93 protein-coding genes, 2 tRNA genes and 1 pseudogene (1 of these 96 cut by a window edge) are annotated in these 113,544 nt (G+C 41.3%); 64 read left to right on the top strand and 32 right to left on the bottom strand.

The features are described from left to right. Both GYY70_RS10455 and GYY70_RS10450 read right to left on the bottom strand, forming a co-directional pair. Positions 1 to 1,138, bottom strand: a 1,138-nt coding sequence (locus GYY70_RS10455; RefSeq protein ID WP_202984469.1) for a DUF6531 domain-containing protein, incomplete at its 3' end; no start/stop codon positions are given. A 235-nt stretch (positions 1,139 to 1,373) separates the two neighbouring features. Next, positions 1,374 to 1,449 (bottom strand) — tRNA-Phe (locus GYY70_RS10450). A gap of 285 nt (positions 1,450 to 1,734) precedes the next feature. Here GYY70_RS10450 and ampD point away from each other — a divergent pair. From ampD to galU, 4 genes are all read left to right on the top strand, one after another. Further along, positions 1,735 to 2,319 carry a 1,6-anhydro-N-acetylmuramyl-L-alanine amidase AmpD gene (gene ampD, locus GYY70_RS10445; RefSeq protein WP_174832318.1) on the top strand — a complete coding sequence of 195 codons (585 nt, stop codon included), beginning with the start codon at positions 1,735 to 1,737 and terminating at the stop codon, positions 2,317 to 2,319. Positions 2,320 to 2,425: 106 nt separating this feature from the next. Continuing rightward, positions 2,426 to 3,676 carry a cell division protein ZipA C-terminal FtsZ-binding domain-containing protein gene (locus GYY70_RS10440; protein ID WP_174832326.1) on the top strand — a complete coding sequence of 417 codons (1,251 nt, stop codon included), beginning with the start codon at positions 2,426 to 2,428 and terminating at the stop codon, positions 3,674 to 3,676. 91 nt (positions 3,677 to 3,767) lie between these two features. Further along, the gene (gene ligA / locus GYY70_RS10435; protein WP_174832317.1) at positions 3,768 to 6,194 is read left to right on the top strand and encodes an NAD-dependent DNA ligase LigA; all 2,427 of its coding nucleotides are present in this window, start codon (positions 3,768 to 3,770) and stop codon (positions 6,192 to 6,194) included. Positions 6,195 to 6,200: 6 nt separating this feature from the next. After that, entirely contained in the window at positions 6,201 to 7,073 is an 873-nt protein-coding gene (gene galU, locus GYY70_RS10430; RefSeq protein WP_100115475.1) for a UTP--glucose-1-phosphate uridylyltransferase GalU, read from the top strand. A gap of 95 nt (positions 7,074 to 7,168) precedes the next feature. On the opposite strand, the gene GYY70_RS10425 is transcribed toward galU, so the two are convergent. Then, positions 7,169 to 7,573 carry an EthD domain-containing protein gene (locus GYY70_RS10425; protein ID WP_174832316.1) on the bottom strand — a complete coding sequence of 135 codons (405 nt, stop codon included), beginning with the start codon at positions 7,571 to 7,573 and terminating at the stop codon, positions 7,169 to 7,171. A 75-nt stretch (positions 7,574 to 7,648) separates the two neighbouring features. Here GYY70_RS10425 and GYY70_RS10420 point away from each other — a divergent pair, with 75 nt between their 5' ends. Next, on the top strand, positions 7,649 to 7,990 hold the full coding sequence (locus GYY70_RS10420) for a MerR family transcriptional regulator (protein WP_025331549.1): 342 nt from the start codon (positions 7,649 to 7,651) through the stop codon (positions 7,988 to 7,990). Between the two features lie 79 nt (positions 7,991 to 8,069). On the opposite strand, the gene rtcR is transcribed toward GYY70_RS10420, so the two are convergent. Next, positions 8,070 to 9,701, bottom strand: a complete 1,632-nt coding sequence (rtcR, locus tag GYY70_RS10415) for an RNA repair transcriptional activator RtcR (RefSeq protein ID WP_174832315.1) — start codon at positions 9,699 to 9,701, stop codon at positions 8,070 to 8,072. Between the two features lie 319 nt (positions 9,702 to 10,020). Between rtcR and GYY70_RS10410 the strand changes: the two genes are divergently transcribed. From GYY70_RS10410 to GYY70_RS10400, 3 genes are all read left to right on the top strand, one after another. Continuing rightward, positions 10,021 to 10,095: transfer RNA gene (locus tag GYY70_RS10410), tRNA-Trp, on the top strand. Positions 10,096 to 10,369: 274 nt separating this feature from the next. Next, positions 10,370 to 11,944: a slipin family protein gene (locus GYY70_RS12165; RefSeq protein ID WP_238791936.1), complete on the top strand. Its 1,575-nt coding sequence runs from the start codon at positions 10,370 to 10,372 to the stop codon at positions 11,942 to 11,944. A 45-nt stretch (positions 11,945 to 11,989) separates the two neighbouring features. Continuing rightward, on the top strand, positions 11,990 to 13,222 hold the full coding sequence (locus GYY70_RS10400) for an RtcB family protein (RefSeq protein ID WP_174832314.1): 1,233 nt from the start codon (positions 11,990 to 11,992) through the stop codon (positions 13,220 to 13,222). An 87-nt stretch (positions 13,223 to 13,309) separates the two neighbouring features. Here the strand turns inward: GYY70_RS10400 and gyrB are convergent, their stop codons facing one another. The 3 genes from gyrB to dnaA form a co-directional block, all read right to left on the bottom strand. Further along, entirely contained in the window at positions 13,310 to 15,700 is a 2,391-nt protein-coding gene (gyrB, locus tag GYY70_RS10395; RefSeq protein WP_100124993.1) for a DNA topoisomerase (ATP-hydrolyzing) subunit B, read from the bottom strand. 309 nt (positions 15,701 to 16,009) lie between these two features. Then, complete coding sequence (gene dnaN / locus GYY70_RS10390; protein WP_025331544.1) at positions 16,010 to 17,113, bottom strand: DNA polymerase III subunit beta; 1,104 nt, start codon at positions 17,111 to 17,113, stop codon at positions 16,010 to 16,012. A gap of 15 nt (positions 17,114 to 17,128) precedes the next feature. Beyond that, positions 17,129 to 18,757 (bottom strand): chromosomal replication initiator protein DnaA, encoded by a 1,629-nt coding sequence (gene dnaA, locus GYY70_RS10385; protein ID WP_174832313.1) that lies wholly within the window; start codon positions 18,755 to 18,757, stop codon positions 17,129 to 17,131. Between the two features lie 222 nt (positions 18,758 to 18,979). Between dnaA and rpmH the strand changes: the two genes are divergently transcribed. Genes rpmH through yidC form a run of 4 tightly spaced genes read left to right on the top strand, consistent with a single transcriptional unit; the run spans position 18,980 to position 21,363 of the window. Continuing rightward, positions 18,980 to 19,114, top strand: coding sequence for a 50S ribosomal protein L34 (rpmH, locus tag GYY70_RS10380; RefSeq protein ID WP_004283944.1), 135 nt, complete (start codon positions 18,980 to 18,982; stop codon positions 19,112 to 19,114). 8 nt (positions 19,115 to 19,122) lie between these two features. Then, positions 19,123 to 19,482 (top strand): ribonuclease P protein component, encoded by a 360-nt coding sequence (gene rnpA / locus GYY70_RS10375; RefSeq protein ID WP_025331542.1) that lies wholly within the window; start codon positions 19,123 to 19,125, stop codon positions 19,480 to 19,482. After that, positions 19,479 to 19,688, top strand: a complete 210-nt coding sequence (yidD, locus tag GYY70_RS10370) for a membrane protein insertion efficiency factor YidD (RefSeq protein ID WP_174832312.1) — start codon at positions 19,479 to 19,481, stop codon at positions 19,686 to 19,688. Before rnpA ends, yidD begins: the two co-directional genes overlap by 4 nt. Before the next feature lie 19 nt (positions 19,689 to 19,707). Next, the gene (gene yidC / locus GYY70_RS10365) at positions 19,708 to 21,363 is read left to right on the top strand and encodes a membrane protein insertase YidC (RefSeq protein ID WP_174832311.1); all 1,656 of its coding nucleotides are present in this window, start codon (positions 19,708 to 19,710) and stop codon (positions 21,361 to 21,363) included. A gap of 418 nt (positions 21,364 to 21,781) precedes the next feature. On the opposite strand, the gene GYY70_RS10360 is transcribed toward yidC, so the two are convergent. Both GYY70_RS10360 and GYY70_RS10355 read right to left on the bottom strand, forming a co-directional pair. Continuing rightward, positions 21,782 to 22,060, bottom strand: coding sequence for a hypothetical protein (locus GYY70_RS10360; RefSeq protein WP_174832310.1), 279 nt, complete (start codon positions 22,058 to 22,060; stop codon positions 21,782 to 21,784). 156 nt (positions 22,061 to 22,216) lie between these two features. Continuing rightward, on the bottom strand, positions 22,217 to 22,912 hold the full coding sequence (locus tag GYY70_RS10355; RefSeq protein WP_174832309.1) for an OmpA family protein: 696 nt from the start codon (positions 22,910 to 22,912) through the stop codon (positions 22,217 to 22,219). 317 nt (positions 22,913 to 23,229) lie between these two features. Here GYY70_RS10355 and cysS point away from each other — a divergent pair, with 317 nt between their 5' ends. After that, positions 23,230 to 24,639 (top strand): cysteine--tRNA ligase, encoded by a 1,410-nt coding sequence (gene cysS / locus GYY70_RS10350; RefSeq protein ID WP_174832308.1) that lies wholly within the window; start codon positions 23,230 to 23,232, stop codon positions 24,637 to 24,639. A 259-nt stretch (positions 24,640 to 24,898) separates the two neighbouring features. Continuing rightward, entirely contained in the window at positions 24,899 to 25,114 is a 216-nt protein-coding gene (gene rpmE, locus GYY70_RS10345) for a 50S ribosomal protein L31 (RefSeq protein ID WP_037394224.1), read from the top strand. A gap of 349 nt (positions 25,115 to 25,463) precedes the next feature. Here rpmE and GYY70_RS10340 read toward each other — a convergent pair whose 3' ends face one another. Beyond that, positions 25,464 to 26,426 (bottom strand): urea transporter, encoded by a 963-nt coding sequence (locus tag GYY70_RS10340; RefSeq protein ID WP_174832307.1) that lies wholly within the window; start codon positions 26,424 to 26,426, stop codon positions 25,464 to 25,466. A gap of 452 nt (positions 26,427 to 26,878) precedes the next feature. Between GYY70_RS10340 and GYY70_RS10335 the strand changes: the two genes are divergently transcribed. Then, positions 26,879 to 27,370 (top strand): hypothetical protein, encoded by a 492-nt coding sequence (locus GYY70_RS10335; RefSeq protein WP_174832306.1) that lies wholly within the window; start codon positions 26,879 to 26,881, stop codon positions 27,368 to 27,370. 496 nt (positions 27,371 to 27,866) lie between these two features. Continuing rightward, entirely contained in the window at positions 27,867 to 28,844 is a 978-nt protein-coding gene (locus GYY70_RS10330; RefSeq protein ID WP_304944919.1) for a TerC family protein, read from the top strand. A gap of 103 nt (positions 28,845 to 28,947) precedes the next feature. Here the strand turns inward: GYY70_RS10330 and GYY70_RS10325 are convergent, their stop codons facing one another. Continuing rightward, positions 28,948 to 29,499 carry a flavodoxin family protein gene (locus tag GYY70_RS10325; protein WP_174832305.1) on the bottom strand — a complete coding sequence of 184 codons (552 nt, stop codon included), beginning with the start codon at positions 29,497 to 29,499 and terminating at the stop codon, positions 28,948 to 28,950. A gap of 478 nt (positions 29,500 to 29,977) precedes the next feature. On the opposite strand from GYY70_RS10325, the gene GYY70_RS10320 reads away from it, so the two are divergent. From GYY70_RS10320 to GYY70_RS10310, 3 genes are all read left to right on the top strand, one after another. Next, positions 29,978 to 31,369, top strand: a complete 1,392-nt coding sequence (locus GYY70_RS10320) for an NAD-dependent succinate-semialdehyde dehydrogenase (RefSeq protein ID WP_025331533.1) — start codon at positions 29,978 to 29,980, stop codon at positions 31,367 to 31,369. A 330-nt stretch (positions 31,370 to 31,699) separates the two neighbouring features. Further along, the gene (gene yaaA / locus GYY70_RS10315) at positions 31,700 to 32,482 is read left to right on the top strand and encodes a peroxide stress protein YaaA (RefSeq protein ID WP_174832304.1); all 783 of its coding nucleotides are present in this window, start codon (positions 31,700 to 31,702) and stop codon (positions 32,480 to 32,482) included. Between the two features lie 120 nt (positions 32,483 to 32,602). Then, positions 32,603 to 32,941 carry a zinc ribbon domain-containing protein YjdM gene (locus GYY70_RS10310; RefSeq protein ID WP_174832303.1) on the top strand — a complete coding sequence of 113 codons (339 nt, stop codon included), beginning with the start codon at positions 32,603 to 32,605 and terminating at the stop codon, positions 32,939 to 32,941. 118 nt (positions 32,942 to 33,059) lie between these two features. Here the strand turns inward: GYY70_RS10310 and GYY70_RS10305 are convergent, their stop codons facing one another. Genes GYY70_RS10305 through hutW form a run of 3 tightly spaced genes read right to left on the bottom strand, consistent with a single transcriptional unit; the run spans position 33,060 to position 35,641 of the window. Next, positions 33,060 to 33,704: an NAD(P)H-binding protein gene (locus GYY70_RS10305; RefSeq protein ID WP_174832302.1), complete on the bottom strand. Its 645-nt coding sequence runs from the start codon at positions 33,702 to 33,704 to the stop codon at positions 33,060 to 33,062. 10 nt (positions 33,705 to 33,714) lie between these two features. Continuing rightward, positions 33,715 to 34,218 carry a heme utilization cystosolic carrier protein HutX gene (gene hutX / locus GYY70_RS10300; protein ID WP_025331529.1) on the bottom strand — a complete coding sequence of 168 codons (504 nt, stop codon included), beginning with the start codon at positions 34,216 to 34,218 and terminating at the stop codon, positions 33,715 to 33,717. Between the two features lie 40 nt (positions 34,219 to 34,258). After that, positions 34,259 to 35,641 carry a heme anaerobic degradation radical SAM methyltransferase ChuW/HutW gene (hutW, locus tag GYY70_RS10295; RefSeq protein WP_174832301.1) on the bottom strand — a complete coding sequence of 461 codons (1,383 nt, stop codon included), beginning with the start codon at positions 35,639 to 35,641 and terminating at the stop codon, positions 34,259 to 34,261. 697 nt (positions 35,642 to 36,338) lie between these two features. Between hutW and GYY70_RS10290 the strand changes: the two genes are divergently transcribed. Next, on the top strand, positions 36,339 to 37,421 hold the full coding sequence (locus tag GYY70_RS10290; RefSeq protein WP_174832300.1) for an ADP-ribosylglycohydrolase family protein: 1,083 nt from the start codon (positions 36,339 to 36,341) through the stop codon (positions 37,419 to 37,421). 54 nt (positions 37,422 to 37,475) lie between these two features. Here GYY70_RS10290 and GYY70_RS10285 read toward each other — a convergent pair whose 3' ends face one another. Then, a complete protein-coding gene (locus tag GYY70_RS10285; protein WP_174832299.1) occupies positions 37,476 to 38,981 on the bottom strand; it encodes a glucosyltransferase domain-containing protein in 1,506 nt (501 codons plus the stop codon). A gap of 424 nt (positions 38,982 to 39,405) precedes the next feature. Continuing rightward, complete coding sequence (gene glmS / locus GYY70_RS10280; RefSeq protein ID WP_174832298.1) at positions 39,406 to 41,247, bottom strand: glutamine--fructose-6-phosphate transaminase (isomerizing); 1,842 nt, start codon at positions 41,245 to 41,247, stop codon at positions 39,406 to 39,408. 32 nt (positions 41,248 to 41,279) lie between these two features. Between glmS and GYY70_RS10275 the strand changes: the two genes are divergently transcribed. Then, positions 41,280 to 41,510, top strand: a complete 231-nt coding sequence (locus tag GYY70_RS10275) for a hypothetical protein (protein ID WP_084550104.1) — start codon at positions 41,280 to 41,282, stop codon at positions 41,508 to 41,510. A 173-nt stretch (positions 41,511 to 41,683) separates the two neighbouring features. Here the strand turns inward: GYY70_RS10275 and GYY70_RS10270 are convergent, their stop codons facing one another. The 6 genes from GYY70_RS10270 to GYY70_RS10245 form a co-directional block, all read right to left on the bottom strand. Further along, positions 41,684 to 42,043: a FeoC-like transcriptional regulator gene (locus tag GYY70_RS10270; RefSeq protein WP_174832297.1), complete on the bottom strand. Its 360-nt coding sequence runs from the start codon at positions 42,041 to 42,043 to the stop codon at positions 41,684 to 41,686. Positions 42,044 to 42,100: 57 nt separating this feature from the next. Then, positions 42,101 to 44,425 (bottom strand): Fe(2+) transporter permease subunit FeoB, encoded by a 2,325-nt coding sequence (gene feoB, locus GYY70_RS10265; protein ID WP_174832296.1) that lies wholly within the window; start codon positions 44,423 to 44,425, stop codon positions 42,101 to 42,103. After that, positions 44,422 to 44,664 (bottom strand): FeoA family protein, encoded by a 243-nt coding sequence (locus GYY70_RS10260; protein WP_051506485.1) that lies wholly within the window; start codon positions 44,662 to 44,664, stop codon positions 44,422 to 44,424. The genes feoB and GYY70_RS10260 overlap by 4 nt, the downstream gene beginning before the upstream one ends. Positions 44,665 to 44,990: 326 nt before the next feature. Continuing rightward, positions 44,991 to 46,361 carry a bifunctional UDP-N-acetylglucosamine diphosphorylase/glucosamine-1-phosphate N-acetyltransferase GlmU gene (gene glmU, locus GYY70_RS10255; RefSeq protein ID WP_174832295.1) on the bottom strand — a complete coding sequence of 457 codons (1,371 nt, stop codon included), beginning with the start codon at positions 46,359 to 46,361 and terminating at the stop codon, positions 44,991 to 44,993. An 81-nt stretch (positions 46,362 to 46,442) separates the two neighbouring features. Further along, positions 46,443 to 46,712 (bottom strand): hypothetical protein, encoded by a 270-nt coding sequence (locus tag GYY70_RS10250; RefSeq protein WP_025331518.1) that lies wholly within the window; start codon positions 46,710 to 46,712, stop codon positions 46,443 to 46,445. 72 nt (positions 46,713 to 46,784) lie between these two features. Further along, complete coding sequence (locus tag GYY70_RS10245; protein ID WP_174832294.1) at positions 46,785 to 47,429, bottom strand: pyrimidine 5'-nucleotidase; 645 nt, start codon at positions 47,427 to 47,429, stop codon at positions 46,785 to 46,787. A gap of 97 nt (positions 47,430 to 47,526) precedes the next feature. Here GYY70_RS10245 and GYY70_RS10240 point away from each other — a divergent pair, with 97 nt between their 5' ends. The 4 genes from GYY70_RS10240 (at position 47,527) to fba (ending at position 52,352) form a co-directional block, all read left to right on the top strand. Continuing rightward, positions 47,527 to 48,534 (top strand): thiamine ABC transporter substrate binding subunit, encoded by a 1,008-nt coding sequence (locus GYY70_RS10240; protein ID WP_174832293.1) that lies wholly within the window; start codon positions 47,527 to 47,529, stop codon positions 48,532 to 48,534. Between the two features lie 145 nt (positions 48,535 to 48,679). Next, positions 48,680 to 50,230, top strand: a complete 1,551-nt coding sequence (locus GYY70_RS10235; RefSeq protein ID WP_174832292.1) for an iron ABC transporter permease — start codon at positions 48,680 to 48,682, stop codon at positions 50,228 to 50,230. Beyond that, positions 50,224 to 51,159, top strand: a complete 936-nt coding sequence (locus GYY70_RS10230) for an ABC transporter ATP-binding protein (RefSeq protein ID WP_174832291.1) — start codon at positions 50,224 to 50,226, stop codon at positions 51,157 to 51,159. The genes GYY70_RS10235 and GYY70_RS10230 overlap by 7 nt, the downstream gene beginning before the upstream one ends. A gap of 128 nt (positions 51,160 to 51,287) precedes the next feature. Next, a complete protein-coding gene (gene fba / locus GYY70_RS10225) occupies positions 51,288 to 52,352 on the top strand; it encodes a class II fructose-bisphosphate aldolase (RefSeq protein WP_084562501.1) in 1,065 nt (354 codons plus the stop codon). 100 nt (positions 52,353 to 52,452) lie between these two features. Here fba and hpaC read toward each other — a convergent pair whose 3' ends face one another. The 5 genes from hpaC to ffh form a co-directional block, all read right to left on the bottom strand. Continuing rightward, the gene (gene hpaC / locus GYY70_RS10220; protein WP_025331512.1) at positions 52,453 to 52,983 is read right to left on the bottom strand and encodes a 4-hydroxyphenylacetate 3-monooxygenase, reductase component; all 531 of its coding nucleotides are present in this window, start codon (positions 52,981 to 52,983) and stop codon (positions 52,453 to 52,455) included. Positions 52,984 to 52,987: 4 nt separating this feature from the next. After that, positions 52,988 to 53,437, bottom strand: coding sequence for a homoprotocatechuate degradation operon regulator HpaR (gene hpaR / locus GYY70_RS10215; protein ID WP_025331511.1), 450 nt, complete (start codon positions 53,435 to 53,437; stop codon positions 52,988 to 52,990). Between the two features lie 315 nt (positions 53,438 to 53,752). Next, the gene (locus GYY70_RS10210) at positions 53,753 to 56,599 is read right to left on the bottom strand and encodes a valine--tRNA ligase (RefSeq protein ID WP_174832290.1); all 2,847 of its coding nucleotides are present in this window, start codon (positions 56,597 to 56,599) and stop codon (positions 53,753 to 53,755) included. A gap of 422 nt (positions 56,600 to 57,021) precedes the next feature. Next, positions 57,022 to 57,186 (bottom strand): SEC-C metal-binding domain-containing protein, encoded by a 165-nt coding sequence (locus GYY70_RS10205; protein ID WP_078475000.1) that lies wholly within the window; start codon positions 57,184 to 57,186, stop codon positions 57,022 to 57,024. A gap of 191 nt (positions 57,187 to 57,377) precedes the next feature. Continuing rightward, a complete protein-coding gene (gene ffh / locus GYY70_RS10200; RefSeq protein ID WP_174832289.1) occupies positions 57,378 to 58,736 on the bottom strand; it encodes a signal recognition particle protein in 1,359 nt (452 codons plus the stop codon). A gap of 214 nt (positions 58,737 to 58,950) precedes the next feature. Here ffh and GYY70_RS10195 point away from each other — a divergent pair, with 214 nt between their 5' ends. The 12 genes from GYY70_RS10195 (at position 58,951) to GYY70_RS10140 (ending at position 78,201) form a co-directional block, all read left to right on the top strand. Beyond that, a complete protein-coding gene (locus GYY70_RS10195; protein ID WP_037394291.1) occupies positions 58,951 to 59,751 on the top strand; it encodes an inner membrane protein YpjD in 801 nt (266 codons plus the stop codon). A 49-nt stretch (positions 59,752 to 59,800) separates the two neighbouring features. Next, entirely contained in the window at positions 59,801 to 61,219 is a 1,419-nt protein-coding gene (locus GYY70_RS10190) for an MFS transporter (protein ID WP_174832288.1), read from the top strand. A gap of 80 nt (positions 61,220 to 61,299) precedes the next feature. Beyond that, positions 61,300 to 62,292 carry a nucleoside hydrolase gene (locus GYY70_RS10185; protein ID WP_174832287.1) on the top strand — a complete coding sequence of 331 codons (993 nt, stop codon included), beginning with the start codon at positions 61,300 to 61,302 and terminating at the stop codon, positions 62,290 to 62,292. Positions 62,293 to 62,529: 237 nt separating this feature from the next. Next, entirely contained in the window at positions 62,530 to 63,369 is an 840-nt protein-coding gene (locus GYY70_RS10180; RefSeq protein WP_084547476.1) for a MurR/RpiR family transcriptional regulator, read from the top strand. A gap of 144 nt (positions 63,370 to 63,513) precedes the next feature. Then, on the top strand, positions 63,514 to 63,972 hold the full coding sequence (locus GYY70_RS10175; protein WP_174832286.1) for a hypothetical protein: 459 nt from the start codon (positions 63,514 to 63,516) through the stop codon (positions 63,970 to 63,972). A gap of 103 nt (positions 63,973 to 64,075) precedes the next feature. Next, on the top strand, positions 64,076 to 64,729 hold the full coding sequence (locus tag GYY70_RS10170) for a YiiX/YebB-like N1pC/P60 family cysteine hydrolase (RefSeq protein WP_180214752.1): 654 nt from the start codon (positions 64,076 to 64,078) through the stop codon (positions 64,727 to 64,729). A gap of 485 nt (positions 64,730 to 65,214) precedes the next feature. Then, a complete protein-coding gene (locus GYY70_RS10165; RefSeq protein ID WP_370521204.1) occupies positions 65,215 to 65,922 on the top strand; it encodes an AzlC family ABC transporter permease in 708 nt (235 codons plus the stop codon). After that, positions 65,915 to 66,217 (top strand): AzlD family protein, encoded by a 303-nt coding sequence (locus tag GYY70_RS10160; RefSeq protein ID WP_174832284.1) that lies wholly within the window; start codon positions 65,915 to 65,917, stop codon positions 66,215 to 66,217. Before GYY70_RS10165 ends, GYY70_RS10160 begins: the two co-directional genes overlap by 8 nt. A 343-nt stretch (positions 66,218 to 66,560) precedes the next feature. Further along, the gene (locus GYY70_RS10155) at positions 66,561 to 67,160 is read left to right on the top strand and encodes a nitroreductase family protein (protein WP_174832283.1); all 600 of its coding nucleotides are present in this window, start codon (positions 66,561 to 66,563) and stop codon (positions 67,158 to 67,160) included. A gap of 563 nt (positions 67,161 to 67,723) precedes the next feature. Then, complete coding sequence (locus tag GYY70_RS10150) at positions 67,724 to 69,424, top strand: ShlB/FhaC/HecB family hemolysin secretion/activation protein (protein WP_238791933.1); 1,701 nt, start codon at positions 67,724 to 67,726, stop codon at positions 69,422 to 69,424. 65 nt (positions 69,425 to 69,489) lie between these two features. After that, positions 69,490 to 77,577 carry a hemagglutinin repeat-containing protein gene (locus GYY70_RS10145; RefSeq protein ID WP_174832281.1) on the top strand — a complete coding sequence of 2,696 codons (8,088 nt, stop codon included), beginning with the start codon at positions 69,490 to 69,492 and terminating at the stop codon, positions 77,575 to 77,577. A 12-nt stretch (positions 77,578 to 77,589) separates the two neighbouring features. Then, entirely contained in the window at positions 77,590 to 78,201 is a 612-nt protein-coding gene (locus GYY70_RS10140; RefSeq protein WP_174832280.1) for a hypothetical protein, read from the top strand. A 989-nt stretch (positions 78,202 to 79,190) separates the two neighbouring features. On the opposite strand, the gene GYY70_RS12245 is transcribed toward GYY70_RS10140, so the two are convergent. After that, entirely contained in the window at positions 79,191 to 79,319 is a 129-nt protein-coding gene (locus GYY70_RS12245) for a hypothetical protein (RefSeq protein ID WP_255454300.1), read from the bottom strand. A gap of 4 nt (positions 79,320 to 79,323) precedes the next feature. On the opposite strand from GYY70_RS12245, the gene GYY70_RS10135 reads away from it, so the two are divergent. Further along, positions 79,324 to 80,565, top strand: coding sequence for a VENN motif pre-toxin domain-containing protein (locus GYY70_RS10135; protein WP_238791931.1), 1,242 nt, complete (start codon positions 79,324 to 79,326; stop codon positions 80,563 to 80,565). Further along, on the top strand, positions 80,565 to 81,017 hold the full coding sequence (locus GYY70_RS10130; RefSeq protein ID WP_078474266.1) for a hypothetical protein: 453 nt from the start codon (positions 80,565 to 80,567) through the stop codon (positions 81,015 to 81,017). Before GYY70_RS10135 ends, GYY70_RS10130 begins: the two co-directional genes overlap by 1 nt. A gap of 41 nt (positions 81,018 to 81,058) precedes the next feature. Here GYY70_RS10130 and GYY70_RS10125 read toward each other — a convergent pair whose 3' ends face one another. Continuing rightward, the gene (locus GYY70_RS10125) at positions 81,059 to 81,286 is read right to left on the bottom strand and encodes a SymE family type I addiction module toxin (protein ID WP_180214751.1); all 228 of its coding nucleotides are present in this window, start codon (positions 81,284 to 81,286) and stop codon (positions 81,059 to 81,061) included. A gap of 15 nt (positions 81,287 to 81,301) precedes the next feature. Here GYY70_RS10125 and GYY70_RS10120 point away from each other — a divergent pair, with 15 nt between their 5' ends. The 13 genes from GYY70_RS10120 to GYY70_RS10060 all read left to right on the top strand — a co-directional run bounded on the left by GYY70_RS10120 (position 81,302) and on the right by GYY70_RS10060 (position 89,922). After that, the gene (locus tag GYY70_RS10120) at positions 81,302 to 81,643 is read left to right on the top strand and encodes a hypothetical protein (protein WP_174832278.1); all 342 of its coding nucleotides are present in this window, start codon (positions 81,302 to 81,304) and stop codon (positions 81,641 to 81,643) included. Next, entirely contained in the window at positions 81,644 to 81,934 is a 291-nt protein-coding gene (locus GYY70_RS10115) for a hypothetical protein (protein WP_025331481.1), read from the top strand. A gap of 501 nt (positions 81,935 to 82,435) precedes the next feature. Beyond that, entirely contained in the window at positions 82,436 to 82,762 is a 327-nt protein-coding gene (locus GYY70_RS10110; protein WP_174832277.1) for a hypothetical protein, read from the top strand. Between the two features lie 412 nt (positions 82,763 to 83,174). Then, complete coding sequence (locus GYY70_RS10105) at positions 83,175 to 83,375, top strand: hypothetical protein (RefSeq protein ID WP_174832276.1); 201 nt, start codon at positions 83,175 to 83,177, stop codon at positions 83,373 to 83,375. 233 nt (positions 83,376 to 83,608) lie between these two features. Then, complete coding sequence (locus tag GYY70_RS10100; RefSeq protein WP_144353295.1) at positions 83,609 to 83,887, top strand: hypothetical protein; 279 nt, start codon at positions 83,609 to 83,611, stop codon at positions 83,885 to 83,887. Positions 83,888 to 84,114: 227 nt separating this feature from the next. Beyond that, entirely contained in the window at positions 84,115 to 84,513 is a 399-nt protein-coding gene (locus GYY70_RS10095; protein ID WP_174832275.1) for a hypothetical protein, read from the top strand. 205 nt (positions 84,514 to 84,718) lie between these two features. Continuing rightward, complete coding sequence (locus GYY70_RS10090) at positions 84,719 to 85,147, top strand: hypothetical protein (protein ID WP_174832274.1); 429 nt, start codon at positions 84,719 to 84,721, stop codon at positions 85,145 to 85,147. A 258-nt stretch (positions 85,148 to 85,405) separates the two neighbouring features. Then, positions 85,406 to 85,768 carry a hypothetical protein gene (locus tag GYY70_RS10085; RefSeq protein WP_174832273.1) on the top strand — a complete coding sequence of 121 codons (363 nt, stop codon included), beginning with the start codon at positions 85,406 to 85,408 and terminating at the stop codon, positions 85,766 to 85,768. Between the two features lie 232 nt (positions 85,769 to 86,000). Beyond that, the gene (locus tag GYY70_RS10080) at positions 86,001 to 86,375 is read left to right on the top strand and encodes a hypothetical protein (protein WP_174832272.1); all 375 of its coding nucleotides are present in this window, start codon (positions 86,001 to 86,003) and stop codon (positions 86,373 to 86,375) included. Positions 86,376 to 86,743: 368 nt separating this feature from the next. Further along, positions 86,744 to 87,058, top strand: coding sequence for a hypothetical protein (locus tag GYY70_RS10075; RefSeq protein ID WP_084561913.1), 315 nt, complete (start codon positions 86,744 to 86,746; stop codon positions 87,056 to 87,058). A gap of 1,078 nt (positions 87,059 to 88,136) precedes the next feature. Further along, positions 88,137 to 88,451, top strand: coding sequence for a hypothetical protein (locus GYY70_RS10070; protein WP_084547121.1), 315 nt, complete (start codon positions 88,137 to 88,139; stop codon positions 88,449 to 88,451). A 236-nt stretch (positions 88,452 to 88,687) separates the two neighbouring features. Beyond that, entirely contained in the window at positions 88,688 to 88,999 is a 312-nt protein-coding gene (locus GYY70_RS10065) for a hypothetical protein (protein ID WP_174832271.1), read from the top strand. A gap of 554 nt (positions 89,000 to 89,553) precedes the next feature. Then, positions 89,554 to 89,922, top strand: a complete 369-nt coding sequence (locus GYY70_RS10060) for a hypothetical protein (protein ID WP_174832270.1) — start codon at positions 89,554 to 89,556, stop codon at positions 89,920 to 89,922. A gap of 65 nt (positions 89,923 to 89,987) precedes the next feature. On the opposite strand, the gene GYY70_RS12375 is transcribed toward GYY70_RS10060, so the two are convergent. Then, the gene (locus tag GYY70_RS12375) at positions 89,988 to 90,122 is read right to left on the bottom strand and encodes a SymE family type I addiction module toxin (protein WP_370521215.1); all 135 of its coding nucleotides are present in this window, start codon (positions 90,120 to 90,122) and stop codon (positions 89,988 to 89,990) included. A 160-nt stretch (positions 90,123 to 90,282) separates the two neighbouring features. Between GYY70_RS12375 and GYY70_RS12370 the strand changes: the two are divergent. After that, positions 90,283 to 90,698, top strand: a pseudogene (locus tag GYY70_RS12370) (SMI1/KNR4 family protein). 114 nt (positions 90,699 to 90,812) lie between these two features. On the opposite strand, the gene GYY70_RS12365 reads toward GYY70_RS12370, so the two are convergent. After that, a complete protein-coding gene (locus tag GYY70_RS12365; protein ID WP_370521213.1) occupies positions 90,813 to 90,947 on the bottom strand; it encodes a SymE family type I addiction module toxin in 135 nt (44 codons plus the stop codon). A gap of 675 nt (positions 90,948 to 91,622) precedes the next feature. On the opposite strand from GYY70_RS12365, the gene GYY70_RS10040 reads away from it, so the two are divergent. The 9 genes from GYY70_RS10040 to GYY70_RS10000 all read left to right on the top strand — a co-directional run bounded on the left by GYY70_RS10040 (position 91,623) and on the right by GYY70_RS10000 (position 111,530). Beyond that, a complete protein-coding gene (locus tag GYY70_RS10040; RefSeq protein WP_174832269.1) occupies positions 91,623 to 91,973 on the top strand; it encodes a hypothetical protein in 351 nt (116 codons plus the stop codon). A 155-nt stretch (positions 91,974 to 92,128) separates the two neighbouring features. Further along, the gene (locus tag GYY70_RS10035) at positions 92,129 to 92,449 is read left to right on the top strand and encodes a hypothetical protein (protein WP_174832268.1); all 321 of its coding nucleotides are present in this window, start codon (positions 92,129 to 92,131) and stop codon (positions 92,447 to 92,449) included. After that, positions 92,449 to 92,712: a hypothetical protein gene (locus tag GYY70_RS10030; protein ID WP_174832267.1), complete on the top strand. Its 264-nt coding sequence runs from the start codon at positions 92,449 to 92,451 to the stop codon at positions 92,710 to 92,712. The genes GYY70_RS10035 and GYY70_RS10030 overlap by 1 nt, the downstream gene beginning before the upstream one ends. A 302-nt stretch (positions 92,713 to 93,014) precedes the next feature. Beyond that, complete coding sequence (locus GYY70_RS10025; protein ID WP_174832266.1) at positions 93,015 to 93,398, top strand: hypothetical protein; 384 nt, start codon at positions 93,015 to 93,017, stop codon at positions 93,396 to 93,398. Positions 93,399 to 93,419: 21 nt separating this feature from the next. Beyond that, positions 93,420 to 93,638 carry a hypothetical protein gene (locus GYY70_RS10020; protein ID WP_174832265.1) on the top strand — a complete coding sequence of 73 codons (219 nt, stop codon included), beginning with the start codon at positions 93,420 to 93,422 and terminating at the stop codon, positions 93,636 to 93,638. A gap of 291 nt (positions 93,639 to 93,929) precedes the next feature. Then, positions 93,930 to 94,382, top strand: a complete 453-nt coding sequence (locus GYY70_RS10015; protein ID WP_174832264.1) for a hypothetical protein — start codon at positions 93,930 to 93,932, stop codon at positions 94,380 to 94,382. Between the two features lie 1,069 nt (positions 94,383 to 95,451). After that, positions 95,452 to 97,218 carry a ShlB/FhaC/HecB family hemolysin secretion/activation protein gene (locus GYY70_RS10010; protein WP_174832263.1) on the top strand — a complete coding sequence of 589 codons (1,767 nt, stop codon included), beginning with the start codon at positions 95,452 to 95,454 and terminating at the stop codon, positions 97,216 to 97,218. Between the two features lie 202 nt (positions 97,219 to 97,420). After that, a complete protein-coding gene (locus tag GYY70_RS10005; protein ID WP_174832262.1) occupies positions 97,421 to 106,003 on the top strand; it encodes a hemagglutinin repeat-containing protein in 8,583 nt (2,860 codons plus the stop codon). Positions 106,004 to 106,952: 949 nt separating this feature from the next. After that, a complete protein-coding gene (locus tag GYY70_RS10000; RefSeq protein ID WP_174832261.1) occupies positions 106,953 to 111,530 on the top strand; it encodes a hypothetical protein in 4,578 nt (1,525 codons plus the stop codon). A 126-nt stretch (positions 111,531 to 111,656) separates the two neighbouring features. Here GYY70_RS10000 and GYY70_RS09995 read toward each other — a convergent pair whose 3' ends face one another. Next, on the bottom strand, positions 111,657 to 112,169 hold the full coding sequence (locus GYY70_RS09995) for a ClbS/DfsB family four-helix bundle protein (protein WP_174832260.1): 513 nt from the start codon (positions 112,167 to 112,169) through the stop codon (positions 111,657 to 111,659). Between the two features lie 339 nt (positions 112,170 to 112,508). Between GYY70_RS09995 and GYY70_RS09990 the strand changes: the two genes are divergently transcribed. Both GYY70_RS09990 and GYY70_RS09985 read left to right on the top strand, forming a co-directional pair. Beyond that, positions 112,509 to 113,519, top strand: a complete 1,011-nt coding sequence (locus GYY70_RS09990) for a peptidase U32 family protein (RefSeq protein WP_078475417.1) — start codon at positions 112,509 to 112,511, stop codon at positions 113,517 to 113,519. 16 nt (positions 113,520 to 113,535) lie between these two features. Then, on the top strand, positions 113,536 to 113,544 hold the beginning of the coding sequence (locus GYY70_RS09985; protein ID WP_174832321.1) for a U32 family peptidase. The gene runs 915 nt beyond the window's last position; the window shows 9 of its 924 coding nt (coding positions 1–9); the start codon lies at positions 113,536 to 113,538; its stop codon lies beyond the right edge, outside the window.

Below are 113,544 nucleotides of genomic sequence, written 5' to 3'. Positions count from 1 at the left end.
TGTTGTGGGTGCGGGTGTCGGTGCTGCTGTAGAAACGCTGCCATTCGAAGGGCAGGTGAGCCGGCAGGGAGAAGTCGAGATCTTCGGGGCCGAACAGGAGTTTGGCACCGGTTGGCAGATGAACCGGATTACCTCTGAAGGGTTCTATAGCTTTTGAAACGCCAAGGCTAATAGCTGCTGCTTTAACAGCACACTCTGCAAAACGACCTAGTTTTGTGAAAAATTTTCCAGGGGATAACACTAATGTCGCAATAGTGGCTACCAGGGCAATGGGGTGTTTGCCGCTTTTAATTTCACGGACAACAACAGATTCACCGCCGATGCGCACGTTGTTGGAAACTTTGATACCACCTTTGTAGTCATCAGTTACTTTGGCTTCGCAGGTACTGCGGTCATTGCTGCGTACTGCCGGCTGGCCGTTGATGTAGACTTTTTTGGAGCCTTCAGCCATATATTCGGCCGCGCCGGTGATGGTTCCTATTGCGGCACTGACAACGCTGAATCCAAGCTCCAGAACACCCAGTGCCGGCGAACCTGGCATGCCGATATCGGAGAAAGAAGACGGGTGTTTTTTACAGGTGATTTTATCGTAATCTCTGGGTTCAGTTGTACTCGGATCCGGAGAAGCAACGGTAGGTCTGATAAATTGACTGGCCGCCTGTCCTGCGCCCTGCAGTATGTTGCCGGCTATATTGATAAAACCTTCAGGCTGTTGCGGTGCCTGTGTGGTTTCTGCTTTTTTTACTATGCCTGCTGCACGGGCGGAAGGTAAGCTATTGGTACGAGTATTGTGAGAACCGGTTTTAATCCTGCCATCTTCGGACGGGGGAAATAAGCTGCTGACCCAGTCTGCGGCCTGTGAAATATACTTTTCTAATGCTATTGAAACACCAACGGATACAATGGTTCCTACAACACAGGCTGATGTACTGGCAGTTCCTAGTACTGCACCTAATGCCAATGCTGCTGCGCCACCGGTTGCGGTAAACATGCCTATTGCTACTGCTGCAGCGGCAACGCATGCAGTTGCTATAGCTGCATAACAGGCTATTTCAACAGCAGCGCCTGCAATATCAGCCAGCAATGAAGTATGTAAAAGCACGTCTCCCTCACGGGCTGCCCAGTATGCCTGTCCCATAGTTGTTTTCTCTGTTGATGTTTGTTTTATTTGTTATTTTTTAATTAATAATTAACAAATATTTAATAATTTTTAATTATTATATCACAAATTTATTAATAAAATTGGTTCGGATAGTGTTGCGTAATTAGAAAATCAATACCGGAATTGAATATTTATAAGATTTATTTAAGGTGAAATAAATTGAATTTTATTTTATGCAGGCAAAAAAATAACCGCATTCAGCGGTTATTAATGGTGGCCAGAGGCAGGATCGAACTGCCGACACACGGATTTTCAGTCCGTTGCTCTACCGACTGAGCTATCTGGCCATCGGGGAAGAGTGCGAATTAAACCAGATATATGCCGGCTTGGCAAGTGTTTTCTGTGTTCTCTTATCTATGTAGCTGTTTATTTGTTGGAAAAATTAGTTATTTTCTGGTTGCACAAGTATGGTTTTGAAATTCTGTGTGTTTAATCAGGTCGTTTTTTTCTTTTTTCAGAATACAGACAGGAAACGATTGCTTATCTTGGATTTCTGTCTGATTCTTCACAAAAAGTAGACGCCGGATAAGAGCTGTATTAAGGTAAACACTTTTATTACAAGGGCGAAGAGGATGCAGGGCGAACAAAAGCCGGTATGGAAAGATGGCTGGTTACAGCAATGTACTCATGTACCGTCACCGAATTTCAGCCGGCGTCCGGCACAGACTGAGGTATCGCTGGTGGTATTGCATAATATTTCTTTACCGCCGTTTGAATACGGGCAGCAGGCAGTACAGCGTTTGTTCACTAATCAGATTGATGCTGCTGAACCTGATGATTTTATGCGTTCATTAACCGGATTGCGGGTATCCAGCCATTTTCTGCTGGAACGGGACGGAACGATAATTCAGTTTGTTTCCTGTGATGACGCAGCTTTTCATGCCGGAATATCACGTTTTAACAGCAGGGATGGCTGTAATGCGTTTTCGGTCGGAATTGAGCTTGAAGGCTGTGATTTCGAACCATTTACGCCATCTCAGTATACGCAGTTGTATGCGTTATTGCAGATGCTGTGTGCGCATTATCCGATTCAGGCGATTACCGGCCATCAGCATGTGGCACCGGGGCGAAAGTCGGATCCGGGGCATTTTTTTGAATGGGATATGCTGTACAGTAATGGTTTACCGATTATGACAGAATATCAGTGGCTTTTGTAGTTTATGGCTGCCGGCAGGGGTATTTTTAGTTATAATTCCATTCAACTGTTAATTAAGTTGCGGTTTTCGCAAATTGTCTGGTAGGAATGTAATGAGTGATTCTGTAATGATTGTGCTGGTGATAGGTGCTGCGATTATTCTGTTGGTACTGGCCTATAATATTTATCAGGAAAGCCAATACCGCAAACAATTGCGCGAACAGTTCGGGCATGCCAATAAAGATGCTTTACTGGACAGTCAGGTAAATTCAGTACGGGATGGTGCGGAGGCACAGTCTGTAATGAATACTAAAACTGTGCCGCCGGCTGAGGAAGTAAATAAAACTGATGATTCATCCGCCGAACAATCTGAGACATCGGCCACTGATGAAAAAGTTATTGATGACACAGTTTCTGAAGAAGAGAATGTGTCTGCTGCGCAAGCGGCATCTTCTGCTCCCGATAACGCTGCAGCACCGGAAAATTCAGCAGCACATATTGATATGGTGCCATTATCACGCACGGTTCCGGTAAAGGGGCGTAAAGCTTTGCTGGATGTGCGGGATATGTCTAAACAACCGCTACCGTGGTTTGATGTACGTTTTGATTATCTGGCCTATATTGCGTTGTATCAGCCGAAAGAATTACATGCAATGCCGCGATTGAGCAGCCGTTCCCGTTTCCGGCTGGTGGGCTGTACGATGGATGACCGTTACCAGATAGCTGAACCGATTCCCAGTGTTTATTATCAGGGTTTTGTGGTTGGTCTGCAGGCAATCAGCCGCAGTGGTCTGCTTACTCATGAAGAGCTGGCGCATTTTGGCGAACAGGCCAATCGTTTCGCCGAGCAGATGGATGGTCAGCTGCTGTTAACGGATATTAATACTTTTCTGGATGTGGCGCGTCCACTGGATGATTTGTGCGCAAGGGTTGACCAGACAATTGCGATTCATCTGGTATCACGTACGAATGTCAGCGGAACGGAGCTGCGTTCTGCGGTTGAGAAACAGGGCTTTGAGCTGGGGCATGATGGTGCATTTTTTTATGCTGATACTGATGGCGAGCCTTTGTTTAATATTGTTACGCTGGATAACACACCTTTTACCTCTACTTTGTTAGCAAATCAAAATTATCGCGGATTCAGTATGTTGTTTGATATAGTACATATACCAAACGGCGAGAAATGTTTTGATCAGTTTATGGATATGGCTGTGAAATTATCCAGTCAGCTGGGTCTGGATCTGGTTAATGATAAAGTGGAAGAGTTATCCACAGAGTGGTTGCGTGAGGTGCGCCGCTATGTAGTTGACCGGCAAAAGGAAATGAAGCAGGTTGATCTGGAGCCCGGAAGTGAACTGGCCAAAAGACTGTTTTCCTGATATTGCCTGAATATTTTAATTTTATAAAGAGATGGCAAGCCGCAGAACGGGGTTTGCCATTTCTTTTTCCTTTTCCTGAAGGATAGCTGTAATGGATTCAGTAAGCGAACAGCAAATTATTGATTTAACCGCTCTGCTCAATCGTTATGCGCATGAGTATTATGATCTGGATGCACCTACTGTGCCGGATGCGGAATATGACCGGTTATTCCGCCAGTTGCAGGCTCTGGAAGAGCAATATCCGCAATGGCGGCAGCCGGACAGCCCGAGTATCCGAGTAGGCGGGCAGGCACAGCAAAAATTTGCTGCTGTGGTGCACCAGATTCCGATGCTGTCGCTGAACAATGCATTTTCACCACTGAATGATAATAATCAGTTCGACCATAGTGAGATGTACGCTTTTGATAAACGGGTACGTGATGGTCTTGGTGCTGAGCCTGAATATATTGTTGAACCAAAGTTTGACGGTCTGGCAATCAGTTTGTTATATCGTGACGGTTTGCTGGTACAGGCATCTACGCGCGGTGACGGATATACCGGCGAGGATGTTACTCAGAATGCGCGCACTATTGTTAATATTCCATTGCGTTTGCTGGGTGATCAGGTACCGGATGTGCTGGAGGTACGCGGTGAAGTGCTGATGCTTAAAGCCGATTTTGACCGGCTTAATGCACATCAGCAGGCAGAAAATCAGAAAACTTTTGCCAATCCGCGTAATGCAGCGGCTGGCAGTTTACGCCAGCTGGATCCGAAAATAACGGCACGCCGGCGCTTGCATTTCTATGCCTACGGAATTGCCAGACTGGATGAGCGTTTTGCGGTAAACAGCCACAGCGAAGAACTGGCATTGCTGGCTCGTTTGGGGCTGACTGTACCGCCACAGGATAATTTGTGCTATCAGGCTGATATCGGGAAGGTGCTGGCTTTTTATGAGCATATTTTTCAGATACGTGCGGATTTGCCGTTTGGCATCGATGGTGTAGTCATTAAGGTGGATAATCTGGCTCAGCAGGAGCAGCTTGGCTATGTAGCCCGTGCTCCGCGTTTTGCTATTGCCCAAAAATTTCCGGCAGAGGAAATGCTGACTACGGTAGAGGCTATTGATGTACAGGTAGGACGTACCGGTGCAGTAACACCAGTAGCACGGCTGACGCCGGTATTTGTAGGTGGTGTTACAGTTACCAATGCAACTTTGCATAATGAAGGTGAAGCACAGCGCAAGGATGTACGTGAGGGTGACACGGTTATTGTGCGCCGTGCCGGAGATGTTATTCCTGAAATTGTATCTGTGGTGCTGGCACAGCGTCCGATGGTGGAAAAACCGACGGCAGATTTGCTTACTCCGCCTGAAGCAGTACCGAAATATCCGCCGTTCCGTATGCCAGAAAATTGTCCGGTTTGCGGTCATGAAATTGTCCGTGAAGAGGGCGAAGCAGTGGCACGTTGCAGTGGCGGAATGCTGTGTCATGCTCAGCGGGTGCAGTCGCTAATTCACTTTGCTTCACGTCGCGCCATGGATATTGAAAATCTCGGTGACCGGCAGATTGAACAGTTAGTAACACAGGGCAGAGTCCGTCATTTTGCTGATGTTTATCATTTGCAATTGGCCGATTTGCTGGCAATGAAACAGCAGGCTAAACAGGAAGCAGGGGAAAGCTCAGCAGAGTCGGTGACAAATGAACTGGAATTATCTGCAACTGATAAAGCAGGCAAACAGCAGCCATCCAGATGGGCTGAAAATATTCTGGCCGGTATTCAGGCCAGCCGGCAGCGTCCTCTGGCTAATTTAATTTATGCTTTGGGTATTTTTCATGTTGGTGAGCGTACAGCAAAACAGCTGGCACAGGCTTTCGGTGATTTGGCTACGCTTACTCAGGCTACTGAGCCGTTACTGGCCTGTTTGCCGGATATCGGTAAGGTGGTAGCACATTCGGTAGCCTATTTTTTCAGTCAGGAAGATCAGACCAGTCAATTGCAGGAATTACTTGATGCCGGTGTGCAACCGCAGACAGAAACACGTCGCACACAACTGGGTAAATACTTTACTCCTGAGCGGATACTGGCTCGTTTACCCGGTGCCGGTTTAACGGAAGCGCGGGCACAGAAGCTGTGGCAACTGGCGGGTAAGGACTGGTCACAACTGTTAACTGATAAAGCCTTGCCGGAAAGCTGGCAGCAATGGTGCAGCCAGCCTGAAAATCATGAATTACTGCAAAAGACGATTGAGTTACGTGAGCAGCTGCTTAGCGGAGAGACGGAGGAAAAGACGTCATCGGTTAATGAAGCTGTAGCCGGTAAAACTTTTGTGTTAACCGGTACTTTACCAGACTGGTCACGTGATGTGGCACAGCAGCATATTGAAGAAGCCGGTGGTAAAGTGAGCGGCAGTGTATCGAAAAAAACTGATTTTGTGGTGGCTGGGTCAGAAGCAGGCAGTAAACTGTCCAAAGCTGAAGCACTTGGTGTTACTATACTGGATCAGGCTGCATTGATGATTATGCTGGGAATTAAAGAGTAAACTCAGATGAAAGCAGAACCAATCCGTAAGTGTGTTTTTCCGGTGGCCGGTATGGGGACACGGTTTTTACCGGCTACTAAAGCCAGCCCGAAAGAAATGTTGCCGATAGTGGATAAACCACTGATTCAGTATGCGGTAGAAGAGGCTGTTGCAGCCGGCTGTACTGAACTGGTATTTATTACCGGCAGGAATAAGCGCTGTATTGAAGATCATTTTGATAAGGCTTATGAACTGGAAACAGAGCTGGCTTACCGCAATCAGAATAAATTGCTTGATTTTGTGCAGGATATTCTGCCGCCCAATGTGACTTGTCTGTATATTCGCCAGCCGGCCGCACTGGGGTTGGGGCATGCGGTTTTATGCAGCCGGGCAGCAGTGGGTAAAGAAGCCTTTGCTGTGGTGCTGGCAGATGACTTGATTGATGCACAACCAGGTGCGTTGAGCCAGATGATGAATGCGTATTACCATACGGGTTGTAATGTCATTGGTGTAGAAAATGTTGATCCGCTGCAGACGGGTGCTTACGGTATTGTCGAGATTAATCATCAGAATGATTTTGATTTTGTAAAGAGTATTGTCGAAAAACCCCATCCGGATGAAGCACCCTCACATCTGGGTGTGGTTGGGCGCTATATTTTGTCTGCACGAATTTTTGATTTTCTGACTAATTTACCGTTGGGTGCTGGTGGAGAAATTCAGCTGACTGATGCTATTGCACGGTTGCTGACTGAACAGAAAATGATTGCGTATGCTTTTGCCGGCAGACGTTATGATTGCGGTGATAAGCTTGGTTATCTGGAAGCAACAGTGGCCTATGGTATGAAACATCCTCTGGTAGGAGAAGATTTTAAAAAATTATTGCAGCGCATGGTGTGTTAACGCAATACCGGAATTCATACGTAAATGCATCTAGTTTTGTTATTTGCCTGCCTGCTGTTTCGCCGGCAGGCAAGTTTTTTGCCTGGCGTTCTGCTTCAGCGCAATGGCATTGTCTGATAATTAGTGTTGCTAATAATCAGGCGTTCTGTTGCATACCAGACAACTGATTGTGTGTGATTAACAAAGCGCTTTTCATCTTCCATTAATGCGTTTAATGCCTTTACAGCTTCTGGTGAAGACCGGTTTTTCTGCATGCTTTCCAGATTCTGCCACCATATTTCAGCCATACCGTCAAAAACAAAATTCTGAGACTGACGCCCGTTTTGTATTATTTTATCCAGCCCGGGATAACGGTGCGGAATGGTTTGTACATAGCGGGTAATATTTAAAACATTTTGCACAGAAGCCACTAGCGGAGCATGATGCTCAATCCAGTATTGGTCAAATTCTTCATAAGTAATATCGGGCAGGCGTTTTACTAACATGGTTAACTTAATCATTTTCTTTCTTTCAGTTTGTGGGTTGTGCGAATAATGATAAAGTTTCACAGTAGTGTTAAAGTCAACAGAGTAAAAATGAAAATCAGTGAATTAGCCAGAAAAAGTGCAATCAGTCCCAGAATGCTGCGCTATTATGAACAGGAAAAATTGCTGACACCTGCCCGTACACAATCCGGATACCGTGAATACCAGCAGGCAGATGTAGAAAGAGTAAAATTGATTCAGCAGCTCAATAATGCCGGTTTTTCGTTAAAAATTATCCGGCAAATACTGCCTTGCTGGCATGAGCAAAACAGTAAATTTGAGCCTTGTGAAATTTACCTGAAAAATATTAATCTGACGTTAGAAAAGATTGAACAGCAAATAGATATATTAATACAAACACGAACCCGTCTGCTTAATATGATAAATAAATAATGTATTTTTGTGTATTTTATTTCGTATAATAGCCGCTGAAACTTAAATAAGAAATAATGACCACAGGCAGGAGATAGCGTTAATTGCCTTTACTGGTGCTGTCTTTTATCTGCTCCCAGCTTAAATCAAATTTGGCCAGATATTTTTTCAGTCTGTCTGCATCATTGGCGCGCTGTTTTTGTGCTCTGGACACAGCAAACAAATACCGGCCAGCTTCGGATAAAGTTCGGCTTTTCCGGCATACTTCAATGACTTTTTCCAGCTGATACCGGTCAAATTCATCAATTTCAGCCGGTATCAGCGCATCAGAAAGAGTTACCTGCTGCCAGTGTATCTGTAAACGCCGGATTTCATTTTCAACTTGTTCCAGAGTGATGTTTCCTTGTGTAGATAAAGTAGCCATACGGGTAATGGAAGCAGTGAGCTCACGGAAATTACCCGGCCATGTTGCCATAGCCGATGTGGCAAACTGAATATAACGGTCTCTGGATTGCTGATTAAAACGCGGCATGGTACCGTACTCCTGCGCAAATCGTGCCAGCTCAAAATCAATATTCGGTTCGATATCTTCTTTACGTTCGGCAAGTCCCGGTAGCTGGTAACTCCATAAATTGATACGTGCGTATAAATCCTCTCTAAAAGTACCGCGGATAATTGCCTGTTTTAAATCTTTGTTGGTTCCGGCAATTAGTTGAAAGTTACTGGATACCAGTTTGTCTGCACCTAGCGGATAAAATTGTTTTTCCTCAATCGCCTTTAAGAGAATAGCCTGTTCATCCAGCCCCAGTTCTCCGATTTCATCCAGAAACAAAACACCGTTATCCGCCTGTCTGAGTAAGCCGTTTCTGCTTAGACTGGCACTGGTATATGCACCTTTGATGTGCCCGAACAGTGTAGACATGGCATTATCGCTACTCAGGGTAGCGCAGTTAATTTCTACGAATTGTCCGGTAATCTGATGCTGGTTCAGTTTAAGCCGGTAAATTTGCCGGGCAAGAAAAGATTTACCGGCACCAGTGGGGCCGCATAGCAAAATAGGCGCATGAGAGCGGCTGGCAACCTGTTCTATTTCGTTGATTAGTTGATTGTAATGCCGGTTTTTTGTCGCTATACCTGATTTGAGCAGTTCTGTTGCCTGATTAGCATATTGCTGGAAGCGAGTCAGAATCTGATCGTAACGGTTCAGATTCAGGTCAATGATGTTTATTTGTCCGCTGGGGCACAGTGGCTGATTTGCTATAGGTTCTGCGGCAAGGTTTTCCGGCGATGCTGACGGTCTGGCCGGCGGCGAGGGTTGTAACAGTTTAGCAGGATAAAAGCGTGATTCTGCCAGTAAGAACCAGCAGATCTGCATTACATGGGTGCCAGTGGTAATATTCAGATAATAATTTTCTTGTTCATTATTAAAAGTATAGTTTTTGGCGATATCCAGTAAACAGGTATACACCTCTTCAAAATCCCATGGATCCTGTATCTGAACCGGAATCGGATTCACCTGTGTATCCGGGGCAATGGTTTTAATATCCTGAATAATGTCTTCGAGTAGTTTGCTGTCCTGAGTGTGATAAATCAGTTCCAGACGATAGATCGGCCATTCCGGATGATTACAGATATCAATAGTAGGACGCCAGCGTGTCCAGCGTTTTTTTCCTTTGCCCCGCTGGTCAAGTACATTGCCTAAAAAACTGAATACGATATTTTTCTTGTCCATTATTTATTATTAGTTATATAAAATTAAATAAAATTATATAATATTTTATAAAAAATTACGAAAATAAAACTAAAAGTAATTTATTGAAAATAAAATTATCTATTTATTTTTATAATAAAAACAATATTTTAATAATTTTATTTTAGAAATTTACGGACTTGGTACGGTAATTGCAATAAGGATATTGTCTGAAATACATACTGTTTTTTACGGCAGCAGGGTACATAGCGAATGGAATTAAATTAATCGAAAGACTGATTTATTCGCATTATCAACATGTATTCCTCGGTATGAAAGACATTTCCTTCCCCCGGAAAATTTTTGAATAGCTCAGAGGTAGAGCAATTGGTACCAAACCAATCTGTCACGGGTTCGACTCCTGTTTCAAAAACCATATTGTAATTATTTGTTGTTTGAGCAATACCAGCCAGTAAAGGGAAATAAGCAAAGCAGTAAAGCTAAGGCACGAAAAAAACCGGTTAACCGCACAGAATAAATGGATTAATGATTCTGTCCGGGTAAAAAAACCGGATAGCAGGCAAAAAATTGATGAGCCATAAGCAGTTAGTTGAATGTTTAAAGATATCAGTTTTTCCCCTGTTATTTCGTTACTTAATCCGTTTGATTGTGTCTCTTCTCTTTGCTGGCTGCCAAAAAGGAGATTTAATATGTTGAATATAATTAATGTGAAAAAAGGTGAGCTGGCCGTTGTCACCAAACGCGGTGAAATTAATACTATTGTTACCGCAGGCCGGCATATTTTCTGGAATCCTTTTGTCAACATTACTCATTATCTGGTGGATTTAGCTGATACTAAGATTGAACCGGCTATCGCGGAAAAACTGCTCAATTTTTATCCGCAGCTGGTAGAAAAATATTGTCATTATGTCAATGTGGCTGATGATGAGATTGTGCTGCGTTATGAAGAACAAATGCTGGTAGAGATTATTCAACCCTCTACTAAAGCATTGTACTGGAAGAGTTATAAAGAACAGGCAATTAAAAAAGTAACTTTGGAGCAAGGGTACCGGTTGTCTGATGAAGTTGCTATGGAAATTATTCAGGCAAAAAATACCGGCAGATTAATTGAAGGTATCGATCACATCAAACTGCATTATTTTACCGATGAGCAAATTGGTACGCTGTTTGTTGATAATCAGTTTGTACAGATTATTCCGCCTAAATCCGTAATTGGTTTATGTGAATTCAAACATAAGCTAGTTCTGGGTAAATTCAAACTACAGGATAATCATATTGATGATTTGCTGGCGGCAACAATTGAACAAAATGCCCCGCAGCAGATGGCAAAATTCTGTATTCAGATGCAGGTAGGTGCTAATCAGGCCGGTTTACGCTTTGAAGATGATTTACTAGTGGAAATTCTGCCACCGGGAACCAAACGATTGTACTGGCAGAATAACTGCAAGCAGCATATGCAGCTTATTGAGCTGACTGACGATTTTCAGCTTTCTGAGCAAATGGTACAGCAGCTGTTACAGCCAAAATTACGTAAAAAAGAAGTAACTGGCGATAGTAGTGTATTGATTGCACAGGTACCGGCATATCATGTTGGCGTATTAAAAGTTAATGGTAAAGTAGAACAGCTGCTTAATGCAGGTATTACTGCTTACTGGCGTTTTAATCGTGAAATCAGTGTTGAAATTGTCGATACACGTTTGCAGACAGTGGAAATATCCGGTCAGGAAATTTTAACCCGGGATAAAGTCAATCTGCGTATTAATCTGGTAGCCAGCTGGTGTTACACCGATGTGTTAAAGGCGTTTGCCAGAATTGCGCAGCCAATGGAGTTATTGTACCGGCAATTACAGTTTGCATTACGGGAAGCAATTGGTACTCGCAGTCTGGATGAATTGCTGGAAAACAAAAATTTAATCGACGAAGTGGTGAACGCTCATATGCAGATGCATATGACGGGCTATGGAATCGAAACGGTCAGTGTTGGCGTAAAAGATATTATTTTACCGGGAGACATGAAAACCATTCTGGCACAAGTAGTAGAAGCAGAAAAATCTGCACAGGCGAATGTTATCCGCCGGCGGGAAGAAACTTCTGCTACCCGTTCCTTACTGAATACAGCCCGGGTAATGGAAAATAATCCGGTTGCTTTACGCTTAAAAGAAATGGAAACACTGGAAAGAATTGCTGAACGAATCGATAAGATTTCGGTTGTAGGCGGTTTGGATCAGTTATTGCATGGTTTGATTAATATTCAGGCGCAATAGCGTACATCCGCTAATTAATTGGTTAAAAAATAATGGAAGTTAAAAATGCAAAAGCAAGAATTTGAAGTATTAAAAGAAAATAAAACACGTCCGGTAAAAATGTGGACAAAAGGTGTGCCGGTAGAAGATGTGGCTAAAAAACAATTGCTCGAAACTGCACAATTACCTTTTATTTTTAAGCATATTGCGGTTATGCCAGATGTGCATCTGGGAAAAGGCTCTACTATCGGGAGTGTGATTCCGACTGCTGGTGCGATTATTCCGGCTGCTGTCGGCGTGGATATTGGTTGTGGAATGATGGCTGTACAGTTGTCACTTACCGCTCAGGATCTGCCGGAAGATTTAATGCCATTACGTCTGGCTATAGAAAAGGCGGTACCGCATGGTTCCACACTCAATAAAGAAAAGTACGATAAAGGAAGCTGGCAAAATCCGCCACCGATTGTACAGGAGTACTGGCAGCAGCTTTTGCCCGGATTTGAAAAACTGACCAGTAAATATCCGTGTTTTTTAAAAGCGAATAGTTATAGTCATTTGGGAACCTTGGGCGGCGGTAATCATTTTATTGAAGTTTGTCTGGATGAGTGTGATCGCGTATGGATAATGCTGCATAGTGGTTCACGCGGTATTGGTCGTGCAATAGGTAAATATTTCAGTGAGCTGGCTAAAAAGGAAATGAAAAAATATTTCATTGATACCTATTTGCCTAATAATGATCTGGCGTTTTTAGTAGAAGGAACCGAATACTGTAATGATTATCTGAAAGCGGTGCACTGGGCACAGGAATTTGCCCGTTTAAATCGTGAAGTGATGATGCACAATACTATCTCTGCTATACGCAAAGTAATCAATGTGCCGTTTACCACGCATTTACAAACTGTAAACTGTCACCATAATTATGTACAGAAAGAGCACCATTTCGGTAAGAATGTTTTTGTTACGCGTAAAGGGGCTGTTTCTGCACGAGAAGGTGAACTGGGAATTATTCCGGGTTCTATGGGAACAAAAAGTTATATTGTGCAGGGACGAGGGAATGCAGAAAGTTTTCATTCCTGTTCCCACGGTGCAGGCAGAGTTATGAGTCGTGGTGAAGCTAAACGGAAATTTACTGTTGCTGACCAGATGCAGGCTACGGCTCATGTAGAGTGCCGTAAAGATGCTGAAGTTATTGATGAAATTCCTATGGCGTATAAAGATATTGAAGCAGTAATGCAGGCGCAACAGGAATTGGTGGAAATCAAGCACCAGTTACGTCAGGTTATCTGTGTTAAGGGCTGATATTATTCGGATAATCAACTGCAGAATATTTTTGTATAGAAAAAAGGATGGCAGACAATGCCATCCTTTTTTTTAGGTATTTAAAAACTAAATATCAACCTGAGCATTTAGAGCGTTGTTTTCGATAAATGCACGACGAGGTTCAACTTCGTCACCCATCAGGGTAACAAATACATCATCCGCAGCCATCGCATCTTCGATTCTGACTTTCAGCAAACGGCGTACTGAAGGATCCATCGTAGTTTCCCATAATTGTTCGGGATTCATTTCACCCAGACCTTTATAACGCTGAATGTTAATTTTTTCCTGTGCTAAATTCATCAGTAATTCCAGTGCCTGGGCAAAGCCGGTTACAGTGGTGGTCATATTACCTTTAATGACTTCAATTGGTACGTCAGCAATACCGCTTAAAGTGGCCGCTGTCTGTCGGATAATTTGATAGGCGCGGCTTTCAACAAATTTTTGATCCAGATAGCTGACCATATGATTCCCATGCAACTGACGAGTAATTTTAATCATTTGTACTTCATCATCTGCACCAATGCGTTCCAGTTTGAGGTTGTCGTCATTAACCAGTGCGGTTAATGTTTGCACAGCTTTTTCTGCACTGCTTACAGTGCTTAAATCCAGATTCTCATTCCAGAGAAGCAGGGAATTAAGTACATTGTTGTCAATGATACGGCTTTCACGCGCAATCATACTTTGTGCCAGAATCAATTGTTTGGCGATTTCGGACAGAGCATTACCTTCCAGAGTATTTTCGCCAATAATTAATTGAGCATTATTCAATGCCAGACTGAGCATGAACTGATCTTTTTCAAACTCGTCTTTCAGGTAGTTGTCTTTTTTGCCATATTCCACTTTATACAATGGTGGCTGAGCAATATACACATAACCGCGTTCAACCAGTTCAGGCATTTGCCGGTAGAAGAAGGTAAGCAACAGGGTACGGATATGCGCGCCGTCTACATCCGCATCGGTCATGATAATTATGCGGTGATAACGCAATTTTTCCGGGTTAAATTCTTCTTTGCCTATACCGGCACCCAGTGCAGTGATTAAAGTACCAACTTCCTGACTGGCAAGCATTTTTTCAAAACGGGCTTTTTCTACATTCAGGATTTTACCTTTTAAGGGCAAAATGGCCTGAAATTTACGATCACGGCCTTGCTTGGCAGAACCGCCTGCCGAGTCACCTTCGACCAGATACAATTCTGATAAAGCGGGATCTTTTTCCTGACAGTCTGCCAGTTTGCCCGGCAGCCCCAGACCATCCATTACTCCTTTTCTGCGGGTAATTTCGCGTGCTTTGCGCGCTGCTTCACGTGCACGCGCGGCATCAACAATTTTGCTTGTGATGATTTTGGCCTCTGCAGGATTTTCTTCCAGAAATTCAGACAAGGCTTTACCAAGCACTTCATTAACCACTGGACCTATTTCACTGGAAACCAGTTTGTCTTTGGTTTGTGAAGAAAATTTCGGATCAGGCAGTTTAACAGACAATACGCAGGTTAAACCTTCACGCATATCATCGCCATTAGTATCTACTTTGGCTTTTTTGGCAACTTCATTGGCTTCAATGTAGTTGTTGATGGTTCGGGTCATAACCTGGCGCAGGGCGGTTAAATGGGAGCCGCCATCGCGTTGCGGAATATTATTGGTGAAACACTGCACGTTTTCCTGATAACTGTCGTTCCACTGCATGGCACATTCCACGCTCATGCCATCTTTTTCACCATTGGCATAGAAAACTTTATTGTGCAGAGCTGTTTTATTCCGGTTCATATATTGTACAAAGCCGGCTACACCACCGCTGAATGCGAAGTTTTCGTGTTTGCCATCACGTTTGTCAAAGAGCTCAATACTGACGCCGTTGTTCAGGAAAGATAACTCGCGGATGCGTTTGGCCAGAATATCAAAATGATAATCGATATTACCAAAGGTTTCGGTACTGGCCAGAAACTGAACACGTGTACCCTGTTTGTCGGTATCGCCGACAACAGCCAGCGGAGCAACTGCATCCCCGTGACGAAATTCTACAAAATGTTCTTTGTGATTACGATAGATGGTCAGACGGAGCCAGTCAGAAAGTGCATTAACTACAGAGACCCCTACACCATGCAGACCACCGGAAATTTTATAGCTGTTGTTATCAAACTTACCGCCGGCATGCAGAATGGTCATGATTACTTCAGCTGCTGAACGATGTTCTTCCGGATGCATATCGGTAGGAATGCCACGGCCATTGTCTTCAATAGTAATGGAGTTATCGGCATTAACTGCTACGGTAATATGATCACAGTATCCGGCCAGTGCTTCATCAATGGCATTATCCAGAACTTCGAATACCATATGATGTAAACCCGTGCCATCCTGAGTATCACCAATGTACATACCGGGACGTTTGCGAACAGCATCCAAACCTTTTAATACTTTGATACTGTCGGCACTGTAATCTTCAGGGTGTTGATCTATCATAAGAATTCTTTACTAAACTTGGCAGCGGTTATGCTGTTAAAGGTCATTTATAACTGTTATTAATTATAAAAAACGTTAGCGGTATAACTGTATAACAGGCCTGTTTGAGGGCAATAAACCAAAAACTTATTATAACATAAAAACGGTTTTTTTTCAGTCCTGTGCTATATTTAAGATTATGTTTTATCTGATGTTTATTGGAAGATAAGAATGCTGATTGTAAATAATAAACTGCCGTAAACCAGACTGAACTATTAAAAACAGAAAGCTGGCGTACGGCAGTAACCGGATTTAAGAGTGCATGAATGTTTAAATCCGCATAGGCATAACTATATACTTAAAGTTGGGATTGTTCGGGATGGTAAACAGTGTTGAACGGTTTGCATCACCAAAAGCAAGTTGTAAATCTTCTGCATGTAAATTACGCAATACATCCATCAGATAGTTGATATTAAAACCGACTTCCAGTGTATCTCCCTGATAGGCAATTTCCAGCTCTTCACGGGCTTCTTCCTGTTCGTTATTGTTACAGGTCACGCTCAGTAATCCGGGCTGGATTTGCAGGCGGGCACCGCGAAATTTTTCATTGGCGAGAATGGCTGCGCGTTCCAGTGCACCCAGCAACTCGGTACGGTTGGCCAGAAAGATTTTATCGTTATCCAGTGGAATAACCCGGTTGTAATCCGGAAATTTACCATCCACGACTTTAGAAACAATAATGGTGTCATTACAACGGAAACGTACCTGATTGTTCAGCAGTTCAATGGTGATTGGCTGTTCGGGAAAGGTAAGCAGCTTAAAGAGTTCCAGCACGGTTTTACGCGGCAGAATAACTTCTGCTTTGGGTAAGTCTGCTTCTATATTGCAGGCTGCATAGGCCAGACGATGTCCGTCAGTAGCAACCAGACGCAGCTGATTGCCTTCTGTCTGCATCAGCAGACCATTCAGATAATAGCGGATATCCTGAATGGCCATGCTGTACTGCACCTGAGACAGCATTTCACGAAATGTTTCCTGTGGCAGGCTGAAGCTGGCATCAATATTTTCGCCCACACTCATTAATGGAAAATCTTCGGCCGGCAGGGTTTGCAGATTAAAACGGCTTTTGCCTGCTTTAAGTACCAGACGGTTGTTATTCCAGTCCAGAGAAACGATTGCGCCGGCCGGTAAAGCCCGCAGGATATCCTGCAGTTTTTTGGCATTGGTGGTAATGCGAAAATCTTCTGCTTCGCTTTTGGGGCCGATGGTATCAATCTGAATTTCCAGATCGGTTGCCAGAATCTTGATTTGCCCCTGATGGTTTTCCAGTAATACATTAGATAATATCGGTAATGTATGACGACGCTCTACAATACCGGTTACTGCCTGCAGCGGTTTGAGTAAACTGTCACGTTCTGCTTGTAATATCAGCATATTTTGTTCCTTGGTTTAATCTCGCAAAATCATCATTAAGGTTTCATACGCTTTGGTTGTTTCAGCATCATCCTTGCGGAGTTTGGAGATACTTTTTACCGCATGCATAACTGTGGTATGGTCGCGGCCACCAAATCCGCTGCCAATAGCGGGTAAACTAAGCGGAGTAAGTTCTTTTGCCAGGGTCATGGCCATCTGGCGCGGGCGTGCCAGATTCCGGGTACGTTTTTTCCCTACCATATCACTAATGGTAATCCCATAAAATTTTGCTACCGTATTCTGAATGTGTTCCAGGGTCATGGGTTTGTGGTTAACAGCCAGAATATCCTGTAATGCTTCAGTAGCCAGCCCTACATCAATCGGGCGGCTGGCAAAACGGCTTTGTGCTACTACCCGCTTGAATGCACCTTCCAGTTCACGCACGTTGCTGCGGATATGTTTGGCAATAAAAAATGCGGCTTCGTCCTCAAGCTTCACCTGAGCCATCTCAGCTTTTTTCTGCAAAATGGCTACGCGCATTTCCAGCTCCGGCGGTTCCAGTTCCAGACTCAGCCCCCATGAGAAGCGGGATTTCAGGCGATCGTCCATGCCGTCTATATGAGTGGGCAACGTATCACAGGTAAGGATAACTTGTTTTTTTTCGTCAATTAAATGGTTATAGACGTAAAAAAACTCTTCCATGGTACGGTCTTTACCGGCAATAAACTGTACGTCATCCATAATCAGTAAGTCTACCTGCTGATATTGCTGGCGCATGGCATCAAAAGATTTGGCGTGGAATGCATTCATGATGCCGCGAATAAATTCATCAGCATGAATATAGCGTATTTTTACTTTATTGTCGGTAGCAAACAGCTGGTTGCCAATAGCCTGTACCAGGTGGGTTTTACCCAGACCGGTACTGCCATAGATAAAAAACGGGTTGTACATGCTATTGCCGGGATTTTCTGCAATCGACAGCGCTGCAGCGTGAGCAAGACGATTTCCTTTACCTTGTACCAGAGCAGCAAAAGTATGTTCAGGATTAAGGTTGGTATCAGTATAGCGGGATTTTTTACCGTTTTCATGTGCTGAATCAGAGGTGGCCACTGATTCACCAGCCTCAGGTTTTTCTGTGGCGGCCTGTTTGCTGCTGCTGTTTTCTTTTGTTTCGGCAGTAGCATTTGCGCTTTTGGTCTGGTTGTTTCGCAGGCGTTTGGCAATAATGTCCTGAGCAGATTCGGTACGTTTTGCCGTTGTCTGTGGTTTGGCTGAAACTTCAGAAGGAACTTTATTGCTATCAACTGAATCCGGTTTGGTATCAGCCGGCTGTTCAGCGACATTTAAGGCTGGTTCTGCAGTCTTGGCCGGTGAATTGTTTCCTGCCGGTATTGCCTCAGTGGCAGCCTGCAGAGATAGTCCCTGTCCGATTTTCAGAATTAATGGTGTGCTGCCGTCTGGCAGAACTGATTGTCTGGCATTTTCGATAGCCGGCCAGAAACGCTCGCGGATATGATTGAAGGTAAAAGTATTACGCGCAAAAATAACCCAGTTGCCATTTTCTTCGCCCACAGTTAAAGGTGCAATCCACATCTGGTATTGCTGAGAAGGTAAGCTTTGTTTTAATTGCAATAGGCACTGAGGCCAAAATTCTGTCAGGGTCATTCGTGAAGCTTAAATTTATCTGTCAATCGGAGCTGGCTGAAGGCTGGAAACAATAAGTGCCTATTATGCTAATTATACGCAATAAACAAATTTCTGACCATGATTTGCACTTTATACCAGCACAGCTACCGTAAAGCTTTGCTACAGATTATATTGATTGACAAAGTGCTGTTCTTGTTGTGTAATGCTACGTTTTATTTAAAGTTAATTCGGGAATAAATTATGAAACGCACTTATCAACCATCCGTTACCCGCCGCAAACGCACTCATGGCTTTCTGGTTCGCAGTAAAACCCGTGGCGGACGTGCTGTACTGGCTGCCCGCCGTGCCAAAGGCCGTAAACGTTTGGCTGTGTAAGAACAAGAATGGATTATCATTTTGGCAAAAAATATCGCCTATTAAAAACGGATGATTTTTCATCCGTTTTTGCATTACGTTGCCAAAAAAGCCGTGCCTGGATTCAGGTTTTTCAGGCACGCAACAGTTTAGGTTTCCCGCGTCTGGGGCTGATAGTAGCCAAAAAAGTTGCCAGACGTGCTAACCGGCGCAATTATATGAAGCGCTTAATACGCGAGTGGTTTCGCCTGCATAAGCATGAATTGCCGCCGGTAGATATAATCATTCGTGTACGCCAGCCGTTCCGGCATGCTGAATACGCTGGCGTAGTCAGGACTTTACAGCAGCTGCTTATTACAGCTGACAGGTGTAAAGCATCTTCGCAATGAGATATTTATTGCTGGGTCTGATCCGGTTCTATCAGTATGCCATCAGCCCGCTGTTATCACCGCGCTGCCGCTACAACCCGACCTGTTCGCAATATGCCGTACTGGCGCTGCAAAAATACGGGGTAATGAAAGGTAGCTGGCTGGCGATAAAGCGTATTTGCCGCTGTCATCCATGGGGTGGTTGCGGTCATGACCCTCTTCCTTAGCGAGTAGACGGAATACACTATGGATTTCAAACGATTATTGATATTTTTTGTGCTGACCATGGCGATTTTGCTGGGTTGGGAAAAATTATACCCGCAACCCGAAAAACAGCCGGCAGCACAACAAACATCATCCACCAGTAACAGCAATTCTTCTACTGGTGTTGTTGCCGAGAGTGCCCTGAGTAAAACAGAGCCGGTAACAGTGACTACTGATACTGTTAAGGCTGTTATTGATGAAAAAAGCGGCGATTTACGCCAGCTAACTCTCAATAAATACAAGGCCACCAGTGATGCCAGCAAGCCTTTTGTATTGCTGGATAATGGTGTAAACGGTCATCAGTATGTCGCCCAGTCGGTATTATTAAACCGTCAGGGTGACTATCAGTTTAAAGACCTGACATTTACAGCTGCGCAAAAACAGTACACGCTTAATGGTGACAAACTGGATGTGCGTCTGACTGCTGCCGAACAAAACGGTGTACAGGTTAGTAAAATTTATACGTTTACTAAAGGCAGTTACCTGATCGGGCTGCGCTATGAAATTGCCAATCACAATGCTCAGCCATTACAAATGGATGTAGCTTACCGGGTACTGCGGGATGATAAGGAACCTGAAGGTACAGGCTATTTCGATCACACCTATACTGGTCCGGTACTGTATACCCCGAATGGTAAATTTGAAAAAGTAGCCTTTAAAGATCTTGACAGTGATTACACCTCTGGTCGTGATCAGGCAGATTATCAGCGTAAAACCAATACCGGCTGGATTGGTATGACCCAGCATTATTTTATGACTACCTGGATTCTGCAGCCGAAAGAAGGTAACAGTGTTTGTGGTACCAGTGACTGCCGGATAGATATCAGAAAACGCAGTGATGGCCTGTATTCTGCCGGCGTACGAGTACCGCTGAAAGATATTGGTGCTAATTCCACCGGCAGTTTCGGTATCTCCCTGTATGCCGGTCCGCAGATTTATTCTGTCATTACTAAAGTAGCCGATCATTTGCAGATGATTAAAGACTACGGCAAAGTATCGCTGTTTTCTTCTCCTTTATTCTGGCTGCTGAACTGGTGGCACAGTCTGGTACAGAACTGGGGCTGGGCGATTATCCTGCTTACTCTTACTGTCAAAGCAATTCTGTTTCCGCTGACACATGCCTCATATAAATCGATGGCTAAGATGCGTGCTGTAGCTCCGCGTTTGCAGGCATTGAAAGATCAGTACGGTGATGACCGTATGCGTATGCAGCAGGAAATGATGTCGCTGTATAAAAAGGAAAAAATTAATCCTGTTGGCGGTTGTCTGCCTATGCTGCTGCAAATTCCGGTATTTATTGGTCTGTACTGGGCATTGTTTGCTTCGGTAGAATTGCGCGGAGCTCCATGGATTGGCTGGATTACCGATTTAGGCCGTCAGGATCCTTACTTTATTCTGCCTGTGCTCATGGCACTGACTATGTATCTGCAAACGTTCATGAATCCGCCGCCAACTGATCCGGTTCAGGCGAAAATGATGAAAATCATGCCAGTAGCTTTCTCTGTAATGTTTTTCTTCTTCCCGGCAGGGCTGGTTCTCTACTGGTTGACGAATAATATTCTGACTCTGGCTCAGCAATGGTTTATCAATAAACGTATTGAGCGACAAGCCAAACTGCATCGTTCACTGGATATATAAAATACAGCCTGAAAAAAGCACTTCATGTTGAAGTGCTTTTTTATATAATAAATACTGATTAATCCATCAATGATTGGTGGTATATCTATAATTAAACGTATAATATTTTTAAGTGTTTATTAGAGAATAAATATTAATAAATCAGATTTGTATACCAGGATTTTTGGTTTTTTATAAATTATTTATTTAATATAAATTACTGAAAGTTCTATAATCCGGGTGATTGATTCAAACAAAATTTTAAAATTAATAATTTAATTGATTTAATTTGAAAAAAGCACTTCTGTTTGAAGTGCTTTTTTAATACTATTAATTAAATTTTCAACTAATTGAATATCGAATACAGCATGCTTTGAAGATGTATGAACAATAAACTGAAAATTTTTAATTTTATATTTGCTAAAATTAAGAATCAATACTAATAAGATTTAGCTCCAGCGACCATCATACCTCCGAACATTACTAAAATAATAATGTATAAAACTATACCAATTGCCATCATTATCAAATAGGCTTTGCTGAAAGTAGCACGATTGGGGATACCATTACCATTATTACATGCCCATATTATTAACATAATCAGATTAACAATAGGAATACAGAGAATAAGCAATGTAACTAACCATTCACCTACAGAAGTGACTGGAGCAAGGTTACCATTGGAGGTATCTAGATGGTTGTTTGTTTGAATAGACATATATATTTATCTTTAAGGTTAAAGGTTAATAAGTGTAATTATATTTTAACAGATTTGTTTATATAAATATATATGTTAATTTATGCATGTAAACCTTTTAATTTAATTGCCTGATTGATCAGCCTGCTGCAGTAATCAATCAGGCATATTCAGTAATTACTGAACATAGGTTGTAGTTTGCTGTGTGGTTGTAGTCTGAGCCTGCTGTACCGGATTTAACCGGATTTCCACACGGCGGTTTTGTGCACGTCCTTCAACAGTTGCATTGCTGGCAATAGGATTGGCAGATCCGTATCCGTTAGCACTGATACGGTTATAAGCAACGCCACGGGAAGTCAGGAAATTTGAAACTGATTGTGCACGGCGCTGTGATAACGGGATGTTAATACTGTCATTACCTGTGCTATCAGTGTATCCGGCAATAGTGATGGTAGTATCTACATATTTAGCCAGTACTTCAGCCACAGATGACAGAGAAGAGGTAGCCGCGCCACTTAATTCTGAACTATTGGTCGCAAATGTCACATTTTCAGGCATAGTCAGTTTAATCTGATTACCCTCACGCTGAACTTCGACATTAGTATTAGCCAGTTTCTGGCGTAACAGTTTTTCCTGATAATCCATATAAGCGCCAATACCGGCTCCGATAGCACCGCAACCAAGTGCGGCATTACGTGCACCGCGGCTGTTATGAGTAATCGCGCCGACAATGCCGCATACGGCAGCGCCGCTTAAACCATATACTGCTGTTTTACTGGCATGAGACTGACCGGTAGACGGATCGGTAACGCAACCGGTTAAAGCAAGGGCGGTAGCGGCTGCAAGTGCAGCCAGTGGTTTCATGATAGTCATACTTACTCCTTCTCTTGAATATAAGCTTGATTATGCTTTTCACAGTTTCTGTTTTATGCTTTCTATAGTAGAAAAGCAAGAGTCATGCTTTTTTGGCAATATGATGTACTGAAAAGAAAAATGGTTATATCTATATGATAAAAAGATAAATTTTTGGTTGAAAGCTGCTTTAGACGACAATAATTATTGGCTATAGTACCGTTCAGGCTACTATAATTAACTTTTTAAGCTGGTTATATCTTGAAAACAACCAGTTTAACCTCATACAAACTAATTACCTTAGTACAGTGCTACCATTTTAGCCATTTGGAAACGACATGCTCAGCTTGTATAACACTTTAACCAGAAGCAAACAAGAATTTACACCGATTAATCCGCATCAGGTGCGTATGTATGTGTGTGGTATGACTGTTTATGATTATTGCCATCTTGGTCATGCCAGAGTAATGATTGTATTTGATCTGGTGGCGCGCTGGTTGCGGGAATTAGGTTATCAGCTTGATTATGTGCGTAATATTACTGATATAGATGATAAAATCATTGCCCGTGCCAATGAACGCGGGATTAGTATTACTGAGCTTACCGATTATTATATTCAGGCCATGCACGAAGATGCAGCCGCTTTGGGTGTACTGCCGCCAGACCACGAACCGAGAGCCACGCAATATATCCCGCAAATGATTGCTATGATTGAAGATATCATTGCTAATAATAAGGCTTATATGGCGGATAATGGCGATGTTTTTTATGCTGTACGCGAGTATCCGCAATACGGTCAGTTAAGCGGGAAAAGTCTGGATGATTTGCGTGCCGGAGAACGGGTTGATGTTGACGGACATAAACGGGATCCGTTGGATTTTGTGTTGTGGAAATCAGCCAAGCCGCATGAGCCCGCATGGGACAGCCCATGGGGCAGAGGACGCCCGGGATGGCATATTGAATGTTCTGCTATGAGTAAAGCACTACTGGGTAAAAATTTTGATATTCATGGAGGTGGTGCTGATTTACAGTTTCCTCATCATGAAAATGAAATTGCTCAGAGTTGCGGTGCGGAAAAAAACGGGTGTTGTGAAGAGCATAATCATTTTGCTAGCCATGTTAAATATTGGTTACATAATGGATTTATTCGTGTGGATAATGAAAAAATGTCTAAATCACTTGGAAATTTCTTCACTATCCGCGAAGTGTTGCAAAAATACGATGCTGAAGTTGTGCGGTTTTTTATTTTGCGTGCACATTATCGCAGCCCTTTGAACTATTCGGATGCTCATCTGAATGATGCAAAAGGTGCATTAACCCGCTTATATACGGCACTTAAAAATACAGCTGCCGCAGAAGTGGCAGTACATGCTGACTTAAATGATTATACGCGCCGTTTTTATGCAGCCATGAATGATGACTTTGCTACCGTTGAAGCTGTAGCAGTATTGTTTGAGCTGGCTAATGAAATTAATAAAACACATGACGCCGAACTGGCAGGATGTCTGAAAGGGTTGGCGGGTTTACTGGGCTTGTTACAACGTGATCCGGCCGCTTTTCTTCAGGGAGAAGTGGGAGAAACGGTGCAGGGTCTGGATAACGCAACTATAGAAGCGCTGATAGCTGCACGGCAGCAGGCTCGTGCAGAACGTAACTGGGCTGAATCCGACCGGATTCGTGATGAGCTTACGGCAGCCGGTATTGTATTGGAAGATGGTGCTGGCGGGACTAGCTGGCGTCGTGCCTGAATTTGTATATAGCACAGCCTTAAGTCTCAGACTGGGTGTATTTTTGTAGTGCATTATGGTCTTGACAGCAATGTTAGACTTAAATAGCGGGATGTGAGGAATCTGACCGTTTCATATGGTTTTAGCAGTGAAGAAGAGTAGCTGCTATATACTGATTCACTTGAAAATCTTACTCATGCGAGTATAATTACCCGATTCTGAACATCCGTTTCAAGAGGTACAGGCACAACCCCTGTGCCCGCCAACCAAGGACGATATTATGAATAACAGCATTCAACCGAACTACCATGATATAACCGTGACTTGCTCTTGCGGTAACACTTTTGTAACTAAATCCGCAATGGAAAAAGATACTTTCAATATCGAAGTATGCTCTGCATGTCACCCTTTCTACACAGGTAAACAGAAAATCGTTGACTCTACCGGTCGTGTGGATAAGTTCAATCAGAAATACGGCAATATGTTCAAACGTTAATTCTTATTTGCAACATGTTGCACCGAAAAAGACTGCCATCAGGGCAGTCTTTTTTATCAGATAATCTGATGTTGTGTTCAATACAGCAGCAAAAATAGCCAAAAAATTCGAATATTTTACTGGTTTGATTATTTCAAGCGGGTATACATTTACCTTTCATATTACAGAACTCTTTCTTTGATATTTCCGCGCAAAATTGTGAATTTGCATTTTCTGATTCATAGTTAGTAAAAAGCATTGATTTAATCTTGTTTTACCGGGATGGCTGTTTTCTGTTATCTATCCAATTTTAGAATCTGAAAAATACAAATTTTCTTATTTTCTTGTATTCAATATATAAAATCGAACGCTAACGCTGGCTTAAAGTTTGATTGGTTAATAACCATAACCAACTTACTAGTACAAAAGGTAAGGTTAATACAGGTATGGCAAATGGCTTCAGTACTGTGGCTAATGCTGCCTGAGTAAGAACAGTAAAGATAATACCGAAGATAATATAAATAACGGTTTTAAAATCTTGATTATTACTGAAAGTAGCCAGTGTGATAGCTGTCAGGATTGCATTAAAAGAATAGAGGCCGAGAGAAATCATTTCAATCTGACTGCCATATAACAGTGCAATACCGATGGCCAGTAAAGAACCGGCCAGTGCATAGATAGCCATTCTGATTGAATTGACTGCCAGCCCTGCCAGAAAAATAACACCTACCAGTGTGCTGTTAAATAAAAATACTTCGGCAATGCCCAGTATACTATCCGGTATCAGATGCAGCAGATTAAAACTTGAAATCTGTGCAGATAATGAAGCAGACGGTTCGCGTATCAGTACTGAGAATGATGGTGTAGCCAATAGATACAGCCATGTAAGCAACACAAATGGTATTGTCAGACAGGGTAAGTACCATTGCTGTAATATCGAGCTGAATGCTTGTGTAATAAATACTGATAATATGGCTGCAAATATGATACTTAGCCATAAATACAGTGAATTTTCGCAGAAAACAGATAAGGCGATACCAATCAGACAGGCATTGAAACCATAAATTCCTTGCAGCCAGGCTTTGCGGTTAAGCTGGTACAGGTAAGCTATTGCATTGGCACAGACTACAGCAAGTAAGCAGGCCAGAGCAGTTTGGGGCTTACCGGCACTGTAACTGCCAAATAGTATGCCTATTGAAAAGATTAACCCGGAAACAGGATTGTTTTGCAACATAACCTGCCCATAGCTGCGCAGGATAACATCAATAAACTGACAAAGATGATTGGTACTGGTTAACTGATGCCAGTACTGACGTACTGAGGCTGTGTTCATCCGATTTCTCCTTTTTTATTTTTACTTTAGCTGAACAGATAAATTACTATCAGCAACGATAACTATGAATATTAGGATGATTATAAAAGAGAATAAGCGATAGTTGGATTGCGGAAGTATAAAAATGTAATTATTCCGTATCTATTCAGGCAAAATACTGCCTATAAGAATATAATAGATATATATCAGGGCGTTATTTGTCCGTAATAAAAATACGCGGATGCAAGGCTGCTATTGAACAAACGACTGAATAATATTTCAAATATAATCCGGAATAATTAAAACGAATTTCATATGAAATTTATAAAACTAAGCGAATCAGATAAATTTGATTTATATCTAATGAGTAAAGAATAAACCTGAATATCAAGTAATAAAAAATACTAAATACTGTAAGTTAATTTATTTTTTTGTAATAATAATAATTCCAAATATTAAATATGGAAATAGATATGAAAATTTTAAAAATGGTGGCGTTATTATCCCTGAGCATGATGCTTTTTGGATGTGATAATTCGAAGCAGGCAGAGACAAATAAAGCAGGTAGTGAGGCAGTACAGTCAGATGCCAGTAAGCCTGACAGCAATAAAGCAGATAACAATAAATTAGATGATGATACTATTCAGAGCTACTTTAGCGAGCTTAAACGGCAACTGCCTATGAGAGTTTCCTCAACTACCCAGCTAGTCGATCTCACTATTGGAAATAATGTAGTAGATTATAAATATGTAGTAACAGGAAAGAAAAAAAATTTCTCATTATCTAAAGTTCAGAAAATGACTAGTGATAACTTAAAAAATAAATATTGTGAAAATAGAGATCCTGATCTTGTGAAATTAAGAAATTCATTTCCAGATGGCATTAATCATCATTATTATTTTAAAGATGAAGATAAAGAATTATTTAGCGTACATTTAGTACCATCTGATTGTGATACTAAATAAATTGAAACAGATAATGTGAAAGTAATCATAACAGGGTGTTCAGCCCTGTTTTTCTTTTATTATTCATCATTAATTATTTCAACTTTGCCGGTATTATAGTTTTAAAAAAATTCAATTCCGGAAAACAGACCGGATGCGAAAATCAAAAAACATAAATTGCCAGCAGACTAATTTGTATCCGGATATGAAAAATATCAGAGCTGGCTTTGTAATCTTATAACCAGACTGAATTATTATATTTAGCTATTAGAAAATCATGTACGGCATAGGTTATCTGTTCCGCTAAAAATAATTCTGAATATCTTCTCTTAATTCCTGACAGAGGCGGAATGCAGAATCTGCTTAAAACAATTATCAACAAGGGGATTATCTTTTCTGCCGAATATGCTATTGTTCGAATAGCAGCCGGTATAAAGCCATTTGCCTGACTGCTGATTCTGATAACTGGTATGGTTACCAGATTTTTTATGATAAAAATATTTAGCAGGAAAAACTTATGCAGCTACAGCTGAATTCTGTCGGTACACCTTTATTCTATGGTGTATTTATTGTGATTGTCATTGTGATGATTGCAATTGATATGCTTACATTGAAAAAAGAGGGAGTGCATCGGGTTAGTACCAAAGAAGCTTTGCTATGGACAACAGTCTGGATTACTGTCTCTCTCGGATTTGCTGCCTGGCTGTATTTTGAGCTGGCACATAATCCTGCCGCCGGTCCGGCTATAGCAGCAGATTCGGTGATGGATTTCCTGACAGGTTATGTTTTGGAAAAATCACTCTCAGTCGACAATATTTTTGTATTTATCCTGATATTCGGTTATTTCAAAGTGCCGGCTGAGTATCAGCATCGTGTTTTGCTGTACGGTGTACTGGGCGCTATTGTACTACGCGCCATTATGGTGGCTCTGGGTGCAGTACTGGTCAGCCGTTTTGAATGGGTATTGTATCTGTTTGGTGTATTCCTGCTTTATAGTGGAATTAAGCTGATGCTGCCTGAAAAGGCAGAAGATAAAGGTCTGGCCGATAATCCGCTGATAGGCTGGCTGCACCGGTATATGCGTGTTAGCGCGCAGTTAAACCGGGAAAAATTCTTTACCGTTGAAAACGGTCAGCGTATGGCAACTCCTTTGCTGCTTACGTTGATTGTGATTGAATTAAGTGATGTTGTTTTTGCTGTTGACAGTATTCCGGCAGTATTTGCCGTCACCACTGACCCGTTTATAGTTTTTACTTCCAATATCTTTGCGGTACTGGGGCTGCGTGCGATGTATTTTTTACTCGCCAATGTAGTAGAAAAATTTATCTATCTCAAATACGGGCTGGCTGTGGTTTTAACTTTTATTGGCGGCAAAATGCTGGTGGCCAAATGGTGGCATATTCCTTCTTTTGCTTCACTGACTGTCGTGTTTAGTGCTTTAATGATTGCTATACTTGCTTCATGGTGGAAAACCAGACAACAACCATCAGCTTAATTAATAATAGATGATATTTTATTTAAACAGCCCGTTATCTGTTACTGCCATTAACCGGCAACAACAGATAACGGGCTGAAATTCGAAATTAGCTTAAAAACGATTAAGCTAATTTATTGATGACTTCGCTTACCCGTGCTACGTAGATTTTAACGGTTTCAATATCGCCGCGCGGAATTTCATCTACGCTGGCATCTGCCGGTGTTTGTATCAGCGCTCCTCCAGAGCCTCCGAGCACATTAATATCATTACGGTCTGCTTCTTTGTTATTGGCCGGTAACAGCCCCAGACTTACCCAGATACCGCCGTGCTGTGCGGCCAGTGTTTGCATCCAAATAAGCGTAACCTGTTTGTCACCGTTAAAACTGGCACTATTGGTAAATCCGCCAAATACTTTATTTTGCCATGCGCGCTCTGCCCACAGTCCTGAAGTGGCATCAGCAAATTTTTTGAATTGCCAGGGTACATTGCCCATATAAGTAGGTGCGGCAAAAATAATCCCTTTGGCGTCGTGAAGCTGTTGCCACTGATCATTGTCCAGATCACCATTAGCATCAATTTCAACCAGTACTGCATCGGTATCTGCAGCGGCTGCTTCAGCTATTTTACGAGTATGACCGTAACCGGAAAAAACCACTATCGCCAGTTTACTCATTTGTACATCCTTATGAATGATTAAATGTTAAAACAGTTTATGCGTGCTGTGCTGCTACTGCAAGAGAGTTTCAGGAAACAAAAATTTCGATTATTGCCTGCGAAGAAATTATTGACTGATGCATTATTATCCTTGCACATACCAGTTGCTATGGTATTTAGCTAATACACTAATGCACTAAGACAGCATGCCGGGATTTGTTAGTTTACGGTACGCTTGCTGTTGTGGTAAATTATTGTTAAACTCAATTAATACATAATCATGCTAAAGTGATAACAGACAGGAAAATTAATGTTGCCGGTAGCCTGTATCAGGCTTACAAAAGATAATTAACAGCGGCAGCACACATCAGGCACATAACCATTTCTTCATAGTAAACACTGTAATTGTTTCAGAACCTGCCCGTACCGGCGGCACACCAAAAATAGCCAACAGGGCAGTAACCGTGGTGTAACTTTTACTCATGAGAGGTAATTATATGGCGTACGCTAGTACCAATCCTTATACCGAGCAACAGGTAAAGGCATTTTCTGATACTACCGATATTGAGCTGGAAGCAGCATTAAATCATGCTGATGCCGCTTTCCATCAGTGGAAAACTACTACATTTGCCCAGCGTGCGCGTATTCTGCAAAACGCTGCTGATATTCTGCGGGCTAATATTGAAGAATATGCCAGTTTACTCACACTGGAAATGGGTAAACTGTTTAGTGAAGCAAAAGCAGAAACTGAGCTGTCAGCACAGATTCTTGAATATTATGCAGTTAATGCTGAACGGCAGCTTCAGCCGGAAGTGTTACCGGTTACATCCAATAAAGGTAATCGTGCCCGTATTGAATTTGCTCCGCAGGGTATTATTCTGGCTGTTGAGCCATGGAACTTCCCTTATTACCAGATAGCACGTATTGCAGCCCCGCAACTGGCTGCCGGTAATGTGATTGTGCTGAAACATGCTTCTAATGTACCTCAGTGTGCAGCGAAAATGGAGGCGATGTTCCTTCAGGCCGGTTTAATGGCCGGTGCTTTCCAGAATCTCTATCCAACTCATGCTCAACTGGCCAAAATTATTGCAGATCCGCGTGTACGCGGTGTAGCGCTGACTGGCTCTGAAAGTGCCGGTGCCATTGTTGCCGCTCAGGCCGGAGCCGCAGTGAAAAAATGTACCCTCGAACTGGGTGGTGCAGATGCGTTCATCGTACTTAATGACGCAGATATCGAAAAAGCAGCTAAATGGGCTGTCTTCGGACGTCACTGGAATGCCGGTCAGGTATGTGTCAGTGCCAAGCGTATTATTGTAGAAGATGGTGTATACGACCGTTTCCTGAGTTTGTATCGTCAAGGTGTGCAGCAATTGCGCATGGGTGATCCGATGGATGCAGCCACAACACTGGCTCCGCTGTCTTCACGTTCAGCCGTTACTGGTTTACAGCAGCAGCTGGATGAAGCAGTTAAGCTTGGTGCGCACGCTGAGGAAATCCCGCTGGACATGCCTGCTCAGGGCTGTTTCTTCCGGCCGGTTATTCTGACCAATATTCAGCCGGATAATCCGGCACGTCACTGGGAATTCTTTGGTCCGGTTTCTTCAATTTACCGTGCTAAAGATGCAGCACACGCTATCGAGATTGCTAACGATAGCCCGTACGGATTGGGCGGATCTATCTTTACTGCTGACGAAGAACGCGGTGCACAGCTGGCTCAGCAGATTGATACCGGTATGGTATTTATTAATCATCCAACCATGGTAAAAGCTGATTTACCTTTCGGTGGGGTGAAACGTTCCGGATTCGGACGTGAATTACTGGATCTGGGCTTAAAAGAATTTGTTAATGCTAAGCTGGTAAGTATTGCCGATATTGACGGTGAATTCTAAGCAGAGCAAATAAAGCAAAACAGGGCTGACAGTGTGCAGCCCTGTTTTTTTATCTCCGGCCGTCAGTAAATTAATTTTTTCTTTATTTCTCCATTGTAGTTAGCAATCTGTTTTTCGGTTCAGTAAAGTGTTTACCTGGAGAGACATATACGTTACTGAAATGTAATATATATGTAGCATTATGCTAAATTCCGGCTATTGTGTTCTGCTGACAATATTTTCTCAGGTAAAGTGGTGATATCGAGTTTTTATGCATTATCTGATTGATAATAATATTTTATTTCACCATGATGAGCATAAATGTGTACCAGTGATTGAACAGGAGGCCGTATGTTAACCATTATCGCTGCACCCACCAGTCAGGATTTTGCTAATCCGCGCCTGAGTGAAAAGTATACTCAGCCACAGTTTCTTAAACAGAGCGAACAGTTAGTACATTATTGTCGTCAGCTAAGTGTGAAACAGCTGGAGGAATTGATGCATATCAGTCCGCATCTGGCTGAGCTTAATCAGCAGCGTTTTCAGGATTGGCATACGCCATTTACCCCTGATAATGCTTTACAGGCGATTTTTGCCTATAGTGGTGATATTTACACCAGCCTGAAAGTCAGTGATTTATCCCTGCATGAACTGGATTATATGCAAACCGCTGTATGTATTCTTTCCGGTTTGTACGGCATATTGCGTCCGCTGGATTTAATCCAGCCCTACCGCCTGAGCATGAATGTACGTCTGGAGAATCCTGAAGGCATTAATTTGTATCATTTCTGGCATGAAACTCTCACCAGCCATTTGAATCAAATAGAAACTGAAACCATCATTGATTTAGCTTTTGATAATTATTTCAAAGCAATAGATAAGGATAAACTTAAAGCACAGGTAATTAAACCGGTTTTTCTGGATGAAAAAGCGGGTAAATACATGAATGTTAATGCTTATGCGAAAGAAGCCATGGGATTGATGACTCGCTTTATTGTACGCAATAAACTGCACTCACCTAAAATGCTGCATGAATTCAATGAGCATGGTTACCAGTTTGTTGCACATGAATCAAGTGAGGATGAACTGGTGTTCAAACGTTCAGAAAAAACAGCTCAGCAATACCGTAATTAGGCATATTATTCAGTATAGCTGTGCAAAAGCTGCAAAAAAAGCAGAGCAAGTACATAAAAATGTGGTAGTTGTAGCAAAATTAGGTACAATCGCCGCTTTTACCATCGCAAAGGTGTAACCATGTCTGAATCAACCCCAATCTGCCCGCAATGTGCCAGCGAACAGAATTATTTTGATGGTAGCTTTACTGTCTGCCTGGAATGCGGACACGAATGGGATGCTGCCAGCAATACCGGCTCATCACAAGAGCTTGATGTTAAAGACAGTAACGGTAATCCGTTGTCGACTGGTGACGACGTTATTCTGATTAAAGACCTTAAGCTTAAAGGTAGTAGCACTGTTCTGAAAAAAGGTGCCAAAGCTAAAGGTATTCGTCTGGTTGAAGGCGATCATGAAATTGATTGCAAAATTGACGGCATCAAAATCATGCTTAAAGCGTGCTTTGTGAAAAAGGCCTGATATTTTTTCAAAGAGGTACGTACACAAAACCCACCCTGTCTGCCAATTTTTAATTGCAGATAAGGTGGGTTTTGATCTGTGGATAACTAAGTTATCCACATACAGGCGCCAATATGCTCTAATTATTGTCGGAAGTTAACCTCGGGTCAACGACTGCATAGATGCGGTTGTCCAGAACACTGGCACTGATTCTTTGCATAATGACATTAGCCAGTTCAGTACGATGAATAAAACCATGTACCTCCTGCTGATAAAAACATTTACCTGTGCCAGTAACGTCACCATTAGACAAACCGCCCGGACGCAGAATTTCATAATTCAGCTTACTGGTTTGCAGCCATACCTCTGCCAGAGATTTTTCCCGTACAGCATGCCCGAAAGCAGTTTTTGCGCGTTCAGACATAGTATGCCATGAATCGCCGCAGCCCAGAGAGGTAACCAGTAGCATCCGGGAGATACCAGCTTGTTCAGCTGTATCAATAATCAGGCGCTGAGCCAGATAATGTGCACCAGCTGATCCACCCAGAGTAGAGACAATTACGGTATTGGTGCCGGCAAGCCGGCATATTTCTTTGACACTGGATTCATCGGTAGCATCACCAACCACAGTCTGCACACCCTGCCGGTTTAATTCAGCGGCAAAAGCGGCATCGCGTACCAGTGCCGCGCAGCGCCATTCAGATGATTGTTGTAATGCCAGCTGTAATACCTGATAGCCGGTGCCTTTTTTGGGGCTCAACCCGAACAATAATAGCGTTTTCATCAGTTTTTCCTTAGTCCGGACGGAAACGTTGAGCCAGAATTCTGAATTTATCTAATTGCTGTGCTTTTAATTGTCTTTGTTCATCACGTCCGACAAAAATTTTAAACATGGCTTCACCCTGACGGTTCAGAAAAATAATTCCCGCGGTAGCCATATGCATAAAACTGCGCTCAACAAAAGCGATATGTGCACAGTTTTCTGCCCGGATATGCCCGCCGAATGCTTGCTTATGCTGCAAATTAAAATAACCGGCACCATATTTTCCAGCTGGCAGTTCACCGGAAAATTCAGCAATAATGTCCGGAGTGTGAACCAGAAAAGTAATTTCACCCCATGTAAGTACTTCCTGCCACACAGTATCAAATTGACTTCCGTCTGTCATAACTGCATCAGGCATGGCTTCAATTACTGCTGTTAAACTAGTCTGATATTGCCGGGCAATCTGTTCCAGCGTACCTTCCGGGTTACTTTGCATGAAAAGTTTAAGATTATTACTTGCAGATTGTTCAGTCATTCTTATTTCCTTAAGTTAAAACTGTTTTGACGCTGAGATATTACGGAGCAGCGGTATGCCCTGGCGCGGGTTTTCCGCTTTGGAGCATCTGCATTATTTTTTCCTGCTGCTCAAGATGTTCCGGATTATTCAAAGACAATAGTAATTGCTGCAAAGCCTGTAACAGATTGCTCGACCAGAAACGGCCTGATGGTGTTAGCAACAGACTGCGTGCATCATTGACGAGTAAACCTGCCTGCTGCCATTGCTCCAGTAACGGATCCAATAAGTGAGCCTGTGTTGTCAGTGCAGCTAAATCAACCCGACCCTGTTCTATACCGGCCTGAAGCTGATATAACCATTTTCCTAGTAAAGATTGGCCGGTAAGCATCATCAATGGCTTTTTGCCTTGTTTCAGCCGGGTATAGTACTCAGCCAGATCGCGTTGCAGCATAAATGACTGACCGCCCAGCCGGCCACCGGCACCGGAGCCAAATGCAAAGAAATCAGCACCCTGCTTAATTAGCAGATTATATAAATTTCGTTCGCGTGTGGTTTTAGCCCAATGGCTGTTACTTAGCTGCATCCAGCCCTGCCGGCGTAAAAAAGCTTCACCCTGTAAATAAAAATGACATTTATCCGCTACTGAAGGTAATTCAAGTTGGCCGTTTTCCACCCGCTTAGCCAGCGGTGTGAAAGAGAGCAGATTTAGAGCATACAAATCCACACCATCCAGCGGCAGACCGGCAGCAAGTTCTAAATCTGTCTGCCAGCTCTGAGGCGTCTGCCCGGGCAACCCAAACATCAGATCGCACACCAGTGCTACACTGTCTTTAGCGGCAATCCGTTCAAATGTTTCTATAATCTGTTCACGTTTGGATAAGCGTCCGAGCTTCTGACGAATATTGGTATCGAAAGTCTGAATACCGATTGAAAACCGGTTTGCACCTGCCTCTATATAACTATCTGTACGTGCCTCATCGAAATCAGAAATTCGTCCTTCAATAGTAATTTCACAATCAGGTGCAAGAGGTAAGGACTGTTTCAGTAAACTGATTACCCGGGCTAGCTGGCCGGCGGGCAGAGCGGATGGTGTACCACCTCCGAAATAAACCGCATGAATGGGTGCAGACTGTAATGCCGGATTGTTGATTTCCAGAGTGATTTCGGTTAGTAAAGCATCAATATATGCTTCAGTATCAAATTTGCGCAGCAGATTCTGGTAAAAACCACAAAACTGGCAGTGAGTATTACAAAAGGGGATATGAATATAAATCAGCCTTTTATTGCCGGTAAGTTCGGTTTGCTGTAATTGTTGCCATTGCTTTTCGATATCTTCCGCAGCCAGTGGCATACTTGCGCGTAATGGCATGACAGCCCGGCGATCCTGAAACGGTAAACCAGAACATGCAGCATAATAACGGCTTAAATCCAATGATTTCATAACACAGACATAAATTGAAAGCTGCAAGAATTAAATAATAATTATTATCATATGGCAATGGTTTTATGACTATGTATACTTAACAATATCCTGTTTATTGATACATATCAACAGACATGAATATGCCAATAAAAATGTTTATTCTGTAGAATAATTGTGCAAAAACTATTTTATGTGTGTCGGAATTCATCTATCAATGATTAAAAGAATACGGCTGAATCAGATGGTAGTGTGGATAAATTTATCTGTCTGAATTAAAGCTTGATAAGCTTAAAACTGAATTTATAGAAATCAATATTTATTAAAGTTCTGATTTTTGAATTAATTGTATAAATTAAATGGTAATTATATAAACTCTGTATTCTGACTATATATTTAATTGGCAGCAGAAGAAATTATTTTTAAAACATAATGGCATAATTTACTAAATTCTATGATGATCAATCATTAAACTGAAATCAGGTTAAATCTTCAATGTAAAAAATAATATCTGATAGTTGCCACTGAAAATCTGAGTATAAATTTTCCGGCTAAATTATTTTTGGCAGCAGCTTATCTTTATGGCTGAGGATTATTATTGAATATTCTGAAAATAAATAAAAATTTGATAATCTGAACAGTTAAAACAGGAATTAATAAAGAAAATACTGTATAGTTAACATTTGTAAATTTATTATTCATCCACCGGAAATAAATTATGCAACAAACCCAGTCTGTCCGGCAGATTACCGGATTGCTTATTGGTACCGCAGTTGGTGATGCAATAGGGCTGGCCCGTGAAGGTATTGCTCCTAAGCGAGCCAGACGTATGTTTGGCGATAAAATTCAGCACAACCTGATTGTTACTCCATGGGGGAGAATAGGGTTATGCAGTGATGATACTGAGCATGCAGCGATGGTGGCACAATGTCTGCTGAGCTGTAAGCTGAATCCGAAGGATTTTAGTAGCCGGCTGGGCAGAGGCATGAGGCGATGGTTTCTGACTATGCCGGCCGGTTTGGGTATGGCTACTTTAAAAGCCTGCCTGAAATTATGTCTGGGTATAAATCCGGCTAAAAGCGGTAATAATTCTGCCGGTAACGGAGCGGCTATGCGTGCACCGGTTATAGGCTGGTTTTTTGCCGGTAATCCGGACATCATGCGTGAATGCATTCATGCAGCTACCATCATAACTCATACTGATCCGCGTGCAGAAGAAGGCGCATGGGTGATTGCCATGGCTGCCGGCTATGCCAGTCGGCAGCAGTCTGAGGTGTCTGCTGACAGTTTCTTTGCTGAGATTATGCCTGCGCTAAGCGGAGAGCAGCTTATCAGTCACTTGCAACTGGCTCAGCAGAAACTTAAGCAGCAGGCTCAATTGCATGAATATTTGCTGGCGCTGAAACTGGAAAAAAAAGGAATTACTGGCTATATCAACAATACCGTGCCTGCTGTTATCTATGCATGGCTGCGCTATTATGGTGATTATGAACAAACCGTCAGTGCATTAATACAAGCGGGCGGGGATACTGATACCACGGCAGCCATTGCCGGCGCTCTTGCCGGTATTTATGTGGGCGAAGCAGGTATTCCGGAACAATGGCTGCAAGGTATGAAAGAATGGCCGATGAGTATGGATTATCTGCGCAAACTCTCGGTGGCACTGGCTGACAGAAAACATCATCCGAAACAGATTATCAGTCTGAAACAGCCACCATATGTTTTCTTATTATGCAGAAATATACTTTTTTTCTGCATAATCATGTTGCATGGTTTCAGACGGCTGTTACCGCCGTATTAGGCAATAAATACTTTATTGCTGAACCATTAAACAGATAAAAACAGACCGATGATTTTATAAACACTGTTTCGGTATGGTGTTTTCCTTAACGCCGTTCGGGCAATAACCTACGTTTTGTCCGAGTTTTACTACTACCACATCCTTTATCCGGAAAATACTGCCTTTCTGCGGCCACACAGGTGCGGCATAAACGGTATTTAAATCAGATTTAATATCAGCATAGGATGCGGGAATGATAGTGGCAATTTCGGCTTTATTCATAAATGCAGATATTCTTACGGAATTACCGCTATCCCAGTTAAGAAATGAAGCACCAAACATATCTGAATTATTTGGTCTGTTTACGCGTTTAATATCCATCGCACCAAAGAAATATACTTTGACAGGGGTATCCGGAGATACTTTTATTTCTTTGGCGATATCACTGGCAATAAATGAAGCCAGCCGATAATCTTTATTGTAGGCAATATAGTCTGTATAAAATAGGTTACTGGAACAGGCCATACCATATAAAAATGAAAAAGCGGCCACTGCCCATAAAGATTTATTTTTTCGGATAATAATAAAACCAATCAATCCTGCAGAGGCAAAGAATACGGCAAAACTGGTCATTGTTCTGGCTGGCAAGCCTTTGCCGACAACAATATTCATACAGAACAAAGTCAGAATGCTTAAAAGTACATAAAACCCATATCTGGCTTTTCTTTTTAATGGATACAGGAGTGGCAAAATTAAAAATACAAACGCAATTAAAAAGGTATTTAATCCGTAGGGGGCTTTTAGAGTGAAATAGTGCTCTATAGAACGTCTGATATTTTTTAAGTTTTGTACGGGTGATTCATTAAACCAGGTAACAATATCGCTTAAATAAGATTCAGACTGCAGATGATAATAATTCAGAATTAATTTTCCCAATACAAAATACAATATTAATCCGATAACTGAGGAAATACATAATGCAGCTATCAGTTTTAAATGCCGGGTATTTTCTGTACCTCTGACCTCATCGATTAATAAATATGCAATCAGCAATGAGTACGGGAGAAAGATTAATGATTGATAAATAGCTATTGAATAACAGATCAGAAAGGCCGGAAAAATTACGGTATGCAGAAAGGAATTTTTTCTGACAATCAAGTATACGGCAACAGATGACAGCAATATTGCTGTAGCCAGTGTGTCACACTGGTTCAGAAACTGTAACTGATAGGCAAACTGTACAGATGAGGCATATAAAACAGTAAAGAAAAGCGATTGATGCAGATTTAAACAAAATATTTTTACAATTACCGTGCACGAAGCGGCCAATAAAATAAACGTCAGAATTTCAGTGAAAAAGGGGATAAAAGGTTCCGGATAAATACTGGCTTTCAATAAGGCATGTCCCCATCTGCCAATTGCGACAGTATGCAAAATGTTGTTATTGAATTCTTCATCTATAGACAAAGAAAAATGAGTAAGTTCAAAGCCGAAAACAAAAATATAGATGATTAATGCGGACAGAAAAGAAAATACGGCAATCTGGTGTTTATTATTCTGGTCTGGCTGCAAAAATTGCATTCAATGTCACCCTTATTAAAGTAAAGCTTGTTGTTTAATAATCTATATTTCTCCGGAATATTTGTCGCTGACATAGAATCTTGAATAAACCGAAGCTTTCTTTTATATGGAGAAATTATAATTCAATTTGATTTAATCAGTTACTCTATATAAGAAGATTGAAGCTAATAAAACTATTTTTAAAGTAAAAAACAAAATATAAAGTTGATTTGAGGTTTTATGCTAAAAATATAATAAATAATGCTGGTATTAGTTTTTAAATAATTATATGTAATAAAAACGCTGATTATTCAATGAAAATGCAGATTAATTAGGATATTAAGTGGCTCAGGTTTTATTTTAATATATTTTAATTTAAGGAAAATTAAACGCCCTGTTGTTATTCAACAGGGCGTTTAAGAATTAAAAAGCGTTCACAAGCTATCTATTCTACAGTCACCGATTTCGCCAGATTTCTTGGTTTATCTACATCAGTGCCGCGGGCCAGTGCGGTGTGGTAGGCCAGTAGCTGTACCGGTATGGTGTGTACAATCGGGGAAAGTACGCCCATATGGCGCGGGGTACGGATAACGTGTACGCCTTCACCGGCGCTGAATTCGCTGTCCAGATCGGTGAATACAAAGAGCTCACCGCCGCGTGCGGCTACTTCCTGCATATTGGCTTTGACTTTCTCGAGCAGGCTGTCATTAGGCGCAATTACCACTACAGGCATATTCTGGTCTACCAGTGCCAGCGGGCCGTGCTTAAGCTCACCGGCCGGATAAGCTTCGGCATGAATATAGGTAATCTCTTTAAGTTTCAGAGCACCTTCAAGGGCAATGGGGTAATGAATACCGCGACCTAGAAACAGTGCGTTATTTTTAGCGGCAAACTGATTTGCCCAGCCGGCAATTTGCGGTTCGAGATTAAGTACATGCTGCACGCTGCCGGGAAGCAGGCGCAGCTCATTGGTATATTGCTCTTCTTCTTCAGGGGTAACCAGTCCGCGCATTTTACCCAGTGTTACCGCCAGTCCGAACAATGCCACAAGCTGAGTCGTAAAGGCTTTGGTAGAGGCTACACCGATTTCGGCACCGGCGCGGGTATACAGTACCAGTTCACTTTCGCGCGGCAGAGCCGATTCCATTACATTGCAAATAGAAAGGCTGTGCTGCATGCCCAGTGACTGGGCATATTTAAGCGCTTCCATGGTATCAAGTGTTTCGCCGGACTGAGAAATCGTGATGACCAGCTGTTCCGGGTCGGCAATAACTTTGCGGTAACGGTATTCACTGGCAATTTCGACGTCTGTCGGTATTTGCGCAATGGCTTCCAGCCAGTAACGTGCAGTGAGTGCGGAGTAGTAGGAGGTACCGCAGGCAAGAATTTTAATGTTACGGATTCGCTCAAAAATACCGGCAGCACTGGTGCCAAAATTTTCCGGCTCAAAGCCGCCTACCAGAAATACTTCGGCGGTGTCGGTGATGGCTTTGGGCTGTTCGTGAATTTCTTTTTGCATGAAATGGCTGTACAACCCCAGTTCGAGCGAAGCTAAGGACAGTTCAGACATTTTGATTTCACGTTCTGCCGGCTGTTCGTGTTTGTCGAGCAGAATATCAATGCCTTGTGTGGATAGCTGAACAAGGTCGCCATCTTCAAGAAAGACAACACGACGGGTATAAGCAATAACGGCGGAAACATCGGAAGCGATAAAGCTTTCATTTTCACCCAGCGCCACTAACAGCGGACAGCCCATACGCGCAGCCACAAGTTTATCGGGATTGTCTCTGGCAATAACGCCGATGGCATAGGCACCCTGAAAACGTTTGCAGGCAGTTTGTACCGCCTGAAACAGGTTGCCGGTGCTGGAGTGGGTATATTCGTAATGGATGCTGTGAGCGATGACTTCGGTATCAGTTTGGGATGTGAATTCGTAACCCAGTGCCTGCAGCCGGCTGCGCTCACTTTCAAAGTTTTCGATAATGCCATTATGAACAATGGCAATCATGTCGTTAGAAATGTGCGGATGAGCGTTGGGTTCGGTAACACCACCGTGTGTTGCCCAGCGGGTGTGACCAATACCCAGTCTGCCTTTGAGTCCGGCAGCCTGAGCGGCTTCTTCCATAAATTTAACGCGGCCGACACGGCGTACGCGCTCAATACCGTCCGGTGTCCATACGGCAATGCCGGAAGAATCATATCCGCGGTATTCCAGCCGTTCCAGACCGCTGGTAAGAAATTCTACTACGTTATTCTGTGCGCGAATGGCGCCAACTATGCCACACATGGTTTATCCTTTTTCAACAGGCATGGGTTGCAATGCAATTACGGTTTTTTTACCTGGCTGGAATGCGGCTATTGCGGTTTGCGGGTTATGCCGTGCTGATTCCAGTTTTTGTGTATCGTCTGCCTGATGATGCTGTTTCAGTTTTATTTGAAATGAAGATTGTAATGGAAACGGCGGATTTGTACAGTAAACTTTGTTTACAGCCTGCTGTACAAACAGACAGATATGTTTATGCTAATGGTTTTCAGGATGATGTTGGGTAGATAAATTATCTTTATATATCAGATATTTTATTCATTTGTTCTGTGAGTATCATTAAGTATCTGGTTTAGGGATATGTTAGTGGTATTGATTTATGCCGGCAAATTGTTAATGTGTTTTCACCTGAAAAGACAGTTCTGCATCCATGTAAGTCAGATTTAAAATTTTTGCCGGTTCAGGCTAAGCGGGTAATCGGAATGGTTCTGTCTGTGCCGGTGACGGCCTGATAAATTTTTCTGGCACCTTCAGGACAAATAAAGCAGTCGCTGCATTTACTTTGCTGACAGGAAGGCTGGTAAGAATCTATCTGGCGGATGATCCCTTTTCTGAGCCAAAAGTTAAGCATCTGCTCCATGGCACTTTCCTGCACCTGAAAATGGCGGGACAAATCCTGCAGGCTGGCTTGTCCGATAGTGATAAGGTAGTCACGAATGGCAGTGATAAGCATATCCGGTAGTCCTTTATCTGGGTTGGCTGATGGTTTGTTCCTGCTGTCTGGATAACTGAATGCAAACAGATAGTGATGATTTTGCAAATATCACTATCTGTTCAGGTAAATAAGTTTTGGTAATTAGTAAAAATGCCTGATTGCTCAGTGACAGCAGCTACTTTTGCTGTGCGGGCAGTTTTTCATGGTTATCTGGCAAGTCTGACGCCGGCTGCCGATAAATTTCATACTGCAAACAACAAGAATAAACAGACAGGCTACTCCGCCAATCCAGTATGCGGCGCTGGTACTGTGACTAAGCTGGTGGTACTGGTAGTAAATGGTGGCACAGCTCCAGCCGGTAAAGAATGTCCAGCCGGCTACAAACAACATCCAGCGTCCGCCGGCTTCACGGTAAATGGTGCCTAGCGCAGCCGCACACGGTGTATATAGCAGGATGAATATGAGATAGGCCATTGCAGCAGCACTACTGCCGAAAGAGGTTTCCAGTTTGGTTACTGTGCGTCCGGTCATGTCCATATCCTGCTGTACGCTGTCAGCACTCTGATTCAGCGCACTAAAGCCCAGAGGATCGAGAAAGGAACCGGCCAGCTCGTTTAAGTTGGCTGGTATGGTGTTCAGGGCTTTGATGACACCGGACTGAAAATTAAAGGTTTCTTCTCCGCCATCCTCTTCCGCTTTCATGGAGTACAGGGAGTTGAGGGTGGCAATGACGGCTTCTTTGGCAAAGATACCAGTAAATATACCTACCGTAGCCGGCCAGTTTTGTTCATTGATACCCATAGGCGTGAATACCGGGGTAACTTTCTGACTGGCAACCGACAGTACAGACTGGCTGCTGTCATTGTGACCGAATGAGCCGTCGCTACCCAGTGAGTTAAGCAGGCTGAGAATGGTTACCATGAGTACGATGGCCTGTCCGGCACGGAAAATAAATCCTTTCAGACGTGACCATGTCAGGTAAAGCATGCCGCGCAATGTGGGCAAACGATAAGCGGGCATTTCCATAATAAAAGGGGTAATGTCACCGGGCAGCAGGGTGTGCTTGAGAATAATACCGGTAAGAATGGCAACACCGATACCGAGCAGATAAAGGATAAAAACCACGGTTGAGGCGTTTTCAGGAAAAAACAAAACAGCAAACAGGGTATAAACCGGCAGTCTGGCACCACAGGACATAAAAGGTATCATGCTGATAGACATGAGACGATCACGGGCACAGTCCAGTGTGCGGGTACCCATAATGGCGGGTACACCACAGCCGAAACCGACCAGCATAGGAACAAAGGCTTTGCCCGGCAGACCAATGGCACGCATGCCGCGGTCGACTACCATTGCGGCACGCGCCAGATAGCCGGAATCTTCGAGAAATGACAGGCACAGAAACATGGCTGCAATAACCGGAATGAATGTGGCCACTGTTTGAATACCACTGCCGATTCCATTGGCCAGAATAGCAATCAGCCACTCGGGAGAGCCGAGTCTGGTGAGCAGGGCGGAGAAGCCATCGACAAATATGGTACCAAAGAGGATGTCGAAGAAATCGATAAATACAGAGCCGAATTTAACCGCTACCATAAACATCAGGTACATGACGAACAGAAAAAACGGGATGCCGGTATAGCGGCCCAGGGTAATACGATCAATTTTATCGGATAAGGACAGATTTGCTTCACGCGGCTTTTCAATTACAGAGCGGCTTAGCTTATCGATGGCATCATAACGGGCACTGGCAAGGGCAACGTCGATTTCATGGTTACACCAGTCAGACAGGGCATCACGGCATTGTTGCAGGATATGCTTTTCAGTTTCAGTAAGAGAAACGGGGTTCTGTTTAAGTAATAATTCGATCAGCGACCACTGGTCGAGCTGGTGTACGGCACTATCGGCCGGAAGCTGAGCCAGATAGTTGCGGATAATGGTGCTTTGTTTGCTACCAAGAGTATCCAGCTCGGGATGGGCAGCTACAGGGTTGGTGATGGCCTGTGCAATTGCCTGTTTGAGTTGCGGTATTCCGGTTTTTCGTGCAGCGGAAATAGCGATAACCGGACAGCCAAGCTGTTTGCTCAGTATGCTGATGCTGATATTTTCTCCTATGTTATGCAGGGCATCGATCATGTTGAGAACGACCAGCATCGGCCGTTTGAGATCGAGCAACTGAAAAGTCAGGTACAGACTGCGTTGCAGATTAGTGGCATCGATAATGTTGATTATCAGGCTGTCTGGTTCATTGAGAACAAACTCACGCGCAATCATTTCATCCTGAGAAGCAGCTATGTCGAGATTTTCTATGGCATAGGTACCGGGCAGGTCGATGATTTCTACCTGTTGCCGGTTTATCTGGATACTACCGGTTTTGCGTTCTACAGTTACCCCAGGCCAGTTTCCTACCTGCTGGCGTGAACCGGTAAGCGCATTGAAAAGCGTACTTTTGCCGCTATTGGGATTGCCGATTAATGCTATTTTCATTGTGTTGCCTCAACTACGCCGATGGCTTGTGCTTCACTGCGCCGCAGGCACAGGTAAAATCCGCGGGTTTTGATTTCCAGTGGATCGCCTAATGGTGCTGTACGGATTACGGTAACGTGGCTGCCGGGGGTAATGCCCATGGCTAGCAGACGCCGGCGGAAAGGCAGAGATTCGGGCAACAGTCGGGTTATAACTGCCGGCTGACCAAACGGTAGTTGATCAAGAGTAAGTATTGGCACTGCGGTTGACCTTCAGTAGTAGGTAAGGTGTCTTTGTTATTATTGGGAATCATTTTTATTGTGCATGATATTACTTTTGCCTGTTAATTTGCTTGTATGAATGGCTAAGAGAAAATGCTTTATTCAGTTATTTTGTGAAGAATATAGTGAATAAAGTGATTATTTTGCGAATTATAATTAGTTTGTGTATTTTTTAAACGCAGATATGTAATGCTTTTGATTAAAGTATGGCGGGTTTGGTGAAACAGATGTAAAGGCGGGAAAGATTAGTGAATACAGATAATCAGCCCGGCAGGCAGAATAACACTGGCGGGCTGATAAAGAGATTATTTTTCGTTGTTTTTTTCTGGTCGCTGCCATTCTGACAAAGTTGTCTGGCGACTGCGTGACAGTGTCAGTTTGTCTGGCGGACAGTTCCTGCTCAGAGTACTGCCGGCACCGGTGGTGGCACGGTCACCTATGGTGATGGGCGCAATAAGCATATTGCCGGAACCGATGCGGACATGATTGCCAATGGTAGTACGGTATTTGTTAACTCCGTCATAATTACAGGTGATGGTACCGGCGCCAATATTGCTGTTTTCGCCAATAGTGGCATCGCCCAGATAGGTAAGATGATTGGCTTTGCTGCCATAGCCAATAGTGCTGTTTTTAACTTCGACAAAATTACCGATATGCACTGCGTCACCAATCTGTGCCTGCGGTCGCAGGCGTGCAAACGGACCAATCCGGGCATCGCTGCCAATATTGCAGTTTTCCAGATGGGAATTGGGGTGAATGATGGTACCGGAGCCGATGGTGGCGTTTTTAATCACACAATTGGCACCAATGGAAACGTTGTCACCGAGATCTACATTTCCTTCCAGAATGACATTAATGTCGATTATTACGTCTTGTCCGTGGGTTAGCTGTCCGCGTAAGTCGAAACGGGCAGGGTCACGCAGGGTTACGCCAGCCTGAAGCAGTGCTGTAGCCTGCTGCTGTTGCAGGATGCGCTCCAGCTGTGCCAGTTGCAGTTTGTTATTAACGCCGGCTGCCAGCCATGATGCACGCACTTGCAGCGGATGAACGGGAATATTGTCCTGTTGGGCCAGTGCAATGACATCAGTCAGGTAGTATTCTTGCTGACTATTGTTATTTTGCAACGCATTGAGCCATTGGGTCAGCTGACAATTGGGCAGTACAAAGATACCGGTATTGGTTTCGCAAATGGCTTTTTCCTCTGCGCTGGCATCTTTTTCTTCGACAATGGCGACAACATTGCCATGTTGACGGATGATGCGGCCATAGCCGGCCGGATTGTCGAGAACATCGGTCAGTAATCCTACGTCTTTACCGGCGGTGCTGAGTAATTCTTCCAGTGTTTGCTGATCGATAAGGGGTACATCGCCATACAGAATCAAAGTCCGTCCGCTGTCGGATAAATGTGGCAGAGCCATTCTGACTGCATGGCCGGTACCCAGTTGCTGGTCTTGTTCCACCCAGCACACGTCTGCCTGAATTCGTTCCCGTACCAGCTCTTTGCCGTGGCCAATAACGACGGTGATATTGTCCGGATGCAGACTTTGTGCGGTGTTAATAACGCGTTCCAGCATGCTGATGCCGCCGATTTCATGCAGAACTTTGGGCAGGCGTGAATACATCCGGGTACCTTTGCCGGCTGCAAGGATGACGATATTTAAGGGTGAATTAGCCATAAATTTGTATATATTAAGATGTGAAAACGGGCTGTCGGTAATCTGGCATGATTCCGGCAGCCCTGTACTGATGTATCTGAATTATTCGGCACTACTGTTTGAATCTGACCAGTGTGTGTGTGCCGGTAATTTTTCGTCTGCATCCCCTACAGTGGGTTTCATCACGTGCGGTTCGGGGCGCATGCTGTTATAGCGCATATTATGTGAGTAGGTGCCATCCTGATAAACCACACGTGTACCCGGTTCATATTTCTGGCGCAGTTTTGTCTGTCCGCTGGCATCCTGATAGGTTTCCCATGTGCAGCCACTGATGGCCAGTAGACCGCAAATTAAACAGATTCCGGCACGCATGGTGTTGTCCTTTGAGGTTAGTCGTTTGTACAGGGATATTGTAGAGAATTTGTGTGCCTGCGTATAGTTGCTTTATAACAGAGACGGGGCAATATGCAGCAGACTGTGCATATCCGGTACAGCCGCATCGATTCCGGCAGCCGGATGGCTGTGTGTTCCGAACCATACTGTTCGCATGCCCAGTGTATGTGCTGTTTTCAGATTGGACAGGCTATCGTCTACCATAATGCATTGCTCAGGGCGGATATGCAGCTGCCGGCACAGGCTGTGGTAAGCATGCGGATGAGGTTTGTAAAGCATTTGTACATTATCAGTACCAAACAGGGCATGGAAATGTGATTCAATTTGCATGGTACTGATCAGTGCCTGTACATAATGGCTGGGACCATTGGAAAAAACGACTTTATAGCCGGGCAAATGGGTTAGAGTATGCTGTATTTGCGGCACTGGCTGCAACAGAGGCAAAATTTGCTCCAGCGGGTGACACGCCAGCAGAAATTCCTGAAGATTGATTTCCGGATGGTGTTTTTGCAGTCCGGCCAGTGTAGCGCCATAATCCTGCCAGTATTGCTGACGCAGCCGGGAAGCGGCAATATCGTCGATATTCAGGGTGGTGGCTATATAGGCTGTCATGTGCTGATTGATAATACCGAATATGCCCGCATCAGCCTGATGCAGGGTATTGTCTAGGTCAAATAGCCAGTAATGAGTTGTCATGATTTGTAAGATGGCGTCAGATTTTTACTATAAACGTCTAAAACGGGTATGATTGTATATGAAGAATACCTAATGATTTTAATGGCAGGAGACCGGAATGAAAGCAGGTAAGTGGTTAATCGGAGTGCTGTGTCTGTTACTCAGTATGGTTGCACAGGCACAGACAGAGGTACGTCTGGCTGTACATGATTCATTTGCTTTACCTAAAAATGTTCTGGCTCAGTTTGAGCATGATAATAATGTGAAACTGACTGTGATTAAAGTCGGTAGCGGAAATGAAATGCTCAACAAGCTGATTTTAACTCGTGCCAAACCAATTGCTGATGCAGTATATGGTCTGGATAACAGTAATATTGCCAAGGCTCAGCAGTTTAAACTGTTTGCTCAGGCACAGCCGTCTGGCCGTCCGGTTAATGTTTCTCTGCCGCAGGCTCTGGCAGTGGATTACGGCTATATTACGATTAATTATGATAAGGCATGGTTTCAGAAACATGGCAAAGCTGTGCCGCGCTCGCTGGAAGAACTGGCCAGCCCGGCTTATCGCGATTTACTCGTTGTGCCCAGCCCGGCCACTTCCAGTGTGGGACTGGGTTTTCTGCTGGCGAATATTGGCGGCTTAGGAGAGCAGGGCACCTGGCAATGGTGGGCTAAAATGCGCCAGAATGGTGTAAAAGTGACTAAAGGCTGGAGTGAGGCCTATTACACTGAATTTACCTTGAACGGAGGCAGCCGGCCGATGGTGGTAAGCTATGCTTCCAGTCCGATAGCAGAAGTTTATTATGGTAAGGGTAAATACAAAACACCGCCAACTGCCGATTTACGCTTTAAAGGGGCAGTGTTCCGCCATATCGAAGGTGCTGCGGTGCTGAATCATGCCAGTCAGCCTGCACTGGCTGCTAAACTGGTGCAATATCTGCAAAGTAATCAGGTACAGAATGCCATTCCGACATCCATGTGGGTTTATCCGGCTGTAAAAGACGTGTCTTTGCCACCGGTATATGCTCATGTAAAAATTCCGACTACGGTAACACAACCAAGTATGGCTGATATGGCAGCTAAGCAGCAAAGCTGGGTTAAACAATGGGTAAAGGTAGTGCAGCGCTGAACAAATAACCTGTACTGTCGCCATGCGGCTGTTTATTGCGGCCGGAGTAAGAAATAAAAACAGGGCATGGATATGCCCTGTTTGGTTATACAAATACTGAATCTGAGGTAATCGTCTGGTAAATAAAGATGTAAACGGTATTGGGATGAAAGTTGTCAGTTTCGGGCAAAAATTGCTGCTGGGGCTGTTTTCATTACTGCCGCTGTTTTTTTTGCTGGCTGTGGTGCTGTTACCATTGCAGGCAATGCTGCAACAAACGGATGCAGACAGTTTCCGTATGGTGTGGCAGGACGAATATATGCGTCGCTTACTGGGCTGGACAGCTTCACAGGCTGCTATCAGCAGCGTGCTGACGTTGTTGCTGGGTGTACCGGTAGCATGGACGGTTACCCGTTTGCAGTTTAGTGGCCGAAACTGGGTACTGCGTTTGCTGATGCTGCCGTTTGTAATCCCCACCTTGGTAGCTGGTGTGGGTATTCTGGCATTGTTTGGAGCACAGGGTTTATTGTGGCGCGGCTGGGAAGGTACGCCATGGTTATTGTTATACGGTAATGTATTTTTTAATCTGCCGGTAATGGTACGTGCCGGCTATCAGGGTTTATGTCAGGTACCGGCAACACGTATGTATGCGGCACAGACACTGGGTGCCGGAACGTGGCAACGTTTTGTCAGGATTGAAATTCCGCAGATGCTGCCATGGCTGGCCGGTGGTATGTGTCTGGTGTTTTTGTATTGTTTTTCCGGATTTGGTCTGGCTTTATTGCTTGGCGGTGAGCATTACATTACGCTGGAAGTACAGATTTATCAGCTGATAGCTTATGAGCTGGATATGGCACAGGCCGGTGTGCTGGTGTTATGGGTACTGGCCACAACTTTTCTGTCCGGTATTATATATGCGGTTCTGAGCAGATATTCTGCTCAGAAGGCAGTGATACAGATGTTGCCGCCGCAATTACCGACAACCGGTCAGAAAGCCGGACTGGCACTGGCTTTGCTGCTGTTGCTGGGGTGTTGTGCGCTGCCGCTGCTGGCAGTGTGCTGGCGTGCTTTGCTGGCTGGCAGTTCATGGCTGGTATTACTGGAAAGTACAACGTGGCAGGCAGTACTGAATACTTTAAGCTTTACTTTAATGGCAATCATGCTGGCATTACTGCTGGGTTTTTTGCATGCTGCGCTGGCAAAGCGGCTGATGTGGGTGCGTAGTCTGACATTTTTACCATTTATGGTATCACCGGTGTGTGTGTCATTCGGGCTGTTGTTGTGTTATCCCGGCTGGACAGCATCATTAAGTATGCTGATATGTACGTATGCGCTGCTGGCTTATCCGTTTATTACTAAGGATGTACTGGCTGCATGGGACAGTTTGCCTGACAGTTATACACAGGCTGCGCGTACACTCGGTGCCGGCCGCATGCAAGTATTGCTGTATGTTATTGTGCCTCTGTTACGACCGGCTTTGCAGCGCGGGCTGGCTCTGGCTGCGGCTACCTGTATCGGTGAGTTTGCGGCTACGCTGTTTCTGTCGCGGCCGGAATGGCAGACGCTGACTACACTGATCTATCATTATCTGAGTACCGCCGGACGGGATAATTATGACCGTGCGATGGTGCTGACCTTACTGCTGATGATGCTGACTATACTGATTTTTGCATTAGTGGAATGGAGTAAGGACAAAAAGGAAACGCATCTATGCTGAGCTGGCAACACATTAATAAAAAATTTTCCGATAAAGTTGTTGCCGCGGATTTAAGTCTGGAGGTGGCCGACGGTCAGCTGGTGGCGGTACTGGGAGAAAGCGGCAGCGGTAAATCAACTTTGCTGAATATGGCTGCCGGTCTGGTACAACCTGATAGCGGCAATATTTTTATTAACGAAGAAAATATAACTTTTTTATTGCCGGAACAGCGCCGTATCGGGCTGATGTTTCAGGATTATGCTTTATTGCCGCATCTGAATGTGTGGCAAAACGTGGCTTTCGGACTGCGTATGCACGGAGTAAGCAAACCGCAAGCACAACAGCAGGCCATGCAAATGCTTGCCGAGGTGGGGCTGTCTGAAGCAGCTGCCCGGCAGGTAGATGTATTATCCGGCGGAGAGCAGCAACGGGTGGCACTGGCCAGAGCACTTGTTCTGCAACCGCAGGCATTGTTGCTGGACGAACCATTTTCAGCGCTGGATACAACATTGCGCGCCAGTTTGCAGCAATTAACTGTGCGTTTATTGCGTCAGCAAAAATGTCCGGCTGTACTTGTTACTCACAGCCCGCTGGAGGCTTTTGCGCTGGCTGATCGTATTTGTCTGCTCAGGCATGGCCGCTGGGTACAGCAGGGTACCGCTGCACAATTGCTGGCACGACCGGCTGATGTATGGGCTGCGCGTTTACTGGGTTGTGATAATGTCAGCGATGTTTGTTACATTCCGCAAAACGCTCTGCAATATGATCCTGAAAACGGAACACAGGTACAGGTAACAGAAGTATGTTTAACAGCCAGATCATATGATGTACAGTTGCTGCATCCGCAATACGGAATATTACGCTGGTGGCTGCCGCTGCATTATGCTGTGCAGGCAGGAGACTGGCTGCCATTAACGGTACAGCATCAGAAAATTGTTTTCTTTCAATAATACGGTGTCTGTTTGGCAGTAAACTGAATTAGTGAAAGAATGCATGCTCATGCCTACAAAAACGGTGCATAGTGGTATAATTGCGCCGATTTTTTTACCAATTATTGCAAGTACACACGGAGAACCTCATGGCTTTAGTTTCTATGCGCCAACTGCTCGACCATGCTGCGGAAAACAGTTATGGTCTGCCGGCGTTTAATGTCAATAATCTTGAACAAATGCGTGCGATTATGGAAGCGGCCGATGAAGTTAACGCTCCGGTGATTGTGCAGGCCAGTGCCGGTGCACGCAAATATGCCGGTGCCCCGTTTTTGCGGCACCTTATTCTGGCTGCCATTGAAGAATTTCCGCATATTCCGGTTGTGATGCATCAGGATCATGGTGCGTCACCGGAAGTATGTCAGCGTTCAATTCAACTGGGCTTTTCATCAGTAATGATGGATGGTTCGCTGCTGAGTGATGCCAAAACACCTTCCACTTATGAATACAATGTAGATGTCACTCGCAAAACTGTCTATATGGCACATGCCTGTGGTGTATCAGTAGAGGGTGAAATCGGCTGTCTGGGTAATCTGGAAACCGGAGATGCCGGAGAGGAAGATGGTGTAGGTGCGGCAGGTAAACTCAGCCATGAACAGATGCTTACCAGTGTGGATGAAGCAGCGCGTTTTGTACAGGATACGGGTGTTGACGCTCTGGCCATTGCTATTGGTACCAGCCATGGCGCCTATAAATTTACCCGTAAGCCGACAGGGGAAGTACTGCGTATCGACCGCATCCGTGAAATTCATGAACGTTTACCTAATACCCATCTGGTTATGCATGGTTCCAGCTCAGTACCGCAGGAATGGTTACAGGTAATTAACGAATTTGGCGGCAATATTCCGGAAACTTATGGAGTGCCGGTAGAAGAAATTGTCGAAGGTATTAAATACGGTGTGCGCAAGGTTAATATTGATACAGATTTGCGTCTGGCCAGCACAGGTGCGATCCGCCGTTTTCTCGCTACACATCCGGCAGAATTTGATCCGCGTAAATACTTTACTGAAACCATTAAAGCCATGAAGCAGGTTTGTATTGATCGTTATGTAGCCTTTGGTGCTGCCGGTCATGCGAGCCAGATTAAGCCAGTTTCTTTGGAAAAAATGGCAAATCGTTACGCAGCCGGCGAGCTGGTACAGATTGTAAAATAAGTATTTTTACATGTAATAATGGACTGTCCGGGAAAAGACAGTCCATTATTGTTTGTATACTGCTTTTTAGTTTATCTGCCGGTGTGGCAGGAAAATTGATTCAGACACAGTCTGCTTCACAAAATGGTATGGCAGTCTGAGTAAACCGGCGCTGAAAATACAGTAATCCCTGATTTTCCTGTGAATTAATATTTATATGCTCAACTGCTACATAAAATACGCTGTGGCTGCCCATATCATGGCTGTCGACAATATGCCCGTGCAAATGCGCCAGTGCTCCTACTAACTGAGGCTGGGCGGAGTGGTGATGATTTTGCCAGTCGTTTTGCAGAAAACGCTCGGTTACCGGAACAGATGTTATTCCGGCAAAATGTTCCGCTACATCCTGCTGAGATGAAGCCAGAACGTTAACACATAAACGCCCGTTGGCGCGGAGAACCGGTTGTATACGGGCGTTGCGGTTAATGCATAATAATAAGGTAGGAGGTGTATCTGTTACCGATGTGACTGCGGTAAGGGTGATGCCATAACGGCCGGCTGAACCTTCGGTAGTAATAACATGTACTGCTGCGGCAACTTTTGACATCGCTTCACGGTATTGTAAAGCTACGGCTGACGGTGGTTGATTCATTTTATTAAGTTTCTGGTTCTTCTTTATCAACAGCAATATTGGTAAATTCTTTCAGCATATTGCCCAGTTGATGTAATTTTTCCTGAGTATAACGCTGTTCCAGTACTTTGTACCGTGCATCTACTGAACGACACAAATCTTCATACAATTTTTCTCCGGTCGGTGTCAGCTTGAGAAAAACCCGTCGCTGATCATTGGACGGTTTAAGGCGGACTACATAATCCAGTTTTTCCAGTCTTGTCAGGATACCAGTCAGGCTTGGGCGAAGAATGCATGCCTGTTTAGCTAAATCCTGAAAATCCATGATACCATTTTCTGCCAGTAAACGGGTAATACGCCATTGCTGATCAGTGATACCGATATCATTCAGCATCGGGCGAAAATGAGATAATAATGCTTCACGAGCCTGAATCAAGACAATGTTGAGGGACGAGTATTTAGATGTATTAATCACCTGTTTGCTCCAATCTTTCAGTATATCCGGTTCATATAACTTTTCAATATAAAGCGAGAAAGTTATTTTTTACGAATTTTACATAATATTATTATAAATTTGAATAATTATGTGTAAATAAATTACAAAACAAGTACATTGTATTTAATTAGTAGGTTGTTTTAGAATAAAAATTTATTTTTTGGCTGATTATTGCAATATTCTTGAAGTCAAAAAAGAAACCACCAGCCTTAATACATGAAAGTAATAGCCGGATTTATCCGGCTGCTACCTGTATCTGTGGTTTGGTGGTTGTTGAGAAGAAATAATTTATAATTAATTGTATTTTTGTAACTGTAAAGCAATTTTAGACATTCTGTCCTGTAGTTGAGCCAGTTCAGTACGGTCTTTTTCTACCAGATGTGCAGGTGCCTTGTCGGTATAGCCGGGTTTGGCCAGCTTTGTTTCAATTTTATCGATATTTTTCTGTAGTTTTTCTGCTTCTTTTTGCAGTCGTGCCGTTTCAGCAGCTTTATCCACTTCGACTTTCAGCATCAGACGCGCTCCCTGACATACTGCTACCGGTGCATCATCACTTTCTGGCAAATGGGTTACCTGTCTGGCTTCACTCAGACGTGCCATCAGTGGCAGATATGGAAGAATTTCACCCAGATCGGTATTGCTTTCAACCAGTAAAGGCACTTTTACACTCATCGCCAGCCCCATTTCACCACGCAAATTGCGAACTGAATTAACCAGCTCCTGCAAATAATGCATCTGATTTACCGCATCAGCATTATTCAGACTGCTGTCAGCCTGTGGCCATGCGGCCAGCATGATGCTGTCAGTATGTTTTGCGTTAGCCAGTGGTGCAATGGTCTGCCACAGTTCTTCAGTGATAAACGGCATAATCGGATGCAACAGACGCAACACTACTTCCAGAACGCGTACCAGTGTGCGCCGTGTTGCACGCTGCTGTGCTTCATCACCACGCTGCAACTGAGTTTTGGCCAGTTCTACATACCAGTCACAGTATTCATTCCAGATGAATTCATATAAGGTCTGAGCAGCCATATCAAAGCGGTAGGTGTCCAGTGCTTCACTCACTGCTGAAATGGTTTGCTGCAAACGGGTCAGCAGCCATTTATCAACAAAGCTGTAACTTAGCGGCAGACTTTCATCCTGCCCGCAATCGTGATTTTCAATATTCATCAGCACAAAACGGCTGGCATTCCATAGTTTATTGCAGAAATTACGATAGCCTTCGGCACGTTTGAAATCAAAATTGATACTGCGGCCAAGGCTGGCATAGCTGGCCATAGTGAAACGCAGAGCATCAGCACCGAATACCGGAATGCCGTCAGGAAACAGTTTTTGTGTCGCTTTAATTACCTGCGGCGCTTTTTCCGGGCGGCGCAAACCGGTAGTACGTTTAACCAGCAGGTTTTCCAGATCGATACCGTCAATCAAATCCACCGGGTCAATGACATTGCCTTCAGATTTGGACATCTTCTTACCTTCATGGTCACGCACCATGCCATGAATATATACATCATGAAAAGGTACTTTACCGGTGAAGTGGGTCGTCATCATAATCATGCGTGCTACCCAGAAGAAAATAATTTCATAACCGGTTACCAATACCTGAGAAGGCAGGAATGCCTGCAATTCCGGTGTTTTTTCCGGCCAGCCAAGAGTAGAAAACGGCACCAGAGCTGAAGAAAACCAAGTGTCCAGTACATCTTCGTCACGGGTCAGAACCGCATCTTCACCCGCCTGTGCCTGTGCTTCGGCTTCATTACGCGCTACATAAACGCGGCCGTTCTGGTCATACCATGCCGGAATCTGGTGACCCCACCACAACTGGCGGGAGATACACCAGTCCTGAATATTGTTCATCCACTGGTTATAAGTATTAACCCAGTTTTCCGGAATAAAGCGTACTTGTCCGCTTTCCACTGCATGAATACATTTTTCAGTCAGAGTTTTACCTTTAAACTCTGATTCCGGTTCAGGGTTGGCAACATTATTATCAGCACTGCGGGTCATAGCCACAAACCACTGACTGGTCAGCATTGGTTCAATTACACTGCCGGTACGGTCACCTTTAGGTGTCATCAGTTTGTGTTCTTCCACTTTTACCAGTAAACCCTGAGCTTCAAGGTCTGCGACCATCTGTTTGCGTGCAGCAAAACGATCCAGTCCGGCATATTGTGCCGGTAACGTAATACCAGCCTGAGCCTGACCCTGAAAATCAAATACTTCTGCCTGCTGTAGTATTCTGGCATCCAGACTGAGTACATTAATCAGTGCAGTCTGATGACGTTTACCCACTTCATAGTCATTAAAATCGTGAGCCGGTGTGATTTTAACGCAGCCGGTACCAAAATCTTTATCTACATACTCATCAGCAATTACCGGAATAGTGCGGCCGGATAACGGCAGCACCAGCTGTTTTCCGATGAAACCGGCATAACGTTCATCATCGGGATGTACGGCTACGGCTACGTCACCCAGCAAAGTTTCCGGACGGGTAGTGGCAACAATCAGAGCGTTGTCCGGATTATCGGCCAGCGGATAACGGATATGCCACATATGGCCGTTTTCTTCGATATTTTCCACTTCCAGATCTGATACAGCTGTACCCAGTACCGGATCCCAGTTTACCAGCCGTTTACCGCGATAAATCAGACCCTGCTCAAACAGGCGTACAAATACTTCGGTAACCACTTCGGCACGCACATCGTCCATTGTGAAATATTCACGGCTCCAGTCTACAGAGCAGCCGACACGGCGCATCTGTTCGGTAATGGTGCCGCCGGAGAATTTTTTCCAGTCCCAGATTTTGGCAATAAATGCTTCCCGGCCTAAATCATGGCGGGTAATGTTTTCTACCGCCAGCTGGCGTTCCACCACAATCTGCGTAGCAATACCGGCATGGTCAGAGCCGGGAATCCAGCACACATTTTCACCTTTCATGCGGTGATAACGGGTAAGGCCATCCATAATGGTCTGGTTAAATGCATGCCCCATATGCAGGGTGCCGGTTACATTAGGCGGTGGCAGCTGAATAGCGAAAGAAGGTTTGCTTAAATCCAGTGACGGTGCAAAATAGCCGCGTTGTTCCCATTGCTGATATAAACGGGTTTCGATTTCACTCGGAGAATATTGGGTGTTTAACATGGTTACGAATTGGAAAAAAACAAAAAATAAGATTCTGATTATAACCCATGCGCTGAGGCAAGGTTTAAGACGATGCGCTTTTGTCAGAATCCGGATATCAAAATAAACAGTCTTATTTTGAAAATAGAGGATAAATCGAATAAACAGTTAATTATTAAGCAAATGCCATAAATGAAAACTATGAGTACAGGCGGATAATTAACTAATAAATATATATTTCTGCTGCCTTATCTGTTTATTATCTGTGCAGGCGGGATAAAACTGTGCAGAAGCCCAATCAATTATCCCCCGGTATGCGTAGAATACAGGGGGAAGTAATTAAAAGTGGATTAAATCAGTAGCAGTGATTACTGGCAGACATCAGCGGAAGTAGTCATGTCTGTTGCTGCCATCGAAAGCAGCCGGTTTTCAGACAACACTTCTTAAAAGCTGCGACCCGAGTTGCATGGACAGGGATCATTGCGCCCCAGCTTTTCATGCAGAACTTTGTCACCATGAACAGTTCTTATCAGTCCGCGTTTAACGTTGGTTTCTGACGGGAAACCTCTGCGGCGTTTGCTGGTTGGCTCAAAAAAAGCCTTTATCATTAAATTTGCGCATTATCGTACTCCTTTTTAAGATAATGTAATTAAACAGCAATCATAAATTGCTCGGAATATTTTACAGTAAAAATATAAGATTATCCATGCCGGATGCTTGTCATAAACTATCTTCAGGAGATAGCAGAAAATAAAAAACTGCCTGAATCTGAATTCAGGCAGTGTATTAAAAATACAGGTTATTGCGGCATGATACCTTTCATGCCTTTGGCCAGACGCATCAGTTTACCCATACCGCCCTTGGTAAATGATTTCATCATTTTTTGTGACTGCTCAAATTGTTTGAGCATTTTATTCACTTCCTGTACGGTAACACCGGAACCATTGGCAATGCGGCGTTTACGGCTGGCTTTAATCAGCAGCGGATTAGCGCGTTCTTTGGCCGTCATTGAGTTGATAATGGCTTCCACACGACTCATGGCTTTTTCTGCCGTGCCTTCCGGCACCTGTTTGGCCATTTGTCCCATATCGCCCGGCAGCTTAGACATAATGGATTCAATTCCACCCATTTTACGCATCTGCTGAATTTGTGCTTTAAAGTCATTCAGGTCAAAACCTTTGCCTTTATGCAGTTTTTTTGCCATCTGCTGCGCGGTTTTTTCATCAATGCCTTTTTGTACATCTTCAATCAGTGAGAGTACATCCCCCATGCCGAGAATGCGCGAAGCCAGACGATCCGGATAAAACGGTTCCAGCCCGTTGATTTTTTCACCTACACCGATAAACTTAATCGGTTTGCCGGTTACATGGCGTACAGACAAAGCGGCACCCCCACGGGCATCGCCGTCCATTTTGGTTAATACCACACCTGTCAGAGGCAGCGTATCATTAAAAGCCTGTGCTGTATTTACGGCATCCTGACCCTGCATGGCATCTACTACAAACAGAGTTTCTACCGGATTAATCGCTGTATGTATCTGCCGGATTTCATCCATCATTTTCTGGTCAATAGCCAGCCGGCCGGCGGTATCCACCATCAGTACATCATAAAAATGTTTTTTGGCATGATCCAGAGCATTTAATGCAATGGTCACCGGCTGTTCACCTTCGTGTGACGGGAAAAAATCCACTTCAACCTGTTGTGCCAGCAATTTTAGCTGCTCTATTGCCGCCGGACGGTATACGTCGGCAGAAACTACCAGTACCTTTTTCTTCTGCTCATTTTTCAGCAGCCGGGCCAGTTTGCCCACCGTGGTGGTTTTACCCGCACCCTGCAAACCTGCCATCAGAATCACGGCCGGTGGAACCGCGGCCAGGTTCAGACTGCTGTTTTGTGTGCCCATCAGTTCGGTAAGGGCATCGTTTACCACACCAACAAAAGCTTGCCCCGGTGTGAGGCTGCCAATGACTTCCTGCCCGACTGCACGTTCTTTTACCGAAGCCATAAACGTTTTTACAACTGGCAGGGCAACGTCTGCTTCGAGTAATGCCATACGTACTTCACGCAGGGCATCTTTGATATTGTCTTCACTCAAACGCGCCTGTCCGCGCAGAGTTTTCGCGATTTTACTAAAGCGATCTGATAGATTGTCTAACATCGAAACCATCTCCGGCTAATTGTAAGCAGCCTGTATATGTTCGGTGAAAATTGCCTGTTGCCAGTCAATTCGCACAATAAATAGGTATGATAAGTAGCAATTTGGTTATAAAATGGCACCCCGTTGCTATACCTTTTAGCAGGCATAGCAATAATAAATACCTATTTTACACTACGCGCGCCAATTTTTGGCGCGCTATTGCTGCGGAAAAATCATGAGCTTATTGCTGCTGGTGCTTATTCTTGCTTATGTCGTGCTTTCTGTACTGGCATGGCGGTTCTGGCAACGTCATACAGATGTGCCTTATCCGTTGCGGGGTGAGCAGTCACTGTTACTGCTGATATTGCTGCTGCATACCTTTGTTGTATGGCAGCCAATGCTGCAGCAGCATGTACTGCTGGTGGGGTTCGGTCAGGCACTCAATCTGATTACCTGGTTAATGGTAATGCTGTATTGGGTGGGCAGTTTTCGCTATCGCCTGCAGGGATTACAGCTGGCGCTGTTTCCCTGTTCGGCACTCGTACTGCTGATTGCCTTACTGCTGCCCGGACAGGCTATTGCTTATCCGATGCACAACACAGCATTCATGATACATGTTTTGTCGGCATTGCTGGCTTATGCCCTCTTTGGCATTACAACCCTGCTGGCTGTGCTCATGCTGGTACGCAATCATTATCTGCACCGGCGTAAAACTGTTCCGCAGCAATCATTCCTGCCGCCTTTGCTGGCCATTGAAAAATTAATGTTTCAAGGCCTGCAGGCGGGTTTTGTGCTTCTGACTATAGCGGCTGTCAGCGGCACAGTATTTTCCGAAGCTGTATTTGGTGAGCCTGCACGTTTTAATCATAAAACGGTATTCGGCGTGCTGTCATGGATAATCTATCTGGTTATCCTGCTCAGACATCATATGCAGGCATGGCGCGGGAAAAAAGTGGCATGGTGGGTTATTGTGTCATTTGTCAGCCTGATGCTGGCTTATTTTGGCAGCAAGTTTGTGCTGGAAATTTTGTTTTAATCTTTTTTGTAACTAGTTTCACCCTGATTTGTAACCATAGGATATTTGAATGAGTGACTTACAATCGTCAGTTGACAGCCCGAAGAAGAGCGCAGCTGAACAGCGTTTAGCCACACCTGAAGGACGACGGGAATTTATTAAGGCAACACTTTCCTGCTGGCTCGGAACCACCATGGAGTATGTGGATTTTGCTTTATACGGTCTGGCCGCAGGGCTGGTATTCGGAGATGTGTTTTTTCCCGAATTAACGCCTAAAATTGCTCTTCTGTCCAGTTTTGCCACTTATTCAGTCGGCTTTGTTGCCCGCCCGATCGGTGCTATATTTTTTGGCTGTCTTGGCGACCTTAAAGGACGTAAATTTGTACTGGTAACCACTATTGCTCTGATGGGCATTTCCACCACACTGATTGGTTTTATCCCTAGCTATGCCACTATCGGGATATGGGCGCCACTTCTTTTAGCTGTACTGCGTTTTATGCAGGGCTTCGGAGCCGGAGCCGAACTTTCCGGCGCTACAGTAATGCTGGGAGAATATGCACCACCTAAACACCGCGGTCTGATTGCTTCTATTATTGGCATCGGTTCTAACAGCGGTACACTGGTCGCTTCAGCTGTCTGGCTGCTGGTGTTAATGCTGGATAAAGAAGATGTAGCCAGCTGGGGATGGCGGATACCATTTATTCTCAGTGCACTGATAGCTATTGCCGCTACTCTTATTCGCCGCCATGTACGGGAAACTCCGGTATTCGAGCAGGAACAAAATGAAGTTAAACAGTCCCGGATGCAAAAAACTGAAATATCAGCTTCACAAGCTACTGAAATAGATGATGAACATCCTATACTGTCACGTGTTGATGCAATTTTGTCACGTAATAAAGCATTTTTCGTCATGCTGGGCTTGCGTATCGGTGAAAACGGCCCATCTTACCTCGCACAGGGATTTGTTATCGGCTATGTGGTCAAATTTCTGAAAGTGAATCAAACTGTTGCTACTTCTGCGGTATTTGTTGCATCTTTGTTAGGCTTTTTTGTGATTCCGTTTGCCGGCTGGTTATCCGACCGGTTTGGTCGCCGTATTGTTTACCGCTGGTTCTGTTTTCTGCTGATGCTGTATGCTGTTCCGGCTTATATGTTTCTGGAAACACGAGATCCTTTTATCGTAGCCAGTATTATTGTTATTGGTATGTGTCTGGCGTCACTGGGTATTTTCGGTGTACAGGCAGCCTATGGGGTAGAACTGTTCGGGGTGCGTAACCGTTATTCCAAAATGGCTCTGGCTAAAGAGCTCGGAGGCATCATGTCTGGTGGTATTGCGCCATTAGTTGCCTCAGCATTGCTGGCTCAGTATGGTACATGGTGGCCGATTGCAATTTATTTTGCAGCAATGGCAGGCATTGGCTTTATAACTACATTCTATGCTCCGGAAACTCGCGGACGTGACCTGAATGCAGTAGAAGACGCTATTTAACTGCTTTAACAAATTGATAGAATCACCAATAACGGAGTCAGTTACTGACTCCGTTATAATTGAAGCACAGGTAAATATTTATGAAGCGTATCGTAATTGACTGTGATCCCGGTAACGGTATTGCAGGCGCGAATGTAGATGACGGGCTGGCACTGGCGCTGGCACTGGCTGCAGATTCAATTAAACTGGAATTGATTACCATTGTGGCTGGTAATACACCACGGGATACCGGTTTTCAGGTAGCGCACCAATTAATGCAGGAATTGAATCAAAGCATCCCGGTAGTAAAAGGAGCTGCTCAGGCATTACTTGAACCGGCTGCCCCATGGCGAGAACAACTGGATAATAATGTACGCAAACAGGGATTATTGTCTTTATGGGACAATCTGCCGCCGCTGCCGCCATTAAATGATCACAGTGCGCCACATGCGGCTCAGGCAATTGGTGAACTGGTGTGTAAGAACCCCGGTGAAATTACCGTGGTGGCTATTGGTCCGTTAACCAATATTGCCCATACCATCCAGCTTTATCCCGATTTTGCCCGGTCTGTTGCCGAAATTGTCATCATGGGCGGTGTATTTCAGCTGGACAGCTACCTTAAGGACACCAACTTCGCTGTTGACCCTGAAGCAGCCAAAATTGTTATCGAAAGTGGAGCCAATATTACCCTTGCACCGCTGGACGTAACTACACAGACACTGCTCACCCATCAGGATCTGGATAAACTTCAGAGCTTTGCCAATCCGCTTGCAGATTTTATTGTCCGTACATCACGTCCGTGGATGGACTATTCTATTCAGACACGCCAGCTGGCCGGTTGCTGGATTCATGATGTATTGTGTGTCGCCAAGCTGATTGATGAAAGCATTGTTACCAGCTCGCCTTATATTGTTGATGTATCCACTGCGCGCGACTATACCCGTGCCAGCAGCCGTCGCTGGAAAGAGGGTGCACTCAGACTGACTGTCGGTATGCCCCCAGTCAGTCATCAGCCTGTTAATGTAATGGAGCAGGTAGATAATCAGCGTTTACTTGAAATTATATTTAATGCATTAGGTCAGTATCACTGCTAGAAAATATCAGAATATCTTACAGTAATAACAAAAATCTGTTCTAATACCGCTATAATAAATATTTATGGTTTTAATAACCATCATGATAACGATAATCCGCATCAGAATATTGCATTTGTTTATTTCAGTGTTAGCATAGGCACGCAATACAAGAGAAATCAGCAGGTTTACCATGTATAAATTAATTATCAATATTTCTCTTCCTGTTTTGTGGCGACAACAAAACAGGAGAGCATAATGTTAGCCAAAATCAGTCAGAAATTACCTGAATTATCTTCAGCGGAACGCCGGGTGGCTGAGTGTGTACTGGCGCAGACCAAGTGGTTTGTACACGCAGCTGTAGCCAATATTGCTAAAGAGGCACGTGTCAGCCAGCCTACGGTTATCCGTTTTTGCCGCAGCATGGGCTATAGCGGATTGCCTGAATTTAAACTTAATCTTTCTGCCAGTATCGGTCATGACGGCATGCCATATGTCCATGAAGAACTCAATAGTACCGACTCTATGCAGGACGTGCTGAATAAAGTTATAGCCAGTACCGCAGCCACGGTGCTTGGCAGCCGTAAATCCCTTAATGCGGCTGACTTGGAAACCGCTGTCAGGCTGATGGCCAAGGCTCGCCGTATAGAATTCTATGGGGCAGGCAATTCAGGTATTGTCGCAATGGATGCTCAGCACAAACTTTTCCGTTTTGGTTTGTCTACAGTTGCCTATACCGATAGTCATGTACAACTGATGGCTGCTGCCGTATTGTCACCACAAGATGTGCTGGTTGTTATTTCGCATTCAGGTTCTTCACGAGATTTACTTGATGCAATTAAAATTGCCAAAGGTAACGGTGCCAAAGTAATCGCTCTTACCCGTGCCGGATCACCCGTCGCACAAGCCTGTGACTGTGTCATTAGTGTTGTTACCCCTGAAGACAGCGAAAAATATACCCCGATGATTTCCCGTCTGCTGCAGCTGATGGTAGTTGATATGCTGACTATCGGCCTGGCCTTGCATCTGGGCGAAAATGTAAGCGAAATGCTGGCAAAAACCAAGGCAGGGGTTAAGCTGAAATTTTTACAACATTAATTTCAGCAGAAAAACAGCTTTTGGTATGATTTACTATCAGCCAATATGATTACCTGTATAAAGTTTCTGCCTGTTGTCAGCGGGTTTGCATTGCCCCCTCAGGCACGGTATTTATCTTAAATTATTACAACGAAATGAGCGCTAGTGAGTAACAAAACCCGTCAAATTAAACGTCAGACCGAACAGCAGAAAAATGTTAAAACTTCAGGAGTGGCTACGCAGCAGAAAAGAGGCTCTGCCATCCTAGTAGGTATTATTGCTATTTGTCTGCTTGCCGGGGGGCTGTACATCGGCGGCTGGTTTAATCTGGTTACGCCGGCACAGATTCAGCAGTGTGAAACAGCAGTCAGACAAGCATTTCCACAGGCTGCTGATCAGAATGTCTTGCTGCCCAAATGTAATAATCGCCATATGATTGAAGGCATGAGCAGCCCGGGCAGTCAGAAACTGAGTTCTAAACAGATACTGGACAGTCTGGATGTGGGCAAAACTGTTGATTTAGTTTCCATGTTTATCGGTGGTGCGCTGATTGGTGCGGCTATTGCTGCATTTGCTGCCAGTTACCGTATTTTCCAGCGCAAGCTTGGTAAAAATACCGATTGATTTAAAAGCGTACTTTACAGCCTCATTCTATAAATAAATACTGGTTAATCAATGTATATGCAGTATAATTAATCATTATTTACTAATAAGATATGGTTTGTGCATGAATAAAAAAACTATCCGTTTATTGCTGGCTCTGGTGTGCAGTTTATTCTTTAGCCTGAATGTCTATGCCCAGAAATCCTTTAAACCACAAAATGGTGATCTTATTTTTCTGGAAAATTGTGACGGCGGTATGGATAGTGCCATTAAAGCTGCTACCAGTGGTCTGGCCGGATATAATTTTACTCATGTCGGAATTGTCTGGCAGAAAACCCCAAATCAGTATTTTGTTATTGAAGCTACCACTCCTGAAGTTCGCATCACATCCCTGAAAACATATCTGCATCCCAAAAAACAGTGTCAGCCGCGAGCAGTAGTGGGCAGATTGAAAGCACCTTATCAGGCACTGATACCTTCTGCTCTGATTTATGCACAGCAAAAAGTAGGTAAAAAATACGATGATGCCTTTGATATCACCAACGATCAGTATTACTGTTCTGAGCTGATTTATCAGATATTCAAGGAAGCCAACAACGGGCAGGAAGTATTCCCATTACGCGCAATGACCTTTAAATCTAAAGATACTGGAGAATTTCCTGATTACTGGGTAAAGCATTTCCAGAAAATGGGTATTCCGATACCTGAGGGTCAGCCCGGAAATAATCCGGGCGATATGTCCCGCTCTGATTTAATTGATATTGTTCATTACTATTAGTCATTAACCAACAGACCAGCATTAATTATGCTGGTCTGTTTCATTATATAAACTAAATTTTATCCGGCATATATCAAATTAACCAATCACTAATCATGAGCCAGATAAACGGATAAATACAGATATCTGCAATATTCCTGAATAATGAAAATTAATAGCATCAAAAACTTTATACCGAGTTAGCTGTCTTATATTTATAATTAGCAAAATGACAACTGTATTTTTAAAGACAGAATTTTATACATCAATACAAAATCATTCTATTAATAGAATAGAAAGCGAATGGATAAAATAATCCAATTGTAATCAACTTGCATAAAAAAATTCAAAGCTATGATATTATAATCACATAAAATTATTTATTTGTACCGAGTCCGCCCAATTAAGCTGTAATTCATTATCTATATTGGTATTTTATGTTTACGTTGTGTAAATATCCTCTTTATAATACACAACACTCAATTTACACCAGAAAGCATCAAACAGTGTCATCGTCTGCCGTATCACAACCAGGACAGGAATTTAAAAGAGGGTTGATTACCGCTTTGCCGGTTATGCTGAGTGTTATTCCGTTTTCACTGGTTTTAGGTGCGCAGGCAATTCAAAAAGGAATGCGTACCGGCGAAATTTCACTGCTTACTGCGGTAAACTTTGCCGGTGGTTCCGAATTTGTAGCGGTTAATTTGTGGACTTCACCCCCGCATTTAATCTTAATTGCTTTAATGACACTACTGGTAAACAGTCGCCATATTCTGATGAGTGCGGCACTGACACCTTATCTAAAAGATCTGCCCAGACGAAAAGTATTATCTGCGTTGTTTTTAATGTGTGACGAAAGCTGGGCGCTGGCATTTACTGATGCGAAAAACTCACCAAAGCAGAAATTCAGCTATTATTTTTATCTTGGTGCCGGCATAGGTCTGTATGTCGTCTGGGTCGGATTCACAACTGTGGGTGCACTAATCGGACCAGTTATTGGCGATGTCACTCATTACGGCTTTGATATGGCCTTTGTGGCAGTATTTCTGGTTTTACTCAAAGGAATGTGGAAAGGTTTTACTGCAGCTATTCCATGGCTGGTAAGCCTGCTGGCAGCGATTGCCGGCTATCTTTTCCTGCCTGGTGCATGGTATGTATTACTGGGTACAATAGCAGGCTTAACTGTAGCTTTTATCATGGCAGCGTATGATTGATTTATCAGCTTTACTCACTATTCTGGCCATGGCGGTAGTTACTTACATTACCCGAATCAGTGGTTATCTATTATTACGCAAGCGTAAGCTTAGTCCGCGCCTGACCAAAGTCCTTGAATCCGTTCCCGGCTGTGTTCTGATTGCTGTAATTGCTCCTGCCTTTGCCACAACCAATCCGGCTAATCTTTTGTCCGTTATCATCACGATATTACTGGCGTGGCGATTTTCACTGTTGCCAACAGTGGTGTTCAGTATCGCTATTACGGCTTTTTTGCGTCACTATCTGCTCAGCTAAATATTGCGTATTCCTGACCCAATAACAGTAATAATTTATAAAAATATATTAAAAACAGTCTGTTTGATAGTACAAATCTGGCATTTTCATAGAAATAAAAAAATCAATTCCTGTAAGGAAATGCTGTGTAACAACGACTTCAAACCGGCGCAATTATCATCAATTCCAATTTATTTTATTTGTTATATTTTGTTTTTTAAGAAAATAAAATTTATTAATATCTAAAATGAATAATTTTTGTACTGATAAACGGGGCTGGGTAGACTTAAATTTTTCCGCTAGTATATTAATGTATGTTGGAGCTAATTTATTAATTTAAATGCATAATGATAAAGGAAAGAACATGAATAATACATTAATAGAAGCCATTGAAAAACGTCGTACTCAGTATGCACTCGGTAGGAATATTACTCAGGCACAGGAAGAAATAACTGCTTTAATAGAAGAAGCCATTAAACTGTCTCCGTCAGCTTTTAATTCGCAAAGTTCACGTGCTGTAATCCTGTTTGGTCAGCAAAGTGAAAAATTTTGGCGTATTGTCATGAATGAATTGCGTATCATAGTACCTGCAGACAAATTTGCCCCCACAGAAGCCAAAATTAATAGTTTTGCGGCTGGTGTCGGTACCATATTATTTTATGAAGATCAGCAAATCATCACCAGCCTGCAACAGCAATATCCCAGCTATGCTGAGCAGTTTCCTGTCTGGTCGGAACAGGGAAGCGGTATTGCCCAGTTTGCAGTCTGGTCTGCTCTGGCAAATGCCGGCATCGGCGCCAGCCTGCAACACTATAACCCTTTGCCGGATGCGGCAGCTGCTAAAGAATGGCAGATACCGGAAAGCTGGAAGCTGCGTGCAATGATGCCTTTTGGTTCCAATGAAGCACCTTTCCCTGAAAAAAGCTTTATTGATGATACGGAGCGATTTAAAGTATTTTACTGAATCAGATAATCAGATATCTGCATAAATGAATTCCGAAATGCTGCCGGCCGGATCAGAATATCTCTGATCCGGTTAGATTTTTATCGATTTTTCGCTTCGGAATGATAATTTTAGCCCTTTTTGAACAATTAGAACTAATATTGCTTTTTTATTATAATAAAAATATAAAATTTTAAGATTTTAAATATATTAATCTAATATTGATAATTAACTATAAATTTAAATATAAAAAAGCTAATACTATATTTTGATATAAATTTTATATTTGAAAACTTTTATATAATTCATTAATTTTAATTAAATTGCAAAATTGATGTTAAAACATATATTTATATAATCCTTAATATCGATTTAATGCATGCCTCTATAAAAAATATTATTACTGCTAAAATAATTTTGCATATTTATGTAAATGACTTTGGAATATTTAAATTTGTAATTAACTTTTACTAACGGTACAATTAACTAATTTTAACATTAATTAAGCATAAATGCGTATAAAAAATCTAGTTTTATTGTTAAATCTATTATGGATAAGCCTTCTACATGCCAATGCTGCATCAATGAACGAAGTGGCTGAACAGATAGATAAGAAACAACAGCAGCAGATTATTCGCGAGCAGCAGCGTCAACAGCAATTCCAGCAGCAAATGCAGCCTGATGTAAACGTACATTTGCAGCCTGCGGAAGAAAATCTGTCTGGAACAGGTAAACTGATAACAGATGAAACTCCCTGTTTTGCTATCCAGGACATCAGTCTGGTCGGAGAAGATGCAGGTCATTTTCAGTTTGCCCTGAAAAAAGCTCTTCGTCAGAGTCAGTTTACGCCCGGTATGTGTTTGGGCGGAAAAGCGATAAATCAGATTATGACTCTGGCACAAAATGCCGTTATAGAACGTGGCTATACCACTACCCGTATTCTGGCCAGTCCGCAAGATATTAATAGCGGGCAGCTACAGCTGAGTGTTATTGCCGGACGGGTTCATGCTATTCGTTATAATATGGATGATTCTGCATCCAGACATGTTGGTCGTATTCGCCATATTCAGAATGAATTTCCGGTCAGAGCCGGTGATATTCTGAATTTACGTGCACTGGAGCAAGGGCTTGAAAATCTTCGTCGGGTTCCGACTGCCGAAGCCGATATTCAGATTGTGCCGGCAGAAGAGCCCAATCAGAGTGATATAGTAATAAGCTGGTCTCAGCGTACCATTCCATTGCGTTTAAGTTTCAATATAGACGATTCCGGCAGTCATTCAACCGGACGTTATCAAGGGGGTGTCACCCTGTCGGCAGATAATCCTCTTGGATTAAGTGATTTATTCTACATCAACTACAATCATGATCTGGGTAGCAAAGACAGCTATTTTGACAGTGATGGCAATCGTACCGGCAGTGGTACACACGGCTATGCCCTGCATTACTCAGTTCCTTTCGGTAACTGGCAGATTGCCTTCAACCGTAATCATTACCGCTATCATCAGGCAATAGCAGGTTATAACGAAAACTACGATTACAGTGGTAACAGTGACAATACCGATCTGGGTTTAACCCGTATGCTTTACCGCAACAGCCATCGCAAAATCGATGCTACTGCTAAGGTATGGAAACGCGAATCGCATAATTTTATTAACGATGCCGAAATTGAAGTTCAGCAGCGTCATACTGCAGGCTGGGCTGTCAATCTGAATCATCAGGAATATATCGGTAATGCCGTCGTCAATCTGGGGCTGGGCTATAAGCGTGGTACTGGCGCGGATAACAGTTTGCGTGCACCTGAAGAAGAATTTGGTGAAGGTACTTCACGCATGAAAATCATTACCGTAGATGCCGGTTTATTGTGGCCGTTCACGCTGGGTAATCAGCAGTTAAGCTATGACAGCTCCTTTCACGGACAGTGGAACAAAACACCATTAATCACACAGGATCAGCTTTCCATTGGCGGCCGTTACACCGTGCGTGGTTTTGATGGCGAAGTTACCTTGATGGGTGAGCGCGGCTGGTACTGGAATAATAACTTGAACTGGCAATACAAAGGCCGCCATCAGGTATATCTCGGACTTGATGTCGGCCACGTTTCCGGGCCATCAACTGAAATGCAGCTGGGAAAAACACTGGCTGGAGCAGTTATCGGCTTTAAAGGACAAATCAAAGCTGGCGGACAATGGTATTACGACATCTTTGCCGGTAAACCAATATACAAACCGCAATACTTTCGTACGGACAGAACCAATGTCGGCTTCAGTCTTAATTATTCAATGTAAATTGTTAAAGAAACAAAAAATGGCTATGAATTAAAGATATAAAGCCAGATTTAAGAGGATTAATTATGAACAAAAACCGTTATAAAATCATATTCAATAAAAAAAGAGGCATGCTGGTAGCCGTAGCAGAAAACACCACTCGCGAAGGTAAAAGCACAGCCGACCGCAGCAGTAACAGCATTACCGGCAGCCTGCTGGCCAAGTTGCCATTAATCACTGGGTCTATCCTGTTAGGACTGGGTTTATGCGTATTGACCGGTAATGGAGCTATTGCGGCCGACATTCACGCAGATACATCTGCACCTAAGAATCAGCAGCCCACCATATTACAAACTGCCAATGGTGTACCACAGATAAATATTCAGACTCCAAGTAAAGGCGGCGTGTCCGTCAATCAGTACCGGCAGCTGGATGTAAATCAAAAAGGTGTTATCCTCAACAATAGCCGTAAAAGCGTTCAGACACAGCAGGCCGGCTGGGTACAGGGCAATCCCTGGCTGGCCAGAGGCGAAGCCAGAGTTATTGTTAACCAGATTAATAGCAGCAACCCCAGCCGGATTAACGGCTACATCGAAGTAGCCGGTAAACGTGCCGAAGTTATCATGGCAAACCCCGCCGGAATCAATGTTAACGGAGGTGGCTTTATTAATGCTGCCGGTGTAACACTGACTACCGGCAAACCCATACTCAATAATGGTAGTCTGGATGGTTTTCAGGTACGTGAAGGCAATATCAGCATCAACGGACAGGGGCTGGATAGTCGGGGTAGTGATTACACCAATATCCTGACCAAAGCTGCTCAAATCAATGCCGGCATCTGGGCAAATAATCTCAATATTATTGCCGGCAGCAACGATATTACTTCGCAGGGTGAAATTACACCCAGCTATCCGGCTGAGAACTCAGCTCTAAACCAGGTAGCCATAGACAGTGGCAAACTGGCCGGTATGTACGCAGGTAAAATCACACTCGTCAGCAACGACAAAGGTGTCGGCATTAATAATGCCGGTCAGATATTTGCCGGAGCAGGTGGCGTACAGATTAGTGCCGATGGCAAACTGAGTAACAGCGGCAGTATCGTTGCTGCTGATAAGAGCAGTGTCGGCGCAGATAGTGCTACAGCCGCCATCAAAGCTGACAGTATCAGCAACAGCGGTACTGTCTCCAGCCTGGGTAAACTGCAATTACAGAGCCGGCAGCTAGGCAACAGTGGTTTAATTACCAGTGCTGACGAACTGAATATCCGTAACCGGCAACAACTGGATAATCAGGGAGAAATCAACGGTGGCCGTCTGGACATCATCAGTGACAGCCTTCATAACCGTAACGGCAAAATTATCCAGAGCGGTTTGCAGGCGTTGAGTCTGGAAACAGATAAACTAAGCAACGAAAACAACGGTCTGATTGGTTATGCACCAGCAGAAAGCAGCACAGAACCAGCCCCTGACAAACCGGCTAACACCGGAGAACCGTCAGACAGCAATACCAATCCGCCAGGCAGTGCAACAGCAACAGGTCAGACCAAACCTGCACTCAGCCAGCCTAAACAGTTTGCAGCCGGACAAATCATCAGCCGGCAGGAAATTATCAATGATAACGGGCAGATTATAGGTAATGGCGGCATCGATCTTAATGCTCATAACGGATTGAGTAACCATGCTAATCTGCATCTGAATCACCTTCAGGTAAGCGGAGAGTTGCTGGATAATACTCAGGGCAAACTGATTGTCAGACAGGCACAAATCAAAACTGACCGGCTGGATAACCGGCAGGGTGAAATCAGCAGCAGCGAGCAGTTACAGTACGCAGGTAAAGCACTGGATAACCGCCATGGTCGTATCCAGTCAGCCGGACAGATAGAAATTAACAGCGCAGAAACAAATAACAGCAATAGCGGTGTAATAGCAGCCCAGAACAAATTGCAGCTTAATAGCAGCAGCTACATTGATAACAGCAATGCCGGGCAGTTGTGGAGCGGCGGTCAGACAGAGCTGGAAACAGACACTCTGAACAACAGCAGCGGAGCGATAGACAGTAACAGCCTGAGGATAGATGCAGCAAATCTGAATAACCGGCAGGGTGCTGTCCGCAGCATAGCTGATCAGCAACTGAAGATACAAAATCAGGCAGATAATCGTGACGGACAAATTGGCAGTAATGGTCAGCTGACTATTTATGCTACTAGCATCGAAAACAGCAATGGTAAAATCAGTGCCGGTAAACAGGCAGATATATACAGTAGCGAATTAAACAATCAGCTGGGCTCAATAGATGCAGAAGCCATCCGGATTAGCAGTAATAATCTGAATAACAAACAAGGCGCTATACGTGCCAATGAAAAAATCGATGCCGTAATTAACCAGTCCCTCAATAATCAGCAGGGGCAGATAAGCGCTCTTAAAGACATATCAATTAGCGGTAACGGCACTGATAACAGTGGCAATAATCTCCATGTAGATAATAGCGATAATGGCCGGATTATTGCCGGGCAGAATCTTAGTTTGCATGCAAAAAATCTCAACAACCAAAGTACTATTGCTGCCGGGAATGATGCAGATATTGCGCTGATTGATGATTTCAGCATTGATACAGATCTGAGTGCCGGTCATAACCTGAGTATCAGCAGTCAGGGAAATATCAGTAATAGCCATACCGTAACCGGCAGCAATAGCGTAATTATCAAAGCGGCGAACATCAGTAACCAGACCAATGGGATTATTCAGAGTAACAGCCATACCGAACTGAACGCAGCTGACAGTATTACTAATCGCGGTCTGCTCAATAGTAACGGTACTACACTGATACAGTCGGGCAGCAACATCAACAACATCGGTACCGGCCGTATTTATGGTAATCATGTGGCTATTGGTACTCATAACTTGTTTAATCAGGAAGAAAACACCGGTACCGAAACCAAAGCGGCAGTGGTAGCAGCCAGAAATCGTCTGGATATTGGTGCTTCCAATATCATAAATCAAGAGCATGCTCTGTTATCCAGCGAAGGTGATATTGCTATCGGAGGCATTCTGAATGAGCAGCATCAGGCCAGTGGTATGGCAGACAGTCTCATTAACAGCAGTGCACGGATAGAAGCGCAGGGTAATGGCAATATTGCAGTTAAACAATTAAAAAATCAAAATAACCATTTTAGCGTAGAAGAATATCTGGAGAGCAGTAACCAAATTCATCAGTATCAGGAGAAAGGTAACCCTGAAATCTGGGTAGATGGTGTAGACGGTAAATATAAAAAAGAAAGAAAAAAAATCAGTTTTACCTTTAATGATAAAAGCCAGAAAGTATGGAAAAAATATTCAGTATCAAACCTGCACTGGTGGGATTTTAAACGTGATATTTATAAACAGAAAGTAACCGAAACTCAGCCCGGAGAAATTATTATAGGCGGAGATTTAACCGTCAGTGGTGAATACTGGCTTAATGACAACAGCCATATTATCGTTGGTGGCACCTTGCAGAGTACAGATAATCTGAATCTGGAGAACAAAGAAACCAAAGGCCGGCAGCGAGTAGAAGAGCATGGAATAGAGGGTGGCTATAAGTATGTGAATTCAATCACGTCAAAGGGAAAAATTGAAACGAATGGTGAAACCCCGTATAACAAAACTATCATCAGCAGCCATGAATTTGATACTCCGGTCAGTGTAGTACAGCAACACACCAGCACAGGAACCAATCAGGCACATGCAGAGCAGGTTCAAAACAATAACCAGCTACAGCAGCAAGATAAGGCACAGACACAGTTAAACAGTCACAACCAGAACATACAGACCCTCAGTGATTACAATACCAAACTGCCTAACAACAGCCTTTATCATATTAGTCCGGATAATAGCGGCTATCTGGTAGAAACTGATCCGGCCTTTACCAACATGAGAAAATGGCTGGGCAGTGATTATATGCTCAGCGCTCTGGGGCAGAATCCCGAGAACATGCAAAAACGGCTTGGTGACGGCTACTATGAACAGCGGCTGATTAACGAGCAGATAGCTAAACTGACCGGTTACCGTTATCTCGAAGGCTACAGCGATAATGAAGAGCAATATAAAGCACTGATGAATGCCGGTATCGCATATGCACAGAAATTTAACCTGACACCGGGAATAGACCTGAGCCCTGAGCAAATGGCGCAACTGACAAGTAACATCGTGTGGATGGTCAGCCAGACCGTCACTCTGGCAGATGGCAGCCAGCAGACAGTACTCGTACCTAAAGTGTATCTGATGGTTCACAGCGGAGATGTCAATGACAACGGCAGTCTCATCAGCGCCCGCAATATTAACCTGCAAAATAGCGGTAATATAAATAATCAGGGCACCATAGCCGGTCAGAATATTACCAGTATCGGTGCACAGAATATCAGCAACAGCGGTACTATCAGTGGCAATAAAGTTGGTCTCACTGCCAAAGAGAACATTGACTTTAATGGCGGAGTGGCCACAGGTAAAGATCTGCTTAGTCTGAAAGCCGATAAAATCAACCTCAGCAGCACTACCGTCAGCTATGGAGATGAACATAATGGCGGCACCATTATTGACCGCACCGCAGGATTATATGTCACTGGTGAAAAAGACAGTATTCTTAGTGTGGCCGGTATACACGGTATTACCAGTCACGGTGCCGGCATTACCAATACAGCTGAGAATGGCATTACTCAGCTTAGCTCCGGAGAGGGCATTATCGATCTTAATACAGTGACCACTGCAACCAATATGGCCTCAGGCAGCCGCAGCGATAAAAATCACTGGATAAACCGTTATCAGAATGAAACCGGTACCAGCATCAATGCCATCGGCGACATTAACATACTTTCCGGAGAGCAACTCAATATCAGGCAGGGTGATATCAACAGCCTTCAGGGTAATATCAACCTTTATGGTAAAAACGGCGTTAATATCAGCGAAGGACGCCAGCAAACCGAGATGGATCATTCTACATATATTAAATCCAGCGGTCTGTTGTCGAAAAAAACCAGTCTTGATCAGTATCAGGCCGACCATGATGAAGCTGTATCCAGTAATATTACCGGAGCTTTAATCAACATCAGCAGCGATAAAGACATTAATATCCGTGGTAGCAACGTCATCTCTGATTTCGGTACCATTATGCAGGCGGGTAACGATATCAGCATCAGCGCCGCAGAAAATCATTATGCTGATCGTCAGTATCACAAAGATACTAAATCCGGTCTGATGGGCAGCGGCGGTATCGGCTTCACTATCGGTAAACAGAAAGAAACTGACGATACCACCAGTAAATCTCTTGTTCACAGCGGCAGCAGCATCGGCAGCCTGTACGGAGATACCGTTATCATTGCGGATAATCACTACAACCAGACCGGCAGCAGCGTGAGCACACCTGCAGGCAATGTAACCATAGCGGCTAAAGATATAAATATTGCAGCTGCGCAAGATAAACATAACCGAGACAATATTCATACTTTTGAAAAGAGCGGACTCACCGTTGCTGTCAACGTACCTGTGGTGAATGCCATCCAGACTGCGAATACTGCCATTAACCGCGTAGGTAAAAGTAAAAATGACCGCGTCAATGCCATGGCTGCCTTCAATGCCGGTATGGATACCTACAAAGCAGGCGAAGCTTTGAATAAACTTGGCAGCGATCAATCAGCAGACCAAAATGTCAGTGTCAGCATAACCATCGGTCAGCAGAAGAGTCGCAGTGAAAATCACACAAAAGATACCGTGGCCTCTGCCAGTCAGATTAATGCCGGCGGAACAGTCAATTTACTGGCAACGGGCGCAGGCAAAGACTCTAATATCAACATTATCGGATCAGATGTGGCAGGCAGCAAAGGCACCCATTTACAGGCAGATAACGAAATTAACCTGCTTGCAGCCGAACAAAGCCACAGCGAGCGCAGCAGTAATAAATCCAGCGGTTGGAATGCCGGAGTGGCTATCAGCTATGGCTCTGGTGGCACATCTCTGGGTGTTACAGCCGGGGGCAATCTGGGTAAAGGCCATGGTAACGGAGACGAAACCAGCTACCGGAACAGCCATGTCGGCATTAGCAGCGGCAGTACCAGCCTCAGCAGTGGCGGTGCTACCAACATCATAGGTGCACAGGTAATCGGTAAAGGCGTGAGTATAGATGCAGCCGAGCTGAACATAGCCAGCCTGCAGGACAAAGCAAAATATGACAGTAAACAGGAGAATATCAGCGGACAGGTCACTGTAGGCTACGGTGCATCGGGATCGGCCAGCTACAGCAAGAGCAAAATCAAAGCCGATTATGCCGGAGTAACCGAACAAAGCGGCATCATAGCCGGAGATGACGGCTATCAGATTAAAGTCAAAGGCAATACAGATCTGAAAGGTGCCATCATAACTTCTGCCAGTGCCGCAGAAGCAGCAGGTAAAAACAGCCTGATTACCGGCAGTCTTACCAGCAGTGACATCAAAAATCACAGCGATTACAGTGGCAGCAGCATTGGAATAGGTGCAAGTGGTAACTATCACGGAGGCTGGGATAATTCCAGCATAAACAACCAAACAGGCGAGAGTGTCAGCAACGTCAAAGGAACGGTTGGCTATGGTAGTGACAGTGGTCATACCAGCAGTATTACCCACAGCGGTATTAATACCGGCAATATCATCATCACTGATGAAGCAGCGCAGCAGCAGAAAACCGGCAAAACCGTAGCAGAAACCATAGCAGCCATCCATACTGATATCAGCAGCGAAGATTATGCTGATAAGGCCGGATATCTGCATAATAACTTTGATAAAGATAAGGTACAGAAAGAGCTGGATTTACAGCGTGAAATCAGTCAGGAATTCAGCGATAACATGCAGACAGCCTCTGCTATGATAAACAGTAAAAAAGATGCCCTCAAAGAAAAACTGAAAAATACAGCACTGAGTCCGGAAGAACGTGAAAAATATGAAAAAGAACTGTCGCAGTGGAATGCAGGCGGATTACTGTTAAATGCGATAGGAGCAGGCCTGTCCGCCCCGACTAACAGTATAGGAGGGATAGTGGCAGCCACAGCCAGCCCGATAGTTTCATATCAGATAGGACAGTACTTTAAAGGAAAAGATGCAGAAGGCAGCACTGCGCATCTGGTGGCGCACGCAGTAGTAGGAGCAGCAGTAGCGGCAGCAGGAGGAAATAATGCACTGGCTGGCGGACTGGCTGCGGCAGGATCAGAAGCTCTGGCACCGGTAGTATCGAAATGGCTGTATGGCAAAGAATCAAAAGATTTAACTGCAGATGAAAAAGCCACGGTTTCATCAATCATAGGGCTGGCCGGAGCAGCAACAGGAGCGGCAGTAGGCGGCAGTATGGCTGATGTGGCACAGGGGAATCAGGCCGGACATACGGCAGTGGATAATAATGAACTGGCGTGGAAATTAACACAAAAAGTACAGGAAAAAGAAATTATAGACTTTTTCTATAAAAATTTAGGTAATAAAGTAAAGCTGCAACCTAAACTAGATAAAGATGGTAATCCTATAAAAACCAGTGATGGCTATGAAATTTTGGAACTAAGTATTATTGGTGATATAAGTAAACTTACTCCAAAAGAACAAAAAGTATATGAAAATTTACAAAAAATAATTAATGACCTTAATTATGTTGCTAAAGTAACAATTGACAAAAATGTACCTATGGTAAATACAGGTGATTATCAAAATCAAATAATTGATTTAGAAGATGTGCTTGAATACGATAAAATTCCATATGGAATTAGTGGTATTGCAGCTATTATGCATGAATTGTATGAGCAATATGAAAAATCAAAACATGGAACAGCAATTGGTAGTATAGGTAACTGGGATAAAAGTAAATGGAAGCCAGAGAATGATCCCAAATCAGATTTTAGTATGGATCATAGTGCAGCTGTTGATCTGCAAAATCAAATTGACAATACTGAACGAGCGCAGGGCTCTTTTAAAGACAAAAATTCAGGAAAGAGTTTTGATATGCTATATGTGGATAAGACAAATAATCAAGTTATTGGTGTTGTTGAGGAAAAAAAAGGAAATCAGTATATTTCAAGAGAGACAGTAATATTACCTGATTCTAATGGTTATTATGATATAAATGCTACTATTCAAGGCCAGACTGGTCCAATGCGATTCAGATTGAAAAATGGACAAATGTTACGTTAGGAAGTAAAAATAATGTTAATACAGTCAAAAAAATTGTTTTTAATTATATTGTTAATGTTTTTTAACAAGTCAATATTTGCAAAACAAATTAGTATAAAAGAACAACAGGAATTTTTCTGTAAACTTGAGCAGTATGATCAATGCTTTTATACAGGAAAGTGTGATTATAAAGACTATGTAAATTATACGGATTATTTTATAAAAATTACCGGTGATATCAATCAAAATGCTAAATCTTTATATGATAAACTTCCTGATATATATCAATGGGCAGGTAATGATGAACTGAGTGAAAACTTTCCGCATTACATAATTTATAATGGTACTTTTGTAAGTAATTTAGCCTACGCATATATTGATTTAAAATATAAATGGTTATCATGGTATAAAAATAATACTGGAATAAGTTATAAAAAACCTAAAGATATATTTTTAAAAAATAAGGAGGCTTGCGGAATAAAAATGTTTGGAAAATATTTATCTTTACCGTTGCCAGAAGATGCTGATGTAGAAACCTGCTTTTTTAATTATCGAATTAATGACCCATGGTGCCAACCAGATGACAAAATCTTAATGAAAAATTTATTCTGTCAATCAGGAAAAAAATGTGAGATTAAATGGTAATAATAAGAAATGATATTCATCATAAGCCATAGCGGAGCTGTACTGTTGTCTGTTATAAAATTTTTTGCTAAAACTGTATAATTTACAAACAGTTTTGATAAAAATACACTCAATACAGATAATTAAGTAGTTTAATGTCATAGAATAGACGTATTTTAATCTGTGTATTCCTCAAGAAACAACATTAAAACCTGATGCTAATGGTTATTATGATATCTGGGTTAATAGTTTTGATCCTCAGGGAAATCCTATAACGTATAAAGCACATTTCAGAATGATAAATGGACAACCTATGAAATAAAACAAAAGAATCTAATGTTTAATTATTTTAAAAGTATATTTTTGATATTTGTACTGGTTTTTATAGCGGAAAGGCCAGTACAGGCCGAAGATTTTGATATAAGAGAACAAAAGAAATTTTTTTGTCAATTGGAGAAATATGACCAGTGTTTTTATACAGGAAAGTGCACGTCTGATGAGTATAAAAACTATACTGATTATTTTGATAAAGTAACTGATTATAGTTATGATCAAGTTGGTGATATATATAATCTAATTCCTAAGATTTATAGAAAAGAAAATAAGTGAATCTGGATTAAAAAGAAATATACTTGAGTACGATAGTGCTTATCTTTTTGATATTTCAAATATTTATATGAAAGGAAAGTATAATTGGTTAACATGGTTTAAACATAAAACAGGAATAAGCCATCAATCTCCGAAAAGTATATTCACAGAAAAAGAATCTGATGAATGTGGTGCTAAAATGTTTAATAAATACTTATCGTTACCGTTGCCGGAGGATGCAGATCTTTTAACATGTATTATTCATTATCAGTTTATATGGTCTTGCTTAGGATATGATAAAGAATTATCTAAAAATTTATTTTGTCAACTAGGCAATTCAAATTGTATTGTCATATATTAAATAATGGTTAAATTTAATCGTTTATTAAAACTATTAAATTTGATAGGGCAGATCAGTCTTCCTAAACAAACAGTATAGGATGAATAGTAGCAGGAACAGAAGCTCTGGCGCCGGTAGTATCGAAATGGCTGTATGGCAAGGAATCAAAAGATTTAACTGCAGATGAAAAAGCCACGGTTTCATCAATCATAGGGTTGGCTGGAGCAGCAACAGGAGCGGCAGTAGGCAGCAGTATGGCTGATGTGGCACAGGGGAATCAGGCCGGGCATACGGCGGTTGATAATAATGCACTTCGTAACAGTAAGGGAGAAAGTAAACTTAACACTCAGGAAAAAATATTAAATGAAAAACTGAAAAAAGCAGGTGTACAAAGTGCGGATGATTATCAAAGAAAATATGATGCATGCAAAACAGATCAGTGCAGGATTCAGGTTGAAAAAGAATATTTAAAGGCCTCTGATGAAGCAAATAAAATCATATTGAATTTGTATATGACAGGACAAATAACAGAAGAAGAATCCAAAATATTATTGACAAGCTATGCTAATAAAATGATGAGGGGAGCTGGAGAAAGTCAGCGTAGGTTTGGTTCACGCATATTTGATTTAAATGCAAATGAATGGATACCAGCGAGCGTAATCGGCAATGCAGATTTCAACCAAATTACAATGTTAAATCTAGTCAAAAAAATGAAACGCTCAGGAGCTTCTGACGAACAGATAGCTATAAGAGTATTCCAATATCAAATTGCTGGGAGCTACATAGGGTCAGTTAGTATAATGCAACAGCAAGTTGATACATTACTCAACTCAGGAGTTAGTGTTGAAACAGTTATACGTGCACTGAGCATGAAAAAAGGAAGGAGACTAACCAATGACGAAATAGGTTTGATAAAAAATAGATATTCTGTAATGATGCAAAAGCAGGGTTCTAAAGCAAAAGCTGGAAAGGGGACGAGTGGAGCGGGACAAGCTGGAAATGCTGCTTCTGAGTTACCCGCTTTACCACCGGGTAAACAAGGTTCGGTAATTAGAAATGAGCTTCTTGATCATGAGTACAAACAAGCCTTAGATATTGTTGGGTACAAAGGTGGAACGTTTAAAGGAGCTACTGAGAAAAGCCAAGCTGGTATTGATGGTTGGTTAAATGGGGTTCCTGTGCAATTAAAAGAAGTTCAGGGTCAAAGTATCCACTCAATACGAAAGAAAATTGTTGGCGGGGCAAATGATATGGCAAAAGCAGGCTATAAAGGTGATTTATATATAGATGCCTCTAAAACAGGTGTCAGTATGAATGAAATGATCAATCACTTTAAACCCGGTTCTCCAGTATCCAACATTACTAAAGAAGGTACGGTAAATAATATATATATCAAAACTCAGGACGGTTGGTTAAATGTCACCGGTGGTTCAATTACAAAGGGAGGGAGTAAGTAATGGCCAATGAATTTATGTTCCCAATTAAAGAAACACCTTCTTTTGAAGAATTATTGGATATTATAGTTGATGGTTTTAAGGTATATTCGTTACCAATAAGGCAGTTATCTGTCGGACTATCTGCAAGCAAAGGTATTGATCTATCAGATAAATTTGTAAATATACAAGACCATCAGTATGGATATTTTTGTTGGATAACTTTTCATTATTTTCAACCTGAATTTAGAGATGAAGCTGAAATCGATTTGCCTATTATGGTGGGTATAAAAACCCGAGGAGAAAATGAATTAAAATTTTCTGTAGTAATAGGGTATATATTAGCCAAAGCACTCGAGGCCAGAGTAATTTATGACGATGCTTATCTAGTACAGCGAAAAGAAGTCTATCCTGTAGATGAATTAAAGCCCTTTGTTGAACAATACATAAAAGAGCTCTATCCAGTAGATGAGTAATGAAGATCCCCGCCTAAGCCGCGGGGATCTTTTATTATTTTTTAGATCTGTATCGCAAGTTCAATAATCAGCTTGTTCTGCTCAACTTTAATGACCACGGGCAGCCCGGCATAAAAGCCTATCTGCTCCAGCCAGCGCCCCTTAATGGTCAGTTGCGGTCTGGGGTTAGGTTGCCCGCCATTAGGGCTGTAGCCAACCGTTAAGCTGCGCTTGGGTCGGGGTTTTACCGTTCGGGTTTTGGTAATGCTGGAAAGGGGACGATAAATCAACAATATCTGGAAGAAATGTCTAAGAATGGCGTTAAATTCTCACCTGAAAATATTTTGAAAGTTGAAAAATTAGCTGATGGTAAAATAGTTTTTCTTGAGACAGGTAATTCATCGGCAGGGCTCCAACATATTGTAGAACGTCAGGCCAGTGATTTTGCAAAAATAGGGGTTTCAGAATCACAAATACCTAATGTAGTTATAGACACTGTATCCAAAGGAAAGATTATTGGTTATCAAGGAAAAGGAACAGGACGACCAATTTATGAAATTACGATTAATGGACAAAAACAAAGAATAGCTGTTACAACTGGAAGTAATGGTTTTATTGTTGGAGCAAATCCTGCGGGGAGTAAGTAAATGAAGAAAATAAAATTAATGGCTGATTATGAATGTTATCCATTGTGGATTGATTCGGATAATGAAGTTGGAAATATTGATCCTGATTCCTTACTAATCAGTGATTCTCTCAAAAATGAGTTAAATAAGTGGTCAGATGACTATGATAAAACGTTGAATTCAGATAACCCGTTAGAATCTGGATTTAAAACTATTAATGAAGAAATAGCCTTTAAAGAAAAAGGGAAATGTTTACAAGAAAAATTACAAATAGAATTAGGTAATAATTACGACGTAATATATCAATCCTAGCAACTAGATCCCTTTACATTACTGGGATCTAATATTTTCCTAGAATGTACAAGAAATAAACATGAGTTTCAGTTTCAAAACTGGGTGTGTAGCTTGTCTGGGTTACTGAGGAAGATATAAGAAAATAATATGTTATTAATGATATCCGTCATCTTTTTGCTAAGTATGATTTTTTAATTAAAAATCCCATATTGAATCAGTTAGTAATTTGCTCTACATTAAACCTCTTGAACAAACCCATTCAGACGAAGGGCGATATATCTACTTCTGACGATGGTCTTACTCATGTGGGCAGAGAGTTAGCCGTAGCAGGAAACAAAATAATACGTATGGGTGACAGTAGTTATAATTTCCACCATAAGATATGTTTGTCTCAATACATCAACCATCAACAAAGTGGTCAGAGTATCACCGCATAGGTCAGATTAACCAGTTTTCAGGAAATCGAATGCTGGAAAGGGAACGGCGGGACCTACACAGGTTGCAAGGGAAGGGATTGGAGTGCCAGTAACTCAATCTAAAAATCCACTTAGTCCAGTACAACAATATGATGCTTATGGAAATGAAATTGTTTATAGAACTATGTCACCAGAGCAGTTTAAGCAATTTGAGCGAACAGGTATAATGCCAGCAACGACTGAAACTTCTGTTTCACCAGTATTAAAATATTCATCAAAGTATAACGGCATTACGGTTAAAATAGTAGTTAAACCAGGGACGTTTTCTCAGCTTGAAAAAATTGGGATTTCAGCAAACAAACCAGCAAGTACACAATTCCCTAAATGGTCCGGGCTGGTCATCACCAGCAGAAAACAAAGCTTATCATGAATGTTTTGAAGAGCTTCAATTAACTGTGCCTGACCCACATGATCCCCAAGGTTCTAAAGCAAGGAATGAATGGATGGCTAACGTTTATATACCTGCAACAACAGAATGTATGAAGAGAAAAGGTTTTTAAAAAATGTTTCTATAAATGGTTCAAGCTGGACATTAACAGCTTATGATTTTGTAATCTGATAAATTAGCCTTGAGCTGAATTTTATAATAGTAATATTAAAAGAGTGAATTCAGGGCTGTATCGATATCTAAAAGATGATTTTTGCATACTAGTGCAACTGAAATAAAAGAAACTAGCCTATTCTGGTAAGGTCAACTAAACCTCAGGAAGGAATGCATTATCATGAGACACCACATTAAAATTATATTCCTGTTAAGTATGTGTTTGTGCTTGGAGGGTTGTATGGAAGCAGCTATAAGATTCTGGAATGGTCCGGGCTGGATATCAGCAGCACATAAGAAAGCTAGTAAGGAATGTTTTGATGAGCTTCAATTAACTGTGCCTAAACCAAATGTTTCCTTGTATTCTGAAGCAAATACTGAATGGTTTATTAACGTTTATACACCTGCATCAATAGAATGTATGAAGAGAAAAGGTTTTTAAAAATTGTTGAGTGCCATATTATATTTATATTCCTGATAAATATGAATTTGTGCTTGGATAATTGAATGGACTCAGCTATAAGTTTCTAAAACGCGTCAAGCTGGACATTAGCAGCAATGATTAAGCTGAAAATGAGTGGTTGATTAACGTTTATACACCTGCCTCAATAGCATGTATGAGAGAAAGTTTATTAGTCTCAGACAATTTTTAAATAGACAAAAATGGAGTATAAAGTGGCAAGTAATATTAAGAAATTTAGCTTAGTTGGATTTATTATATTGTGTATATTATGTGGATGTAGTACAGATGCTTCACGATTTGAGAAACTGCTAGCATTAAACGGATATCAGGGTAGCCGGGTAGTAGTATATCCTTCTGGTTGGTATGCTGAGCCACCTGCACAATATTTGGTAGATGAACGTGGACGCTATATTGATGCGAATGGAAATTATACTGATCATCCCGTAGAAAATCCCTATTACAGAGATTATATAAAACGTTTTAAGAAATAATAAATTTGTATAAGCATTAATTATAGCAATGACATTAACATTATTGGTTTATTTCATAATAGAAATAAACTTTGGCAAAGAAGTAAAAGTGAGAGTGGCGGGTACTTGTTTGAAATCTATATAAAATAAGGTAATGGATGCATTGATATTATTGATAAAACCAATAACTATTTCATTTGATATTATCAATGATAAATATTAGTATAAATTTGTAGGGAAGAAATATTGTGCAGATCCGAACCGCTAAAATCCGCTTACTTATTCTGACCGGTATCGGCATATTCCTGACTGGTTGCAGTATCTCCGACTGGTACAATGGTTATTATGTTGAAAGATCAGCGATTAAGGAAGGACAGAAAAGTAGAGAGAATTATTACAATTCAGAATCGCCGCAAATGCAAGAGCTGAGAAAGCAAAATCGGATATATTGTACAGATTTAGCATCCAAGCCGGAAAACCGGGTTGCAAGGGCTGGTTATCCAAACGGTGTTATTAATTCGGGTATGTATACTAACTGTATGTACGACAGAGGGACACCAACATATGAAACCTGGGCGGGAATGCAGCAAAAAAACGTGATGAAGAGCGAAGAGCAAAAGGTAAAAGAGTCATGTAAGTGTTGCTAGCCTGATATATCAGCTCTGTATTTAATTTGATAATAGTAATATTAGAAAATTGAACACAGGGCTGTATTGATATCGGTAAGATGTCTTTCGCATATTGGTGCAATTCAAATAAATAGGTAAGTGTTTTCGTTGTACTGAAAAATACAAGAAAATAGTCTACTGCAAAAAATCATCGGCACCACACAGATACCGATTCATGAAATCCATGGCAAACGCTATTTTGAATTTGAAGGAAAGAAATATTATGCAGAACCGAATCGTTAAAATCCGTTTACTTATTCTGACAAGTATCGGAATATTTCTGAATGGCTGCAGCATATCCGACTGGTACAATGGCTATTATGCTGAAAGATCAGCAATTTCCCAATCACAAAGGGATGAAAATAATTATTACAATTCAGAATCGCCAGAAATGCAAAAGTTGAGAAAGCAGAATCAAACATATTGTTTAGATTTAGCACATAAGCCAGAAAACCGGGTTGCAAGAGATGGTTATCCAAATGGAGTATGGAATCAAGGTATGTTTGAAAATTGTATGGAAGACAGAGGAACACCAACATATGAAACCTGGGCGGGAATGCAGAAAAAAAAACGTGATGAAGAGCTAAGAGCAAAAGGTAAAAGAGTCATGTAAGTGTTGCTAGCCTGATATATCAGCCCTGTGTTTAATTTGATAATAGTAATATTAGAAAATTGAACACAGGGCTGTATTGATATCGGTAAGATGTCTTTCGTATACTAGTAAAACTGAAATAAAATAATATATAAGAGTTTTTATTGTACTGAAAAATACAAGAAAATAGCTTACTGCATAAAGTCATCGGCACCACTCAGATACCGATTCATGAAATCCATGGCAGACGCTATTTAGAATTTGAAGGAAAGAAATATTATGCAGATCCGAACCGCTAAAATCCGCTTACTTATTCTGACTGGTATCGGTATATTCCTGAGTGGCTGTAGTATATCAGACTGGTACAATGGCTACTATGTTGAAAGATCAGCAATTTCCCAATCACAAAGGGATGAAAATAATTACTACAATTCTGAATCGCCGGAAAAGCAAGAGCTGAGAAAACAAAATGACAAATATTGTTCTGATTTAGCACATAAGCCGGAAAACCGGGTTGCAAGAGCCGGTTATCCAAATGGAGTATGGAATCAACCTATGTTTGAAATTTGTATGAAGAATCGAGGGACACCAACATATGGAGCCTGGGCGTCAATGCAGAAAAAAAACATGATGAAGAGCTAAGAGTAAAAGGTAAAAGAGTCATGTAAGTGTTGCTAGCCTGATATATCAGCCCTGTGTTTAATTTGATAATAGTAATATTAGAAAATTAAACACAGGGCTGTATTGATATCTGAAAGATGCCTTTCGCATATTGGTGCAATTCAAATAAATAGGTAAGTGTTTTCGTTGTACTGAAAAATACAAGAAAATAGTCTACTGCAAAAAGTCATCGGCACCACGCAGATACCGATTCATGAAATCCATGGCAGACGCTATTTTGAATTTGAAGGAAAGAAATATTATGCAGATCCGAACCGCTAAAATCCGTTTACTTATTCTGACAAGTATCGGAATATTTCTGAATGGCTGCAGCATATCCGACTGGTACAATGGCTATTATGCTGAAAGATCAGCAATTTCCCAATCACAAAGGGATGAAAATAATTATTACAATTCAGAATCGCCAGAAATGCAAAAGTTGAGAAAGCAGAATCAAACATATTGTTTAGATTTAGCACATAAGCCAGAAAACCGGGTTGCAAGAGATGGTTATCCAAATGGAGTATGGAATCAAGGTATGTTTGAAAATTGTATGGAAGACAGAGGAACACCAACATATGAAACCTAGGCGGGAATGCAGAAAAAAAACGTGATGAAGAGCTAAGAGCAAAAGGTAAAAGAGTCATGTAAGTGTTGCTAGCCTGATATATCAGCCCTGTATTTAATTTGATAATATTAGCATTAAAAGATTGATTACAAGGCTGTATTTGCGACAAAAATTCAAGAAAGCATTTTGATACGCTATATAGATAAAACAAATAATCAAGTTATTGGTGTTATTGAAGAAAAAACGGAAATCAGTATATTTCAAGAGAGACAATAATATTACCTGATCTTAATAGTTATTATGATATAAAGGCTACTATTCAAGACCAGACTGGTCCAATGCGATTCAGATTTAAAAATGGAAAAATATTACCTTAAAAAGTAAAAATAATGTTAATACAGTCAAAAAAATTGTTTTTAATTATATTGTTAATATTTTTTAACAAGTCAATATTTGCAAAACAAATTAGTATAAAAGAACAACAGGAATTTTTCTGTAAACTTGAGCAGTATGATCAATGCTTTTATACAGGAAAAAGTGATTATAAAGACTATATAAATTATACGGATTATTTTATAAAAATTACCGGTGATATCAATCAAAATGCTAAATCTTTATATGATAAACTTCCTGATATATATCAATGGGCAGGTAATGATGAACTGAGTGAAAACTTTCCGCATTACATAATTTATATTTTATAAGTATTCTTATTAATATAAGTATAATTAATTTATTTTAACATTATAATGAAATAATACTTTGTTTTACACAAAATTGGCGGGGATTACCCGTCAATTGTTTATTAAAAAGTGAATTGAGATTATTATCGACTAGATACCTTCAACCATTCTTTAATGAAGCGCCATATACCCCAACAAAAATTTATAATCAAAAATGAAAGGAAAAATGAAATCAAAAAGAGTATCAAACCATCTGTTATAGTAGTAATAGGCCCCTTATTAAATGTTAAGAGAAATGCAAACATAACAATATTTAAAATAATAAAAGAAGTCCAATATAGTTTTCTTTTAAAAGTATCTTTTGACCATCCTAATTCTATAAAACCTCTACAAAATTCTTGAATGATATTTCCTACAATGTGAGCAATAAATTCGCCTAGCATATGATTAACTTATAATACATAAAAGCATTATAATAAATAATTTCGCGGTATATAGCAATATTATGGGGATAGTAGTGATTTCGGAATTAGGATTAAGAATAAATATATTTGAATATAACATTGCTTATCTTCCTAATTTTCAAATTTTTATATGGAGGCAAAGTATAATTGGTTAACAAAGTTTAAACATAAAACAGGAATAAGCTATCAATCTCCGAAAAATATATTTACAGGAAAAGAATCCGATCAATATGGTGCTAAAAGGTTTAACAAATATTTATTGTTACCGGTGCCGGAAGATGCAGACCTTTTAACATGTATTATTCATTATCGGTTTATATGTTCTTGCTTAGGATATGATAAAAAATTATCCGAAAATTTATTTTGTCAGCTGGGAATTCTAATTGTATTATCATATATTTAATCATTTATTCAAACTATTAAATTTAATAGAAGCATATCAGTCCTCCTGAACTAACAGCATAGGAGGAATAGCAGAAATATAAGCTCTAACATCGGTAGTATCGAAATGGCTGCATGGGAAGGAATCAAAAGATTTAACTGCAGATAATAAAACCAAATAAAGTGAATGGAAAGTTTATAATATATGATATACAAAACTCTAATGATTATTTTGAATATCCTTGAGAAATTCTATGAACAAAAATTTTTTAATTATTATTTTATGTATTTTATTTAATGGATGTACACATATACAACACAAAATCAATGTAAAACCTGAGGAAGCTGATGTGAAATCAGAGAAAGGAAAATTTTTAACGGAGCAAGATACAGAAACGGATTACATATTTTTGGAATTAACATGGAGTAATTTTCGAAAAGATGGATGGTTTTATTCCTATCATCCTGAACATATCAGCTACCCGGAAAAATGTATTTTATTGACTAAAAAAGCTCCTGAGCCTGATAATGATAGATTAATTTATAAAGTTGATTGTTTTGATAAATAAAGATATATAGAAATGGATAAACGTAAAAACTCGGTAATACTAAATAATATATTTATCATATATCGATAGGGTAATTGGTTCAAATTATTTTAATTTAGCTTATTATCATAAGAGTAATAATTTAAATATAAGTAGGACAGAAACCGAAATTAAATTAGTAAATGCGTTGATTCCAATAGTGGCAATTTTATCAGGGTAGTGTTGGCGTAAACAATTAATAGGTTTTGGTCACGATTGTGACTATACCAGCCAGTACTACCTATAGCGGTATTAATACCGGAAATATCATCATCACTGATGAAACAGCGCAGCAGCAAAAAACCGGTAAAACGGCTGCCCAAACAATTGCAGCTATCCATACCGGTATCACCAGTGACGACTATGCCGATAAAGCCGGCTACCTGAATAACAACTTTGATAAAGACAAAGTACAGAAAGAACTCGACTTACAGCGTGAAATCAGTCAGGGTCTCAGCAATAACATGCAGACAACCTCTGCTATGATAAACAGTAAAAAAGATGCCCTCCAAAGAAAAACTGAAAAATGAAGCATTAAATCCGGAAGAACGTGAAAAATATGAATAAGAACTGTCGCAGTGGAATGCAGGCGGATTACTGTTAACTGCGATAGGGGCAGGTCGGTCCGCCCCGACCAACAGCATAGGAGGGATAATGGCAGTCACAACCAGCCCGATAGTTTCATATCAGATAGGCAGTACTTTAAAGAAAAAGATGCTGAAGGCAGAACAGTGCATCTGGTAGCGCATGTAGTAGGGCAGCAGGAAGAAATAATGCGCTTCGTAACAGCATGGGGGAAAGTAAATTTAACACTCAGGAAAAAATATTAAATGAAAAACTAAAAAAACAAGTGTACAAAGTGCGGATGATTATCAAAGAAAATATGATGTATGTAAAACAGATCAGTTCAGGATTCAGGTTGAAAAAAAATATTTAAAGACCTCTGATGAAGTAAATAAAATCATATTGAATTTGTATATGACAGAATAAAACACAAGATACGGTAAAGGTTGTCGATTCAAATACATACAAGCTAAGTGCAGGAGAGAAAACGACAATTATTAATAAACCAAAGGAATAGAAAATGAATAAGATTAAATGGATAACTCAGGCGATAGCGCAGCCTTGTGAAGTACAGATAAGTTTATTTCCTGATTTTGTGAATGTTGCAGACGAGCTGGCTGTTGAGTGGGAAATGGCTTTAGATGAATTAAACGATCCTTTGGTCGCATCTTCTTTCACGTCTGAGCAAAAATTGGCAATTAAACAGTTAGATGATTATATGTTATCTATAAGTGGAGCACCTAACATCCAATACTGGAACAACGATGCGCTTTGTCAATGTGCTGAGTGGCAGAATATGAGAGAAATGGCTATGGCAATATTACTCATCATGGGGTGGGAAATTACCGTGCCGGCAAAACCTGTTGCTATATATATCAATCACAGTTAAATATAAGATCCTAGCCTGTTGTATAGCAATCCCCGCCTTAACCCGTGGGGATTTTGTTTTACCTCTTAGCTCAGCCCCTCAATCCTGATAATCAACAGCCCCTGTTGCGCATCGATGATGACTGGCTGACCGGTGGTAAAGCCAAAGGCTTCCAGCCAGCAGCTTTTAATAGTCAGTTGCGGTCTGGGGTTGGATCCTATGGCTTGGGGTGTTAACCAATGATGTAAAATCGTTCAGTGGGTTGCAGTGCCTTAGCCATAGTTAACTCCTGTAAGATTAGTTTTGGTTAGCAGTGGTAGCAGGTTGCCGCCTATTACTGCTGCGTTACTTGCTTAATACGTCAAATAAGAGAGGATACTAATGAATAAATTGGATAAAGTTATTAATCAGTTAAAAGAGTTATCAAATGGAGAGGTAATAAATGTCCCTCTTCCTGATGATAACTTGCTTGATGATTATGAAAAAAATATTAATTTCAGCTTTTCAACTGAATATAGAAAGCTTCTCAAAGAAGCCAGTAATATTTCTACGGTACAATAGAATTATTACTAGTAACAAGAGATAAAAAATATCCATCTGAATTATCGACAGTGCTTAATGAAGCTAGGGAGCAAGGTCTACCAGAAGACTGGTTACCAATATGTGAAGATAATGGAAGTTATTATTGTTTAACACCAAATGATACAGTACGATATTGGACGTTAGATGGCTATAGTAATGATACTTGGGAAGATCTTTCAGATTGGGTTGAACAAGTATGGATTAATGAAAATTAAATATCGCAAACAAGCCCAAAATAAATATGAAGTCTGGAATTTTTTATTCTGACAGGTTGATCAATTTTGAAAACCTAAGATCCCAATTTTGAACTGGGATCTTATTTTCACTTTCTAGTCTTGCCCCTCAATCCTAATAATAAACAGCCCATGTTGCGCATCGATGATGACTGGCTGACCGGTGGTAAAGCCAAAGGCTTCTAGCCAGCAGCCTTTAATAGGTAGTTGCGGTCTGGGGTTGGGTCCTATGGCTTGGGGTGTTAACCAATGGTGTAAAATCGTTCGGTGGGTTGCAGTGCCTTAGCCATAGTTAACTCCTGTGAAGTTAGTTTTGGTTAGCAGTAGTAGCAGGTTGCCGCCTATTATTGCTGCTTACTTATTGTTTTATTATTCTTATTTAGTCAGTAATTTAATCTGATTCTTGGTTAAAAGGCATCTAAAAATCTCTTAATCACGGTTTGTTTTCTTCTGGTAGCTTCTCAATTTTTTGAAACGGGTTTAAAAACTCATGGTCTTTTAATCTTGACTTGGTAGCTTGGTCTTGTGCGCCTTCCAGTATCTAATGCTAGAAAGGGACGAAGCTTGAAATAGATCCAAAAAAATTTGATTATCTTTATGGCAAAGTAAATAGCGGAGAACATAATATTGCTCGTTCAACTCAATTATCTCAAATGATGAGACGGCTTGAGCTACAGACTAATGAATCAGGTACAGCTATTTTAATTGAACACTTTAATAAAGCAGTAAATACAAAAGGTAATGTTATTAATAATGACAAAAAAGGTTCTCAGAGTTTTAAAGTTAGAGTATCTATTCTTAATAGGTCCCTCAGTAAAAGGCGTTGTATTACAAACGTCATTTGATATTATGCCAGATAGTTCACGTAGATTTGTAACAACAATTTCAAAAGAAGGAAAAAAATAAATGTTTATTCAATCTTTTCCAAATGAAATAGATTTGTTAGCTTTTTTTGAGGGAGAACCTATTTTTCAGAATACAGAGGATTTACACTTTGCATACAAATATACTGATCAAAATGAAATGTCTATACTTTTTTCGTTTAGTGCAACTGGAGGTTGGATACAAACAATTATAGAGTTTAAACAGAAAAAAATAGCGCACAATCTAATGGAGGGTGTGGAATACTTTAAGATAGAAAAAGATGTTGATGGTGAATACCTAACGACCGAAGTTGTACTAGAGGATACAAGAACAAAGGTTGAAATAAGATTACAACCTTTTATTTCTACTGAATTTTCAACATTAATAAGATGATTAATTGATCTGTCTTTGATTTAATCATAGGGTTGATATTATCAAGGACAGATCTATATTACTTTATTTTAGATAGGCTTCTCAATCCTGATAATCAATAACTACTGTTGCGCATCTATGATGAATGGCTGAGCGGTGGTAAAGCAGGAAAGGGAATGAATGGTAATTCTCTGGAATTGAATTCTTGGCAAAACTACCCCAAAAAAACTATTGACGGTAAGCAATATGCGTCGATTGGAAACAGATTATATTCACAACATGCAGTTGATAGGATGGAACCATCATGGTTAGGATTCCCTGCCGGTACAGTTGGAGCTGGTCGTAACATTTCTCGAGCATACTATACAAAATGGAACAAAACCAGTTCAATGGTTAATGGTGTAAAAAGGACTGTATATTGGAGTGGGGATGTAGGTGTTGTTACTGAAAGGAATAGTAAAATTGTAGTGACCATTCTAAGAAGGAGTGAAAAGTGATGAATTGGATATATCCAGATGTTATTAATAATCTTAAAAAAAAATGTAATTCTTATTTAAATAAAAAAATTAGTTTGGATGAAATACAATCTAGTATTTATGAAGCTGAGCATCAGATACTGGCATTAGAAGAAAAATGGTTAAGAGAATTGCTATTTGATGCAGAAAATCAAATTGAATTAAATCGTTATACGTTAGATAGTGAAAAGCTAGAACAATCTGTTGAACTTATTATCAAAAATATAATGACTAAAATATCATAATAAGAATAATTCCTACCTAACTATTAGAGATTCTAATTATTATCTTTTAGACTTATATAGCAAGTTGAATAAATAATTTACCCTACTCTATTGTTATGATTATGAGCATACTCCAGAGTCTGTAAAATTAACAAGCTAAGAATAGCTAAGAAGTTTTCAGTCAGCTGTAAATACCGCTACTAAAAATAATATTTCTTATAATGATAGAGTTACTGTCAATGGGTGTGAATTGGAGTCTAATCCACCTAGATCAGAGGTGAGTTACCAACAATTACCCATGTACGATATATGAGAGCGCACTAATGGATATCTTAATTAATAATCCAATAAAAATTTCTATAGACACAATTGAAATAGATGAGCATTGGCCTTCATTAAAATTGTATATTTCGATTGATATTGAAAAAAGTGGTTTCGAGCTAAAAAATGTGTCAGTAGCTTGGTTTGAATGTAATGTTTTTGATTCTTTCATTAAAGACCTACAATTATCTAAATTCGCAGTATTTAAGGATATGAATGATAATTTCAAACTAGAAATAGACATTAAAAATAATAAGATGTGTTGGATTTCTCTTAAAAAAGACATTAATGAAAATATATCTAAATCTGAAGGCTACGAAAGGATCGATTTAGACGATAGGGATAATATATTAAATGCTTTTATAGCGTATCCAAAATGGTGGTGATCAATAATCCCCGCTTAATTAGTGGGGATTATTTTTATCGCTGGAAAGAGGACGAGTGGAGCGGGACAAGCTGGAAATGCTGATTCTGAGTTATCCACTTTACCACCAGGTAAACAAGGTTCCGTTATTAAAAGTGCACTTGAACCACATGAATATAAACAAGCATTAGATATAGTGAAATATAAAGGTGGTACTTTTAAAGGAGCTGAAAAAGCAAACAATCCTGGTATTGATGGTTAGCTTAATGGGGTTCCTGTTCAATAGAAAGAAACTCATGGGCAAAGCATTCATGCGGTCCTACGAAATATTACTGATGGTGCTAAGGATATGACTAAGCAAGGAAACAAAGGTGATTTATATAGATGCATCTAAAACAGGTTTGAGTATGAATGAAATGATTAATCATTTTAAGCCAGGATCACCTGTATTCAATATCACAAAAGAAGGTTCTGTAAGTAATATTTATATTAAAACTCAAGATAGTTGATTAAATGTAACTGATTGCTCAATATCAAAAGGCGGAAGTAAATAATGGCTAATGAAATCATGTTTCCAATTAAAAAAATTCCCTATTTCGATAAAGTAGTTAGAGGAGTAGTTAATAATCTTAAAGAGCTATTAATTGATACAAAAATGATTTCAATTGGGGTTTTAAATAATAGTGATTTAGATTTATCTCATGGTTTTATAATTATTCAGGATCATAGTAACGATAATGTATGCTGGAGTAATTTTTCTTACTTTGAACCAGAAGTTAGAGATGCGTCAGAAGCTGATTTACCAATTATGTCAGGAGTAATCTATCGTGGAGAGAAAAACCGAAAATTTTCAGTATTGGTTACTTACATACTAGCTAAGATTCTTGAAGCCAGAGTAATTTATGATGATGCTTATCTAGTACAGCGAAAAGAAGTCTATCCTGTAGAGGAATTAAAGCCCTTTGTTGAACAATATATTAAAGAGCTCTATCCAGTAGATAAGTAATGAGGCTCCCCGCCTAAGCACTGGGAAACTTTTATCATTTTCTATATATGCATAGCAAGTCAGATAATCGGTCGGTCTTGCTGGAAAATGAACGACCGTAATAAATCCTGATGAAATCAGATTTTCACAGAATAAGGTTTCTTATAGCGAAACTGAACGAGGGACTACTATCATATGGAACCTCGGCTGGAATGTAACAAAAAAAATAATGATGAGCGAAGAGCGAGAGGTAAAAGAGTCATGTAAGTGTTACTAGCCTTATAATATCAGCCCCATATTTATATCTTAAAATGGTTATATCATAATAGTACAGATAAAAATAATTATAGAACCGGTATTTTCTATTAAATGGCATTCTCGGAGAAAGCATTAATTTTGAGAGCAAAACATATTTAAGTGAAATTATGACAAAAAATAATAATTACCGGATGAGTTTTTATTTTATATGAATACATAGCTGATATTATTAAATAAATTATGAAATTAGGTGTTTAATATTATCGTTTGGAAATTAAAGTCTTTTTATATTGAATTTATTTGTGTACCGGTCCATGAGCTGTATCATTATCATGAATATGATATAGCGGTTTGCAAGAGTTGTTTTACAGTCAATAGTAATTAAATTATCAGAAAATTTAGCAATATCCAACAAAAGAAATAGCAGATTATCCGATGAATTTATTCAGTAGACTTGATAAGTTATATATACTTTAAAACAGATTAAATATATTTGACTGCTAAAATTAGACCAAATTTACAACAAAATCTGATTATTAGACTAAATTTATCTATAATTTGATTTAAATCAATAATTTAATTTAATTCATGGAACTTACGGCTAAATATATGTCAATTCAATATTCATTATTAATAATGGAATTTTCATTTTTATTTTCTTAAAATATTGAAGTATATGTATAAATTTAAGATAACTAATAATTTATTCAGATATATATATAAATAAAAATTTCTAACCAAAATGGAATTTAACTAAAAAATATATAAATAAATTGTTTAGTTAATATATGAATTATATTATTAATTTAAATTAACATATGTTAGAAATAAAATGAGTTTTTTTAAATACCTTATATTTTTAAGTCTACTGAACGGGGTAATATATCAGACGTATGCCGCGCCTTTATCAGATCCGGCTAATCCGGCAGATATTGAACAGCAGCAGATTATTCGCGAACAGCAAAGACTGAAACAGTTTCAGGAAAAAATGCAGCCTGAAGTCAATGTGCGTTTGCAACCACCGCAAATTGAGGGCACTGTTAGCGGTTTACCTCAGGATGAAAAACCATGCTTTGCTATCAGAAACATTAAGTTAAATGGTGATCAGGCACAGCGGTTTCAATTTGCATTAAATATAGCTATTTATCAGAGTAAATTCAAGCCGGGATTGTGTCTGGGCAGCAATGGCATTAATTATATTATGACACTGGCGCAGAATGCAGTAATAGACAGGGGATATACAACTACACGCATTCTGGCCAGCCCGCAGGATTTAAGTAGTGGTGAGCTGGTATTGACAGTTATTCCGGGACGAATTCATGAAATTCGTTATAACCTTGATAATACTGATCAGACACATGTAAACCGTATCCGTCGTATTCAGAATGAATTTCCGGTCAAATCTGGTGACATATTGAATCTGCGGGATTTAGAACAAGGACTGGAAAATCTGAAACGCGTACCGACAGCAGAGGCTGATATCCGGATAGTGCCGGCTGAAGCACCGAACGAAAGTGATGTGGTTGTTTCATGGTCGCAGCGTAAAGTACCAGTACGTATCAGCTTTAATGCAGATGACTCAGGCAGTCATGCTACCGGACGTTATCAGGGCGGTGTAACTTTATCTGTTGATAATCCGTTAGGTTTAAGTGATCTGTTTTATGTGAACTATAACCATGATCTGGGTAGTAAAGACAGTACAGTAGATATTGATGGTAATCGTACCGGCAGTGGTACACACGGCTATTCCCTTCATTATTCAGTGCCGGTAGGAAACTGGCTGATAGCTTTTAACCAGAATTATTACCGCTACCATCAGGCTATAGCCGGTTATAACCAGAATTATGATTATAACGGCAGCAGTGAAAATACAGATTTGGGGATAACCCGAATGATATATCGTAACAGTCACCGTAAAATTGATGTAAGTGCCAGAATATGGCGGCGTAAATCACATAACTATATAGACGATGCTGAAATCGAAGTACAGAGAAGGCATACGGCGGGCTGGGCTATAGGGTTGAATCATCAGGAATATTTAGGAAACGCTGTACTTAATCTGAGTGCAGGTTATAAACGCGGAACCGGTGCAGATCATAGTTTACGGGCAGCAGAAGAAGAATTTGGTGAAGGCACCTCGCGGATGGAAATAATCACACTGGATGCTTCACTGATGAAGCCGTTCAGGGTAGGAAAATATAACTTTAGTTATGATACCTCATTTCACGGGCAGTGGAATAAAACCCCGTTAATTACTCAGGATCAGGTATCGATAGGCGGGCGCTACACCGTACGGGGATTTGACGGAGAGCTTACCCTGATGGGAGAGCAGGGCTGGTACTGGAATAACAATCTGAACTGGCAGTACTTACCGGGTCATCAGGTATATGCGGGGATTGACGTAGGGCATATAACGGGAAGAACAAGTGAAATGCAGTTAGGAAAGACGCTGGCGGGTACGGGGCTGGGGTTTAAAGGTCAGATAAAGGCTGGCGGGAGCTGGTATTACGATGTATTTATGGGAAAGCCGATTTATAAACCGCAGCATTTCCGTACAGACAGAACCACATTCGGATTTAATCTGAATTATTCACTTTAGAGCTGTAATACAGATTTATCCGAAATATAGCGTTGATTATGAAATAAAGAGGAATACATGATGAATAATAAAGTTAACGTAAGAATTACAAATAATCGGCTGACTGAAAATTATCTTTATATCATATTTAGATAAGTATTAAGGCAATATTTCATTAATTTTAAGAAATTTCAAATATATACAATCTTCAAAGGACTGGAAAATGAATAAGAATCTTTTTAAGGTAATTTTTAATAAAAAACGCGGGCAAATGATGGCCGTTGCAGAAAATACCATTCGTGAAGGAAAGAGTACTACAGACAGTACTGCCGGTAGTACAGTAACAGTGAATAGCACAATCAGGATTGCCGGTTTGCCTGTTCTGGCCTGGTCTATTCTGCTGGGTTTCGGTTTATGTACTCTGGTTATTGATTCTGGCTGGGCAGGTTCGATTCATGCTGATACTTCTGCACCGAAAAATCAGCAGCCAACTATTTTACAAACAGCGAATGGAACACCGCAAATTAATATTCAGACACCTACTAAAAGCGGAGTTTCAATTAATCAGTTCCGGCAGATGGATGTAGATAAGAAAGGCGCTATTTTAAATAACAGCCGAAAAAATACGGAAACCAGCCTGGCCGGCTGGATACAGGCCAATCCGTGGCTGGGCAAAGGTGAAGCCAGAGTTATTGTTAATCAGATTAATAGCACCAATCCCAGCCAGCTGAATGGCTATATAGAAGTAGCCGGCCGGCGTGCAGAGGTAATTATAGCCAATCCGGCGGGGATAAATGTGAATGGCAGCGGATTTATTAATGCAGCGGGAGTAACGCTGACTACAGGTAAACCGCTAATCGGTAATGGTAATTTAGACGGCTTTGAAGTCCGGCAGGGTAATATCAGTATCAGTGGAGACGGTCTGAATACCGGCGGCAGTGAATACACACGCATTCTGTCGCAGGCTGCACAGATTAATGCGGGTATCTGGGCAAATAATCTGAATATTACAGCAGGTAGCAATAATATCGATGCACAGGGAAATATAACTGAGTCTGTACCGGTCTCTGCTGAGAATAAACCTTTAGTAGCTATCGATGCAGGCAGGCTGGGTGGTATGTATGCCGGTAAGATTGTACTAATCAGTACTGATAAAGGCGTTGGTGTTAATAATGCGGGGCAGATTTATGCCGGTAATGGTAATTTAAGCATAGATGCTAATGGTTACCTGAGCAATAGCGGCAGTATTGTCGTTTCTGATCAGAAATCTTCTGGTGCCGATATTGCCAGTGTTTCCCTCAATGCTGACAGGATAATGAATAGTGGTACAGTTTCAAGTCAGGGAAAAATGCTGGTTCATAGTGAGCAGTTAGAAAACACCGGTTTACTGACTACTGCGGATGAAATCAATCTCCGGCAGCAAAAACTGCATAATCAGGGAGAAATTAATGCCGGCCGGATAGATATTATTGCAGATAATATTCACAATCAGAACGGGAAGATTATTCAGACCGGCACTCAGAGCTTAACGCTGGATCTGAATAAGCTGAATAATCGTAATAATGGTTTGATTAGTTATGAACCTAGGCCAGATGAGTCTGCACTGCCCGAACCAAATATACCTATATCGTTAGAACCGGGGAATCAACCGGAACCGGCAAAACCTGTTACTCCTCCTACTACAGCTACCGGAGGCGGGCAAATAGTTCCTGCTGATAATACGCATAAAACACAATTTGAAACCGGACAAATTATCAGTAATCAGGAGATAATTAATGATAATGGTCAGATTGTTGCCAGTGGTGGTATCGATTTAACCTCGAAAGCAGGTCTGAATAATCATGGCAGTCTGAATCTGAATAAACTAACAGTAAGTGGTGAAATATTTGATAATTATCAAGGTAAGCTCAGTGCCCGGCAGGCATTAATTAATACCGATAGTATTGATAATCATGAGGGTGAAATTATTACAGCAGAGTCATTATCGGCAAAAAGTGGCAAACTGGATAACAGAAAAGGTAAATTGCAGTCGGTAAAGGGTATTGATATAGACAGTGCTCAGCTGGATAACAGTGATAATGGTCTGATTGCAGCCCAGGAGCAGCTCAGTATACAGAGTGGAAATATAAATAACAGTCTGGACGGAAAAATTCAGTCCGGTGCATCTCTTAAGCTGAAGACGAATAACCTGAATAACCGGCAGGGCAGTATAGATAGTAATAGCCTGGTATTAAAAGCCGATATTGTTGATAACAGTAAGGGAGCGATTCGTACTAATCAGCAGCTTAATGCACAGATTGGCAGCAGCCTGAATAATCAGGGCGGAGAATTCGGCAGTGGCGGAGATGTGTTGCTCAACAGTGAAGGCGAAAGCCATCTGGCCGTTGATAACAGTGACGGCGGAAAAATCATTGCGGGTAAAGATGCCTATCTGAATACGGAAAGTATTAAAAATAATAATAAAGGGATAATAAGCAGTGAGAATCTCAATCTGAAGGCAGTGCGCGCAGAGAATACGGCAGGGGGTGTTATTCAGGCTGGTAAACAGTTAAAGGCGCAGATTGATGAAAAGCTGGATAATACAGGGGGCGAGTTTAAAAGTAATGAAGAATTACTGCTGAATGCTGACGGACAAAGCAATCTGGTATTGAATAACAGCGCAAACGGCCAGATTCAGGCCGGCAAACATGCAGTTATTCATACAGCGACACTGGATAACAGTAATAATGGCAGTATAGATGCAGGCAGTATTGATCTGACAGCGGACAGTATCGATAACATGGCTGGTAACATCCGTGCCAATAAGCAGTTAAATGCACAAATCAATCAGAAGCTGCTTAATCAGTATGGACAAATCAGTAGCGCAGATAATGTAAATATTCATGATCAGCTGCATAATACTTTGGAAATTGATAATACCAATAACGGTAAAATTCTTGCCGGAAATGATTTAAATTTACAGGCCAAAAAACTGGATTATGCCAGTACTGACGATGCCGGTATAGCTGCCGGTCATGATGCATCTATAGATTTAACAGATGATTTCAATATTAACGGGAATATAAGTGCTAATGCTGGTCTGAAATTGCATAGCAATGGTAAAATTATTAATAATCATAATGTTATTGGTGATAGTGTTATTATTGATGCCAGCCGGATAGATAATCAGGCAGCCGGTACTATTCAGAGTAATAAGCATACAGAATTAAATGTGCAGGACAGTGTAATTAACCGAGGTCTGATAAACAGTAATGGTCTGACTCTGATTCAGGCTGGAAACTTTGTAGATAATGTTGGTACCGGGCGCATTTACGGAGACCATGTGGCGATAGGTACCGGCAGTCTGTTAAATCGAGAAGAAGTAACGGGTAATGAGACTAAGGCCGCAACTATTGCTGCACGCCAGAAGCTGGATATAGGAGCAAGAGATATAGTTAATAGAGAGCAGGGGTCTTTACTCAGTGAAGGTGATCTTGCAATTGGCGGAAAGCTGGATGAACAATATCATGCTTCCGGAATGGCTGATAGTCTGATAAACAGCAGTGCGCGTATTGAGGCTAAAGGTAATGGAAATATTGCTGTAAATGAATTACGTAATCTGAATAATCATTTTGCTCTTGAAGAGTATCTGGCAAATTCTGAGCAGCATATTCAACAGTATTTATTCCCCGGCCAGACGGAGAAATGGACAGAGGGAGTGGACGGACATTTTAATGAAAGAGGAGAAGGGCATAAACATTCAGAATTTTATTTTAATGATGGTCGTCCCACAGTTACAGAGAAAAAAACCGATATCAGCTGGTGGGATTTTAACCGCAATACTTATAAACAGCGTGTCAGTGAAAGCAGTCCGGGTGAAATTATTATCGGTGGTAATTTAAATATAAGCGGCAGCCACTGGGAAAATAATAACAGCCGGATTCTGGTGGGCGGCAATCTGACTGGTGCAGACTCTTTACAGCTGGATAATATTGAAAGTAAAGGTCAGCAGCGTGTTGTTGATACTGGCACAACAGGCGGCTATAAAAAAAGTAAAAAAGGTGGTTTGCTAAACAGGCATGATGTCTATAAGCGTAAAGTAAGAGGTGAGATAAACGAGACCACAATCACTACGATTGATCTTGAAAACCCTGTCAGTATTATCCAGCAACACACGAAAGGTGACTCTAAGGACAATACCATTGCTGGGGTAAACAATAATACCAGTAACATAGAGAAGGCAGGAAGTGCCTATACGGGCGATTCATCTATTGATGGTCTCAATAGTAATGGAAATCGTAATCAAGATACAAACACTATTACGAGCAATAATTCAGGTACAGATAATGTTAACGTTAATTATACAGGCAGTAACGATTACTACCTGTCAGCTAACAATCAGCCTGTAGGTGATAATCAAACTGAGGGTGCAAAAGTACCAAGTATTAAAACGCTTATCAACCTGAATACTAAATTGCCTAATAGTAGTTTTTATCATATAGATCCGGATAATAAAGGTTATCTGATTGAAGCAGATCCTGCATTTACTAATAAAAATAAATGGCTAAGTAGTAACTATATGCTTGAGGCTCTGGGTCAGGATCCGGAAAAATTACAGAAGCGTTTAGGGGACGGTTATTACGAACAAAGACTGATTAATGAACAAATAGATCAGTTAACCGGTTATCGCCGCCTTGCAGGATATGAAAGTGATGAAGATGAATATAAGGCATTAATGGATGCCGGCGTAAGTATGGCGAAAGCCATAGGACTGGTACCGGGAATTGCTCTGAGTGCCGATCAGATGGCACGCCTGACCAGTGATATTGTCTGGATGGTAAGTCAGACTGTAACCATGCCTGATGGAAGTCAGCAAAGTGTACTGGTTCCTCAGGTATATCTGATGGTGCGTGACGGAGATCTGAATACTGCCGGAGCATTAATCAGTGCTGATAATATCAGTCTGCATACTAATAAGGATATTAATAATCAGGGTACAGTAGCCGGTCGCAAAGTTGTAGATCTGGGTGCACATAATCTTAGTAACAGTGGTCTGATCAGCGGAAAAACTGTGCTGGCTAATGCGGCTAATAATATTGATATTAATGGCGGTACCGTTCAGGCACAGGATATGCTTAGCCTGCAGGCACAACGTATAAATGTTAATACTACTACTGCAACTCACGGTGATGAGCGCAATGGAGGTACCGTGATTGATCGCGTGGCAGGGCTGTATGTAACAGGCGGTAAAAATGGGATTCTGGCAGTTAATAGTGTAGAGGATCTGAATTTTCATGGTGCCAATATTGTGAATACAGCAACCAACGGACTGACTCAGCTGGCCAGCAGCAACGGAAGTGTCAATCTGGGTACAGTTCAGACAGCCAGTCACTCCGGATATGGAGAACTCAGTGCCAGGAACCATCTGGCACTGGATCATAAAGATGAAATCGGTACTCAGGTTATTGCAGATGGTAATGTTTCATTAACCGGCAACAAAGTTAATATCCGGCAGAGTGATATCAACAGTACTAATGGCAATATTAATATTTATGGGAAGGAAGGAGTTAACATTACCGAGGGCAGGGCAAAAACGGATCTGGATGAAGCTCATTACAATAAAACCAGAGGAACTTTTTCCACTAAAAAAAGCATAGATAAATATCAGAAACATAATGACGAAGCAAAAGGCAGTACTATTACCGGTAGTAATATCAGTATCGGCAGTGAACAGGATATTAATATCCGCGGCAGCAATGTTATTGCAGATAATCAGACAGTATTACGTGCCGGTAATAATATTACTGTTGAGGCGGCAGAAAATCAGTATGAGGGACAGGAATATCATGCCAGAAAAAAATCCGGTCTGATGGGTAGCGGAGGTTTTGGTTTCTTTATCGGCAGTCAGAAACAAACCGATGACACCACTAACAAATCCCTTATCCATAGCGGCAGCAGTGTCGGTAGTCTGAAAGGTGATACCACTGTTATTGCCGGTAATCATTATACACAAAGCGGCAGTACTGTTTCTTCCACTGAAGGTAATGTTACTGTTGTGGCTAAACAAATTAATGTGCAGGCAGCTCAGGATCAGTACAGCACTGATTATGTGCATACTATGAAGCAAAGTGGTATTACAGTAGGTGTAAATTCACCAGTAGTTAGTTCTGTTCAAAAAGCTGGTGCTGCAGTTGAGCGTATAAATAAAAGCAAAAATGATCGTGTTAATGCCATGGCTGCCTTTAATGCCGGAATGGACACGTATAAAGCGGGCAGTGCTGTTGCAGATATTGCCAATAATCCACAAAATGCTATGAATGCCAGTGTCGGCATAACCGTCGGTCAGCAGAAGGTCCGTATGGAGAGTCACACAAAAGATACCGTGGCTTCTGCCAGCCGGATTAATGCCGGCGGAACAGTCAATTTACTGGCAACGGGCGCAGGCAAAGACTCTAATATCAACATTATCGGATCAGATGTGGCAGGCAGTAAAGGCACCCATTTTCAGGCAGATAACGAAATTAACCTGCTTGCAGCTGAACAAAACCACAGCGAGAGCAGCAGTAATAAATCCAGCGGCTGGAGTGCAGGTATGAATATCGGTTATGGCACTGGCAGCTCTGCTTTAGGTCTGACTGCAGGTGCTAACCGTGGCAAAGGCCATAGTAACGGAGACGAAACCAGCTATCGTAACAGCCATGTCGGCAGCAGCAGCGGCAGTACCAGCCTCAGCAGTGGCGGTGCTACCAACATCAAGGGTGCGCAGGTAAGAGGTAAAGGCGTGAGTATGGATGCAGCCGAGCTGAACGCAGCCAGCCTGCAGGACAAAGCCAGATATGACAGTAAACAGGAGAATACCAGCGGACAGGTCACTGTAGGCTACGGTGCATCGGGATCCGCCAGCTACAGCAAGAGCAAAATCAAAGCCGATTATGCCGGAGTAACCGAACAAAGCGGCATCATAGCCGGAGATGACGGCTATCAGATTAATGTCAAAGGCAATACAGATCTGAAAGGAGCGATTATCACCTCTGCCAGTGCCGCAGAAGCAGCAGGTAAAAACAGCCTGGTTACCGGCAGTCTTACCAGCAGTGACATCAAAAATCACAGCGACTATAAAGGCAAAAGTGCTGGCCTCACCCTCAGCGGTTCATCATTTAATCAGGACAATTCTACTGTAAGCAAGTCACTGGGCTTTGGCAGTGACAGCGGTAAAGATAGCAGTAAGACCAAGAGCGGAGTCAATACCAGCAGAATAACCATCACAGATAAACTAGCGCAGCAGCAGAAAACCGGTAAGACTGCAGAAGAAACTATAGCTGCCATCCATACTAATGTCAGCAGCGAGGATTATGCTGATAAGGCCGGATATCTGCATAATAACTTTGACAAAAACAAAGTACAGAAAGAGCTGGATTCACAGCGTGAAGTTAGTCAGGAATTTGATCAGAACCGGCAGGAGCTGAAAAAAGAACTGCTTTCACAAGCACGTAAAAAATATGAAGAAGCTGAAGCAGAACGTCGTCAACATGGCGGCCTTAGAACCGAAAAAAGCATAGAATTAGAAAAAGAAGGTAGAAAGATAGAGCAGAATGTAGCTTATCTTGATACTGGGCTGGGTATAGTATGGGCAAATGGTATAGGTACGGCAGTATTAGAAACTGCAGCCCAGCATGCCGACTATGCCAAAAATGCCGCGAAACACAAAACGGCAGGACAAGTTTACAAAGTTACCTGCTCAGGTGCGGCTGCACAGTATCAATGTCAGGATATAAATAATGTTAAGGATGCACTGGCAACCAATGATGCAAGTAAAATAACCAATGGAAAAGGAGATGCACCATTTGAAGGAACAGCAATCCAGATCTATGATTACAATGAAATTATGAATGGCAAGACAATCGCAGTTTCAAACCCGGGCATTTATAACGGAGAAGACTCTGCCTTTAGAAATGCAGTAAAACAAAATCCGGAAGCAGCGGCTAATGGTAATTTGTATGTTATTGTCAACAATCCGTCCGTAGAAGCCATACCTGGTCTGAGTGAAGTTGTATTTTATGCTTTATACGATAAAATTAATGAAAATATGGGAGGCAGACTCCCGTTAACTAATGCAGAAAAAACCAATAATATACTTAAATTACTGGCAAAAGAAACTGATACAGTAATCAACAGCAGTAATCATAGTCGTGGCTCAATGACCGAAAAAGTCAGCACAGCTTATCTGCAGAATGTATTAGGTGAAACTAATATTCCAACTGAAAAAAATAAATTTCTAGGGCCTGCGGCGAATATAGTAGACTATTATAAAATGCTAAGTAAAAATGGTTATAAGGATAAAAATGGCATTAATAGTACCTTATTTTTAGCTGATAACAATACCGACTTTGTCGGCCGGCTGGTTGGTGCTAATCCGGCAACGGGGGGTACATGCGCTGGAAACCCGCTGGGTTCATGTTACAGTCATGGCAGTTATAATGGCAACTATTATTTAGATCAATATCTGACTAATTCAAATGGTCAAAAGTCTATAGATAAAAATACCGGTAAACCTATTAGAAATCCGGAATTTGAAAAAATCGAACAAACTGTAGCTCAGCCTAAGCAGGATCAAAATGGTCGATATATTAATCCGACACTCGCGAAAGCTGTAGTGGTGGATAGAAATGGTAATATTAATTTTATAGATCGGCAGGGAAATGTAACGACAATAGATCAAGCGACAAATAATCCTATTAAAAATACACAGATACCGATACATGAAATTAATGGCACCCGTTATTTTGAATTTGAAGGAAAGAAATATTATGCAGATCCGAATCGCTAAATTACACTTTTGTCTTTCAGACAGGTATCGGTGTGTTTTTGAGCGGCTGTAATATATCCTAACGGAATAATTGCTGTTATGCTGAGAGGTCAGCAATTATCCGGTCACAAAGGGATGAAGCTGATTATTACCAACCTGAATCACCGCAAATTAAGGAGCTGAGAAAGCAAAATCAAACATATTGTTTAGATCTGGCAAAAAAGCCGGAAAACCGGGTTGCAAGAACCGGATATACAAACGGAGTATTTAACCAGCCTATGTTTTAAAATTGTATGGAGGATCGAAGTACACCAACATATGAAACCTATACTGGAATGCAAGAGGAAAAACGTGAAGCAGAGCTAAGAGTAAAAGATAAAAGAATAATGTAATTGTTGGTAATCTGAAATATCAGTCCTGTGTTTAATTTTATGATTTTATTATCTTAAAATTGAATACAGGGCTGTACTCATATCTGAAATAAAAATGTTATATAAGAATACAGATAACAATAATGATAGAAATAGTATTTTTATATTAAATAGAATTTTCAGTAAAGTATTTATTATGCAATACAAATTATATTTAAGCAAAATTACAACTAAAAAATAATATATACCAGCTAAGTTTAAATTATGCATAAATATGCAATCAGCATTATTAGTATAGATTATGCGATAAAGTATTAGATATTATCCTTAGAATAGATAAAATTTTTTATGCATTATTATAATTCATTGATATATGTATGAATTTATAAAGTAAATAATTTATCAATTATGATCTGCCATTTTGTGGCTTATTTTCTGACATCAGCGAATCAGACTGCTGGTAAAATTGAATTAGGATTCATATTATTAGTAGATATCATTATTTCAGAGAAAATAAGATGGCAGCAGAGTGTGGTGGGTATGCAGATAAATTCGGTAATCGCTATGAAGCTAATTGGGTAGCCTATCAGCTGGTTCGCTTGCTGGAAGAACAAATTATAAGTATTGTCGTTGAGCCGTTAGGTTCTGATGGGCAAGGGGTAGAATTCCTTATTAATAAAACGGACGGTACAGCTGAATACCACCAATGCAAAATGGGTAAAGGAAATTATGAATACTGGACACTGGCTCAGTTACATAGTTCTAAAATTTTATCTGATGCATGGCTTCAGATAGAGCAAAATAATGAATTTTATCTGGTTTCTCCTTTAAGCTGTAAAATCATCAGTGATCTGAGTGATAGTGCGTTAAACAGCAATGGGAATCCAGAGGATTTTCTGAAATGGCAGATAAATGTCAGCCAGGAACGTAAAAAAATTTTTGAAGGCCTATGCAATTATCTGAATCTGGATATCACCTGCCTGAAAGATGTATCCCGTGCAATTAAATTTTTGCAAAAATTTAAAATTGAACAATTTAAGTTTACAACGACAACAAAGGATTGGCTGGAATTCAGAATTTCCCAGTTATATTCTGATAATACAGATGATATATTAAGGTTTTTAAAAATTTATCCGGTTGATAAAGATAAACTACGTACTGAAATAACACCCTTTCTTTTACAGGGAGATTTAGAAAAAAGCGGATTTAACCGCAGAGTAATGCCTTCGGATACACGCATAAAGACAGCGATTGATAATTTGTCTGAAGAATTTAATAATTCGATTTGTTCCTCACCGGTTGCTAATCTGATTAACAGAAAAAATGAAGTACAGCAATTATCTGATTCAATACAAAGCAATGCTATCACATTACTTACTGCTGAGGCCGGTTACGGCAAAAGTTTTTTATTACTGCAACTGCATGAATATTTGCAACAGCAGAAAATTATTTCAGTGCCGATTCGTCTGGATAGAAGAACTCCGGCAACAAATCTCGATCAATATGGAATATCTCTTGGTTTTCTTGCTTCACCGATTTATTGTCTGAGTAAATATGCTGCTGCCCAAAAAGTTGTTTTTATCCTTGATCAGTTAGATGCCATTCGCTGGACTGCGATGCATTCAAGTCAGGCACTGGAAATCTGTCGTCAATTTATTAAACAGATCATTTATTTAAGAAAAGAAAATAAAAATATCAGTGTAGTATTGGCAGCACGAACATTTGACATTAATGAAGATATCGCATTATCCAGCTGGATAAAAAGCTTAGATAATGAATGCAGGAAAATAAATCTGGCAGAATTAGATGAGAATACCGTAAATGATTTAGTGTCACCTTATGAAAATTATTCTGACCTGCTATCAGAAAAAAAGCGTATTTTGCGAATACCGTTATGGCTGGGATTTTATTTATCCATTGCCAGTAATAATCATAATTCGGTAACAAAATTAAATAATAAACTGGAGCTGATACAAGAATTTATCAAAGATCGTATGCAAGAAGTGGAGCGCTGTAGTGTTAGTAGTTCAGAGGCTCATAAACTTGCAAATTTAATTTCTAAACTAATGATGCAAAGCTGCCGGTTAACTGTATCAGAATCTTTATTACCAGTAGAAATGCAAAAACAGCTCAAAGCTTTGATATCAGTTGGATTACTGAACAGACAGAATGGGCAGATAAGTTTCCGGCATCAGGTATTATTTGATTATCAGATCGGTTTTAGTCTGTATCAGACTGCAATGCTTTCTGTGGAGAATTTATTAGATGCTATAGGAAGCAGAGAAGAACAGACATTAATGAAACGGGAGCAGCTGAAATATGCTATGAATCTGTTGCTGCAAACAAACCAAGAATCTTTCTGTAATTGTGTAAACGCTATTTTATTTACTGATGATATCAGGTTTCATTTAAAGCATCTTGTTTTGTACAGTATTAAAGACATTCAGGAACTTAAAAAACCGGCGCGTAAACTGATTGATAAAATTATTACTGAGCCTGAATTTTTAATACAATTTTTGCAGAATGCCAGCTACGGCAATAGCTATATTGTCGGATATCTGATTGAAGCCGGATATATTGCCGGATGGTTACAAAATACAGATCAAGTATTGGTTGATTCAACAATAAATTTATTATTTTCAGTAGTAAATATAATACCTGAATTAGTGGTAAAAGAAATCACCCCTTTGGTTGGCCTGTCTGATTCACTTGATGCCAAAATATTTAGAGCATTGCCTATAGAAATGGAAAATGATGCTGATATATTGTTTGATTTAAGAAAAAAAATAATAAAATCAGGATATCAGTCATATTCGATAAACTGGAACAATCTTGCAAAAAAATATCCACAACGAGCTCTGGATATAATTAGCATCATACTGGCTCAGCATCAGCAGGAGTTATCCGGAATATCAGATCCTTTTGACGCCGAATACATAATGAAACCTTTCATGTCTAAGTGCTATTGGTCAGAAAATGATGATAATGTAATTCAAATGGTCATGTTAATACCGCAAGTTGTGTTAAAATTTCTTTTGAAATATATAAACAATATTTTGCCGTCTAATTCAGAAAAAGCTATTTTTAATCAATGGATTGATAAATTTCAATGCGTTTTAGAGAACAAAACCAGTCTACAACTAACTATACTGAAAATGATAGAGGTGGCTGGCAGCCAGTTGCAAGACAGGCCAGAAGAGCTTATTAAACTGATTAAGCCTTACCTAAATCACCCTAATTTTATTTTTATACACATAATAGCTAATCAGTTATTCAATCTTCCAGCTAAATATGCAGATATGGTGATTAGCTGGTTATTAAAAGAGCCGCAACAAAGATTAAGTTGTGGTAATTTTTGGATTGAATCCGAATGGGCTTTGGCTGGGAAGCTGATTGAAAAATTTTCTCCTCATTGTTCAGAGGAATTATTTAAGCAATTAGAACATACTATTTACTATATACCGCCATTAAAGGATATTGAGTATATTAAATCGCAATTGGCAAACAGAAAGAATGGAATTTTTGAACACTATTGGGGACATGCGCAATATTTTTTGTTGCCGAAACTGGATTGCCAACGTCTGAAGCCTGATACATGTGTATTAATAGCTGTGTTGCAGCGAAAGTTTGGGTTTTATAAAAATGTCGGCAAAACATTAAATAGTTTTGCTGGATTCTTAGTATCTCCATTACCTGAAGGAAATTTTTTGTCTGATAAAAACTGGCGCCAATTAATATTAGCGCCAGAGGCGAAACTGAATTCAAATAAACGGAAACAGATAAATGAAAATATAATAGCTACGTCAGAAATTAAAAACTTTGCTCGTAGTTTTGAAACTAATGTACGCAATCAGCCATCCCGATTTGCCAGATTTGCCCTGACTTTACCTGCTTCTATTCATAAAGAGTTTATTGATGCTTTATTTTATGGTTTGGCTGAAACTGATAGAAATAAGATAGCTAAGGATTTTCAGGCAGAATGGCAGCCTTGTCCGCTGGATTTGTTAGAAAAAATTATTTTACATTTTTATAATCATGTGTCTGAATTAAGTTTAGTTAGAATGTTAGCCAATAGAGAGGATGATATTTCAAAATCACTAATTGATATGTTATGCAATCTGGCAAAATTTTCTCCGAATCCAAAGCCTAATACATTATCAGTATATACTTCAGGTCAGAATAAATGTGCTGATTCTGTAAATATTAAGGAACTGTATACAAATTCCTTGAATTGTGTCCGAGGCAGTGCTTATCATGCGTTAGCAGAAATATTCAGAAAAAATAAAGAATTTGCATTGGCTAATCTGGACATAATTCAGGCGGCTATCAATGAAGAACATCCGGCAGTACAAATTACTTCTACAGCTCTTTTGCTATCCATTCTGAATTATAATGAAGATTATGCTCATAAAAATTTTTCTATTTTATGCCGTAAAAATATTATATTTTCTTGTTCTCCAGAAGCAAATTATTTTTTTAATTCCGGATTCGAAGGACCTTATGAATATTTATATATCGAACTGGTATTAAATATGCTTAATTCTGATAATTCTGAAGTTAGAATACAGGCTGCTAAACAGATATATGCCAGATGGTTTTTTTGTAATTTATTTGCAGACGAATTGCAGCAAGTATTGAATGGAGATAATGTCTTAAAAAATGGTTGTACCGATTTTATTATACAAATTCTGGAAAATGATGAATATACAGATAAGATAGAGAAAATTGAATTTGCTTATGAAAGGTTGCTAAATGATGAAAATATTGAGATAGTCAGAAAATTAGGTCTTTGTATTAACAGTAAAAATTATTGGACAAAATCAAATTTTCAGAAATTATTCAGTATTTTTGTTAATTCCCGTGCCGCGATTTATTGCATAAATGAATTATGCTGGACTATAAATAATTACCCTGCAAAATTAACTGATTTATGCCCTCTATTATTAATTTTAGTCGAAAATATTAATCGTCGTTATCAGAGTGAAGATATTTGGGATTCTTGGCAGGATGAGTCTAATTTGATACCCGCCATTCAGAGAATTTATGATGAAGCAATAGAGGACGAGGATAAAGAAACAATGAATATATGTCTGGATATATGTGACGAATTATTTAAATTGAGACCTTATACAGCGTTAAAAATTACAAAAAGTCTGGATAATGATGTACTGGTTTAAATGCGGAATGATCATTTAATGAAAGGTCAAAAATAAAATTGTAATTAATAATAAGGCAATAATTATGTCTGAATCATATTCAGGTGCTATCTGGCTATCGTGACCAGATTATTGCTAATAATTAATTTATTCTTTTATCTGTTTCAATAATTTATTCAATCGTCCTGTGGCATTTTTATAAGGGGAGGAAGTATTAAACTGAATCATGCGTCCGCGTGTGTATTTTTCATGCCAAAGTGAGCCATACAGCTCTTCATTACTAAAGCTATCAATAAGTGAAATCAGATTCTTTTTGCTGGTCTCCAGAAGAGAGAGCAGCTGTTTGAAGTCGGTGATGTCCTGATAATCACGATAGAATTTCTGTGCCAGTAATCCCAGTTGATTCCATTTATATCCTGCTTCCGGAAAGGCAATTTTCTGCCCTGACTGTTCCTGTTTATGCCATGACAGTACCAGTTCTCCCCAGCCAATTAAATAAGACACAAGCTGTGCAGCACTCATCATTGTACCTTTAGCATGGCCTTCCATCAGAGGCAGATAGGCTTTCTGTTCAGGTACAGCAGCCAGCTTTTTGGTCAGTAGTGTATAGTTTTTATTAATTGCTTCAATTAGTTCCTGTTTAGATTCAGGTATTGCCATTTGGTTCTCCCTACCTTCAGACATTAACTATATGAACTATGCGGTACAGCATAACATATTTTGTGGCAGATAAATGGAAGTGCTATGGTGATTCGGAAAATAAAACTACGGCAAAAGGCAGCTTATTTAGACAATCATTCTTATGTTCACTGTTATTTTTATTAAACTTTTTATTTGTTTATGTATCTGTTGGTTAAATAAATATTAAAAATATTTTGATTTAATTTTTGCTTGTTTATTGTCAATAAATTCGATTGTATTAAATGTTTTAATCCTGCGTTTGTGCAGGTATTGATACCTGCTGATTGATGTTTTTATTTATGGGGTAGGTGAAAACAGATGAGTAGGAAAATACCTGAACTGGTTTGCCCGGCAGGTAATTTACCGGCGCTGAAAATGGCAGTAGACCATGGAGCGGATACGGTTTATATGGGGCTGAAGGATGCAACTAATGCACGTAATTTTGCCGGTCTGAATTTTGACTATAAGTCAGCCGCTGAGGGAATTGCTTATGCACATCAGTACGGGCGTAAGGTGCTGATGGCAATTAATACGTATGCACAGGCCGGCGATGTACTGAAATGGCAGCAGGCTGTGGATACAGCGGCTGAGCTGGGCGTGGATGCGGTTATTCTGGCTGATCTGGGGATGCTGGCTTATGCGCGAAAAACACATCCTCAGCTGGCATTGCATATGTCGGTACAGGGGTCGGCTACAAATTATGAGGCGATTAATCTGGCTCAGGAGCTGTTTGGTATCAAACGGGTGGTATTGCCGCGGGTGCTGACTTTACCTCAGGTGGAACAGGTAATTAAACATACTTCTGTGGAAATTGAGGTGTTCGGGTTTGGCAGTTTGTGTGTGATGGTAGAGGGACGCTGTCTGCTTTCAAGTTATGTGACGGGAGAGTCGCCTAATACCTTCGGTGTGTGTTCACCGGCAAAATATGTTCGCTGGGAGCAGCATAACAACGGGATGGATGCGCGGCTGAATAATATTCTGATTGACCGGTATGGTGTGGATGAGCCGGCCGGTTATCCGACTTTGTGCAAAGGGAGGTTTCAGGTAAATCAGGAAACGTATTATGCGCTGGAAGAACCAACCAGTCTGAATGTTATAGAAATTTTGCCGCAATTGCTGGAAATCGGTGTGGCGGCGATTAAGGTGGAAGGCAGGCAGCGCAGTCCGGCCTATACAGCTCAGGTCACTAAGGTATTACGGCAGGCTCTGGATATGGCAATACAAAGTCCGGAACAGTTCAGTGTTAATCCGTTGTGGCAGCAGGCACTGGCCAAAGTCTCAGAAGGCCAGCAGGTAACGCTGGGTGCTTATAACCGGCCGTGGAAATGATAAAGGAATGTGGATGATGCAACAG

It is taken from the genome of Snodgrassella sp. ESL0324 (genome assembly GCF_013344955.1).
GTDB lineage: Bacteria > Pseudomonadota > Gammaproteobacteria > Burkholderiales > Neisseriaceae > Snodgrassella > Snodgrassella alvi.
This window is presented reverse-complemented; position numbering and strand designations above follow the sequence as displayed.

What these genes read in the sequence shown, in the direction of transcription:
- ampD (WP_174832318.1), top strand. Translation starts at nt 1,735, where the DNA reads ATGCAGGGCGAACAAAAGCCGGTATGGAAAGATGGCTGGTTACAGCAA.
- GYY70_RS10440 (WP_174832326.1), top strand. Translation starts at nt 2,426, where the DNA reads ATGATTGTGCTGGTGATAGGTGCTGCGATTATTCTGTTGGTACTGGCC.
- ligA (WP_174832317.1), top strand. Translation starts at nt 3,768, where the DNA reads ATGGATTCAGTAAGCGAACAGCAAATTATTGATTTAACCGCTCTGCTC.
- galU (WP_100115475.1), top strand. Translation starts at nt 6,201, where the DNA reads ATGAAAGCAGAACCAATCCGTAAGTGTGTTTTTCCGGTGGCCGGTATG.
- GYY70_RS10425 (WP_174832316.1), bottom strand. Translation starts at nt 7,573, where the DNA reads ATGATTAAGTTAACCATGTTAGTAAAACGCCTGCCCGATATTACTTAT.
- GYY70_RS10420 (WP_025331549.1), top strand. Translation starts at nt 7,649, where the DNA reads ATGAAAATCAGTGAATTAGCCAGAAAAAGTGCAATCAGTCCCAGAATG.
- rtcR (WP_174832315.1), bottom strand. Translation starts at nt 9,701, where the DNA reads ATGGACAAGAAAAATATCGTATTCAGTTTTTTAGGCAATGTACTTGAC.
- GYY70_RS12165 (WP_238791936.1), top strand. Translation starts at nt 10,370, where the DNA reads ATGTTGAATATAATTAATGTGAAAAAAGGTGAGCTGGCCGTTGTCACC.
- GYY70_RS10400 (WP_174832314.1), top strand. Translation starts at nt 11,990, where the DNA reads ATGCAAAAGCAAGAATTTGAAGTATTAAAAGAAAATAAAACACGTCCG.
- gyrB (WP_100124993.1), bottom strand. Translation starts at nt 15,700, where the DNA reads ATGATAGATCAACACCCTGAAGATTACAGTGCCGACAGTATCAAAGTA.
- dnaN (WP_025331544.1), bottom strand. Translation starts at nt 17,113, where the DNA reads ATGCTGATATTACAAGCAGAACGTGACAGTTTACTCAAACCGCTGCAG.
- dnaA (WP_174832313.1), bottom strand. Translation starts at nt 18,757, where the DNA reads ATGACCCTGACAGAATTTTGGCCTCAGTGCCTATTGCAATTAAAACAA.
- rpmH (WP_004283944.1), top strand. Translation starts at nt 18,980, where the DNA reads ATGAAACGCACTTATCAACCATCCGTTACCCGCCGCAAACGCACTCAT.
- rnpA (WP_025331542.1), top strand. Translation starts at nt 19,123, where the DNA reads ATGGATTATCATTTTGGCAAAAAATATCGCCTATTAAAAACGGATGAT.
- yidD (WP_174832312.1), top strand. Translation starts at nt 19,479, where the DNA reads ATGAGATATTTATTGCTGGGTCTGATCCGGTTCTATCAGTATGCCATC.
- yidC (WP_174832311.1), top strand. Translation starts at nt 19,708, where the DNA reads ATGGATTTCAAACGATTATTGATATTTTTTGTGCTGACCATGGCGATT.
- GYY70_RS10360 (WP_174832310.1), bottom strand. Translation starts at nt 22,060, where the DNA reads ATGTCTATTCAAACAAACAACCATCTAGATACCTCCAATGGTAACCTT.
- GYY70_RS10355 (WP_174832309.1), bottom strand. Translation starts at nt 22,912, where the DNA reads ATGACTATCATGAAACCACTGGCTGCACTTGCAGCCGCTACCGCCCTT.
- cysS (WP_174832308.1), top strand. Translation starts at nt 23,230, where the DNA reads ATGCTCAGCTTGTATAACACTTTAACCAGAAGCAAACAAGAATTTACA.
- rpmE (WP_037394224.1), top strand. Translation starts at nt 24,899, where the DNA reads ATGAATAACAGCATTCAACCGAACTACCATGATATAACCGTGACTTGC.
- GYY70_RS10340 (WP_174832307.1), bottom strand. Translation starts at nt 26,426, where the DNA reads ATGAACACAGCCTCAGTACGTCAGTACTGGCATCAGTTAACCAGTACC.
- GYY70_RS10335 (WP_174832306.1), top strand. Translation starts at nt 26,879, where the DNA reads ATGAAAATTTTAAAAATGGTGGCGTTATTATCCCTGAGCATGATGCTT.
- GYY70_RS10330 (WP_304944919.1), top strand. Translation starts at nt 27,867, where the DNA reads ATGCAGCTACAGCTGAATTCTGTCGGTACACCTTTATTCTATGGTGTA.
- GYY70_RS10325 (WP_174832305.1), bottom strand. Translation starts at nt 29,499, where the DNA reads ATGAGTAAACTGGCGATAGTGGTTTTTTCCGGTTACGGTCATACTCGT.
- GYY70_RS10320 (WP_025331533.1), top strand. Translation starts at nt 29,978, where the DNA reads ATGGCGTACGCTAGTACCAATCCTTATACCGAGCAACAGGTAAAGGCA.
- yaaA (WP_174832304.1), top strand. Translation starts at nt 31,700, where the DNA reads ATGTTAACCATTATCGCTGCACCCACCAGTCAGGATTTTGCTAATCCG.
- GYY70_RS10310 (WP_174832303.1), top strand. Translation starts at nt 32,603, where the DNA reads ATGTCTGAATCAACCCCAATCTGCCCGCAATGTGCCAGCGAACAGAAT.
- GYY70_RS10305 (WP_174832302.1), bottom strand. Translation starts at nt 33,704, where the DNA reads ATGAAAACGCTATTATTGTTCGGGTTGAGCCCCAAAAAAGGCACCGGC.
- hutX (WP_025331529.1), bottom strand. Translation starts at nt 34,218, where the DNA reads ATGACTGAACAATCTGCAAGTAATAATCTTAAACTTTTCATGCAAAGT.
- hutW (WP_174832301.1), bottom strand. Translation starts at nt 35,641, where the DNA reads ATGAAATCATTGGATTTAAGCCGTTATTATGCTGCATGTTCTGGTTTA.
- GYY70_RS10290 (WP_174832300.1), top strand. Translation starts at nt 36,339, where the DNA reads ATGCAACAAACCCAGTCTGTCCGGCAGATTACCGGATTGCTTATTGGT.
- GYY70_RS10285 (WP_174832299.1), bottom strand. Translation starts at nt 38,981, where the DNA reads ATGCAATTTTTGCAGCCAGACCAGAATAATAAACACCAGATTGCCGTA.
- glmS (WP_174832298.1), bottom strand. Translation starts at nt 41,247, where the DNA reads ATGTGTGGCATAGTTGGCGCCATTCGCGCACAGAATAACGTAGTAGAA.
- GYY70_RS10275 (WP_084550104.1), top strand. Translation starts at nt 41,280, where the DNA reads ATGCAATTACGGTTTTTTTACCTGGCTGGAATGCGGCTATTGCGGTTT.
- feoB (WP_174832296.1), bottom strand. Translation starts at nt 44,425, where the DNA reads ATGAAAATAGCATTAATCGGCAATCCCAATAGCGGCAAAAGTACGCTT.
- glmU (WP_174832295.1), bottom strand. Translation starts at nt 46,361, where the DNA reads ATGGCTAATTCACCCTTAAATATCGTCATCCTTGCAGCCGGCAAAGGT.
- GYY70_RS10250 (WP_025331518.1), bottom strand. Translation starts at nt 46,712, where the DNA reads ATGCGTGCCGGAATCTGTTTAATTTGCGGTCTACTGGCCATCAGTGGC.
- GYY70_RS10245 (WP_174832294.1), bottom strand. Translation starts at nt 47,429, where the DNA reads ATGACAACTCATTACTGGCTATTTGACCTAGACAATACCCTGCATCAG.
- GYY70_RS10240 (WP_174832293.1), top strand. Translation starts at nt 47,527, where the DNA reads ATGAAAGCAGGTAAGTGGTTAATCGGAGTGCTGTGTCTGTTACTCAGT.
- GYY70_RS10235 (WP_174832292.1), top strand. Translation starts at nt 48,680, where the DNA reads ATGAAAGTTGTCAGTTTCGGGCAAAAATTGCTGCTGGGGCTGTTTTCA.
- GYY70_RS10230 (WP_174832291.1), top strand. Translation starts at nt 50,224, where the DNA reads ATGCTGAGCTGGCAACACATTAATAAAAAATTTTCCGATAAAGTTGTT.
- fba (WP_084562501.1), top strand. Translation starts at nt 51,288, where the DNA reads ATGGCTTTAGTTTCTATGCGCCAACTGCTCGACCATGCTGCGGAAAAC.
- hpaC (WP_025331512.1), bottom strand. Translation starts at nt 52,983, where the DNA reads ATGAATCAACCACCGTCAGCCGTAGCTTTACAATACCGTGAAGCGATG.
- GYY70_RS10210 (WP_174832290.1), bottom strand. Translation starts at nt 56,599, where the DNA reads ATGTTAAACACCCAATATTCTCCGAGTGAAATCGAAACCCGTTTATAT.
- GYY70_RS10205 (WP_078475000.1), bottom strand. Translation starts at nt 57,186, where the DNA reads ATGATAAAGGCTTTTTTTGAGCCAACCAGCAAACGCCGCAGAGGTTTC.
- ffh (WP_174832289.1), bottom strand. Translation starts at nt 58,736, where the DNA reads ATGTTAGACAATCTATCAGATCGCTTTAGTAAAATCGCGAAAACTCTG.
- GYY70_RS10195 (WP_037394291.1), top strand. Translation starts at nt 58,951, where the DNA reads ATGAGCTTATTGCTGCTGGTGCTTATTCTTGCTTATGTCGTGCTTTCT.
- GYY70_RS10190 (WP_174832288.1), top strand. Translation starts at nt 59,801, where the DNA reads ATGAGTGACTTACAATCGTCAGTTGACAGCCCGAAGAAGAGCGCAGCT.
- GYY70_RS10185 (WP_174832287.1), top strand. Translation starts at nt 61,300, where the DNA reads ATGAAGCGTATCGTAATTGACTGTGATCCCGGTAACGGTATTGCAGGC.
- GYY70_RS10180 (WP_084547476.1), top strand. Translation starts at nt 62,530, where the DNA reads ATGTTAGCCAAAATCAGTCAGAAATTACCTGAATTATCTTCAGCGGAA.
- GYY70_RS10170 (WP_180214752.1), top strand. Translation starts at nt 64,076, where the DNA reads ATGAATAAAAAAACTATCCGTTTATTGCTGGCTCTGGTGTGCAGTTTA.
- GYY70_RS10160 (WP_174832284.1), top strand. Translation starts at nt 65,915, where the DNA reads ATGATTGATTTATCAGCTTTACTCACTATTCTGGCCATGGCGGTAGTT.
- GYY70_RS10155 (WP_174832283.1), top strand. Translation starts at nt 66,561, where the DNA reads ATGAATAATACATTAATAGAAGCCATTGAAAAACGTCGTACTCAGTAT.
- GYY70_RS10150 (WP_238791933.1), top strand. Translation starts at nt 67,724, where the DNA reads ATGAACGAAGTGGCTGAACAGATAGATAAGAAACAACAGCAGCAGATT.
- GYY70_RS10145 (WP_174832281.1), top strand. Translation starts at nt 69,490, where the DNA reads ATGAACAAAAACCGTTATAAAATCATATTCAATAAAAAAAGAGGCATG.
- GYY70_RS10140 (WP_174832280.1), top strand. Translation starts at nt 77,590, where the DNA reads ATGTTAATACAGTCAAAAAAATTGTTTTTAATTATATTGTTAATGTTT.
- GYY70_RS12245 (WP_255454300.1), bottom strand. Translation starts at nt 79,319, where the DNA reads ATGATTGATGAAACCGTGGCTTTTTCATCTGCAGTTAAATCTTTTGAT.
- GYY70_RS10130 (WP_078474266.1), top strand. Translation starts at nt 80,565, where the DNA reads ATGGCCAATGAATTTATGTTCCCAATTAAAGAAACACCTTCTTTTGAA.
- GYY70_RS10120 (WP_174832278.1), top strand. Translation starts at nt 81,302, where the DNA reads ATGTCTAAGAATGGCGTTAAATTCTCACCTGAAAATATTTTGAAAGTT.
- GYY70_RS10115 (WP_025331481.1), top strand. Translation starts at nt 81,644, where the DNA reads ATGAAGAAAATAAAATTAATGGCTGATTATGAATGTTATCCATTGTGG.
- GYY70_RS10105 (WP_174832276.1), top strand. Translation starts at nt 83,175, where the DNA reads ATGGAAGCAGCTATAAGATTCTGGAATGGTCCGGGCTGGATATCAGCA.
- GYY70_RS10090 (WP_174832274.1), top strand. Translation starts at nt 84,719, where the DNA reads ATGGCAAACGCTATTTTGAATTTGAAGGAAAGAAATATTATGCAGAAC.
- GYY70_RS10085 (WP_174832273.1), top strand. Translation starts at nt 85,406, where the DNA reads ATGCAGATCCGAACCGCTAAAATCCGCTTACTTATTCTGACTGGTATC.
- GYY70_RS10080 (WP_174832272.1), top strand. Translation starts at nt 86,001, where the DNA reads ATGAAATCCATGGCAGACGCTATTTTGAATTTGAAGGAAAGAAATATT.
- GYY70_RS10075 (WP_084561913.1), top strand. Translation starts at nt 86,744, where the DNA reads ATGTTAATACAGTCAAAAAAATTGTTTTTAATTATATTGTTAATATTT.
- GYY70_RS10070 (WP_084547121.1), top strand. Translation starts at nt 88,137, where the DNA reads ATGAACAAAAATTTTTTAATTATTATTTTATGTATTTTATTTAATGGA.
- GYY70_RS10060 (WP_174832270.1), top strand. Translation starts at nt 89,554, where the DNA reads ATGAATAAGATTAAATGGATAACTCAGGCGATAGCGCAGCCTTGTGAA.
- GYY70_RS10040 (WP_174832269.1), top strand. Translation starts at nt 91,623, where the DNA reads ATGTTTATTCAATCTTTTCCAAATGAAATAGATTTGTTAGCTTTTTTT.
- GYY70_RS10035 (WP_174832268.1), top strand. Translation starts at nt 92,129, where the DNA reads ATGAATGGTAATTCTCTGGAATTGAATTCTTGGCAAAACTACCCCAAA.
- GYY70_RS10030 (WP_174832267.1), top strand. Translation starts at nt 92,449, where the DNA reads ATGAATTGGATATATCCAGATGTTATTAATAATCTTAAAAAAAAATGT.
- GYY70_RS10025 (WP_174832266.1), top strand. Translation starts at nt 93,015, where the DNA reads ATGGATATCTTAATTAATAATCCAATAAAAATTTCTATAGACACAATT.
- GYY70_RS10015 (WP_174832264.1), top strand. Translation starts at nt 93,930, where the DNA reads ATGGCTAATGAAATCATGTTTCCAATTAAAAAAATTCCCTATTTCGAT.
- GYY70_RS10010 (WP_174832263.1), top strand. Translation starts at nt 95,452, where the DNA reads ATGAGTTTTTTTAAATACCTTATATTTTTAAGTCTACTGAACGGGGTA.
- GYY70_RS10005 (WP_174832262.1), top strand. Translation starts at nt 97,421, where the DNA reads ATGAATAAGAATCTTTTTAAGGTAATTTTTAATAAAAAACGCGGGCAA.
- GYY70_RS09995 (WP_174832260.1), bottom strand. Translation starts at nt 112,169, where the DNA reads ATGGCAATACCTGAATCTAAACAGGAACTAATTGAAGCAATTAATAAA.
- GYY70_RS09990 (WP_078475417.1), top strand. Translation starts at nt 112,509, where the DNA reads ATGAGTAGGAAAATACCTGAACTGGTTTGCCCGGCAGGTAATTTACCG.